Raw genomic sequence first — 115,343 nt, 5'->3', positions numbered from 1 at the left:
TTATTTATTTGAAAGTGTATGTATAATTACTTTAAATAAGGATGGTTAATTAGATTAAATTTTTGTGGTGCTAAAATACTTTTTTTACTTCAAAAATCTCATAAAATAAAATCTTCTTATAAAAACTGATTCGCGTTAGGGATAGTAGCGAAAAGCCCACAGCCTGACGAAGGAAGTGCGAGGACTTGCAGCGAATAGCCCGACCGGAGGGAACGCCCAAAAAATTATTGTGAATCCTATTATTATTTCATCGAAATTTGCAAATCAATCTTAAAAAATATCAAAATGGAGGAGTTCGGTAGAATACTAGTTTCTGAAACGGCAATGAATAGTGAAAATCTTCAGGATGTGATTCATTCTAATATTTCGGTAATTAATTTAATGCGTGAGGAAGGTGTCGATGACGAGTTTATTCACGAAGATGCGTTGATGAGTTATTATCTCGATTATTACTATTCGCAATATGCGGAAGGGAATTTTTCGCAGTTTGTTTATAAATCGGGTTGGAACAAGGAATTGAACGAACTTATCGAAGAAGGTTTGGCTTTAATTGGCGCCGAAAAACATCTTGAATTGTTTCAGCAACAAAGCAAAAAGGTAAAACTAATGAGCAGCGTAAAGCTGAATAAATTTGTAAGCGGAAAACTGGAAGGTGTAAATCCGGTTCGCGATTCTTTGAATAATGATACGTTTTTTGAACTTGAAGAAAACCTGATTACGCTAAATGCTAATTTCCTGAAAAACCATCCTGATTTCGAAGTACTTTCTGTAGATGATATGTTTGCTGCTTTGGAGGAATATGTGGGGCATGAGATTAAGAGGGCTTAAGTTTTTTTAACCGCAAGCAGCGCAAAGTTTTTTATTAGCTATGTCAGGCTGAGCGGAGTCGAAGCCCCGCAAATTTTTTTAGAAAGAGCCTTTGGCTCGATTTATATTGTAGGGATGGATTTTAATCCATCTGCGCAAAGATTATAAAGCATTTTTTGTTTCACGCTGATTTTAAAAGATTTTAGCAGATTTAAAAAATCACTTTAATCTTTTAATATGTGGCTTTAAAATAAAACTTTAAGCCTTTGCTCCCGATAGCTATCGGGATTGCGCGATTAATTAAAACTTATTAAAAAAACTTTGCGGGGCTTGGACTTCGCTCAGCCTGACATAGCTAATAAAAAACTTTGTGTATCTCTGTGGTAAAATGCTTAATTTTAGTTCTTTATAAAATCGAAATTGTTTTATGGAAGAACTAACACACATCAAATCGATTATCGGGATTATTTTGGGTTTGAGTCTCACGCACCTTATTCGAGGATCTGTGATTTTTATTCACCATCCGGGACGTAAGAAAATCTATTTTGTGCACTCGCTTTGGGTGTTTTATGTTTTTTTGCTGATTATTCATTTTTGGTGGTGGGAGTTTAACTTGAAGTTAATTCACGAATGGTATTTTGCTGATTATTTCTTTATCATTTGTTATATCCTGATTTATTATTTGTTGTGCGCTATTTTGTATCCTGATGATTTGGCGGATTATACAGGTTATGAAGATTATTTTTATTCGCGTAAGAATTGGTTTTTTGCTATTCTGACGATAAGTTTTGGAGCCGATATTATCGATACGGCGATAAAGGGCGGGAACTACTTTTTGTACAATCAAAACGAATATTTTGTTCGCATTATCATTCATATTATTTTGTGCCTGGTGGCAATTAAGGTGCATAATAAAGCTTTTCATACGGTTTTGGTCATCATTTTTATTGTTTATGAACTCTCATATATTTTGAGATTGTTTAATGTTGAATAAAAAATAGTTTTGGTGATAATTATCAAAAAAACAATAAGTGATATTTATTATATTTGTGAAAATAACATTGTTAAAAACAAACCACTAAAAATTACTGTCATGAAAAGTAAATCTCCAATTTTGATGATTGCCGCATTATTTGTTTTAAGTATTTCGTGCAGTAAAAGTGATATAGATAAAGGACTGGATTGCGTAGGAGAGTCTTTATTTGAGAAGGTAAAACATTCGACAGATGCTACTAATCCTAAAAAAATAGATTTTACAGTTGAATATTCGGGAACGAATACTTTGAAATCTGTAAAATTTACTTTTGGCGATGGTACGCCTGCAGAGACAGTTGCAGCAACGGGAACAACGGTTTCTATTTCGCATGTTTATAGCGCAGCGGGTACTTATACTGCAAAGGCGGATATTACGGTTCAGAATGGAGGGGCAACTTGTACATCCTCGCCAACAAGAAGTATTACTGTAAATTAGAGAATTGTGTTTTTTGAATGTTAAAGATTTCATTAGTTAATATTTAACTTGGTTAAGTTTCTCGTAATTTTGCTTTTACTGATTTAGCAATAAAAAAAGCCACAAAATGAGATACAAACACTTCCAGATATTGCTGTTGCTTTTTCTTCAGATAGGATTTTCTCAAAACAAAATCAACCTTTTTTCAGAAATCAATTATAGTTCGATTCCATCGGTTTCATTAGACGATTATAAGTCGGTTCAGGAACGCGATAAAAAGTTCCAGAATCCTAATATCGCTTTAGGAATAGGGATTTCGGGCGGAGGTTCGAGAGCTCAGTTTTTTAGTATGGGCGTGCTTTTGGGATTAGAGGAAATTCAGGAAAACGATTCTCAGCGTAATTTCCTGAACGAAATTGATTATTTCTCTACCGTTTCAGGAGGTTGCTTTTCGGCTGGATATTATCTTACGATTCTTAAAAATAAATTGTTTCAGGATAATTGTTCCTTCAACGAATTTTACTTTTCTAAGGCCGATGCTTATAAGGATTACGTCGATAAATCGGCTAATATTTTATCTCTTTTAAATAATACCCGAAACGAAAAAGGCGATAAAATATCGATGACGCAACGCATAGACGCAGATATTTTGCAATACGACGCTATAAATCCTGATAACACCAATAAGTTTAATTCTCAAATGATGTTGTCGGATTTTTTTGTTCCAAAGAGCAGCAAATCAGTCCCATCTTTACCCATGTTTGTGGCCAACGGAACGGCTTTTAATAATGGCGAACGTATTCCGTTTATGCCGCATATTATTCGCGGTCTGAATTTGAATTCGTCTCTGGCGCCCAACAAAGCTGCTATTTCATTAAATGAAAATAAGGTAAATGATGGATATGATTTTCCGCTTACTTATGCCATTACGGCAAGTTCGGCTTTTCCGGGCGTTTTGCCAAAAGTGAAATTTGGCGTTAAAAATCAGGATAAAATATTGTGTATTGTCGATGGTGGAGCTTCGGACAATATGGGATATAAAACTCTCGTAGAGTTGCTACATAACGATACAAAAGTGAGTGATAAAAACAAGAAAGCGCTTTTTATTGATTGCCTCGGACAAGGAAAAAAAACGCCGTATATAACCGATGCCAAAATAAGGTTGATTTCGTTGTTCGAAACTGCTTCTTTATACACGGTTCAGACGCGTTACATGACTTTTGATAAAGATGTCGAAAATACTTTTGAACGTTATAAAATACCAGTTTCGAATTATCAGATTATTGGGTTTACCACGATTAGGGATTATTTGGTAAAAATGGAAAAAGATTATCCCTATGAAGATTTAGTTTTTGAATTGAAAAATACCAATGACGAAGCGAGCAGCTGGGTAAAATTATTTGGCACTTTTAAGCAGGAACTAATAATGAAGTTTGGTGAGGATTCGTTTAAAAAAGATAAAGACGGCGAAATAATTGTGGCTACTTTAAGCAAAGAAAAATTCAAAGCTTTATCTGCCAGGCAAGTTTTATTATTGTACGAATATGCCTCACACGTAGAAACCAAACTAAGAATTACGCCTGACGAAAGAGAGGTTTTGTTGCTTTCAGGACGTTTTGCCGCGTATTTAAAAACCAATGAATTAAGAGAATTATTGGTAGAACATAAGTAATTTTACCCGAAATTTGATTTTCTATTTAATTCTTACCACTTTGAAAGAACAGCTTATTCTATCTAAAAAAATAATGTTTGCCTTATTGCTTTTTCCGGTTTTGCTAACTGCTCAGGAAATAAGCAAGGAAAAACCAGAAGATGTTTCCCGTTACTTTTATAATGATCATGTTGTTTCTGTCGAAATTTGGTACGGACCTGATAATAAACCGGACAGCACTAAAACCTATTATCCTAACGGAAAGCTGAATGAAGTTTTTTATTATGATGGTAAAGGTTTAAAAAATGCCGATTCTTTTCAGTACAATAAACAAGGAGAAAAACTCGTAACCTGGAATTATTCGCACGGAAAATTAGTAAGCAGAACAGATCATAAATTGCCTTTTGGCAAAGAGAGGGAAGAAGGCGTAAAGAAAGCACTCAAATTACTGACCGAAATCAATACTAAAACCAATTACAACCCTTTACAAGTCAATGATTTATTCAATCGCGGGGTTTTAAGTATTAGTCTTGGCAATACCACATTGGCACTTGAAGATTTAAAAAAAGTTGAATATTCTGTAGATAAAGACCCTAAAAATAAAGCGTTGTCTGATTCTTTGGCAGAAAAGAAAGATGTGTTCCGAAGCAAGCTTTACGATAGACTGGCAAATATTTATGCGTCACTCGATATGGATAATTTTGCTTTTAATTATTATTACAAAGCCGTAAAAAATGCTCCTGAAGATCTGCGTATTTTGTACAGCTTTGCTACTTTGCTGCAAGACCGAAAAGCGTATGACCTGGCAGCTTATTATTTTGAAAACATCGTAACTCAAAAACCGGATCATGCCAATGCAAGATGGGCGCTTGCCAGATTATATAGTGATATGGGCGAATATCAAAAAGCAATGGAGAATATTACAATTGCTTTTAAATTCGAAAAAGCCATAATCGATAATAAAGTATATGGCGGAAGGGATTTAAGAACGACAAGAGGTTTGCTATACCATAAATTAGGAGAATCTGACAAAGGAATTGCTGATTTGAAAGAAGCATTGAAAACAGATAAGAATAATTCTTATGCCATGAAAAATCTTGGTATTATCTATCTGGATCAGCATAAAAATAAAAAAGCGTGCGAGTTGTTTCAGCAAGCAAAAGCGCTCAAGTATGATTTATTTTATGATGAGAAAGATTTGCCGTCGTTATTACAAACTGCCTGTAATAATGCCGAACCTGAACTGAAAGATATTAAAAAGCCTTCCGTTTTACCAAATCCTGTTTCCGGCGTTGTTTCTATTGAGAATTTAAAAACTAAAAATTTTGATTTCGAGTTCTTTGATTTCGAATCAAAAAGCGCCTTAAAAGGTAAAACTACAGACGGAACTATAAATGTTATTGCTTTAAATTCGGGATTTTATATTTTGAAAGTTACGGCTGAAGGAATTGAGGAAACATTTAAGTTGATTAAAGAATAAAATCAAATTAATCAAAATGTAGCTTCAGAGAAGCGTCATATTTATAGAAAACGATATTGATTTTGTCTTAAAGCTCCATCGGAGCGATATATGTATCTGTAAAATATGTCACCCCGCTGGGGTTCTGGATTCAATTGAATTTTCTATTTCTATAAATATTTCACCCCGTTGGGGTTCAGTCCATTCAGAATTTCAAAAAAAATTTGTGCATCTCTGCGGAATAACTATTATTCCAAGACCACCTGCTCAATCAATTCCAGTCTTTTTACAATCGAATTTTTAACTAAAATAGTTCCCGGCGATAATACTGCATTTGCTCCAATTCTTGAATTATCTCCCACCAAAGAGCCAAATTTATCTGAGTTTGTTTCGATAACCTGCGAATCATAGAGTACAGATATTTTTTTATTCGTTCTTTCGTTGTAATGATTGGCTGCGATCGAACCTGCTTCAAAATTGATGTTTCGTCCAATTATACTATTTCCGATATAATTAAAATGGGCAATTGCGGTATTCGAGCAAATAATACTGCTTTTGATTTCGCAACCCGGACCAATTTTTACCGATTGATCTAAATAAACGCCTTCTCTAAAATAAGCATTTGCACCAATGTAACAGTTTTCGCCAATAATAGCAGGTTTTTTAATCGTTACATTATTTTCGATAATGGCTGATTTATGAATGGCGATATTGTCTTGAATAATATAATCATCACCCAGATTCAAAATCATTTTTTCGATTATAGTTTTGAGGTCATTTGTAATATTCCAGGGTTCAGATGGAGAAAGGTCAGTAAAAGTCTTTGAGAAATCTTCGATAAAATGGTCGATAAGCATGATGATAATTTTTTAATTGCAATTTACTTATTTTTTATTTTCGAAAATGTAGAGTTTCGCAGAGATTCACAAAGTTTTTCACAGAGTTTCGCGAAGGGATATTTAAAAAGAGCTTTTTTCAACGAATTGAATTCTAAAAATAAAGCTCCATTGGAGTGTCATATTTATATGTAAAATATGTCACCCCGCTGGGGTTCTGGATTTAATTGAATTTTCTATTTCTATAAATATTTCACCCCGCTGGGGCTCAATCCGTTCAGAATTTCAAAAAATCTTTGTGTATCTCTGTGTAACTTTTGCGAATCTCTGTGTAACCTCTATACGTAATAACCCCCGAAATAACTTTAGAATCAACTTTGTCGTGATCTTATAAAACATTTCCTTAAATTTGCTTCCGTTATAAAAAAATACAATAGTTATAAAAATCAAGCTATGTTACAAATCGCATTTATTAGAGAGAATCAGGAGAAAGTAATCAAGGCTTTAGCAAAACGAAATATCGATGCTAAAAGCGTTGTTGAAGAAGTCGTGCAATTAGACGAAAACCGTCGTGCCACACAAGTTGAATTAGACAACACTTTATCTGAATCTAATAAATTATCCAAAGACATTGGAGAATTAATGAAAGCGGGAGAGAAAGCTAAAGCGGCAATCTTAAAAGAAAAAACGGTTTCATTAAAAGAAAAAAGTAAAGAATTAGGCGAAAAAGCAGAAGCTTTGGCAACCGAACTAACCAATTTATTATATACTTTACCCAATCTTCCGGCTGATATTGTTCCTGAAGGAAAAACTCCAGACGATAACTTAAATGTTTTTGAAGAAGGCGATATTCCGGTTCTTCACGAAGGTGCACAACCTCACTGGGAATTGGTAAAAAAATACGATATCATCGATTTCGAGTTGGGTGTAAAAATTGCTGGTGCTGGTTTTCCTGTTTATAAAGGAAAAGGAGCTCGTTTGCAACGTGCCTTAATCAATTACTTTTTAGATAAAAATACAGCTGCAGGATATAATGAAGTTCAGGTTCCACATTTGGTAAACGAAGCTTCAGGTTACGGAACAGGACAATTACCTGATAAAGAAGGACAAATGTATCACTCAACAATTGATGATTTATATCTAATTCCAACTGCTGAGGTTCCGGTTACGAATTTGTTCCGCGATGTTATTTTAAACGAAAGTGAATTACCGGTTTTACATACCGCTTACACGCCATGTTTCCGTCGTGAAGCAGGTTCTTACGGAGCTCACGTGCGCGGATTAAACCGTTTGCACCAATTTGATAAAGTAGAAATCGTGCGTGTAGAACATCCGGATAATTCTTATGCAGCACTTGACGGAATGGTAGAACACGTAAAAGATATTTTGAAAGAATTGAAATTGCCATACAGAGTTTTACGTTTATGTGGTGGAGATATGGGTTTCACATCGGCTTTGACGTATGATTTTGAAGTGTTTTCTACTGCGCAGGATCGTTGGTTAGAGATCAGTTCTGTTTCTAACTTCGAGACTTTTCAGGCGAATCGTTTGAAATTGCGTTTCAAAGACAAAGACGGAAAAAACCAATTGGCACACACGCTTAACGGAAGTTCATTGGCTTTGCCAAGAGTTTTAGCCGGAATATTAGAAAATTACCAAACTCCGGAAGGAATCGTAATTCCAGAAGTTTTACGCCCTTACTGCGGATTTGATATTATAAATTAAGATTAAAATAAGTGTACAGTCGCAGTGACAGTTTACAGTTTTTGACTGTGACTGTAAACTGCGACTGAATGCTTTAATAAAGAACCTATTATGAGTAACGGAATTTTAAATTGGAATGTAGATCCGGTTATTGTCATGATAACAGATAGTTTTCCTTTAAAATATTATGGAGCTCTTTTTGCTATCGGACTTTTACTGGGGTATTATATCGTAAGAAGCATTTATAAAAAAGAACATCTTTCGCTGGATAATCTGGATAGTTTATTGGTTTATGTAATTGTCGGGACAATTTTGGGCGCCAGATTAGGGCATTGTTTCTTTTATGAGCCGTCTTATTTTTTACAGCATCCAATAGAAATTCTTTTGCCAATTCAAAAAGTAGCGGGAGTTTATAAATTTGTTGGTTATCAAGGTCTGGCAAGTCACGGAGGATCGATTGGTGTTTTGATAGCAATGATTTTATATTGCCGAAAATACAATGTTAAGTTCTTATGGATTTTAGATAAAATGGCCATTGGAGTTCCAGTTACAGGCGCTTTTATAAGGTTTGGGAATTTTATGAATTCTGAAATCTACGGAAAACCCACGAACGGAAACTGGGGAGTTGTTTTTCAAAGAGATGATATGATCCCAAGACATCCAACACAATTGTATGAGGCATTTGCTTATCTATTGATTTTCGTAATTGTTCTTTATCTTTATAAAACAGAAAAGTTTAAAAAAGCAGATGGATTTATCTTCGGATGTTTCTTAACTTTAATGTTTGTGGCCCGATTTATAATCGAATTTTTCAAAGAAAATCAAGAAGCCTTCGAGAATGATATGATTATTAATATGGGGCAAATACTAAGTATTCCTTTTATTTTAATTGGTGTAGCTTTGATAATCTGGAAATCGAAGAAGGTTTAGTGTGCAGTCGCGGTGGCAGTTTACATTGAATTGCACTGAGACTGAAAACTGAGACTGAAAACTGAAAAAAAAAGACTGAATTATGAAAAACATCTTTATTTATATCGTTTTACTATGGTCTGCTTTTGCTTTTTCGCAAAATGAGCAATTGGCTCAATATTACTACGATAAAGGTGATTTCGAAAAAGCTAAAATCAGTTATGAAGAGTTGCTGAAAATTTCGCCATCTAATACCCAATATTTTTTAAGAACGATCGATTGTTACCAGCAATTACAACAATTTGATTTGGCTCAAAAAGTTATTCAGGAACGATATAACAGATACAAACAAGGCGTTTTTTTAGTAGAATTGGGTTATAACTATCAATTGCAGAAAAACGAGGCTAAAGCCAAAGATTACTACGAGCAGGCTATAGAAAAAATCAAAACAAGTCCGAATGATGTTTACGGAATTGGGAATTCTTTCGAGAAAAAAGTATTGTTGGAATATGCCTTAAAAGCGTATCAAACGGCAATGCAGATTCAGCCCAATTATAATTTCAATTTTCAGATTGGGATGTTGTACGGGCAGTTAGGAAAGACCGATCAAATGATTGATCTTCTATTGACCGAATCGTATAATAATCCGCAAAACGCCAATTTAATACAAACGCAATTATCCCGTTTCATGAATGGTGAAACCGATAATACGGCTTTTAAAGATGCCATGCGTAAAGCATTAATCCTGAGGACTCAAAAAGATCAGGACGTTTTCTGGAATCATTATCTGAGTTGGTTTTATGTGCAGCAAAAAGAATTCGGGAAAGCCTTTATTCAGGAAAAAGCGATTTACAAACGCGAACCGGAATCACTTTCGAGTATTGTCAATCTAAGTCAGTTTGCTTTGAATGAAGATGACACCGATACAGCTACAGAAATTCTGAATTTTATTCTTTTAAATACCAAAGATTTAGACTTATTGATTCAGACCAATTCGTATTTAATGCAAATTAAAATCGATAAAGCACAGGAAAAAGACTATCCAAATATCAATACAGAGTTACAACAATTGCTTGCAACCTATGAAATAACTCCTTTTACCTTATCTTTGCAAATAATTCAGGCGCATTTCCTGGCTTTTAATCTCAAAAAGACTGAAGAAGCAAAGGCAATTGTTAAAAAAGCGCTGGAATTAAATTTGAATGATTATCAAAAAGCAGATGCGAAGATGGAGTTGGCAGACATCTTGCTTTTAGAAGAAAAGTTCAATCAGGCGCTGATTTATTATTCGCAAATTCAGTTGGATTTAAAGAATGATGTCATGGCGCACGAAGCCAGTTTAAAAGCGGCAAAAACAAGTTATTACAAAGGCGATTTTGAATGGGCTTTGAAACAATTTAAGGAGCTGAAAGCAGCAAATACGCAGTTGATTGCCAATGACGCTCTTGAATATTTTTTATTGATTAATGATAATACGGTTGCTGATTCGACACAAACGGCATTAAAACAATTTGCAAAAGGTGATTTTTTAATCTATCAGAATAAGAAACCGGAAGCAATTGCTCAGTTTCAGAGTATTTTAAAAGCCTTTAAAGGACAAGAAATAGAAGCTGTAACATTGTTGCGTTTAGGTAAAATTTATGAAAGTCAAAAAGATTTTAATTCGGCTTTAAGCCAATATCAACAAATCATTGACAATCATAGTGACGGAATTTATGTAGATGAAGCGCTATTTTTTTCAGCAGAAATTTACAACGACGAATTAAAAGATACAGAAAAGGCAAAACCTTTATATGAAAAGGTAATTTTTAATCATCAGGACAGTATTTACTTTGTTGATGCCAGAAAAAAATACCGAGAGTTGAGAGGAGATAAGAATTTGTAGAATTAAATTCCAAAAAAAGCAAATTCCAAATTCCAATAGATAGAGAATTAGTAATATGATGATTTGTAAAGATTTTAGTGGTCAACAGTAAAAAAAAACTCAGAACCTTAGAGCCTTAGAATCTCAGAACCTTAAAAAAAAAATGATTATTTACAACGTTACTACCAATATACACGAGAGCGTTCATGACCAATGGTTAAAATGGATGCAGGAAAAACACATACCGGAAATTCTGGCTACACAAAAGTTCTCTTCTGCAAGAATTGTTAGGGTTTTGATAGAAGAAGAAATGGGAGGGATTACCTATTCTGTTCAATATGTTACAGATAGCAAAGAAACTTTAGATCAATATTATATCGAAGATGAGCCGGCTTTTCATCAGGAAGCCTTGTCTTTATTTGCTGATAAAATGCTTTCTTTCAGAACAGAGTTGGAAGTGATTTCGGAGCATTAAAATCTAAGTTTTCAGTCTCAGTAAAAATAGAAAATTATGGAAATTAGATTTCAAACTAAAGAAGAAAGTAATAAGCAACAGCAAGAAGATTTTTTGAAGTTGTCTAAAGTTGAAAGATTTTATAGTTTTTTACGCTTAAGTGAGAGAATAAGCAGATTTCCTGTGAAGAATAAAGTAGACAAAAACAAAGACAATTTTATAATTGTTATAAAATCAAAATAGAATGTCAAAGCTTTGGGATCAGAATATTGATGAATTTATTGCATTAGCCGCCAAACATAATGTCCGAATGCTTATGGTGGGTGGTGGAGCTGTAAATTTTCATGGATATCAGAGACACTCAGCAGATGTAGATTTTTGGATAGAAACGACCGATGAAAATTTTAAGAAGTTGGTGCTTGTTTTTAATGAGATGGGATATGAAATTGATGATTTTCCTGAAAATGTAAAACAACAACAACAAAATATATCAATAAAATTTTCTCCTGTTGATTTAGATTTAGAACTAATTACTAAATTCTCAGTAAATAAAACTTTTGAGGAAGCTTATAACGATAGTGAAGAAACAACAGTTAATGGCAAAATATTTTTAAAATGGAATGTACTGTCTTTAGAGGATTTGATCACAAGTAAAATTAAAGCAAATAGAGCAAAGGATTTATTAGATATTCAACAGTTACGAGAAATTAATAAAAAATAAAACTTTGTGACTTAGCGCCTTTGTGGCAAATCTCACAAAACAAAAATAAAAATAATACTTTGTGTCTTAGCGTCTTCGTGGCAAAAATACCTTAGTGCCTTTGTGGCTAATAAAAAAGAAAATGGAAAAAGTAAAAGCCAAAAAACATTTAGGACAACACTTCCTGAAAGACGAAAGTATCGCCAAAGCAATTGCAGATACTTTAAGCTTAAAAGGATATGATGAGGTTTTAGAAATAGGACCGGGGATGGGTGTGTTGACTAAGTATTTGCTTGACAAACCAATTAACACGCATGTGATCGAGATTGATGGAGAATCTGTGGTGTATTTGGGCGAAAATTATCCAAAACTAAAAGATAAAATTATCTCTCAGGATTTCCTGAAATACAATATAAACGAGGTTTACGAAAATAAACAATTCGCTATTATTGGGAATTTTCCCTATAACATTTCTACGCAAATCGTTTTTAGAACTTTAGAATTCAAACATCAGATTCCGGAATTTTCGGGGATGTTTCAAAAAGAAGTAGCTGAAAGGATATGCGAGAAAAAAGGCTCAAAAGCGTACGGAATCTTATCTGTATTAGCCCAGGCTTTCTATGATACTGAGTATCTGTTTACGGTAGATGAAAACGTTTTTATTCCTCCGCCCAAGGTCAAGTCGGGTGTGATGAAAATGACCCGAAAGGAAGATTATAGCCTTCCGTGTGGAGAAAAGTTGTTTTTTACGGTTGTAAAAACTGCTTTTCAGCAAAGACGAAAAACATTACGTAACAGTTTGAAAACATTAAATTTATCAGATGAATTGCGATTAGACACTATCTTTGATAAGCGTCCGGAGCAATTAAGCGTGGAGGAATTTATTGTTTTGACTCAAAAAATAGAAGCCGATGGAGTTTAAAATCAGCAAAGAGCTAATTAAAGAAATAGCTCAACTCATTCAAGCTAAAAACAACAAAGAGCTGGAGGTTTTATTAAATGACATGCACCATGCCGATTTCGCTGAAATCCTTGATGAAATTGACATTGATGAAGCCACTTATATATTTAAGGTTTTAGATAGCGAAAAAACAGCCGAAATTCTTTTGGAATTGGAGGATGATTTACGTGAACAAATCTTAAACCGACTTTCGCCTAAAGAAATCGCCGAAGAGCTTGATGAATTGGAAACCAATGATGCAGCAGATATTATTGGGGAACTTTCGAAAGACAGAAAAGCCGAAGTAATCTCTGAACTTCAGGACGTAGAACACGCAAAAGGAATCGTTGATTTATTGCGTTACGACGAGGATACTGCCGGAGGTATCATGCACAAAGAGTTGGTGAAAGTCAACGAAAACTGGAACGTACTTACTTGCGTGAAAGAAATGCGTATTCAGGCCGAAAATGTTTCCAGAGTACACTCTATTTATGTTGTTGATGATGAAAACAGACTTAAAGGGAGATTATCGCTTAAAGATTTATTGACAACTTCTACTAAAACACAGATTTCTGATATTTATATTAGAAAATTATACCATGTAAACGTTGAAACACCTGATGTTGAGGTAGCTCGAATGATGGATAAGTACGATCTGGAAGCTATTCCTGTCGTAGATGAGTTAGGACGTTTAGTAGGTCGTATTACAATTGACGATATTATTGATGTCATCAAAGATGAGATTGAAAAAAGAGATACTGAAGACATTCAGAAATTCGGGGGACTTGAAGCATTAGAATTACCATACGTTCAAACACGTTTGGGTGAGATGGTAAAAAAGAGAGCAACCTGGCTTGTCGTTTTATTTATCGGAGAAATGTTTACAGCTTCGGCAATGGGATTTTTTGAAGGGGAAATTGAGAAAGCAGTCGTTTTGGCCTTATTTGTTCCGCTTATTATTTCGAGTGGAGGAAATTCAGGTTCACAGGCAGCGACATTGATCATTCGTGCCATGGCGTTGAAAGAACTTACGCTTAAAGACTGGTGGTATGTAATGAAAAAAGAAATTGCTTCTGGTTTTCTATTAGGAGCGATTTTAGGTATTGTTGGTTTTATCAGGATCATGGTTTGGCAGCAAACCGGACTTTATGAATATGGAGAACATTGGTTGGCGATAGGAGCAACGGTTTCACTTTCGTTAGTGTTTATCGTTTTATGGGGAACACTTTCAGGATCTATGATACCCTTTTTATTAAAAAGACTTAAACTTGATCCCGCAACTTCATCAGCACCGTTTGTGGCTACTTTAGTCGACGTAACAGGATTGGTGATCTATTTTACGATAGCTTCTTTATTATTAAAAGGGAAGTTGTTATAAGAATAGAATATAATGGCCAGAATGATTTTTGACTTTTAGATTTTTGCCACAAATTGATAGATTGCAGTGATTTAAAATCTGTATAATCTGCGTAATTTACACGTCGAAAAATGGGCTATTAAGCTACCAGAAAAATAATTCAAAAAACCAACCAGAATGAAAGTACACATCATAGGAGGAGGAAATCTAGGGGTTTCTATTGCCTTAGGAATTGCGAAGTTCTCAAAAAACAATCAGGTTACTGTAACGAGAAGAAATACGGCTAGTATTCAATATTTATCTGAATACGGAATCACAGTTTCATCAGATAATAAACATAATATTCAGGAAGCAGATGTAGTAATTTTAACCATAAAACCGTATCAGGTTGATGTTGTTTTAGCTGAAATTTTATCAGCAATTCCGGGGAAAACTATTGCTTCGGCAGTGAGTGGTTTGTCTTTGGATATGCTTCAGGAAAAAACAAAGAATGAATATCCGGTAATCCGAATCATGCCAAATATTGCGGCACAGTTTGGCGAATCGGCAACTTGTATTTCTTTCCCTGAAAAGGACAGAGAAAAAGCATTGCCAATCGTTGATTTATTTCAGGATTTAGGAACTGCTCCCGTTATCGATGAAAAATTAATGGATGCAGCAACAGTTCTTGGTGCATGCGGAACCGCTTATGCTTTAAGATATATTCGCGCCTCGATGCAAGCCGGAATCGAAATAGGATTTGATTCTCAAACCGCATTAGCAATCGCGGCACAAACCGTAAAAGGAGCGGCAAAAATGTTATTAGAAGAAAAAGTACATCCGGAACAATTAATCGACCGTGTAACAACGCCACAAGGCTGCACAATTGTAGGATTGAACGAAATGGAACATAATGGTTTCAGTTCATCTTTGATAAAAGGTATTAAGACTTCTTTGAAACAGATCAAAGGTTAGATAATATTAAATTCCAATATTTTAAAAATTCCAAATTCCAATTTTAGTTGGGGTTTGGGATTTTTTGTTTTCGTACAGTTTGTCATCCTTGACGGAGGAAGGATCGCACACGCAACTCGACAAAGATTGGAGAATTACTATGGGGAGCTTCTTGTGCGATCCTTCCTCCGTCAGCATTGTAGAAATTTGGGATTTGGGATTTTTATTTTTAGAATTTAATAACGTGTTCTTGAACAATAATCTATTATTAATGCAAGATTTTCTTCATTTACAAAATCTTTAAACATCGTTCTGTGATAATCTAATCCTAATTTCTCAATTTTAGTACTGTCAATTTTGTAGTTTTTACCAATCATCCATTTTGTAATTACAAGTGAATCTATGTTGCGAAGTGCTGGTCCGGTACTTCTTGCGTCTAGTTTGTGACACGCTGCGCAATTCGAATTTAAAATCTCTCTTCCTTTTGTTTCATTTTCTGTTAAGTCAGGATTTGAAGTTCCACAAAAGAAAACAGGATCTGGGGAGCAAATTAAATAAGTTGGAGCGATGTATGTTTTTATTTGATATAATATTAGACCAATAAGTATAGTAATTAGTGTTATTGAATAAAGTAAAATGCGTCTAATCTTATTCATATTTGGGGATAGTTGGAATTTGGAATTTCAAAAGATTGGAATTTATTTCTTAATCAGCTGTATATACTTCCTCCCGCATTCTGAAAGCTTAGTATAAGAATTCATAGCGTTCCCATAATTCTGAATTGTCAGCGTATCTTTGGTGTAGCTCGCGCCAATTCCAACAGGGATTTCTAATTGTTGAGAATTTGCTTCTGAATCAGCTATAGAATCATTTTCTTCTTCACGGCTAATATCGCCCTCATATTCATCCCATTGTATGCCTTCTAAAACGATAATTTTTTCTCCGGATTCGTTAGTAAAGAAATTGGCGATACCTTTTATTTTTCGAAGTTTTGTTTTTAGAAAATAAGTATAGCCGCTTTTTCCTTTTTTTATTTCAACCGAAATATTGCATTCATCACTATTGTCGGATTCCGGATGTGTTTCATATAAACCTTCAATAGATTCTTCATCTGTGTTTGTTTGAAGTAAAATTTTTGACTTAGAAGCATCTTTTTCAACTGCAGGTTTTGGTTTGTTGTTGCATGCTGAAATTAATAATCCGAGAAATAATACGTAAACAATCTTAGATGTCGAGTGCATAAAATTAAAGAGTTTTCTTTCTTGTCAGTATATATTTTAAGTAAACAAATCCAATTATTCCCGAAAGTACAGAGGCGATGAGGATCGCGATCTTAGAAAAAACAATTATTTCAGGATCTTTAAAAGCTAAAATGGTAATGAAGATTGACATTGTAAAACCAATTCCGCCTAACATTCCAGCGCCTAAAATATGCGCCCATTTTAAGTTTTTTGGCAAAGCACATAAACCGGCACTTACACCAATCGAAGAAAAAAGTATAATTCCAAGAGGTTTTCCAACTACTAAACCTAAAATAATACCATACGTGTTAGGATGATTCAGTCCCTGATGCCAATCTGATTCAATAGCAATGCAAGTGTTTGCAATAGCAAATAAGGGCAGAATTACAAAAGCAACGGGTTTATGTAAAAAGTGCTGTAATTTATACGAAGAAGATTTTTCTCCGCCATCACCAAACGGAATTACAAATGCCAGAATAACACCGGTAATGGTAGCGTGAACTCCCGAATTAAGCATGAAGTACCACATCACAATTCCTCCAATTAAATAAGGAATCAGATTGTGAATTTTCATTCGATTCAAAATAAACAAGAAAACCCAAATTCCTAAAGCAATGGCAAGATTTACAAATGCAATTGAGGTGGTGTAAAATATAGCAATAACGATAATAGCGCCCAGATCATCAATAACCGCCAAAGCTGTTAAAAATACTTTTAGAGACGATGGAACTTTTTTGCCTAATAGCGATAAAATACCAATTGCAAAAGCAATATCGGTTGCCATAGGAATTCCTGCTCCGTTTTGTGTAGCAGTTCCAAAATTTAAAGCCAGGAATATTGCCGCTGGAACTAACATTCCGCCAAAAGCCGCCATAATTGGCAATGAAGCATTTTTTATGCTCGATAATTCTCCGTGATAAATTTCTCGTTCCAGTTCTAGGCCTATCAATAAAAAGAAAATAGCCATTAAGCCGTCGTTGATCCAGTGTGTGATCGAATGCCCGCCTAAATCTTTTTCCCAAAAAGCAATATATTCAGTTTGGAAAGGGGAGTTGGCAAGGTAAAGTGATATAATCGTAACAAATAGTAAGAGCAATCCTCCTGATTTTTCGTTGTCAAAAAAGGCTTTAAAAGTCTTGGTTAGTTTCATTGCGGAGGTTTCTGAAGATTTAGAAAGAAATAGATTCAGCCAGGTTTGGTGAATCTTATATTTTCAAAGTTAAAAAAAAATCTTGCCAATAAAAAATTGACAATTAATTGTTTCCTTATAAATGACTAATATTCTCTATTTATAAGTGATCAAATAGCTGTATTTTTACACTTTATTACCTAATATTTTATTCATGAGCATAAAAATTCTGCATATCGACAGTAATAACCCAATTCTTTGGCAACAACTAGAAGAAGCGGGTTTTGAAAACCACGCCGATTTTAAATCTTCGAAAGAAGAAATCGAGGCCAAAATTCAGGATTATAACGGAATCGTAATTCGAAGCCGTTTTAAAATTGATAAAACCTTTCTGGATAAAGCTACCAGTTTACAGTTTATTGCCAGAGTTGGCGCGGGTTTAGAAAGTATAGATTGTGAATATTCCGAAACAAAAGGAATTCATTTAATTGCTGCTCCGGAAGGTAATCGCAACGCTGTTGCAGAACATTCATTGGGCGTAATATTGTCTTTATTTAATAATTTGAATCAGGCCGACGCCGAAATTAAAGCCGGACAATGGAATCGTGAAAGTAATCGCGGCCACGAATTAGATGGCAAAACGGTAGGGATTATTGGTTATGGAAACATGGGAAAAGCTTTCGCTAAAAAACTTCGCGGTTTTGAGGTTGATGTTATCTTTCATGATATTTTAGAAAATATTGGAGACGAAAATGCCAAACAAGTTTCATTACAAGAATTACAGCAAAAAGCCGATGTTTTGAGTTTACATCTTCCGTGGACTCCTGAAACAGACAAAATAGTAAACAGTGATTTTATAAATGCATTTGCAAAGCCATTTTGGATCATAAATACTTCACGTGGTAAAAACATCGTCACAGCAGATTTGGTCGAAGCAATGAAGTCTAAAAAGATTTTGGGTGCAGGATTAGATGTTTTAGAATATGAGAAATTATCTTTCGAAACCTTGTTTCAGGATAAAAATACTCCCGAAGCTTTTCAATATCTTCTAGAAGCTAAAAATGCTTTGTTGACTCCCCATATTGCTGGTTGGACATTTGAAAGTCATGAGCGCCTGGCGCAGGTAATTGTCGATAAAATTAAGGCTGTTTACTCAAAATAAGCTCAGTAGAGAGAAGCAGATTTTCTTTATATAGCTTTTAGAATTTTATAACGAGTTTTTTCTGTACAATTTGGGTGGATAATTAGTTTTTAAAGTTAATTTTTAATAATATTGTTTCTAAATAAGGAGAAGCCGAAAATCCGAAGAGTAGGAACTAACCAATTAATTTTAATAAATAAAAATGGAAAACAATTTTCAAGAGACGTCTAATGATTTTAACGAAATCCCAGTATTTAAAGTAGATCCAATTATGGTATTAATTTTTGGATTTTTAACTTGTGGTTTATATTTAATTTATTGGAATATTAAAGTTGCAGAGGTTTTTAATGCTGTAGCCAAAAGAGAAGTTATTTCGCAGCCTATTGCAATTTTTGCAGGATGTTGTATGCCGGTAAATATTTATTTTTATTATTTAGCTGGTAAAGATGCGTTGCCAAAAGTTTATGAAAAAACTGGTGAGCTTCAAAAAGATCAGTCTACTTTATTAATTGTTTTAGGTCTTTTCTTTCCTATGGCAGCAGCAATGATTGTACAAGGTGATATCAACAGATTATACAAATAATAGCAGAGTAAAGCGTAAAGTTTACGGAATTATCGGTGCAGCAATTACACTGATAATTCCGTTTTTCTTAATGCTTAACAACCACAATGACCATTTAGAAACAGATCAGTCGTTTTGTCCCTTTAAAATGGTTACCGGATTTCCTTGTCCGGGTTGTGGTATAACAAAATCGTTAGTGTATTTTTATCAGGGAGATATTTATAAAAGTGTTAGTTACCACATTTTAGGACCTTTTGTTATTCTATTTTGCTGGCTGACCATTATTATATTAACCACAGAAATCATTACCAAAAAAGAATATTTTAAAGGAATTCTATACAATCGAAAATTAGCCTATAATATGGCTTATTTTCTGGCCTTTTATCATTTGATACGGTTAGTATTATTTGTTAGGAATAATTCCTTTGATGATATCTTACATCAGTCGATTTGGTTTTAAAATATTAAGTTCCCATTTGTGAAAGCAAATGGGATTTTTTTTAGAAAAAAATGTCCTTTTATGACATATTAAAAACTTTTTGTGATCTGTTGATTGTTTGGCAGGTTTGTATTATTGCAAACTTTTTGAAAGGTTTTTTGTAAAAATAAAAAACACTTTAAAGAGCTCAAATAATTTTAATATTAAGAAGATGGAAAGTACAAAATTGGATGCTGGAAAAGTGGAAAATAAAAAAGTTACTGCTGGGATTTTAGGGATTTTGCTAGGTGCGTTTGGCGCACACAAATTTTATTTAGGTTATCAAAAGGAAGGGATTATTCAGCTTGTAGTTAGTGTAGTGACTTGTGGCTTAGGTGGAATGGTTGGATTTGTTGAAGGAATTATTTATTTGACAAAACCTGACGATGAGTTTTATCAAACTTACCAAGTAGGAAAAAAACCTTGGTTCTAAATTATTAATCCCATTTTAAATGGGATTTTTTTTGACTTAGCGTGAACATTAAGCGTTTGTCTTAGAACGTGATCGTATAGCTAATCAAAATTTAAAAGGAAATGTTAAATTGTTTTCTCATAAGTTTTAGAGATGAGTTCGTGCCAACTGAAATTAAAAAGCATTATTTTAGTTTAAAATTAATATTGTTTTTAGATAAAAAACGTTGCTTAAGTGTAATTTTAATCTTGAAATAATAAATATAGAAACATGGGATTATTTAGTAGAAACAATAATAAAATTGAAAAACCTAAGGTTATTCTTGAACTAAGAAGTCCTGGCTGTCCAATAACTGCAATTGTAGAACAGGATAATAGAACTGCCTACTTTTATCTGTTTGGGGATAATGAAGATTTTGGTACAAAAAGCTGCTGGATTAGAAATTTAAGTGCAGCGCCAAATGAAATAGAGACAGCATTGATGGAAAAAGGTGTTCCTCCTATGTTAACCAAAGAGTTTTGCAAATTTCCGGAAGGACAGGAAAAACTGAATGCTAATACTTTGGAAATTGTTTGGCTGGAAGAAGGAGATGGAGCGGCGTTATTAGAAAACGGAGAAATTTTATGTGTCATTCCTAGTTGGGGAGGTAATGGCGGGTTTTACGGATACGCTCGCGATTGTAAAGGAACAGGTGATTTTGCGTGGGAACTTTCAGAAGATAATGAAATGCGCACGCGTGTTAAGCAATCAGCCGAATTTTTGAAATCATGGGATGAAGAAATGAATCCTTTTAGAATTCTGCAGCCGGAAATTTTAGATTATTACGATGAAATATTCGGTAAAAGTGAAAAATATTTTGCAATTGATAATGCAGAATGGCCCCCAAAAGGCCTTTATGTAAATCAAGGTGAAGAAAAAGTTGTTTTTGCAACAGTAGCAGTATCATTGCGACCACAGCCCAAAATAGAGATGTATTTTGAAAATACAAGTGATGTTAATAGAATAGAACTTGGAGTTATTGTAAAGTCTGCATTGAATAACGATCAGGTAAATAAAATTGGGGGCTCTATAAGCGGGATAACAGCTATACCTTGGGATTTTGTTACTTTTTTAGCAGAAGGCCATACTGTAGAGTTTCAAACTGGAGTTAATGAAAAATTTAATTTTGGTATACTTACCAATAAGCTCAAAGTGCTGCCAGAAGTTCAATTGCCCCAATATAGAGAATCAAATACTACTTTTTTATGGATAGTTCCAATATCAAATAAAGAAAGAACAGAAATGATAGAATCCGGAGTTGAGGGTGTGCTTGATAAATTAGATCGTATTGGAGAAGAAATATTTAATTTAAATCGGGAAGAAGTTGTTTAAAGTAAACAGCAACAAGCAAATAAAGTATTAAAATAAAAAAAAACTCATAAGCCGCAGCTTATGAGTTTTTTTATTTTATATCAAATTTTGTAATTAATCTTCTTTCTCAGATAATTTACGTTCCAATTCTATCTGAAACTCTTCGATAACAGGTTTCATAGTACTTTCAGGAATATCTGCGATTCTTATGTACATCAAACCATCTACGGCATTGTTGAACAAAGGATCGACGTTAAAAGCTACAACACGTGCATTTTGCTTGATGTATTTTTTAATTAAAACCGGCAAACGTAAATTTCCAGGTTCTAGTTCGTCAATGATTTTATCGAATTTGTTTAAGTCAGATTCTGCTTCATCAAAGATGAAATCTTTATCAGCATCTTTTAGTTTTACCTTATACGCTTTCTTCGGGTGAATGTATTGCGCAATATAAGGATCATAATAATTCGACTTCATAAACTCAATCATAAGTGATTTCGAAAAGTCAGAGAATTGATTACTGATACTTACTCCGCCCAATAAATATTTATGTTCAGGATAACGTAATGTAGTATGAATAATACCTTTCCATAAAAGGAACAAAGGCATTGGTTTTTGCTGATATTCCTTTATGATAAACGCACGACCCATTTCGATCGACTTGTGCATCATATCATGCAATTCAGGTTCGAATCTAAATAAATCATTCAAGTAAAAACCTTCAATTCCGTATTTAGGGTAAATTTCAGAACCCAATCCCATACGATAGGCACCGGCAATTTTTTTGGTTTCATCATCCCATAAAAACATATGGTGATAATATTGGTCGAATTTGTCTAAATCAATAGATTCATTAGTTCCTTCACCTACTTCACGAAAAGTGATTTCGCGCAAACGGCCAATTTCGTGCAGAATATTCGGAATAGATTTTGCTCTTGCAAAAAATACTTCGTAATTTTTACTCTGCAACAAACGGCAATCACTGTTTCTTAACGCGTTTACTTCGTTAATCATTTCTAGTTCGTTTGCAGGCGTAACGATTTTTTTAGGTGCTTTTGGTATTTTTAAACTTGCAGTGTCCAGTAATTTATGGTCCTTTTCGAAAGGATTGGCAAGCATATAAGTCTTCTTTCTCAGGAATTCAGAGTAATCTTCAAACGATTCAAACTCGTTTTGTTCGTTTACAGAAATTGGTTTTCCAATACGAACTTTAATTACACGATCTTTCTGCGTAAGCAATTCCGATGGTAATTTGGCAGTTCTTAAGGTATCATCAATTTTAGAAAGCCAATAAAATAATCGGCTGTTTTTTGCGTGAAAATAAATCGGTACAACCGGAACTTTGGCTTTTCTAATCAATTTTAGAGCGCCTTCTTCCCAAGGTTTATCCACAACTAATTTTCCATCTCTGTAGGTCGAAACTTCCCCGGCAGGGAAAATTCCCAACGGTTTTCCATCACTTAAATGACGCAAAGTTTCTTTAATCCCAACTACGCTCGATTTAGCATCCCTATGATTCTCAAAAGGATTAACCGGCATAATGTATTTTTTTAGCGGAACAATTCGGTGTAATAAAAAGTTGGCGATAATCTTGAAATTTGGTTCTCTTTCGAGCATTAATTTCAATAATAAAATACCATCAATTCCTCCAAGCGGGTGATTTGAAATGGTAATATAAGCGCCATCTTTAGGTAAACGTTTTAAATCTTCTTCCGGAATTTCAAACTTAATTTGCAATTCATCCAATACTCCGTTTAAAAACGCAACGTCTTCTAAATGTTTATTATGATCGTAAATTTTATTAAGGGTAGAAATTTTAAGGACCTTCATAAGAATCCAGCCTGAAAAAGTACCAAGAACTCCGTACTTCTCAACATTTATTGCCTTTGCAACTTCTTTCGCGGTAACTAAACCCATGTACTATTTTTAATTTATTAGAGCAGCGAACAAAGATAACAAAAAAGTCTACTTTTCGCTGTTTCAAACACAAACTTTCCACTTTTTTATTACATTTGGAATCCTTAAAAAAACACTGATGAAAATTATTTCTTATAATGTAAACGGAATACGCGCCGCAATAACTAAAGGCTTTATCGAATGGTTACGAAATGCCAACCCTGATGTTATTTGTCTTCAGGAAATAAAAGCCACCGAAGAACAAATTCCGGTCGATTTAATAAAAGATGCCGGTTATCCGTATCAATACTATTATCCCGCTACCAAAAAAGGTTACAGCGGAGTAGCTATTTTATCCAAAACAAAACCCAATAATGTAGTTTACGGAACCGGAATTCAGCACATGGATTTTGAAGGACGTAACCTTCGTGCCGATTTCGACGATTGTTCTGTAATGAGTCTCTACCTTCCGTCGGGAACAAATATTGAAAGATTAGATCATAAATTTATGTTTATGGATGACTTTCAAACTTATATTAACGAGCTAAAGCTAACAATACCTAATTTAATTATTTGTGGCGATTACAACATTTGCCACGAAGCCATTGATATTCACGATCCCGTTCGTAACAAAACCGTTTCTGGATTTTTACCTGCAGAACGTGCCTGGCTTGATGGCTTTATGAAATCAGGTTTTGTCGACAGTTTCCGTCATTTCAATAAAGATCCGCATCATTATTCATGGTGGAGTTACCGCGCCGGAGCCAGAGGAAATAACAAAGGCTGGCGTATCGATTATAATTTAGTAAGCGACTCTTTACAGCACAGATTAAAACGTGCCGTAATTCTTCCGGACGCCGTACATTCAGATCATTGCCCGGTTTTAGTCGAAATCGAGTAAAGTTTGGTACTGTTCTTGTTGAGAGAATAGCGAGTTAAAAATTCAATATTAATATTGTTATTGATATTGAATTTTGACATTGTTGATTATTAATGCTCCCCAAAAATAAAAACCAAAAAGTAATATGATTAAAAAGGCCTCCATCGGATTACTAGTTCTAGCTATGTCTATGACTTCATGCGTATCCAAGAAAATTTACAACGATCTTGAAACAAAATATTCAGATCTTAAAAAAGAAAACCGTTCAATCGCAGATCAAAATGCCGATTTACAAAAATCAAAAAATCAGTTAGAATTAGAACGTGATAATCTAACCAAAGATCTAAATGCAACCAAAGACGAATTGGCAAAACAAAAAGCCGATTTGGCTGCAGCACAAAACAAATTCAAAGTTTTGCAGGATTCATACAATGCATTAGAGAAAAACAGCAACGATGCATTAGAGAAAAACATGGCTAAAAACCGTGAATTGTTAGCTCAATTAGAAGCAAAATCAAAAAAACTTGCCGAAGAACAAGCGAGTCTTGATAAAACAGCAAGTCGTTTGAATGAACTTGAAGCAATGATTGCTGCAAAAGAAGAAGCAATGCGCAAACTAAAAGAAACTTTATCTAAAGCCTTAAACGGTTTTGAAGGTAAAGGTTTGACTGTGGAACAAAAAAACGGAAAAGTATATGTTTCTATGGAGAACAAATTACTTTTTAATTCAGGTAGCTGGGCCGTTGGAACCGAAGGTAGAAAAGCAGTTGTAGAATTAGGAAAAGTATTAGGAGACAATCCCGATCTTTCGGTTCTTATCGAAGGTCATACAGATGATGATCCGTATGCAGGTTCAGGACCAATTGCAAACAACTGGGATTTATCGACTAAACGAGCTACGGCAATTGTAAATATTTTAAGCGAAAACGCTAAAATAAACAAACAAAAACTAACAGCAGCAGGGCGCAGCGAGTTTTCTCCGCTAGCGAGTAATGCTACCCCGGAAGGAAAAGCTAAAAACCGTAGAATCGAAATCATCTTAACACCAAGATTAGATGAAATCGCTGATATGTTGAATAGTATTAATTAAGTTGCTAAGATTCTAAGGGACTAAGTTGCTAAGATTTTATAAGGGCTCAGAGTTTTGAACTTTGGGCCTTTTTTGATTTTATATTTTTGTAACTTTGAAACTCTAAAAAAGCTATAATTATGGGACTTCCAGAATTAAAAGATAAAATACGTCATCAATTAGATCTTGCTGATGAAAGAGTATTAAGAATTGTTTCTTCTGTGTTTGATAACTATTTAAATGAAGTGGTTTCATATGATGCGCAGGGGAATCCTTTAACTTTATCTGAATATAATAATAAAGTTGAGGAAGGATTGAATGATGTAAAATACAATCGAATAATTTCAAAAGAAGATTTATCGAAAGAAATGCAAGATTGGGATAATGAGTAATAGTAAACTTGTAGTTTTTTGGACTAAGATTGCGAAAGAAGATTTAAAAGATATTTATATTTCATTGAAGAAAGTGGTCTCTAAAGAAAAAGCAATTCAAATTAGAGATGAATTGTTTAATTGTACAAATAGTATTTTATTTGCTGAACAATTTCAGGTAGATGAATATAGATTTGATTGCCGACGAATTATCATTAGAAATTATAAAGTATTATATCAGATTAAAGAAAACTCAATTTTTGTAATTAGGGTTTTTAATTCGTTTCAAAATCCTTTGAAAAGCTTAAAATAACAGAAGGTTCAAAGTTTTACTTTGAACCTTTTTTGTTTATCAAAAATAAAACTTAGTGACTTAGAATCTTAGCAACTCAGAACCTTAAAAAAAACCTTATCCTTTTTTTAACTTTTGTACAATTTTCATTTGAAAAATCCCGTCGTATCTTTGAGTTTTATAATTCAAAAGCTGTAAACTTAGAATCTTAGTCACTCAGCAACTTAGCAACTCAAAAGAAATGAAATATACCACACTACCCAACACCGACATAAAAGTTAGTAAAATAAACCTCGGAACAATGACTTTCGGGCAGCAAAATACTGAAGCAGAAGGACATCAACAAATGGATTATGCACTCGAAAGAGGAATTAACTTTTTTGATACTGCCGAAATGTATTCAGTTCCTGCAAACGAAAGCACTTACGGAAGTACCGAGAAAATTATAGGAACCTGGTTCAAGAAAACAGGAAATCGCGAAAAAGTGGTTTTGGCCTCTAAAATTGCGGGTCCAAATCCTAATTTTACTTATATGCGTGAGAAAGTAGATTTCTCTCCGGAAAGTATTAAATACGCATTAGAAAATAGCTTAAAACGTCTTCAGACAGATTATATCGATTTGTACCAAATGCATTGGCCGGAGCGACCAACTAATTATTTCGGACAACGCGGTTTTAAAGATCACGATGCTGAATGGGAAGATAATTTTAGAGAAACCCTCGAAACTTTTGATGGATTAATCAAAGAAGGAAAAATAAAACACATTGGGGTTTCTAACGAAAATGCCTGGGGAATGATGCGTCTGCTGGAAGAAAGCAAATACCACAATTTGCCAAGAATCAAAACCGTTCAAAATCCGTATAATTTATTAAATCGTCTTTTTGAAGTAGGTTCTGCCGAAGTTTCAAAATATGAAAATGTAGGTTTGCTGGCTTATTCTCCTTTGGCTTTTGGAGTTTTAACAGGTAAGTTTTTAACCGGAGAAGCACATCCAAACGCAAGAATCAATCTTTTCCCGCAGTACACACGTTACAATAGTGATCAATGTTTGCAAGCGACAAGATTGTATCAGGAAATTGCTAAAAAACACGGCCTGACATTGACAGAATTGGCATTAGGATTTGTTTTGCAACAACCGTTTTTAACGAGCGCGATTATTGGTGCAACCACAATGGAACAATTAAAAGAAAACATCGACACAATTGATGTCTTTTTATCGAAAGAAATCTTAACCGAAATAGCGGGAGTTCAGGCGATAATTCCTGATCCGGCTCCTTAATTAGAGTTTTAGATTAAACACAAATTCCACTAATAAACACAGATTAATCCGTGAAAATTAGTGGAATTTGTGTTTCAATTCGGTTTTTTTTATAAATTCAAATTCTGGTCTTTTGGATATCTGACTTTATAACTAATTCTGAATTTCTTGTTTTCATTTGGTTTTAGCTGCAATTGCCAGGTCAAAATTCCGGTTTCTGTATTCACTTTTGCACCGTCACTTTGCAGTAATTCTACCTCTATTTCTTTATTGGTACTTAACGGATATTGATCTTTCAATAACAATTCGACCGCTTCTTTTTTATTATTTCTTACTGTGATATCAAAAGTAAAAGTCTGTTCTTTCTTGGCAGATAAAAACTTAGTTCCTGATTTATCAGCCACTTTTTCTCGCTTAATCGAAACCTTTTTATCACGTCCCATGCTCAGATTCAAAGTATCGCTCGTTTGGTTCGGTTCTATAAAAGTTTTACCAACATACATGCCTTCAAAAATAATATTGGCTTCACCTCTTAGTAAATTATACTTACTGTAATCTGCAATTTCAGCTAACAGAAAAGCTTCGTTTTCTACTCTTGGTGCAGCATAATATTTATAAGATGCAGGTAATTTTATTTCTTTTAAAGAAACGCTATGAACTTTCCCGTTCGATAAAATATCGTAAGGAATATCAATATCAAACGAAACATTCAATTGATTTTCTTCGACAGTTGTATAACTTGAAACAGATGATTTTTTTATTACAGGTGCCGTTACAACAACTTCCTTCAATTCGTTGCTCTCTACAGCAAGTCCTGCAACTCGTCCTTGTAATTGATTCATTTTATTTCTTTGCGATCCATAACCATTTTGAGCAAAACTATTGTCTCTCAAAAACCACGAACTTAATATTGGTGCCTGATTGTTTTGATTTGGCATTCCGCTTGACAAAGTAAGTTTTACTTTTTTCCAGTCGATTCCGGTATTCTGAACAACCTGAGCTTTGTACATCATATTAATTGGCGCTGTAACACTTTCGGCACGTAAGTCATAAAACGGAGTCCACGAAGCATTATTTGTTAAGTATGAAATGTCTAAGGGAACGATTCCTGCAACTTCATTCATAACCTGAACAATTAATTTACCTGATGAAGTTTTTTCTTCTTTGTTAGCATTAATTTCCAGTTTGCTTTGTAATTTATACAGTAATTCGTTTAATTTTTGCTGTTTATCAGAAAGCGTATTAATGTTGTTGGCAATCTCGATTTGCTTATTTTTATAATAATCCACCATTTTCATTAATTCGGTTACGTTCAAACCTGAGTTTACTCCCGAAATCTGTTGGTTTTTATCTAAAAGCTGTATCGTTTTGTTTTCTGAATTAATCGTATTATTCACTTTCTGAATTTCCTTCTGAACCAAAACTATACTGTCTCTTACTATTTTTAGTGCAGGCGATTTAGAATCTGTTTCGTATTCTGAAATATAATTATTGGTAAATTGAACCGAAAGAACTGTTACGCCAGATGGTGCGCCAATTTGCACAGAATTTTCATTTAAATTCACCGCGACATTTTTGATTACAATTTCGCTCGCACCAGCTGGAAGTGTTGCGGTTGCAGTTTGAGATAATTCGGCGGCATTAAAATATACTGTTGCTGATTTTACTTTGGCAGTAGTGAAAATTGGTTTTTGTGCCAATACAAACGTGCTTATTAGCAATAAGAGCAATGTGGTTTGTTTTTTAATCATGAGTTTATAATTTAAAGTGTTATTATAAAAGTATAGATAACAAAAATTGCCCTAAGGTTGGTTTAACTTAATAATAAATTACTAAAATGATTTTCTTTTTAGAATTATCAATCTTTTTTTCGATTACGCCAAAAAACTTTTCGTTGACCATTGGGCATCCCAAACTATTGCAAATAGGATTCATTTGCTCTTCAAAAGGAACATCAACATATTTGTGAAGTACTATATTTCGGTCGAAAGCATTACTGTTTGTCTTGTCTAAACCGTAGAGTTTATAGGCTTTGCCAAATCTTCCGGAATAGGAACCGCCAACGGCATATTTTCCTAAAGAACTGCAATTCGAATTTTTGACATTGCTAAATTTTAGCTTTCCGTAAGTTCCTGTTTCAGATCCCGAACCATGTCCGACCAAACCTTTATGGAGTATTTTGTTGTGTTTTAAATCGTAAATAAAAAACCGGTTTTTTCCAGATTCAATCTTCATGTCTAAAAAGAAAACAACATCTGAATTGTATTTAGGCGTTTTCCCCAAAAAACTCCTGATTTCAGTGATCTCACTTTTTAGTTTCTCTTCGTAGGAATAAACCGGTTTTGAATTTTTAATACTTATCGATTCTTCTTTCTTGTTCATACATGCAAAACTCAGACCAAAAATACTGGACAGCAGCAAAAGGAAGATTTTCTTTTTCATGTTTACCGATTGGTTTATTTCTCCACCGTATAACCTTTCACTTTTGCAAAACCAACAATCGATGTGTTGATGGCATTTCCCAGATCATCTTGTTTCTTGGTTTTCTTCGTTTCAGTATCAATAAATTGCTGACGTTTTTTGCCCAATTCACCAATTTCTTTCTGGATTGTGGCTCTTTCTTTCGTTTTTTGCTCGACAATTGTTTTGATTTCAGCCTCAGATTTATTCTGAAGTTCTGCCGGTAATTCTTCTTTTTTAATTTTAGAAATAGCGGTGTTGTCCTCTTTTACTTTGTCTACCAAATCCCAGCTTTCATTTTTATAAACCGCTTTTGATTTGCTTACCGCACGTTCAGCATAATTTGAGGCAGAAACTTTTTGTGCATTTTTATCCTGAGTTTCCTGATTCATTTTTTTTGCAGAACCTTTGGCACCATAACTAATATAAGTTTTGTTGATTTTTTCATTACATTTTGTAATTTCATCATCATATGGCGTGGCAATGTATCGCACAGATTCATTAGAATCGATATTAAAATATTTCCCTTTTCCGTAATCGGCACCATTTTTCCATAGTTCGCGTATGCCTTGTGCTTTGTCTCCGCAATAAATAGTATTCACATAAATGCCATTTTTTAAAGCATCGCTAATCGCTTCTTTATAATTAATTCCGCCCTGATTGAACTCTTCGTTTCCGGCAATATAAATCAGCTTCATATTGTTGTCGTCTTTCGCCCATTTTAGTTTTTTGGTCGCATCCTGAATTACAGCGCCGCAATATTCGCTGCCTCCATTAGTACTTAGAGCAAATAGTTTTTCTGAAATCAAATCCAAATCTGTCGAAAGAGGCGCTATTTGTCGTATGTAATTCGATTTTTGAGATAATCCGTCATTTCCATATTCGTATAAAGCAATTTCGATATCAGGCGTTTTTCCGTCATATTTTAAAGTGGTCAGCGTATTTACAATGTTCCAAAGTCTGGATTTTGCCTGATCTATCAAACCATCCATACTGCCGGAAGTGTCCAGTAAAAGTGCTACTTGTATTTTGGTATTTTCTGTTACTATTGGTTTTTCGATTACAGTATTCTTTTTAGAATTTGCATTCGAAGAATTGCAGCTTGCAAAAGAAATTGCAGTGGCTAAAAGGGCTGAGATAAATAGGTTTGATTTCATGATTTCGAGTTTTTAATTGTTGATTACAGATCAAACTTAAAAACTTAAAGACCTCGTTTTTTACAGAAAGGGTGAAATGGTATTTTGACTTGGTGAAACGATTCTGTCAGATTAGTTTTGTTTCGTTGTATTCGTATTCAGGGTTTTTAAATCGCCGTTTGGAGTCACCAGAATAAATTCCTTATCTGTTTTTGAAGCCGGTTTCTTTTCTCTGTTAATCGCAATTTTAATTTCATATTGTATTTGAATAACAGGTTCTAAAACCGTTGAGTTAATTACAAAATCAAAATCTTTATTAAATACCGGCTGGTAATAAAGTGTAACCGATTTAGTAACCTGATTAATGTTTGCCGCTTTTTTTAAGTTTAAAGAAGAACTATTGTACGCCTCATATGATTTATACATTTCTATGGGTACATTTATAATGAAATCATCGGTAATTTTTTTCTCAGTATTTATAAATGTTTCTCCAAGCAATTCCTGATAGTTTTTTAATTTTTCCTGAACAAGAAGTTTTGCTTTCATCATCATTTCTTTTTTGATGGTTTCTAATGCATTAGAAAAATAATCAACCTTCACCAGATCGTATATTTCATAATTGGATAAAATCGCAATAAATTCATTCAACTGATTGGGATCATCGAATTTGATATGAATGTTTTTCTTCAATTCAAATCCTGCGGGAACTTCATTATAAGTCTTGCGATTAAACACTTTTTTTTCTGTTTCATATTCGTAAACCGGAACAAAAGAAATCATGTCAACAAAAGTTTCCACTCCTTTTTTAAGTTTAATTTCATTTAGAGACTGCATAATTCTTTGGTCCATTAATTCATTCACTTCTTTAGTGGTTTTACCATTTTGAGTGATGCTAAAAATGGCTGTATACGCGTCTGCCTTAACATTTGCAAGCCCTTTCACACTTACAAGAATGTCATTGTTTGAAGGAAAATTTATATCAATTGCCGTATTGTTATAAGATTCCTGATCGCGATAATTGATATTTCCTGAAGCCTGTCCCATTATAAACGTAGAAAATAATGCTGTTGATGCTGTAAAGAATAGTTTTTTCATGATTGTAATTTTTATATTGATGCCAAATGTATTGAATGAAAAAACGTACTTTTGGAAGAATGGGTCAACGGGTCTTTTGACTTGGTGAAAAATATAGGATAGGAATTTGAAATTAGGTTACTTTACATTTTCAAAACAATTTATTTGTGAAACGTCATTGGTTAATTAGTTTTAGTGTGCTTTGTATAGTGCTATTGTTTCCGCAACGAACAATTGCGCAGGCAATGCCTGTGCCAAAAGCGGAAAAAAGCAAGCAGGTGAAAATTAGTAAGGCGGCTGAAGATTTATCGGTTTCATTGGATGAAAACGATGAATCGAAAATTGCCGTGAACTATGAAAAATTGGCCAACGAATTTTTAAATAATGGTGATAATGCCAAAGCCGAGGAATATTTTAAAAGAGCATTAAACAGTTACACCAAACTAAAACGGACTGAAGATAAAACCCGTGTAACGCGCAGTTTGGCCAAAGTACAGGAGAATCAAAAAAACTTTAATTCGGCGATTAAAAATTACGAAGTTGCGGGCTCATTATCTAAAGATGTTGCCGAAGAAAAGATCAACTTAAACGACGCTAACCGACTTAAAAACCAATCAAATCCTGCCAGTCAGACCAATTATGTAGATTCGAATATCGAATTGCTGAAAAAGGAAAAGAAAAGCCAAGAAGTTACAGAAGCGTATGTTCAGAAAGCCCAAAATTCATTAGACTTAAAAGATAAAAGCGTTGCAATAGAAAGTTATAAAAATGCACTCGCTTACGCAAAAGATAAACCGGAATCTGTAATTAAGATTAAAAATGAAATTGCGAATGTTTATGCCTCAGACAATCAGTTTGAAAAGGCAATCGGGATCAACGAAAAACTCTTGGCCGAAGCCGTAACCAAACAAGATTTTAATACCCAAATCAAACAATTGCAATCGCTGGCAACGCTTTATTTTAAAAAAGAAGAACCAAAGAAAGCATTGGTTTCATTGAAAGAAGCGTATGATTTGGCGTCTAAAAAAGGAAATTCGGCGGAAGCCAAAAATACTTTATCTGCCCTCGCAAAGTATTATAAATCTAATGGGAATGAAAAAGAAAGTATGGCGCTTTACGAGCAATTTTTTCAAAATTTTGATGAGTTGATTCAATCTGATACGACTTTGATTAATGCGAAAACTTTCCAGGTTACAGAAGGAAAGATACGTCAGCTCGAAAAAGAAAAATCATTAAAAGATGAATTAATTACCAAGAAAAACACCTTCAACTACTTTCTTTTAGGATCAATTTTATTGCTTTTGCTTTTGTTTGCCTTTATTGTAAAAGCGCTTTATGCTATTAAAACCAAGAATAAAGAAATCGCTTTGCAATCGTTGCGACGCGAGATGAATCCGCATTTTATTTTTAATAGTTTAAATAGTGTCAATCAGTTTATTTCTGAAAATAAAGAACTGGAAGCCAATAAATACCTGACTTCGTATTCGAATTTGATGAGGAATATGATGGAAAACTCGAATAAAGATTTTATTTCGCTGGATAAGGAAGTCGAACAATTAAAAAAATACCTGGATCTGGAACATTTGCGTTTTCAGGATAAGTTCGATTTTGAAATTACAGTTGATGAAACTCTGGATGCAGAAAGGGTTTTTGTCCCCAATATGATTATCCAGCCACATCTTGAAAATGCGATTTGGCACGGTTTGCGTTATCTCGACAAAAAGGGATTTCTTAAACTTCAATTCCGGTTTATTGATGGCAAAGTTGTCGTAGTTATCGATGATAACGGAATTGGTTTAACCAAAAGTCAGGAGCTGAAAACGACCAACCAGAAAGTGCATGAATCCCGTGGACTTAATAATACCAATGAACGAATTGGTTTGCTGAATGAATTGTATAAGAAGAATATTGCTTTTGAAATTAAAGAGAAAGCACTGCCGGAATCCGGAACAATTGTTCAGATTGTTTTTCCATTAATTGATAAAATATGATAACTATTCAGAAGATAAAAAGTGTAATTGTCGAAGATGAATTGGCAGCGCGCGAAGTACTCAAAAACTATTTGAGTAAATATTGCCCGCAGGTTGAAGTTGTGGGTGAAGCGCAGAATATAAAAGAAGCTGTTCCGTTGTTGCATGAAATTCGGCCGCAATTGGTTTTTCTGGATGTCGAAATGCCTTTTGGGAATGCTTTTGATGTTCTCGAAGCATGTAAAGATTTACAATTTGAAACCATATTTGTAACCGCTTTTTCTGAATATTCGCTAAAAGCTTTAAACCAAAGTGCCGCTTATTATTTGCTGAAACCCATTAGTATCGAAGAATTGATTGTGGCGGTAAACAAAGTCCAGCATCAAATCATGAATCATGAAATCTTTAACCGAAATAAAATTATCGTTGAGAATTTTCATGAATCAAAACCAGAGAAACAACAGGTAATTTTACCAACGCTCGAAGGTTTTGAAGTGGTAAAAATGGAAGAAATTGTTCGCTTGCGCGGAAATGGAAATTTTACCGATCTCTATTTGAATAACGGAAGCAAGAAAATGGTCTGCCGATTTTTAAAACACTTTTCAGAGATTTTGCCTTTGCCTTTTATCCGGGTTCATAAATCGCATATCATTAATATGAATTGTGTGAAATCGTATAATAAAGGAGGAATTGTAACGCTAAACGACGGTGCAGAAATCGAAGTGTCGCCCACTTATAAAGAAGATTTTTTAAAGAACTTTAAGTAGTTTTCTAACCGCAAAGTCCGCAAGGTTTTACGCAAGGCGCGCTAAGATTTCTTTAAGTTGTGAAATAAAAACCTTTGCGAACTCTGCGTAAAACCTTGCGGACTTTGCGGTTAAATAAGTATTACAAGTCAAATTCTTCTTCTATCGACAGCGAATCATTTTTTACCGCAGTTGAATCCGGAGCTTTTATTCTGATTAAAGATCGTGCATTACCGGAAATATAAACCGGTAGTTGGCCTATTGTATCTTCAGGAACCAAAAGACCACGACGAAACATTAAATTCTTTAAAAACTTCTGGTTTTGTACCGCAAAGTCCCTTAGATTTCCCTGATCGTTAAACTGATACATGAATTTTCTTGGCTTCGGAATAATGGTGGCCAAATACAAACATTCATCCACATTTAATGCCGACGGACTTTTCTGGAAATAGAAATGACTTGCTTCGCCAATTCCGTAAACATTTGGTCCCCATTCTATAATGTTGAAATAAACCTCAAGCATTCTTTCTTTGCTTACTACGCGATTATTTTCAAGAATATAAACCAATAGAATTTCTTCGAGCTTACGCGAAAGTGTTTTTTCTCTGGTTAGGAACACATTTTTAATCAATTGCATGCTGATGGTGCTGGCGCCACGAGAGAATTTTTTGGTTCTGATATTCTTTAGAATAGATTGTTTGAAAGCTTCGTTGATAAAACCACGATGCTGAAAGAAAGACGGATCTTCGGTCGTCAAAACAGATTTTCTTAAATAAGGAGAAATCTGGTCTAGAGGCGTGTAATTAGGATTTGCATTTCCAACCAAAACTGGGCGTTGCAATACATTCTGGATAATGGCGCGATATACAAATTCGCCGTTTAATTTATTAAGATCGGCTTCTCCGTATTTGGTGATTTTTAGATCTTCTTTATTGAGTTTACTATCAAAAACTAAAGTATTTGGTTTGTTTTTATTGAATTTGAAATCCAGTTTATAATCGAAATTTCCGGTTGCTTCCATTCCCTGAAAATGTGTGAACAATCCATCAGGCAGGGAAACAATAAAATCTTGTGCCTTCATTTTTGGAATATCCACTTTCAAAGTGTAAATCGTATCTTTTTCGGTGCTGTACGAAATATAAGGTTTCACTTTTATCTTGTTCAACTGCATGGTCGAAGTACTGTCGATCGAAATAAAATCGTCTCCCAATAAAAAGCGATAATCAAAACGTGCATTTTTGATGATTACGTCTTTACTGGCAATTTTAGGATGATTGATTTTTAAATTGGTGATCGAAGTGTAACCGTCAATGTGCAATTCGCTTCCGTCTTTTTCTATGTTTTGAACATTTAGTCTGATAGAATCGAAACTTGCTTTTAAGTTATATCGCTCGTCTAAATACGGAACTCTGATTGCTCCGGTATCTAAATTGAAGAAACGAATATCAGCTTTTTTATTTCTTGGGTCAGCAAATCCTTTTATGTTCCATTTTTGGTCAAAATCTTTAGTTTGAACATGAAGATTGGTTTCGAGTTGTTTGTTGTCTAAAACCAGTTTATTTACAGCAACAGAAGTCTTTTTGCCATTGTCATCAATCTTGAAATTCAGATTTTCCAGTTTCATGTCTGTAGGGACCAGATTCAGTAATTTTGAAATAATGCGATACGCAAAAGCTGCGTATTTACGTTTTTCGTTTTTATCAGTATCGGCTTTGTCTTTCTTTAAAAAAGCATCAAAATTGCGGATATTTCCTTTTTTTACTAATTGAATATAACCGTTATTTACTTTTAAAGTTCCAATTTGTACATCACCAATTAATAAATTGGATAAACTGATGCTGGTTTCAATTTTTTCAATGTTACAAAGTGTATCAGTATTTTTAGGAACCAGAACAACATTGGTCAATTTAATACCATTTAAACCATCAAACGTAGCCGATTTTACAGAAAATGTACTGTTGTATTCGGTGTTCATCTTAGTTTTTACTTTGGCAATAGCTTGTTTTAAAAGCGAATCACGAAAAAAGTAAAAGCCTAAAAAAAGCACTACCAATACTAATGCAAGTATTATAAGTGCTTTGTATATTTTTTGTTTTGGGAATTTCATAAATGGAGATTGGTATTCGAAATTTTTCGCTTTTCAAAGCTAGTGTAAATTTAAATTTAAATTTATCAGCTTATAAAATTTTCCTTGTAAATTTTCTATAATGTTCTAAAGGTTTGATTTTGTTATTATTGTATTTTATGTTTTTCTAGATAATAGAAGGAATTTATGGTTTAGCGTCGAAATTGAGAGAAGCCGTAAAGTTTTACAATTTACACAATATATATTTGCCGAATTAATAATATTAAAATCAAACCAATGAAAATCTTAAAAAAAATTATGTTTTTGTCTTTTGCCATTTGCGCAATGGTGTTATCGTCATGCAGTAGTAATGATTCTGATGATGAAGGAACTCCGGACGATCAGGAAGAATTTATCAAATTCACATACAATGGAACAGTATACAATTTTGAGCCTGGCGTTCTGTCTTCGTTAAACATGAATATTATGGGAAGTACGGGAATTGATAACACGTACAAAAAAATCTCATTATGGACACCTTTGAATGTTACTAAGGGAAGCCATGATATCGTATATGATTTATCAAATATGGAGACTACTTATCAAGCGTCTTTTAGTTTTTTGCCTGCAATAAATAATGCTAATGCTAAATCTGGAAAAATAAATATTACCGCTGTTGATAATGAAAAAATTGAAGGTACATTTACTTTTTCGGGAACTACTTCAGGAGAACAGACATTTACTGTTACAGAAGGAAGTTTTAGAGTTTTAAAATAGATCTTATGCTCCTTTAAATAAAATTGCTCATGAAGATTTGTATAAAATTTTCATGAGCATTTTTTTATAATAGAAAATCTGTTTTTTGATTTTATCCAAATAAAATACCGGCTACGTCTTCAATTTTGGCAACAAGTTCAATTTTGATTCCAGGATTTTTTAAGGCGATTTTATTATATTTCGATACAAAAATAGTGGTGAAACCTAATTTTTCGGCTTCCTGAATTCTTTGATCGACACGATTTACAGGACGAATTTCTCCCGAAAGTCCAACTTCGCCGGCAAAACAGAATCCTTTTGTTACCGGAATATCTTCGTTTGAGGATAAAATGGCAGCAACAACAGCGAGGTCAATTGCAGGATCATCAACAGAAATTCCTCCTGTTACGTTCAAAAAGACATCTTTTGCGCCTAAACGAAATCCGGCTCTTTTTTCTAAAACCGCCAAAATCATGTTCAGTCTTTTGGCATTATATCCCGTTGTGCTTCGTTGTGGCGTTCCGTAAACGGCGGTACTTACCAGCGATTGTATTTCGATCATCAACGGACGCATGCCTTCCATAGTTGTAGCAATTGCCGTTCCCGACATTTCTTCGTCTTTGTGCGAAATCAATATTTCAGACGGATTGCTGACTTCGCGTAAACCGCTTCCTAACATTTCATAAATTCCAAGTTCAGCAGTAGAACCAAAACGGTTTTTTAGCGAACGCAAAATTCGGTAAACGTGATTTCTATCGCCTTCAAACTGCAAAACGGTATCAACCATATGTTCCAGAATCTTTGGTCCGGCGATGTTTCCGTCTTTCGTAATATGTCCGATTAAAATAACCGGAATATTGGTTTCTTTGGCAAACTTGATCAACTCGGCAGTGGTTTCTCTAATCTGAGAAATACTTCCGGCTGTAGATTCGATATAGTCCGTATGCAAAGTCTGAATTGAGTCGATAATGACAATTTCAGGCTGAATGGCTTCAATTTGTTTAAAGATATTCTGCGTTTTAGTTTCCGTCAGAATATAACAATTGTCGCTGTTTGGCGTAATTCTTTCGGCACGCATTTTTATTTGTTTCTGACTTTCTTCGCCCGAAACATATAAAGTTTTATAAGGTAATTTTAATGATATCTGAAGCAAAAGTGTACTTTTTCCAATTCCGGGTTCACCGCCCAAAAGTGTCAAAGATCCGGGAACAATTCCGCCACCCAAAACGCGATTCAATTCGCCATCAGTAGTATCCATACGGATTTCCTGAGTCGAGTCGATTTCATTTATTTTTAATGGACGCGGAGCTTTTCCAGTTGGAGTAGGTTCGCTTTTCCAGGCTACTTTTTCCTGCTTCTGAATGATTTCTTCAGCAATAGTATTCCATTCTTTGCAGGCATTGCATTGTCCTTGCCATTTGGCGTATTGGGTGCCGCAGTTCTGGCAAAAAAAAGAAGTTTTAACTTTAGACATTATTTACCGGTTTTTTCAAGTGTTTTCATTTGGTCGATTTTCTCGTACATCAAATCTTTGTTTAAATCGCCAATTGGCTCCATTTGCGAAGCATTTTGATATTTTTTTGAAGCTCTTTTAGGATCTCCCATTTTTTCATACATCAATCCTAATTCATATTCTCCTAACATGGCTTTTGGATAATTTACATTTCCAATTTCGGCCATTTTACCTAATTCGTCATAAGCATTCTTTTTCAGGATAAGGGTTTCTATAATTTTAAAATCACTTATTCTTACCGGAATCTGAACTCCCATAACTTTAGACATGGTATTGTATTTATTTTCCAGATAATCAGCGTAACCTGTTTCAAGAACGGCAATTTTGTTATTGTATTCGGCAGAATTTATAGGTCTGTACACTTCAAATATCTGATACAAAGCACTAGGAATTGCATGTAAAACCTGAGTGTAGTGTGTTGTGCCTTTAAATAAATCGTACTTATAATTTACTAAGGGATTATTAGCGATTTTAATATTACTGTCTAATTTTTCAATTGGTTCTTTGATCTTTTTATTGTCTCCATCTGCTGCAGACATATAGTAGAATAAAGGTTCTGTGATTTTGGCAAATTTTTCCGGTATTCTAATTTCCATTTTATTAGCCAATTCGGGACTAAAAGAAATGTAAGCACTAAAAAGAGGTTTTTCTTTATATAAATAAAAATTTATAAAACTTGCTGTTACATCATGGCCTGCAATAAGTCTAAAAGGCGATGTACGGTATTTTTTTTCGATGTAGGGAACTAGTTCAGCTCCAATAAATTCAAAGAAGTTGGCGCCTTTTTCAAACGGAAGTCCTGTATTTTGGTCGATTGTTGTGTCGTCTTCGCGTTCGTCATTTTTATTTTGATGAACACCAATGATAATCACTTCGGGTAAATCTCCCCAATACGATCCGTAACTTATGGCTCCGGAGAAAGGATCAAATAAATAATCGCCATCTAATAAATATAAAACCGGATATTTTTTTTCGGGATTCGTCTCGTAAGAAGCAGGAAGTCCGATAGTTATTCTTCGTTCTTCGCCAAGTTTCTCAGATTTGATGTTGTCGAATGTTTTCTGCGAAAAGACAGAAAAAGAAATTAAGGTAAGCAGTAAGTAAACTTTTTTCATGATTTGGGGCATTTCAGTGAATTAAAAAGTATTGAAATAGTGTAGCAATATAATACTTTATTTGCTTTTTTATTATTGTAGGATTTTTAAAATAGCAATGTAAATTCAGGTTTGTAATGAATAATTATTTTAACTGCAAAGTACACTAAGATTTTATCTAATAATATCTTCAGAAAACACAAAGTTCACAAAGCTTTGTATTGACTTAGCTTTGTGAACTTTGTGTTTTTTATAAACCCCTTACAGTAAAAAAACTTTGTGCGCTCTGCGGTAAATTTATTCTTATTTTTTTATCACTCCAGAAAGCTTTATTTATTCTTTAAAATCAAAAATTGAATTCAGCCAATAAAATATCGTTTGCACAAAAGTAAATTTGACAAACTACAATATAATTAATGTGTAAAGGGAAAGCTTAGGTTAGCGAATTATCGTTTTCATTAGGGAAAATGATCCATGGTTTGAAGGTTTTAGCCTCTTCAAATTCCAGGGTTGCATAAGATATAATGATAATGATGTCGTCTTTTTGAACTTTTCTGGCGGCAGGTCCGTTCAGGGTAATTTCTCCTGAATTTTTCTCTCCTTTTATAGCGTAAGTTTCAAAGCGTTCGCCATTATTAATGTTCACAATAGATACTTTTTCACCTTCAATAATGTTTGAGGCTTCCAGTAAAGTTTCATCAATAGTAATACTGCCAATATAATTTAAATCAGCTCCAGTTACTTTTACTCGATGAATTTTAGATTTTATAACTTGAATTTGCATGTTGCAAAGGTAAATTAATTTAATGAAATGGTGTCAATCAACCTTATAGAATTAACAAATACTGCTATAAATGCACGGTAGTTTTTGTCTTTACTTTTATGATTGATAGGTAATAATGTAGATTCGTCAGCAATTACAAAATATTCTAAGTCAAAACGCTCATTATCTTTGAAAGAATTTTCGACAAATTGAATCGTTTCTTCGGGAGTGCCGGTTTGAAATATTTCTTTTGCTTCGGTTAAAATCTTATATATAATAGAGGCTTCTTTTCTTTCTTCTGCGGTTAAGCGCTCATTACGAGAACTCATTGCCAATTGATTATCTTCTCTAAAAATTGGGCAGCCTACAACATTTACAGGTAAATGAGTTTTTTCGACCATTTTTTTAACGATTTGCAATTGTTGAAAATCTTTTTCTCCAAAATAAGCATTTGTAGGAGTTACAATTTCGAACAAACGTTTTACTATTGTTCCAACTCCGTTAAAATGTCCTAGCCTAAACTTGCCTTCCATTTGATTTTCTAATCCGTCGAAATCAAAATCCTGAGAAACGGGGTTTCCTTCGTAAATATCTTCTACAGATGGAGCATACAAAATCATTTTATCGCTCAAACCGCGCATTTTTTTTACGTCTTCGTCAAGTGTTCTTGGATATTTTTCGAGATCTTCGGGGTTATTGAACTGGGTTGGATTAACGAAAATACTTACAACGGTATCGTCGTTTTCCTTTATTGATCTTTGCATTAACGCCAGATGACCTTGGTGTAAAGCGCCCATTGTTGGTACAAATCCGATGGTTGAATTTGCGGTTTTGATAGTTTTTAAATAAGCTATCAAAGCTACTTTACCGTAGAAAATATGCATGGCAGTATTATTAAAATTTAGTGCAAACATAATATATTAGTTATAAACTGCATAAATTTTTGTAATTTTGCAACGTTTTTATTACCAAAAATTAAGTAAAATACTATTATGAAAGATAAGAGGATATTATATGTATCATCTGAAGTCGTGCCTTATTTGGCTGAAAATGAGGTTTCTTTAATGTCTTATGACGTTCCAAAAATGATCAACGATCAAGGAGGCCAGATAAGAATTTTCATGCCAAGATATGGAAATATCAACGAAAGAAGACACCAGTTACATGAAGTTATTAGACTTTCAGGAATGAATTTGGTAGTGAATGACTTAGATATGCCGTTGATTATCAAGGTAGCTTCTATTCCGAAAGAAAGAATTCAGGTTTATTTTATTGATAACGATGAATATTTTAAACGTAAAGCAACTTTTGCTGACGAAGAAGGAGTTTTGTATCCTGATAACGACGAACGAGCAATATTTTTTGCTAAAGGAGTTGTTGAAACGGTGAAAAAGCTAAATTGGGTTCCGGATATCATTCACGTGCATGGTTGGCTGGCTGCAATGTTGCCAATTTACATGAAGCACTATTATAAAAATGAAGCTTTATTTTCTGAAACCAAAATTGTTACCTCTGTTTACGGACAATCTTTTGATGAAAATCTGGATTTGGAAATGATAAATAAGGTGAAATTTGATGGAGTTCCTCATGAAGCAATTTCTGATTTAGAAACGCCAAACTATGAAAATGTCTTAAAAGCTAGTATATTACACTCTGATGCTGTAATTATCGCATCTGAAAACGTATCCCCAAGTTTAACAAAATTTATAGAATCTTCAGGAAAACCTTTTTTACCTTTCGCCACGAAAGATGCATTCGCTGAAGCGTATACAAATTTCTATAAAACAATGGGTCTTTAAATTTTAACATTATTATTAAACATGTATAATACTTCTTTTATTAAGAAAATTCTATTAGTAGCAACTGTTGTCCTTTTATATTCTTGTGATAAAGATTTTAATGAAATAGGTGAGGGTTTAATCGGAGACGATCATTTTGGTCTGGAACATACAGAATATGATGTTTTAGCTTATAATCAGGAAGTAACTCCAGTTCAGTCAAACGGATTGACGCTGAATGGTTTGGGTATATATGATGACGCAGTTTTTGGAACGACTACGGCAAACTTTGTAAGTCAGGTTGCTTTAGAAGCCAATGCACCAACTATTGGTGAATCGCCAGAAATTGAAAGTGTAGTACTTAGTGTTCCGTATTTTAGTCATGCAACTGCAGCAGATCCTAATGGAGGGAATTTGTATGCATTAGATTCTATTTACGGAGATAAAAATGGAAAACTTAAATTGAGTGTTTATGAGTCTGGTTATCAAATGCGTTCTTCGTATATAGATGGAGGTTCTCAATTTGCTCAATTGTATTACACAGATCAGGATGCTGATTTTTTTGGAAATATAGCTCCCCCGGGTAATCGACTAAATGATGCTGCTGATCCGTCGCAAAACGATGCGTTCTTTTTTAGTAACCTTCAACAGAAACAAGATTCAACGGTTGTAGATGCTAATGCTGCGGTAAAAAAGTATACTTATACTTATACTGCTCCAGAGATGCGCTTAAAATTAAACAAACAGTTTTTTCTTGATAAAATCCTTAAAGCACCAGCTTCAAAGCTTTCTTCTACAATAGTTTTTCAGGAATATTTTAGAGGGTTATATTTTAAAGTAGAAAAATCTGGAAGCAGTCCGACGAATTTAGCACTTTTGAATTTTTTCAAACAAAGTGGTAATGCTAAAATCACGATCAAGTACAAAGCTAAGACTGCTATAGCTACAGATCCTGAGGAGACAATGGAAGATAAGACTTTGGTTATTAATCTATCCGGAGCTTCTACAGGTTTGTATAATGATGCTAAAAATCCTGATTATGCTGCTGCAATAGCAAGTCCAAATAAAGCTACAGGAGATGAACGACTTTATTTAAGAGGAGGTCAGGGATCACTTGCTGTTATTGAATTATTTGGTAAAACCGATTTAATAAGTTATGATGATCAGGGTAATGTAGTGACTAAGTCCAATGGTGTTTCAGATCAATTAGATGAAATTAGAAATAATGTTAAGCATAAAAACTGGCTGGCTAATGAAGCTAATTTAGTTTTTTCTATTGACGCAGCTAAAATGACAGGAATCTGGGAACCAAAAAGAATTTATTTATATGATTTAGTTAATAGTATACCAATCGTAGATTTTAGCACAGACGGATCTACAGATGGTGTTAATGGTAAAATTGTTTATAGTGGTATAATTAATTTAGACCCTACAACAAAAAGAGGTACGACGTACAAAATTAGATTAACGAGCCATATTCGTAATCTGATAAAAGATGCAACTGTAAAAAATGTAAAATTAGGTTTGGTGGTTACTGGAGATATCAATACAATAACCTCAGGTAAATTAAAAAATAGAATTTTAATTGATCCAAAGAATAATCCAAATGACTATTTTTCAGATGTACCAAGAGCTTCAATTATGAGTCCGTTAGGAACAGTATTGTTTGGAGGAAATATTCCTTCGACTGATGCTAACTATGCGAAAAGACTTCAATTGCAAGTGTACTACACGAAACCAAATTAATAAGAATATATGTGTGGAATTGTTGGATATATCGGTCATAGAGAGGCTTATCCTATTGTTATCAAGGGATTAAAGCGGCTCGAGTACAGAGGATATGATAGTGCGGGTGTCATGTTATATGATGCCGAAACAGGTATAAAAGTTTGTAAAACAAAAGGTAAAGTCTTAGATCTTGAAGCTAAAGCAAAAGAAGGTTTTACTACAAACGGAACTATAGGAATTGGGCATACGCGTTGGGCAACACATGGTGTGCCAAACGATGTAAACTCACATCCTCATCTTTCTAATTCAGGTGAGTTGGTTATTATTCATAATGGAATCATTGAGAATTATGCGCCGCTTAAAGAGGAATTAATCAAAAGAGGATATACTTTTAAATCTGATACAGATACTGAAGTTTTAGTCAATTTGATTGAGGAAGTTCAGAAGAAAGAAGGAATAAAATTGGGTAAAGCAGTTCAGATTGCTTTAAATCAAGTGGTAGGAGCGTATGCAATTGCTGTTTTTGATAAAAAAAATCCAAACGAAATTGTTGCTGCAAGATTAGGTAGTCCGTTAGCGATTGGTGTTGGCGAAGGAGAATATTTTATTGCTTCTGATGCTTCGCCTTTTATCGAATATACTTCGAATGCCATTTATCTTGAAGATGGTGAAATGGCAAACATTAGATTGCACAAGCCTCTTAAAGTTAGAAAAATTAAAGATGACTCTTTAGTAGATCCTTATATCCAGGAGCTTCAAATGAATTTGGAGCAAATTGAAAAAGGTGGTTATGATCATTTCATGCTGAAAGAAATCTACGAACAGCCAAGTGTTATAAAAGATACTTACAGAGGAAGGCTTCATGCGAATGAAGGAATTGTTCAGATGGCAGGTGTTGAGGATAACTTAGAAAAATTCTTAAACGCAAAACGTATTCTAATTGTAGCATGCGGTACTTCATGGCACGCAGGTTTAGTAGCGGAATATATTTTTGAAGAATTTACACGTATTCCTGTTGAAGTAGAATACGCTTCTGAGTTTAGATACAGAAACCCAATTATCAATAAAGATGATGTTGTAATTGCTATTTCTCAATCCGGAGAAACGGCTGATACAATGGCGGCTATAAAACTGGCTAAAGAAAACGGAGCTTTTGTTTTTGGAGTTTGTAATGTGGTAGGATCTTCTATTTCAAGAGAAAGTCACGCAGGTGCTTATACACATGCAGGGCCAGAAATTGGAGTAGCTTCTACAAAAGCATTTACAACTCAAATTACAGTTTTAACCATGATTGCTTTGCGATTAGGTAAAGCAAAGGGGACTTTGTCGAATACTGATTACCGTACGTACTTGCAAGAATTGGAAATAATTCCTGAAAAAGTAGCAGAGGCATTACAAACAAACGATAGAGCAAAAGAAATTGCTGCAGTATTTAAAGATGCTCCAAACTGTTTGTATTTAGGTCGTGGATATAATTTCCCGGTTGCATTAGAAGGAGCTTTAAAGCTTAAAGAGATCTCATACATTCACGCTGAAGGTTATCCTGCTGCGGAAATGAAACACGGTCCAATTGCTTTGATCGACGAGCATATGCCTGTTATTGTAATTGCACCAAAACAAGGTCACTACGATAAAATTGTAAGTAACATTCAGGAAATTAAATCAAGAAGCGGTAAAATCATCGCTGTAGTAACTAAAGGTGATACTCAGGTTCGTGAGTTAGCTGATTATGTTATTGAGATTCCTGAAACTTCAGATGCGTTGTCTCCATTAATTACAACAATACCTTTACAGTTGCTATCTTATTATATAGCCGTAATGAGAGGTTGTAATGTAGATCAGCCGCGTAACTTAGCAAAATCAGTTACTGTAGAATAGATTTTATTTCAATATAGTATTTAAAAAAGCGAGACGGGAGTCTCGCTTTTTTTGTGGCTATGAGTGAATTGTTTTTGTTGAATATTGCTTTATTGTTTTTGTTTGATCAAAAGAAGGAATATGTTAAAAAGAGGGGATTTTAATCTTCATTTTTTTTATTGTCAGATTATTTTTTCGCACTTGCTATTTTTACTAAATCCTTAAAAAATTGCATAAAAATTATATGTATGCATAGTATTTTGATAAATCTATATGATTAATTTGATTTTAATTTAATAAATGTAATTGATGAAAAGTTAAAATTGTAACTAAATTTATATAGAATATTTATTTTTTTTAACATTTTTTTATTAATATCAAAAATATTTGTATTTTGGCTATATAAACTAACCAAAAACAAATCCAAATGAGAGTGTATTTGCTAATTATGTTGTTTTTCAGCGGAATATCCTTTGCGCAGAATACAATTACTGGTTCTGTTACTGATAGTAACAAACAATCTATTCCTGGTGCTAATATTAATTTAGTAGGAAGCTCTACCGGAACTTCTACTGATTTTGATGGCTCTTTTAAATTAAATACTTCGGCTAAACTTCCTTTTACGATTAAGGTTTCGGCAGTAGGGTTTGAAAGTAAAACAATTAATGTCACCTCGGTAAACCAAAAAATCAATGTGGTTTTAAAAGATGAAGAAACAAAGCTAGATGAAATTGTTGTTTCGGCTTCAAGAACTCCGGAGCGTGTGATTGAATCTCCGGTTACTATTGAAAGAATGGGGCTTCAGGAAATTAAAAATACAACAGCAGCTACTTTTTATGATGGTTTAGAAAATTTAAAAGAGGTTAATTTTAATACCAGTAGTATTTCTTTTAAATCGATAAATACGCGTGGTTTTGCTACAGTAGCAAATACACGTTTTATGCAGTTGGTTGACGGAATGGATAATTCATCACCGGCCCTGAACTTTGTATTGGGTAACTTAATTGGTGTTTCTGATATTGATGTAGCTAGTGTTGAGCTTTTGCCTGGGGCATCTTCTGCATTATACGGGGCGAACGCTTTTAATGGTATTATGTTTATGACTAGTAAAAGTCCTTTTACTAATGAAGGAATAAGTGTTTACTATAAATACGGGCAAACAAGTCAGAATGCTGCCGGAACAAATGATTACAATGATTTTGGAATCAGGGCAGCAAAAGCGTTTACCAAGCATTTTGCAATGAAAGCGAATTTTACCTACATGGAAGCTTCTGAATGGATTGCGGCCGATACAAGAAGTATGACCGGTGGTTCTGTTGGGCATGCTAATAATCCGAATTATGATGGATTGAATATATATGGAGATGAGGTTACAACTTTTATTCCGAATGTTGGGCAAGTAAGTAGAACGGGATATCGTGAGCAGGATTTGACTGATAATAAAGTGCAAAGTATGAAGGCCGATTTTAGTGCTCATATAAAGCCGTGGGCAGATGATACTGAAATTATATTGCAATATAAAATTGGTACAGGAAGTACAATTTATCAAGGAGCAAACAGATATGCTTTGAAAGATTTCCTGATGCAACAAGGGAAATTTGAAATAAAAGGAAAGAACTTTTTTGGAAGAGTTTATTTTACAAGTGAAGATGCTGGAAATTCTTATGATATGAGATTTGCCGGATGGAATGTGAACAGATTGGCAAAATCAGATAAAAACTGGTTTACAGATTACGGAACGGCTTATCAATTGTCTTCGGCTGTACTTGGTCTTAATGCAACGGATGCTTCTAATTATGCGCGTAATTTTGCAGACTATAATGTTTCGCCAAACTTACCATTGGTACCAAATATTGATCCGCTTAATCCAAGTGCTCCAAGATCGGCAAGGTTTGAACCTGGTTCTCCGCAATTCAATAGCGCACTGGCGACAGTTACTTCTAATCCTGATTTAACTCAGGGAGCTAAATTTATCGATCATTCAAAATTATATCATTCAGATGTAAATTATAATTTGAGAGATGTTATCAAATTTGCTGAAATTCAGGTTGGTGGTTCATGGAGAAAATATATAATGGATTCAGAAGGAACAATCTTTACAGATTATGATGGTCCAATCGAATATAAAGAATATGGAGCGTATGCTCAATTGCAAAAAAAATGGATGGACGACAGATTGAAGTTTACAGGATCTATTCGTTATGACAAAAGCCAGAATTTTGATGGTAATGTTTCGCCAAGAATCTCTTTTGTTTATTCTGCAGGGGAATCAAAAAGACATAATTTCAGAGCATCTTATCAAACAGGTTTTCGTAATCCAACAACTCAGGATCAATACATTGGTTTAGATTTAGGGCCTTTTGCATTAGTGGGTTCTGCGAGAGACAATTTAGATCGTTTTCAGGAAACTCAACCTGTGAGTCTGGCTGGTCAGGCTATACCGGGTGCGAATATAGGGCCAACAGTTAACTTGTCAGGTCGTAGCGCTTATGAAAATTCATATACATTAGCTTCTGTTCAGGCATTTGCGGCTTCTTCAAACCCTGCTGATCTTAAAGTTGCAAATCCTAGCCTGGTAAAACCAGAGCAAGTACACGCTTTTGAGGTAGGATATCGTACGGTAGTGCAAAATGATTTGTCGATTGATATCAATGCTTACTACAATATTTATAATGACTTTATGAATACTTCAAGAGTGATTACTCCTTATTATGGAACAGCGGGGACTAATTCTACAGATCCTAGTGTTCAGTTAGGTTATGCTGCTTTGGCTTTTGGAGACAGAAGAGTGTATCAAATTTATACTAATACTTCTGCTCAAATTACATCATTAGGTTTTGGGGTTGGTTTGTCTAAAAAAGTATATAAAGACTTTGAATTAGGAGTTAACTATAATTATGCTCAATTTGATTTTGATCAAACAGAAGATCCAAGTTTTGTTGCTGGATTTAATACTCCAAAACATAGAATCAAAGGTTCTTTTGGAAATGCTAAAGTGACTAAAAACTTAGGCTTCAATATTAATGTAAGATGGAATACGGAATATTTATGGCAGTCTTCTTTTGGGGATGGTATGATTCCGGAAAATACAGTTCTTGATGCTCAGATTAATTATGGTATTCCAAAATTGAAATCTGTTATTAAAGTTGGGGCAACAAATCTTTTTGGAAAAGATTATCTTCAGGTAGTTGGTGCAGGTATGATTGGTCAAATGTGGTTTGCTTCATGGGTGATTAATCCTTAAATGAAAATGATGATGTAATCAAAATGTTTTTCTTTCTTTTTGTGATTCATTAAATAAGAAAGAGCTAATAATTTAAAAGTTAACAACATGAAAAAAAATATAAAATGGCTGCTTTTGGTTTCTTTAATCGTTGCAGCATGTAATAATGATGATAGTAATGATGAGCCTGTAGAGGTGCCGGTTGTTCCGGGATCTGCGGTTTTTACTAAATATGTAGCGCTTGGAGATTCTTTTGCCGCAGGTTACAGTGATGGAGCGTTGTTTGCAAAAGGGCAGAGTAATGCATATACTAATATATTGTCGCAGCAATTTGCTGCTGCTGGCGGAGGTGCTTTCACAACTCCTTACATGCTGGATAATATTGGTGGATTTTCTTCTGGAGGTGCTCAGATTGCTAAATTTCCAACAAGGTATATTTTTGAGCCTGTTACAAGAAGCCCTGTAAATGTTCCGGGAGTTTCCGGTACGGCGATAACTGCACGCTTAACGGGTTCTTTTAGTAATATGGGTATTCCGGGTGCTAAAAGTTTTCATTTACTAGCTCCGGGATACGGTAATCTTGCCGGTGTTTTTGCGACACCTGCAACAGCAAATCCATATTTTGCACGTTTTTCTTCTTCGCCTACTACAAGTATTCTGGCTGATGCTATGGCTCAGGCTCCTACATTCTTTTCTTTGTTTATAGGAGGTAACGATGTTTTGGGTTATGCTACAAATGGTGGTGTGCCTACTTCTCAGGATCCTGTTTTAGGAGATGATATTACGCCAACGGCAACTTTTAATTTTGCATATAATACTCTTGTTAATACTTTAACAGCAAATGGTGCAAAAGGAGTGGTTGCTAATTTACCATACATTACAACATTACCGCATTTTACGACAGTGCCTTATAATCCGCTTACGGCAAAATCAATTGGTTTAGAAAATGAAGTAGTTGGTCTGGCTACGATTAAGTTGCTTAATGCACAATTATATGGTCCGCTAAAAGCGGCCTTAACAGCTCTTGGTGCAGGAGACAGAATTAATTTGCTATCTGAAACTTCTACGAGCCCAGTGCTAATGAAAGATGAGGCATTGCCTAATCTGGCTACCAAGTTGGCAGAAATATTTACGCCAACATTAGGAGCGCAGACAGCAGGTTTTTACGGAGCGATATTTGGTCAGGCGAGACAAGCAAAGCCTACAGATTTGATATTGTTAACGACAAGGAATGCTATAGGTAAAGCGCCAAAAGCTGATGAATCTGGTGTAGGGATTGCTCCTCCATATCCATTAAATGCATTTGGAATATCATTTCCATTACAAGATAAGCATGTGTTGATTCCGACTGAAATTGAAGAAATTAGAGTAGCAACAGATGCTTACAATGTAATAATTGCAGCTGCTGCAGAGGCAAAAGGATTGGCTTTTGTAGATACAAAAGGGGTAATGACTAAATTGTCCAGCGGAGGAATTCGTTTCGGAAATTTCACAATGACTTCTTCGTATGCAGTTGGAGGTGCATTTTCGCTTGACGGTGTGCACCCTAGCCCAAGAGGGTATGGTTTGATTGCTAATATTTTCATAGATGCCATCAATGCAAAATATGGTTCGACGCTGCGTCATGTAGATTTGGGGACATATCCTATTCAATATCCATTAACGATTCAATAGTTTTAATTTTTTTAATATAAAAGCCACTCATTTTGAACATGTAGTGGCTTTTTTTTATTATGTTAAAAAATGCCATTTTGCATATTTGAAGCCTTAGATTTATGAATCAAACAAAATCGTAGTATTTTTTATAAAAAAAATATTGATTTTATATTTTAAAAAATTATCTTTGCGCTTTGAAAAAAGAGGTATTTTCGATAAACCTAAATAGCTATTTAATAAATACATAAGTAATGTCAAAAGTAATAGGAAAAGTTGCTCAAATCATTGGACCAGTAGTTGACGTAGTTTTCAACGGTAAGGATGTTGAACTTCCAAAAATTTATGATTCACTAGAAATCACTAAAAAAGACGGAACATTGTTAGTTCTAGAAGTACAATCTCACATCGGTGAAAACACTGTGCGTACCATTTCTATGGACTCTACAGACGGTTTGTCAAGAGGATATGAAGTAGTTGGAACTGGAAATCCAATCCAAATGCCAATCGGTCCAGATGTATATGGAAGATTATTCAATGTAATTGGAGATGCAATTGATGGTTTAGGAAACTTGCCAAAAACAGGAGAAAACGGTTTGTCTATTCACAGACAAGCTCCTAAATTTGAAGATTTATCAACTTCATCAGAAGTTTTATTCACAGGTATTAAAGTAATCGATTTGATCGAGCCTTATGCAAAAGGAGGTAAAATTGGATTGTTTGGTGGTGCAGGTGTTGGTAAAACTGTATTGATTCAGGAGTTGATCAACAATATCGCAAAAGGTCACGGTGGACTTTCTGTATTCGCAGGAGTAGGAGAAAGAACACGTGAAGGAAATGACTTACTTCGTGAGATGTTAGAGTCAGGAATTATTAAATACGGTGATGATTTCATGCACTCTATGGAAAATGGAGGATGGGATTTATCTAAAGTAGATATGCCAGGAATGAGAGAGTCTAAAGCTACTTTCGTTTTCGGACAAATGAATGAGCCTCCTGGAGCTCGTGCCCGTGTAGCACTTTCAGGATTATCTATCGCTGAGTATTTCCGTGATGGAGCTGGAACTGATCAAGGTAAAGACGTATTGTTTTTCGTTGATAACATCTTCCGTTTTACACAAGCAGGTTCTGAGGTGTCAGCACTTTTAGGACGTATGCCTTCTGCAGTAGGATACCAACCAACTTTGGCAACAGAGATGGGAGCGATGCAAGAGCGTATTACATCTACAAACAAAGGATCTATTACATCTGTACAGGCGGTTTACGTTCCTGCGGATGATTTAACTGACCCGGCACCAGCAACAACGTTTGCTCACTTAGATGCAACAACTGTATTGTCTCGTAAAATTGCTGAGCTAGGTATTTATCCAGCGGTTGACCCGTTAGATTCTACTTCAAGAATTTTGACTCCTCAAATTTTAGGAAATGAGCACTACGACTGTGCACAAAGAGTAAAAGAGATTCTTCAAAAATACAAACAATTGCAAGATATTATTGCGATCCTTGGTATGGAAGAATTATCTGAAGAAGATAAATTATCAGTATCAAGAGCACGTCGTGTTCAACGTTTCTTATCTCAACCTTTCCACGTAGCGGAGCAATTTACAGGTATTCCTGGAGTTTTGGTTGATATTAAAGATACTATCAAAGGATTTAACATGATTATCGACGGTGAGTTAGATCATCTTCCGGAAGCAGCTTTCAACTTGAAAGGTTCTATCCAGGATGCTATCGAAGCTGGAGAAAAAATGTTGGCTGAAGCTTAATATAGTTTTAAGTTATGAGTTATGAGTTATGAGTTTAGCAAAGCTTTACCGAACTTATAACTCATAACTCATAACTCATAACTCAAAAATTATGATTTTAGAAATAGTATCACCAGAAGCAAAATTATTTTCGGGAGAAGTAACTTCGGTTACGTTACCTGGAGTTGATGGAAGCTTTCAAATATTGAATAATCACGCTCCTATTGTTTCTATTTTAGAAAAAGGAACTGTAAAAATTGCAGCGCCAAGTTTTAATCTTTCTAAAGAAGTAGCGGGTAAATTTACGAGAGTAAACGACCAAACTTATACATTAGAGATTGAGTCAGGAACTATCGAGATGAAAGACAATAAAGTAATTGTTTTAGTTGACTAAGACAATTCAAATAAATAAGTGAAAAGCCAGACAGAGATGTCTGGCTTTTTTTATGCTTTCTGTAGTAATGTTATCTGCTTGTGAAAGTGTTTTGTTTTTAGTTAATTTTTTAATGTCCTTTCGGGTTTGGCAATATTATATAATGATAATGTGAGAAATTAACAAAAAAGATAAAAATAGAATAAAAAATGTGTAAGTATTTTTCTATATACATACTACATTTGTAAGTATATTAACACTTAAATATTTTATTATGAAAAAAGCTTTTTTAGGAATGCTAGTAATAGCATTAGGTTTTGGAACAATGTCGTTGACTACAAGTTCTAATGATGTTGCTAATTCTTCAATAAAAAATCAACAAAGAGTTGATGTTGTAAATGTTGCATTTAGTACAACTTATACAGCGCCCTGGTTAGGAGTTTGTTGTGAGTCGCCACTTAGTGCGGTTGAGCGAGATCTTATTAAACGTGGACTTCCGCCTACTAATTACACTATTTTAAGTACTACAAGTACCACTGTAACTTATAAAGTGAATTGATTCAAGTCAGTAGACATAAAGCATTTATAATAGTAACACTTAAATAATTTTATTATGAAAAAAGTTTTTTTAGCGATGCTGGTATTAGCATTAGGTTTTGGAACTATGTCGTTCTCTAAAAGTTTTAGTGATGCCGCTCAACCTTCAATTGCCAATAAAAAGCAAGTTCAGGTAAATGCTGCATTTGGTGCTACCTATACAATTCCATGGAATAGCTGTTGCGAATCGCCGCTTATTCCTATCGAACGTGATATCGTTCAGCGTGGATTGCCAGTAGGTACTACCTATACTATCAAAAGTACCACAGTTAATTCTGTAACCTATACAATTTTTTAGTACTAATAAAAAATTATAATAAATAGAGTGTTTCCTGATAATTTAATCAATTGTGTAAGAACATCATATTTAAAAATTATAAAATAAATGAAAAAGCCATTGATTCAGTTGAATGGCTTTTTTGTTTTATATTTGGACTATTAAAATCTCTTTATAAAATATTGATTGTTTATAAAAGCTCAGTAAGCTTTTATTATTTCGTTTTATCATCTTGATAAGATGAAATTATCTATGTCAAATTTTATAAAGAATACAAATGAAAACTATATATAAAGTTGCCGTATTGGGCGGTGGAGGAAGAACTGGAAATTACATTGTAAAGCAGTTATTGAAAAAAGGATTGAGCATAAAAGTTCTGTTGCGACATCCTAAGAATTTTACCATTCAAAGTTCACAAATCGAAATTATTAAAGGCGATGCGCTTGATATCGAATCTATAAAATTATTACTAAAAGATTGTCAGGCTGTAATTAGTACCGTTGGTCAGCGAAAAGACGAACCACTTGTTGCAAGTTCAGCGACAAATAATATTCTGAAAGTAATGAGCGATTACGGAATCGAACGTTATGTTTTATTAGCCGGATTAAACATTGATACGCCATTCGATAAAAAAAGTACCAAAACTCAAATGGCAACAGATTGGATGAAAACCAATTTTCCTTTAATTCAGGAAGACCGACAAAAAGCTTATGATTTATTAGTCGAAAGTGCCATAGATTGGACACAGATTCGGGTTCCTTTTATTGAATTTACCAATGTAAGTACTGAAATTTCAGTAAATTTAGAAGATTGTTTGGGAGATAAAATTAGTGCTTTTAACATTGCAGATTTTATGATTCAGGAAATAATCGATTCGAAATTTAGCAGGCAATCACCATTTATAAGCGCGATTTAAAAAATAAGTTAAATAACAGCGGGCTTATCAAACCCGCTGTTTATTTAATATCAACTTCTATTTCATAACTTTGCTTTTATGAAATTAGCCAAAAACCTTATTCAAAAGCTTGAAAATCGTAAGCAGAATAATTCGCTTAGAAAATTGCCTGTGTTTAATAATTTAGTTGATTTTTCTTCTAATGACTATATTGGGTTTTCAAAATCGGAATCTATTTTTAAACAGACTCATGCTTATTTATTAGAAAATGAAATTTTTCAGAATGGTGCTTCGGGATCCCGATTGATTTCAGGCAATCATTCATTATATCAAATAGCAGAAACGTTTATAGCAGAGTTTCATGACGCTGAATCGGCTTTAATCTTTAATTCGGGTTACGATGCCAATGTTGGTTTTTTTAGCGCTGTACCGCAGCGAAATGATGTTATATTATATGATGAATTAAGTCACGCTTCTATTCGTGACGGAATTGTAATGTCGAATGCCAAATCGTATAAATTCAACCATAATGATTTTGAAGATTTAGAAAGGCTTATTGTTAAATTCCAATCTTCTATCACAGGTCTTGGTGGTCCAAATCCAATTAACATTTACATTGTTACAGAAACTGTTTTTTCTATGGATGGCGATAGTCCGAACTTAGAAGAATTAGTTGCGCTTTCTGAAAAATACAATTGTTATTTAGTCGTTGATGAAGCACATACTTTAGGTGTTTTTGGAGAAAAGGGTGAAGGTTTGACGCAATATCTTCAATTACATAATAGAATTTTTGCGAGAATTATGACTTTCGGGAAAGGCTTGGGATGTCATGGTTCTGTTATTTTAGGAAGTACAGATCTTAAAGAATATCTGGTAAATTTTGCCAGAAGTTTTATTTATACAACCGGATTATCTCCACATTCTGTTGCCACAATTTTGATAGCGTATCAGCAATTACAAATTGAGAAAGAAACAATCGAAAAATTACGTCAAAATATTGTGTTATTCAATCAGCAGAAAAACTTGCTAGGATTAAAACCCATGTTTGTTCGAAGTAAATCGGCCATACAATCTGCCATTGTTCCCGGTAACGAAAATGCAAAGCAATTGGCACAACAATTACAAGATAAAGGTTTTGATATAAAAGCAATTCTTTCGCCAACTGTTCCCGAAGGACAGGAACGTTTGAGGTTTTGTATTCATAGTTATAACTCTGAAGAAGAAATAAATCAGGTTCTTGAATTGTTAGGAAATTTCGTATTTTAGCCCACGGATGAAAACGGGTTAAATGGGTTCACGCGGATTATGATGAAAGATCTATTGCATAACGAAATATCAAAACCAATTCTACAAGTTTTTTATGATGTCTATAATCAACTTGGTTATGGTTTTCTGGAGAAAGTATAGCAAAATGCAATGTACTTTGAATTAAAATCGCAAGGATATAAAGTTGAAGCTCAGAAACAAATTAAATATATTTCAAAAATCAATTAGTGGGTGAATTTTATGCTGATTTACTAATTGAGGATTGTATAATTATTGAACTTAAGGCATGTGAACATCTTATAAGTCCACACGTAGCTCAATTGATGAATTATTTAAAAGCAACAAATATAGAAGTTGGGTTGGTTTTAAACTTTGGCGAAAGCCCAGATTTTAAAAGATTAATTTATACAAATAACAGAAAATCTAATATAAAAAATCTGTGACAATCAGTTTGATCCGTTTTAATCTGTGGCCAATTTTATAAGTATTCTAAAAAAAGACTACTCTCATTACCCGTATTTCCTCACTTCTATAAAAAAGTTTAAATTATTTTGTAACGTTTTGATTGTTTGATCACTTACGAGTCGTAATCAAATAAACCAAAATAATTATGAAAACTATAATCACTTCAGTAAAAAGATTCATCTGTAATGTATTGCTTTTTTTAACAACAATTCAAGTAATCTTTTCTGTAATAAACCATCATTTGTATGGTAAGCCTTATCCTCATTTTTTTATAATAATTGTTTGTTTGCTTGTGGCAACTTTGGCATGGATAAAAAGTGAAAAATACAGCAAACAATAACGGGAGTTTTAATCATCAAATCAATCAATAATACTAATCAATCAACAAAATGAAAAATTTATTTACATCAGTAGCAGCAGTAATCGCTTTAGTTTTTAGCGGTACAATTCATGGACAAACAAAATCTCCAAAATTAGAAAATTCATTGTTATGGGAGGTTTCAGGAAACGGACTTTCAAAACCATCTTATGTTTACGGAACAATTCATGGTATCTGCCCAACGGATTATTTTATGGCAGAAAAAACAAAAAATGCATTTCAGAAATCAGATAAACTAATTTTAGAGATCAACTTAGCTGATCCAATTGAAATGGCCGATATGCAAAAAGCAGGTATTGCTTCAGAACCATTAAGTAAGACATTATCGCCGGAACAATTGTCGAAATTAGATGCCGTTTTACAAAAAAATACCGGTCTAAAAATTAAGCACTTAGACGGTTTTACTTTATCTGCTATTATGGGTTTTATCTCTATGAAAACATTTGACTGTGAAACCTTAAAATCATATGAATCAGATTTTATAGATTTGGCTAAAAAAGAAAATAAAAGTATTGGAGGTTTCGAAACCGTAAAAAAGCAAACAAATGTGTTGGTAAATGCTTATACAGATTCAGAATTAATTGAGACTGTGGAAGATTTTAGTAAAGCCGAAACGAAGAAAATGGTAGAAGATTATAAAGCAGAAAATGTCATGAATGTTTATAATGATCTTGCAAACGAAAAGTTGATGACTAAAAATGCCAAAAAATGGATACTTGATGACCGCAATAAAGATTGGGCTCAGAAAATGCCCGAAATGATGAAAAAGGAAAGTTTGTTTGTAGCAGTTGGTGTAGGGCATTTGCCAGGTGAAGAAGGAGTAATTAATTTATTGAGAAAAGCAGGATATAAAGTAAAACCAGTAACGAAATAGTATCGTTTTGAAAGAGAAAGAACAAGAATTTTTAAAAAGGATCGAAAGTCATAAAGGAATACTTTACAAAGTTTCTAAAATGTACATGGACAATCATGACGATCAGCAGGATTTGTTTCAGGAGATTGTTTGCCAGCTCTGGAAATCGTATGATTCTTTTAGAAACGAAAGTCAGTTTTCGACCTGGATGTATCGCGTTGCAGTAAATACGGCGATTGTTTTTTTAAAGAAAGAAAAACGAAAGGTTGATAAATACGAAATCGCCTCAGAAAACATCAAAGACGATGAGGGAGATTCTCATATCAAAGAAAGTCAGATCGATCATTTTTATAAAGCGGTTCAGAAATTGGAGAAAATAGATAAAGCAATCATTTTCTATCAGCTGGAAGGTTTTTCTCATAAAGAAATAGGAGAAAATTTGGGAATATCTGAAGGCAATGCAAGGGTGAAATTAAACAGAGCAAAAGAAAAATTAAAAGAAATAATAAAAAATCAAGGATATGGATTTTAACGATATACAAAACGCATGGAATAACGAAAAGACAGATAATGTTGTTGTTCCGGATAATTTAGAAAAAATACAATCAGCAAATATGCCTTTGGAAAAAATTAGGAAAAATTTGCGCACAGAACTTTTTGGACAGATTCTGGCTTTGATCATTATAGGTTTTTTGCCACTATATCATGAATTTCCTTCAAAATTCGTAGGGCCTTATTATTTTATATACGGAATAGTGGCGGCAATAAGTATTTACTATTTGTCTAAGCTTTTTCTATTTTATAAGAGATTGGATAAAGCAGCATTAACAACGAAAGACAGTTTATATGAAACCTATTATGATATTAGGCTTAATATGCAGCTTTACAAAACTTTTACGTTTGCACTGGCTCCTTTTTTCATGATCTATCTGGCTGGTTATTTGATTTTTGGAACTCCTGGTTCAACCGAAATTTTAAATGGGAATTTTGAAAATGAAAAATTAGTATTAAAAGTGGTAATTTTCATGATAACAATGTTGCTTATTGGTGTTTTGACAGAGTGGTGGGTGAGTTTTTATTATGGAAAATATGCGAAAGAAATCAAAAAAGTTATTGACGAATTAAAAGAAGAATAAAAACAATCAGACCCATCGTAATGATGGGTTTTGTTTTTTAGGTATTTTTACACCATTGGCCACTGATAAAACGGATGTAACGGATTTACACAGATTATTTGTCTTTTGGGTGATAGTAATTAATTAAAAAAAAATCCGCTTTAACCTGTTCAATCAGTGTTATCCGTGGTCTATTTGCTATGAAAATATTTGTAACAGGAATTTCAACCGATGTGGGTAAAACAATTGCTTCTTCTATTATTGTTGAATCCTTAGAGGCTGATTATTGGAAACCGATTCAGGCTGGAGATTTAGACAATTCTGATAGTCATAAAATCAAATCTAAAATCTCTAATCTAAAATCTAAAATTTTTGAAAATAGTTATCAATTAAATACACCGGCAAGTCCGCATCTGGCAGCAGAAATTGATGGAATTACTATTGATTTAAATAAAATTGCGGAACCTGAAACAGATAATCATCTTGTGATTGAGGGCGCGGGTGGAATTTTTGTTCCGTTAAATGAAAGTGAAACCATTATCGATTTAATTCAACCCGATTATAAAATTATTGTGGTTTCAAGGCATTATTTAGGAAGCATCAATCATACTTTATTAACGATTGAAGCAATTAGAAATCGTGGTTTTCAAGTTTCAGGAATTATCTTTAGCGGAAGCGAAAATAAATCGACAGAAAGTTTAATTCTAAATAAAACCGGAATAAAATGTATTGGCAGAATTGACGAAGAACCCTATTTTGATCAAAATGTAATTAAAGAATATGCCGATTTGTTTAGAGATAACTTACTTAATTTGTAGAGTAATGAATATAGAATAAGGAAAATAGACTTTCCTATCTTTGTCTGAATTATTGGGTTTAGTCTTTTTTCTATACTCTAATATCTATAATTCTAAATAAAATGACTTTAACAGAAAAAGACAGCCAATACCTTTGGCATCCTTATACACAACACAAAACATCTCAAACCTCAATCGCTATTTCCAGAGGTGAAGGAGCATTGCTTTGGGACGAAAACGGAAAGGAATATATTGATGCTATTGCTTCCTGGTGGGTAAATCCGTTTGGGCACAGTAATAAATTTATTGCCGATGCGATTTACAAACAATTAACCACTCTGGAACACGTTTTGTTTGGCGGTTTTACACATGAGCCCGCGATAAAAGTGGCAGAGAGACTGATGGAGATTTTGCCTAAAAATCAGCAAAAAATCTTCTTTTCTGATAATGGATCAACTGCGGTTGAAGTGGCGATAAAAGTTGCTCTACAATATTTTTTTAATAAAAATGAAAAACGAACTACTATAATTGCTTTCGAAAATGCTTTTCACGGAGACACTTTTGCAGCAATGGCGGCAAGCGGAATCTCTTTTTACACACAGGCTTTTCAGGGAATGTTTATAGATGTAGTGAGAATTCCGGTTCCGGTAAAAGGAAAAGAACAGGAAAGTTTTGATGCATTAAAGGATGTTATTGAAAATAATAATTGTGCCGGTTTTATTTTTGAACCTTTGGTGCAGGGAGCAGCAGGAATGGTGATGTACGAACCGGAAGCATTGGCAAAACTGATCAAAATTTGTAGAGAAAACAAAGTCCTGACCATTGCCGATGAAGTGATGACGGGTTTTGGCAAAACAGGAAAGACGTTTGCAATGGATTATGTTTTAGAAAATCCGGATATGATTTGTTTGTCTAAAGCTTTAACGGGAGGAACAATCCCAATGGCGATTACGACTTTTACGCAAGAAGTTTTTGATGCTTTTTATGATGATGATATTAATAAGGCTTTGTTTCACGGACATACTTTTACGGCGAATCCTACAGGTTGCGCAGCCGCATTGGCAAGTATGAATTTGTTGCAGACCGAAGAAATGCAAGCTAATATTGAAAGAATTAATTCGAGCCATTTAATCTTTCAAAAGAAAATAGAAAAACATTCAAAGGTAATTACAGCCAGAACATTGGGGGTTATTTTTGCAGTCGAAATCAAATCAGATTCAGAAGAAAGTTATTACGGATCGATGCGTAATAAGCTTTATAATTTCTTTATCGAAAAAGGAGTCATTTTGCGCCCGGTTGGAAATATTGTTTATATTCTTCCTCCGTATATCATGACCAATGAACAGCTTCAAAAAGTATATCAAACGATAGAAGAAGCGATTGAAATGGTTTAATAGTTTTTAAACCATATAAGGGATATAAGAAAGTGTAAGCTTTATTTAAAAATTAGTGCTTTGCGAACTTTGTATTCTAATAATGCAAGCTATAAATAAACTTTTGCGAACTTTGCGGTTAAATAGATCCAACATTGAATACTAAAATCTCGATTACAGCTTTTTCATCGATTTCTCCTTTAGGAAATACTTCTGAAGGAGTTTGGGAAAAATATCTCGACAATCAACATTGTTTTTCGAAGCAGTTTTTTGATCAGCAAGAAACTTCGGTGGCTTCTCTTGACGCGGAATCGAAACAAATTGTTACTGAAATACGGGAATCAGATATTAAATATAAATTTTTAGACGATTCGGTTTTGTTTGCGATAGCGGCTTCGCGAAAAGCGGTTGAGCAGGCAGGATGGAATTCAGATGATGTTTTCGGAATCAATATTGGTTCCTCTCGTGGTGCTACAGATTTATTCGAAAAACATTACAAAGAATATTTAGATACCGGAAAAGCACAAACTTTAGCTTCTCCAACAACAACTCTGGGGAATATTTCGTCATGGATTGCGCATGATTTGCAAAGTAATGGCCCTGAAATTTCTCATTCTATAACGTGTTCTACTGCTCTTCATGCCTTATTAAATGGAGTTGCATGGCTGAAAGCAGGAATGGCTGATAAATTTTTGGTAGGAGGAAGTGAAGCACCATTAACCGATTTTACGATTGCTCAAATGCGTGCTTTAAAAATATATTCGAGAATTAATCAAGAAGAGGATTCGTGGCCAAACCTGGCTTTTGATTTTGAAAAGACTCAAAACACGATGATTTTAGGTGAAGGCGCTGCAGTTTGTTGTCTGGAAGCTGGAGAAGTAGCAAATGCAATTGCCTTTATTACAGGAATTGGTTATGCAACAGAAATTTTAGAACATAACATTTCGATTTCTGCAGAAGCAACTTGTTTTCAGAAATCGATGAAGATGGCATTGAGAGACGTCGATTTAGAAAGTATTGATGTTATAGTAATGCACGCGCCTGGAACGATAAAAGGTGATATGACCGAATTGCGTGCCATTGAAAAAGTTTTTGGTTCTAAATTGCCTTTATCGACCACAAATAAATGGAAGATAGGACATACGTTTGGAGCTTCCGGAATATTGAGTTTAGAATTGGCGCTGCTAATGTTTCAGCACGATACTTTTATCGAAGTCCCTTTTGGAACAAAACAAAATCAAACAAAATCTATAAAAAGAGTTTTAGTAAATGCCGTGGGTTTTGGCGGAAATGCCGTAAGTATTTTGATCGAGAAAGCGTAAATTATAGTTAATAAATAAAAAAAGACCATTCGTAGCGAATGGTCTTTTTTTAAAATTGATGTTTGTATATTATTGAAATATGATTTTTCTAGTCGTAGTAAAATCATTTTCTAAAGTCACTTTTACCAGTAAAACCTGATTGCTCGATGGCAGGTTTTGAATTTGAAGTTCGGTATTTGAAACTTTATTTTTGTTGTAAAGTGTTTTTCCCGTAATATCAAAAATGGTAACTTCTTTTACGTTTTCTTTTGACGATAAAACGTTGATAGTTTTATTTTTTACTGAAATTAAAATTCCATCCTGGATATTTTCAAAATCGCCGGTTCCTAATGTTTTGTTGGCATATTTTAAAACGAATCGGTCAGTAAATGTACCACTCGCACTTTTAAAAGTATAATCACTTGAGCGTAAATCGTGGATGATACCAGTTTTTTTATCTTCTAAATAAATGGCCTGATTACTCATTTTGCCATCGACCTCGTCTATTGCTATGGTAAAAGTATCCTCGACAGATGTTTTGTATCCTAACGGAACAACATCAGTATTTACAAATGGCAAAGCACGACCCTGAATTACAAGTTTAGTGGTATTAACCATACTATAAAAATCAAGGTATGGATTACCATCAAAACTTACTCCGTCGAATTTATTTTCATAGGCATTGGTTGCTCCTTCGATATAACCAATCAATAATTGTTTGAAAGTTCCCTTTGAGCTTGTCATATTAAGCCAGATGCGATTCTTTTCGATAGAGGTTTCTTTTGATGTTTCGGATGATTTAAAAAACTGATTGTTGTTTGTACCCCCAAATCGCATCGAATTATTATAAAGTACAGGCCCTGCTAAACGTCCGCTGACAAAAAAGGCTTGTCCTGCCCCTACATAACCGGATGGCTTTTCGTTACCGGTAAGTGCTGCTTTACTTGTTCTTACGCTTCCGCTAAGATTATAACTGGCGTAATCATTCGGGTTATAATCATAGTTTCCAACAGGGGTTACAGCAGTATTATGTGTCCAGAAATAAACAGTTCCGTTTAGTACTGTATTTCCCTGAATAAGTTTATCTATGCTTAAAGCCGATGGATAAGGATTTCCGATTAATCGATATTTACCTGCGGTTAATGGTTCTCCAACGATGTCTCCGTTATTTGGAACTCCGATAAATGAAGCAGTATAGTCAGCCTTATCTGTATTGGAGTAAGTTTCAGGACCGCGAATAATATATCCTTTCCCTACAATCATATCGGCGTTTCTATCAGCATCAATCCAACCTGAACCGTGATGGTAATAAAACAGATCTGGCTTGGTATCAGGTGAAACTTTAAGTAATTGCTGTGGTTTAACAGGTGTTGACCAATACACGAAATCTGCCTGACGAATTTTAAGGGCCGTACGCTTGTAAGTGATGTTTCCGGTATTCACAACATTGTTGCTTTGTAATAAGCTTGAATTATTTTCGAAAATTAGTTGACCATTTGTAGTTATTGCATTGGTAATGGTTAAGGTTATTCCCGTAGGAACTGTTACCACTACACCTGCATTAATTGTCAACGAACATGCAAACGCGTCAGTAGCAAAAGGCTGATTTGGGTTTACTGATTCAATTATCGCATTTTTTGTAGGAGTTGGAGGATCATTACTCCATTTTGTACCATTCCAGCTTGTTGAAGTCTGATCAGTAATGTCAACTGCAATTGTTTGATCTGAAGTACAAGTACCATTGTTTACTGCAAAATAATATGTTCCTACCGCTAGGCCCGTTACGGTATAACTTGTTTCAGAAAGCGTTGTGTTATTAAAGCTATTTAAAGCAGTACCAGTTTGATATAATGTCCAATTTCCTGTTGGAAGATTATTTAAAGTTACACTTCCTAAATTTGAGCAGCCCACACCAATAACTTCACCTACTTCTGGTTTTATTAACAAAGGATTAATTGATAAGGCTCTCGATATTGAATTCGAACAACTTCCGTTAGTTACTGTATAAACAACTGTTACGTTACCTACTGTTCCACCTGTTACAGCTCCATTTGTTGTTATATTTGCTGTACCACTTCCATTTGTAACAGACCAAACACCACCCGGAGTTGAATTTGAAAATATTGTTGATGAACCAACACATATTACCGGAGCACCTCCTGTAAATGTGCCCGTTATAGGTAAATCAGCTGTTGTTACCGCAATTACATTAGATTGTGTGACATAATTGCCACAAGAAAAAACGGATTTAATTGCATATTGATATGTTTTGTTTGGCGATAAGCCAGTAACAGAAAACGCACTATTATCCCCCACATTAATATCTGTATATCCAGACAAAGTAGTGGTAAAATTATCATCTGAAATACTTAGTAAATAAGATGTAGCCTCATTTACTTTAGTCCAATTAGCGGTAAAGCCATTACATGTTGGTAAAGTTGCATTATTTGCTGCTGGTGCTATACCTGGTACTAATTTTACGACAGATGAATTGCTGGCTGAACAATTTCCACTTTGTACTACTGCCCTGTAATAAGTTGGAGTACTTACATTAATTCCTGATAAAGTTGTAGAGGTGTTGGCAATTGTTGCAGGTGTTGATACAAAATTATCTGCAGAAGACTCCCATTTTATTACATTGCCCGTGTGTCCTGACAATGTAATCGTTGCCGTATTTGACGATGTTGTATAACATGAAGCACTTGCCGCTGTACCGCCAACTGTAGCTGGACTTATTGTCATAGATCCGGTAGCGCTCACTGTACCACAACCTCCTAATAATGGAATAGTGTAAGCAAAAGTCCCTGAAGCTGTTGGTGTACCGCTAATAGTAATTTTATTAGGTGCCCACGCTGCTGATAATCCCGATGGTAAATTACTTGGCGAACCAATACCAGTTGCCCCCGTAGTCGTGTGCGTTATATAAGTTGAATTTGTTAAAGGTACATTGATACATAATGTTGGAGTAGATAATGCGACTCCTGCTGTATTAGTAGGATTTATCGTTACGGTTACCTTAAACGGAGTTCCAGCACAACCAGAACTGGTTGGGGTAACTGTATATACTGCGGTTTGATTAACAATAGTTGTATTAACTAAATTTCCTGTAATATTTAATGGAGTTCCCGAACTTACTGCTCCGCCTGTAAAACCAACTCCGGATGGAAGCCCCCAACTATAAGTTGTATTGGCTGGTACAATAACGCTTCCGAAATTAACAGGAACAACTGTAAAAGAAGTGCCACTACAAACTGTAATTGCTATGTCTGATATTACGGGTTTAGGATTTATTATTACTATTCCATTCATATTTGAAGTACAACTAGTAGTAGTATTTTTAGCAACAACTGTATATGTACCAGCTGCAGTTTGAGAACCAAAACTAATAGCTGCTCCTGATGTTGGGCCTGTAACAGCAGTTCCGACATTAACGCCGTCCTTTTGCAATTGGTAACTAATACCTGAAGTTGAAGCATTCAAACCAACCGAAACTCCGGAACCGCCAAAACAGTACGATCCTGCTCCGGTAACATTGAAAACCGTTGGAAGAGCACTTACCCTAACATATGTACTTGAAGGATTACTGGCACAACCACCTGTTGTAGTTGTAACTACCGTTACTTTCTCAACAACCCCTGAACTCGAAAATGTCACCGTTGGGTTTTTACTAGTCGTTGAAGAGAATGTTGCTGCGGACGATCCTGACCACAAATAAGTTACACCTGAAGCAGGAACGTTTTCTACATCTAATTGAACAGAAGTACCTGAACAAGCTGTTAAAGTTTTATAACTACCTTTAGGTATTGTTGTTGCAACCGGAGTAACTTGAGAACTTGGAACTAAAACTATATTATCTATAATAGAACCTAAAGTTTGCCCTATCGTAGATGCAGAGTTGTAAAACTCAATCAATATTGAAGAACTTGTTGGCGTAAACGTAAAAGTTCCTAGTTGAGGAGTGCTATTATTGTCGGTAGTAGTAATGTTTTTTGTTGCTGTGGTAGATCCTCCCTCTATTATTTTAATATCAACTGCAACGGTAGCGGGAGCATTTGGTCTACGGGCATACAGAAAACTAAGTGTATAAGGAACACCGGGAACAACTGTTACAGATTGCCCTAGCGATGCCTCATAATCTAATTCTGCTGTATTATCATTATTCCCATTAGGAAAATAGACACTTTCATTCAAAACCTCAACAGTAGAACCTTTTGAATTAACAGCATATGTCCAGCCGGAAGTGGCAGGTATACTACTAAAATCGCCATTAGTAATTCGATTCCCCACACAATTTGCAATGACGACATCATCTATAGATGCGCTACAAACACTACCATTACTTATTGTCCATCTTAATATATATGTCCCTGCTGTTGTTCGATTAAATGTAGCTGCTGGATTTGTAATACTACTAAATTGATTCGTGGACGTATTTGGACCACTAACGACTGACCAAACTCCACTACCTACTATTGGAGTATTAGCAGCCAATACAAAAGAGGAACTACTTGCTGTTTGGTCAGGTCCTGCATTTGATACAGTTGGAGGCTGACTTACAGTTACTGTAACAGTTCCCGGCATTTGTACTAAGTTTCCACAGGATGATGCTAATACATTAAAAGTTGTAGTTCCTGTTAAATTCCCTGTAGGTAAATTAATTGTTCCATTTGTACCCGCAACTGCCGAACCAATTAATGCATTTGAAGCATCTCTCAATTGATAATTAACACCTACTTGTGACAAAGCAACCGTAATGTTACTACTATTTCCAGAACAAAGAGATGTTGGTACAGGTGCTATAGTTTTATTTTCCGGTACATTAATTATTGTTATGTCTGGAGTTGTAAAGGCTACATTTCCAGGCCCTACACCATTAAGATTACCTGCAAACCATGCAATTTGTTCAGATACAACATCAAATGTAAGATTATTTATTCCAGTCGAGAGGTTAGAAGTATATCCCGCTCCCACATTGTTAGATGCTGTAAATGGAATATTATAAATTCTCTTAGCTCCCGGTGCCAGATTACCAGCATCTGTACGGACATAATAATCCGCTCCGTTTATTGCACCGTTAGTATTCCATTTTACACCAATATTAATGTCTGGAGAGCTATCAGTCCAGGTAGCAGTTCCCATATTTTGTATCTCAACGTTAACAGTTCTTGTTTCTCCTGAGCACCAAGTATCAGAACCATAAGTTGCTCCTAATATTTTGGCTACATAAGTTAATTGAGATGTAATTTTTACTTTTCCGTTAGCACCTGCTCCTCCTGCTATGTTTGAACCATTATATTCACCGCCGCCGCCGCCGCCGCCGGGCACAACACCAGCAGTCCCTATGCCGTTTGTAGCACCTGCACCTCCAGTACTACTAGTATTTCCACCATTACCTCCATTACCTGCGGGAACTCCTCCACCGCTACCACCAGTAGCACCGGTCAGATTAAGATCTCCACTTACATTGGTATCTGCTCCTGTTGCTCCTCCTCCTACACCACCTGAAAATGTTGTGGCATTATTTTGCAATCCTCCTGAACCACCATACGCCAACAATGATAAACTCGATGGGGTATGAGTTAGCGTTGAATTAGTTCCTGCAGCGCCATTAGTTGCATTTCCTCCAGTTCCTCTAGTTCCAATTGTATAATTAATTATTTGTCCCGGAACTACAGTAATAATCTTAGTAGCATAACCACCACCTCCACCACCGGAGCCCCCTCTTCCATTACTCCTCGATCCGCCGCCGCCGCCGCCGGCTCCCCATACTTCTATTTTAACACTGTTAACTCCAGCGGGAATTCTATAGCTTCCTCCTCCTGATGTAGCATTGTCAACAAGAACTGTTTGCCCAAAACCAAATTGAACAACAAAAAACATTCCTAGACAAAGCAATTTCACACTTGGGATAAATAATTTTCCAGAAAAGAAATCAACGGGTTTTAAAAATAAAGAACGAATAATCAAAAGTAATTTTCGAATCATACAAATGGTGGTATTTATATTTAAATTTGTTTTTTTTATTAAGCGAAATAAAAAAGGCAGCTCAATTTGAAAGTGCGATATTCCTATTTAGACTTTTTTACAACCAAATTTTGCACATAAAATCCTGTCTCAGAGACTAGATCAAAATGTTAAAATTTAGGCACAAAAATATCATAATTCTACACACTTCCAACATTTTAAAAAAATATTTTTTAAGAAAAACAGAAAAAAGCTACGGATTTTTAACAACAAAATGATTATTTTTAGCAATAACCGTTAAAAAGAAAGAAAAAACACATGAATTCAATTTTAACAATAAAGGACGCAATACAAAAATTAGAGCATTTTTGTGCCTATCAGGAACGCTGTCATGCAGAGGTAATTTCTAAATTATACAGCTTAAAAATGTCTCCTGATGAAATTGATATTGTTGTAGTTCAACTAATTGAAAATAATTTTTTAAACGAAACCCGTTTTGCCTGCAGTTTTGCAAGAGGTAAACATCGCATAAAACATTGGGGAAGAATCAGGATTACCAATGAGCTTAAATTAAAGCAGGTTTCGTCTACTAATATTACACTGGCATTAAAAGAAATTTCGCCTGAAGAATACGAAACTACTTTTGATCAGCTTTCTGAAAGATGTTGGAATAATCTTCACGAAAAAAACACCTTAAAAAAACGAAAAAAATTCTGCGATTATATGTTACGCAGAGGATATGAAAGTTTCTTGGTTTATGATAAAGTAACTCAATTAGAAAAGGAATTGTAAAAACAAAAATCTTGATTTATTACCATCAATTATCTTTATTTTACACATAATCTCACAAGTTATAATTTACAACTTTATTATGAATTATTCCACTGAAAGACGTTTTTTACAACTATAGCTTAAAAAAAGAACTCATTTTTCTTAATATTTTATGAATTTTCCTATGTTTTAAAACTGTATTTTATAAGAAATAACATTAAATGTTAATTTTTAAGATGTAGTTTATCGACTATTTTAACAGTTCATCGATTAAACTAGGGTTCTAAAAACCCTCCCCTTTTCGAACACGTAGATGTATCTATATTTGCTCGGGCATTTTTTCTGCGCCTGATATAACAAATTGTATAGAAAACATTTAGCATGAAGAAAACTTTACTTTTTACTATTCTATTTTTTAAGGTTTCATTTTTATCCTTCGTAAAAGATATCTTTAGATTTCCAAAATTTTACTTTAAAGCAATAACTATCTTCTTTTTGATACTTGGCACTAATATTTCAAATGCTCAATGCAATAGTAGTGCAACAGCAGGCGAAGTGCAAAGTAATAATAATAAAATGTGTGTAGGAACTACTGAAAATTTTTGGTCAACTGGATGGGATAGCGGAACTTGGTCTTCATCAGACTCTTCTATATTAGAAGTAAACGGAACTACTGCTACTGCAAAAGCACCAGGAGTCGCATACGTGATATATACATTAAGACAACCAAATTGCAACGAAGTTAAAACTGCTCAAAAAATGATTACAGTTTATCCTGCTTTAGGTGAAACTGGTGAAATATCAGGACCATCTGTTCAATGTGACGGAAATAAAGGACAAATCTATTCAATAGCACCTGTAGCAAATGCTACACACTATGTTTGGAATATACCCTCTAATTGGACCATTACTTCAGGAGCCAATACAAATTCTATTACCGTAACTATTGGCTCAACTGCTGACAATATTACTGTAGTCGTCTCTAATGATTGCAGAACTAATTATGCAAAGTACAAATATGTAAACATAACCAGCAATAAAACAGATACTCCAACAATTACAGCTAAAGGTAGTACAGATTTTTGTCAAGGTGGCAATGTTGTTTTAACTTCAAGTACTGCGGATCATTATTTATGGTCAAATGGTGAAACTACTCAAAGTATAACAGTTACAAGTTCCGGCAACTATACGGTGACAACAACACAAGAAGGCTACTATTGCCCAAGCAATGCATCTAATTCTATTGCCGTTAATGCAACAGGACCAGAGGTAACCACCCACCCTCAGACATTAATTGTGTGCGAAGGTCAATCAGCGAATTTCAGCGTTGCTACTTCGGCTTCAAATCCATCCTATCAATGGCAATATTCCGCTAACGGCTCTACAGGATGGACAAACACTGATGATGTAGAAGGAGTATCAGGACACAAAACATCTACTTTAAAATTAAAAAACATTCCGTTATCTTACGGTAATAATTATGTACGCTGCGTAATATCAAATTCTATTTGTTCAACATATTCAAATACAGCCAAACTAACCGTGAATCCAAATAACACGATAGTTTTAAGTTCTGCCGAAGAAACAAATAACCAAACTATTTGCAACAATACGGCTATTACAGATATTACCTATCACACAACTGGCGCTACACATGCTAATTTTCAAGGATTACCTAATGGAGTTATCGGTAGTTTTGCTTCTAACAAAGTAACCATTAGTGGAACACCAACGGAGACAGGAACGTTTAACTATATAATAGATTTAACTGGAGGATGTGGAACGTTAGCAGCCATAGGTAAAATAGTTATTAATCCTAGTTTACCTACGGTAAGTATAACTTCTTCGGAGTCTTCTACAACAATTTGCAATGGAACTTTAGTAACTTTTAAGGGAACACCAACCAATGGAGGAACAGCACCAAAATACCAATGGTATCTTGGATCAAATCCAATTGTTGGACAAACAGGATCGCAGTATACAACAAATGGATTAAACAATTTAGACGCCATCAAGGTTGTAATGACATCAAACTCTACTTCATCCTGCTTAGCTTCAAAATCAGCCACTTCTAATATCATTACAGTTACAATAACAAAGACAGATAGAGGAAGAACAAAAGGTGGAATTCACATTTGCCAAGGAGACCAAAATCCTCCTTTGGCCGTATACAACTTTGACGATCCAAATAAAGATGCTCTCTATTCAGATCCTAGCAAAATTATACGATGGGAATATAGTGACGATAATAACAAAACGTGGAAATTTATAGAAAATACTGCTGGAAAAGTAACTTATACTCCAACCGAAATTCTAACTGCATCCAGAAATTACAGAGCTGTAGCAAAAAATGGATCTTGTAACGAAGAGTACGCTATTGAAACGCGAATTGATGTTGAATTTGCACCAACAATAAATTCACAATCTACTGCAACTCAAACACAATGTATTAATGGGACTTTTAATCCGATAAGTATTTCGGCAACGGGATTTGAAATTAAAACATATCAGTGGTATAGTAATACAACAGCTAGTACAATAAACGCGACTTCGTTAGGTAACAAAAACGGAGCGGCTACTAATACCTATACACCTCAGTCAACAACTGCTGGTACATTATACTATTATTGTATTGTAACGGGAAAATGTGGTTCAACCACAAGCACTTTTTCTGAACCACTTGTAACAAAAAGGGTATCAACACCTCCAAAAGTAGGAGCTATCACACAGCCAAATTGCACCACATCAACAGGTAGTGTAGTTTTAGAAGATGTTCCACATTCTGGAAGATTACTTGAATCACGAGGTACAGTTTATAATTTTGTAACTGCAGGAACTACATTTGAAATTTCAGGACTTGCACCGGGAACTTACAAATTTGCTATAGATGACAATTGCTCTATCGTATATTCCTCAGAAATAGTAATTCAACCGGCAAATACCTGGAATGGCAACAAATGGTCAAACGGAACACCATCAGAAACAGATCGAATTGAATTTACAGGAAATTATGATATCGATACCAACCTAAACGGTTGTTCATGTACCATAAATAGTGGAGCAGTTGTTACTATAAAAGAAGGAAGAACTTTGGCGGTTGCAAATGCTGTTACGGTTCTGGATGGAGGATCATTAATATTCGAAAATAATTCAAGCTTATTACAAAGCAACAATGTTGTGAATACCGGAAACATCACTTACAAGCGTACGGCCCTTAAAATTCGTCAGGCAGATTTCGTGTATTGGTCAACACCTGTTAAACCACAGCAATTACTTAAAGTTTCACCTGATACCAAGCCAGATCTGTTTTATTACCATCACGGTTCAGGTTGGATTGATGCTGATAGAAACGCCGATATGATTGTAGGGAAAGGATATATTATTCGCGGTCCTGAAACTTACTCCAATACAGATAAGGCTGACTATACTGCTTCATTTATCGGAGTTCCAAATAACGGAGACATCGTTGGAGAACCATTAACCGCAGGTAAATATCGATTAATCGGAAATCCTTATCCATCGGCTTTAAGCATAGATAAACTTATTCAGGGAAATACAGTACTAAACGGAACTGTTTATTTCTGGACACATAATACTGCTGTAACCCCTGTTGGAAACTATGATTATAACCCGAATGATTACGCCAGTTATAATCTTAGCGGAAGCGTAAGAACAAGTAAAGCAGCACTTACCGGTAACGAAAAGCCATCCGGTTATGTAGGGGCAGGACAAGCCTTTTTTGTCAGCGGACGTTTAGCAGGGCCTGTACTTTATAATAATTCGATGCGATTTGGGGGTACAAACAACAATCAGTTTTTTAAATCATCCGAAACATCAAAAGAAACCTCTATCGAAAAGAATCGCATCTGGCTTAATATGACAAGCTCAAAGGGAACTTTCAAACAATTATTGATTGGTTATATCGAAGGAGCAACCAATGCCTATGAAAATAAATTCGACGGAGTAAGTTTTGATGGTAATCCATACCTTGATTTTTATAGTATGGTTAATACCACTAAACTTGTAATTCAGGGTCGTGCTTTGCCATTTGTAAATACTGATGTTGTTCCGTTAGGATACAAAACATCTGTTGAGGATACTTTTACCATAGCAATAGACGAGGTCGATGGCAAAATGAGTAATCAGGCCATTTATTTAGAAGATAAAAAAACTGGTATCATCCACGATTTACGCTCAAGTGATTATACTTTTAAAAGTGCGAGTGGTACATTTACTGACCGATTCGTTTTAAAATATGCCAACAAAACACTTGGAACCGGCGATTTTGAAAATACCCAGGATGGAATTTTAATTTCAGTAAAAAATAAAACTATCAACGTTTTATCGTCAAAAGAAAACATAAAAGAAGTTACCATTTTTGATATTATGGGAAAAACACTTTACAACAAAAATAAAGTTTCAAATACCGAACTTCAAATTCAAAACCTGCCATCGAGCAATCAGGTTTTACTGGTAAAAGTGACTTTAGAAAATGATTTTACTACGACTAGAAAAATCATATTTCAATAATAGATAAACAATACATTTATCTTATAAAAAAATCCATTCGTTGCGGCGAATGGATTTTTTTTTGTTATTAAAATATCACTAAAAGTGGGTATTGCAGGTTTTAATATAGAAATGTAAATTTCGGTTAATTCTTACATATTTAATAACGCCTCATAATTTTAATTTTGATAAAAAAAGTATTTATTCCATTCGCTTTAATTCTGTTATTTTCTAATATTGATCTACGTGCACAACAAGGTAAGTTAGATGTCACTTTTAGTATAATCGACGATGGCCAAAAAGGAGATGGTTTCGATAATATAGTAAGGACTTTGTGTTTACAAGAGGATCAAAAGCTGATTGTTGGCGGCGATTATCTAAGTCTTAACGGAGTCTCATCACCTTATTTATCACGTCTAATGCCAGATGGAACTATAGATGAGACTTTTAATATAGGAATAGGATTTAATGGTAAAATTTATTCATCTTATATTCAGTCTGATGGTAAAATAATTGTTGGCGGCAGTTTTACAAGCTTTAATGGAAATAATACAGGCAGATTAGTTCGTTTAAACACTGATGGTTCATATGATGCAACGTTCAATACTTCAATTGCTGCAAGTGCAGGTATTATTTATGATATTTCTCCACAAGCTGACGGCAAAATTATAATTGTTGGAAGTTTTACAAAGTATAATAATGTTACCGTAAATCGAATTGCCAGAGTCCTGCCGAATGGTAGTTTAGATACTTCATTTATAACAGGATCCGGATCTTCATCAAATATTACAAGTGCAAAGGTTTTATCTGATGGAAAAATTTTGCTTTCCGGAAATTTTACAAGTTTTAATGGATCTTCAATAAATAAAATAGTCCGACTATTTCAGGATGGTAGCATTGATCATAATTTTAATATAGGATCTGGTTTTAATGATGATGTCAATGCGATGATAATTCAATCTGATCAGAAAATTATTCTGGGAGGAAAGTTTACTAATTATAATGGTATTGGAGCTAACAGAATTATAAGAATAAATCAAGACGGATCTCCGGATAGCAATTTCTTGTCGGGCTCAGGTTTTAGTAAAGATGCTGTCCAGACGATTAAAACTGACGCTGTAGGAAATATAATGGTAGGCGGATCTTTTATTGGTTCTTATAATGGTACAGAGATTAATCGGTTATGTTTTTTGAATAGAGACGGGACTTTAAAAACAGATTTCGATATAGGTTCAGGACCAGGATCTGCATCAGTTTTGGCTTTAGCAACTGATAGAGAAGGATCTTGGTATATAGGTGGTTCATTTTCAGTTTTTGATAATTTAAATCAAGGAAGATTAGCAAAAATCGATGCCAATGGAGACCATGATGCGGGTTATTTAGCTGCAGGAATTGGTTTTGATAATTCTGTTTTAAAAGTTTTATCATTAGAAAATAAAAAAACAATGGTATTTGGGAGTTTTACCAAATTTAATGGAGCATATTGCTCAAGGATAACAAGAGTTTTAGAAGACGGATCTTCTGATGTCTCTTTTAATCGAGGAGAGCAAGGAGCTAATAATCTTGTAAAAAATGCTGTGTTACAATTAGACGGAAAGATAGTTGTTGGAGGAAATTTCACGAAATACAATGAAATTAATTCTAATCGAATTGTCCGTATTTTTCCTGATGGAGCACTAGATAATTCTTTTGTTATAGGTTCAGGATTTAATAGTCAGGTGTATGCATTAGATGTTCAGCCTGATGGGAAATTAATTGTAGCCGGAAATTTTACAACTTATAATGGTTCAGCCGCCGGAAGAATAGTCAGATTGTTAGAAAATGGTTTACGTGATACTAGTTTTAATATTGGTCTTGGAGCTGATGCAATTATTGAGACAGTATTACTTCAGTCCGATGGTAAAATTTTAGTTGCCGGAAGGTTTAATACATTCAATGGGCTTTTGTATCCTCGTTTAGTTCGATTGAATACCAACGGAAGTATAGATACCAGTTTTAATATTGGTACTGGTTTTGATAGATATGTGTATGCATTAGCATTACAGTCTGATAAGAAAATAATTTTAGGAGGGTCTTTTTTAACTTATAATGGAACTTCACAAAAACGAATTGCTCGTTTAAATTATGATGGTAGTTTAGATCCAACTTTTAATTCTGACACAGGTTTTAATAAAGGAGATGTTCGCACTATTTTGGTTCAGCCGGATGATCGCATTTTAGTTGGCGGAACTTTTTCAGGAACCTACAAAACAAGCCCATCATTAAGATTGATTCGTCTCGAAAAATCTGGTGATTATGATCCTTCATTTTTGGCTTCTCTTAATAAAGAACTTTATTCGATGAGTTTTACATCTGATTATAAATTGATTATTGGAGGAGGTTTTAATTCAGTATCAGGTATCTCCAAACATAGAATTGCCCGTCTAAAACTATGTTTAGATTCGACTATATGGAATGGTATTTCCTGGTCCAATGGCTTTCCGTCACCCGCAAAAGAAGTGATTTTTAAAGATAATTATCCAAATTTGACAACGACAGATGTTTGTAGTTGTTATGTTGATGAAGGTAAAGTGGTAACAGTTCTAAGTGAAAACACTTTGGGAATTGAGTTTTCTTATTTAGGTTTGGGAAATTTAATTTTAGAAGACTCAGCATCTTTATACCAATCTGATGATGACATAGTAAATAACGGAATTGCCTTTGTTAAAAGAAAATCATCTCCTATATTAAAATTTGATTATACTTATTGGTCTTCACCCGTTAATAATCAAAGATTAGTTGATGTTTCACCAAATACTGCGCCAGACATGTTTTTTTCATACGATTACATTGTTAAATGGATTCAGGAGAACCCTTCGACCTGTAATATGATCCCGGGCAAAGGATATATCATCAGGGGACCTGAGAATTTTTCACAAACAATTACTTCAAACTTTGAGGCGATTTTTAAAGGAGCGCCCAATAATGGCAAAATCGAGGCTGTTTTAAAAACTGCGAATAGTTATGTTTTAGTTGGAAACCCTTATCCGTCTGCGATTAATGCGGATGTTTTTATGACCAATAACAGATCGAAAATTAAAGGTGCCCTTTATTTCTGGACACATAACACGCCATATACTAATAATAAATATGCAAGTGATGATTATGCAGTTTATAATTTACTTGGAGGGGTTGGTACACGAGAAGCTTTATCAACAGGGATTAATGAAAGTATACCTAACGGTAAAATTGCCTCGGGACAGGCTTTTTTTGTGACTAGTAAAGTAGCAGGAACAGTTGAGTTTAATAATAGCACCAGAATTTCAGGAAGTAATTCCAGGTTTTTTAAGCACGTCGAAAAGAATAATGAACAAGGGCATAAAAGTACAATTGAAAAACATCGCATTTGGTTAAATCTTAAGAATTCAGAAGGTGCTTTTAAGCAAATTTTGGTAGGATATATTCAAGGAGCAACAAATTTATATGATGATAATTATGATGCAGTAAGTTTTAATTCGAATCAGTTTGTAGATTTTTATAGTATAGCTGACAGTAAAAAATTGGTCATTCAGGGTCGGGCTTTACCCTTTGTTCAAACAGATTCAATTGTTCTTGGTTATAAAAGTTCAATTAATGGCAATTTTAGTTTTGATATTGATCACGAAGACGGATTATTTGAGAATTTAAATGTTTTTATTGAAGATAAAGATTTAAAACAGATACATGACTTAAAAGAAAGTCCCTATTTTTTTGACACGTCAGTCGGAACCTTTAATGATCGTTTTATTTTAAAATATATTGATAAGACCTTAAATAAAACTGATTTTGAAAATTTCGAAGATCATATTTTTATTGTAGTAAAAGATAAAATGATTAAAGTGATTTCAACAAAAGAGCTTATAAAAGAGGTGTCAGTTTTTGATCTTTTGGGTAAACTATTATATCATAAAGAAAACGTAGAAAATGCAGAACATAGGCTATTAAATTTGGTATCTCAAAATCAGGTTTTGTTGGTGAAAGTAAAACTGGAAAGTGGACTAATTGTAACCAAAAAGACAATATTTTAACGTTCTCGCTTAAATTTAAAATAATATTGATTTTTATTATTTAGAGTAAAATAAAATTTCAGGCCTAAAAATATCGAAAGCCTTTGTTTTAAAGGCTAAATCTTTGTTTAGTAGTTGATTAAAAACGATTTAAAGTGTTAAATTCTTACATTTTAACAATAGGGAATTGAATTTTATGTAAATAAAATCATACCTTGTTGTTATATATGCGATAAATCCTAACTAGGACAATTCTTATACTTTTTAAAATAAAACTAAAAGACAAATTAATTTTTAGTTTTTTATCTGCCTAATACCTATTGCTGAATTTAAATGCCCAATTAAATGAAACAAAAAGTACTTATATTATTCTTTCAATTACAATTTTAGAATCAGACTTCTTTGTATTCTTGTTTTTTACTTATTGAGGTATTTATAGATCATGCTGTTAGATTTTTCTGATCAATAGTTTATGTTTTTAATATAAAAAAATACCACAATGAAAAGAATTTTACTTACTCTACAGTTAGTTGCATTTCCCTTATTTTTTTACGCACAAACTAAAACGGTTTCTTTTACAGGTAATGCGACTACAAATGTTACCACTACTTTTGTAGTTCCTGCCGGAGTAACCCCAATTACTATTAATGCTTGGGGTGGCGGTGGCGGTGGCGGTAGCGCAATTGTAGGAGGATTAGACTTGCAAAGAGGCGGTGGCGGTGGTGGCGGTGGCGCATTTGCAGGGGGAGTATATACAATTTCTTCCGGAATATCATTATCTATAACAGCTGGAGGTGCAGGTTCTGGTGGTCCAATGTCTACCTCTACAAATCCCGGAAGTGGTTTAACTGGAAAAACTTCAACAGTTGTTGGATATGTTACAGCCGTTGGAGGAAACGGAGGAACAGGAAATAATGCCGGGGGTATAGTTTCAGGAGGTGCGGGAGGTTTAGCTTCTGCATCAACAGGCCAAATAACCAGAAGTGGAGTGTCAGGTGCTTCAGGAACTACTGGTATAATAGGCTTGGGAGCTGTTGGAGGTGCTGGTGGTAATAGTGTTGATGGAACTGGTGTTTTGGCTGGTGCAGGTGGCGCTGAGAGAGGTTCTTTATTAGGAGCTACTGCTGGTAATCCCGGTTCTATACCTGGAGGAGGAGGAGGAGGAGCAAAGAATCTTTTAGCTACTCCAACTCCTGGAGGAGATGGTGGAGCAGGTAAAGTAACAATTTCTTATAATTGTCCTACTTATGCTTTAACTAGCACTGCAGCATCAGTTGTAGATCTTTGTTCAGGAACATCATCAATTATAACCCTTACTGGTTTACCTGCGGGTCTTTATAGTGTGTCATATCAGGTAAATAGTGTAGCACAGACAGCTGTAAGTATGAATGTAGATGTTACTGGAAAAGGCACATTTATAGCTCCCGGGTTTACAACTTTAGGTGCTAAAAGCTTAGCTATTACATCTTTAACATCAGGAACTAGTGCAAATGCTGCTGATAACTGTACTACAGGGCCTTTAACTTCAAATAATACTGCTACGGTTACTACAATTTCTTCCGGAATTGCACCGGTTGCTTTGGCAGGAAGCGCAGCAACGTGTACACAAATCACAGCAAATTGGCAAGCCGTTTCAGGAACAAGTTATTATGTGCTTGACGTCTCTACAGATATTAATTTTGGTAGTTTTGTAGGTACATATAATGCTTTGAACGTAGGAAATGTGTTGACATATACTATTACAGGTTTAAATAATACTACAACTTATTATTATAGAATCAGAGCATTTAGCGGATCTTGTATCAGTGCAAATTCAAATACCATAACGTATAAACCTGCAGTTGTCCCGGGTAATGTTATTTTAGCGCCGGTTACAAATGTAGTTTGTAGTGTGTTTACTGCCAATTGGGCAGCTGAAGCAAATGCTGTAACTTACTTATTAGACGTTTCAACAGATGTAGGTTTTGGTAGTTTTGTTGCAGGTTATAATTCATTGAATATTGGTAGTGTAACAAGTTATACAGTAACCGGATTATCTCCAAGTACTACTTATTATTATCGAATCCGGGCACAAAATGGTTGTGGTACAAGTTCCTCTTCAACGGCTACGGTACAGAATACGACAACTACAAGTGCCATTCCGGGAACAGTTGTTTCTACTTTACCTACAAATGTTGTTTGTACTGTATTCACTGCTAATTGGAATGCACAAACAAATGCAACAAGTTATTTGTTAGACGTTTCAACAGATGGAGGATTTGGCAGTTTTGTTCCGGGTTATAATTCACTTGATGTTGGTAATGTAACGACTTATACGGTTACAGGTTTATCAACTTCAACTACATATTATTACAGGATAAGAGGTAAAAATGGTTGTGGAAGTAGCACGGCTTATTCTGTTGTTCAAGGAGCTACAACATTAAATAGTGCTCCTTTGGCACCCACTGGTGTAGCTTCTTCGGCAGTTTTGTGTACTCAGTTTACAATGTCTTGGAGTGCTGCAACAAATGCTTTAACTTACGAAGTTCAGATTTCTACCAGTAATACATTTCCTGCCACTTCAGCTACCCAAACTTATACTGGGATTACAGCAACAAATTATAATTTTACAGGATTAACCCCAGGAACTGTTTATTATTATAGGGTTCTTGCAACAAATGGCTGTGGAATGAGTTCTTATGGAGTACCATCTCCAGCTTCTACAAGTACTCTTACTGTTCCTGCGACTCCTACAATATCAGCTTCCGGATCCTTAAATATTTGCCAAACCAGTAATGTTACGCTTACCTCAAGTTCAGCTACAAATAATGTATGGTCAACAGGTGCAACATCGCAAAGTATTGTCGTTACATCAGCAGGAAATTATACTGTAAAAGTAGTTAATGCAGGAGGATGTGAAAGTGCTTCTTCTTTACCATCTACAGTAACAATTTCTAATTTGCCAACGGCTACAGCAGGGGGAAGCATAACAATCTGTTCTAATGGCTCTGCAACTGTATCTGGAGCAACTTCAACAAATGGTACTGTTCAATGGACTTTTAGTGGAGGCTCAGGAACATTGTCCAATCCCACAACACTCACGCCTACTTACACTCCTTCTTTAGGGGGAACAGCAAGAACGGTAATTTTAACAATGACTGTTACAAGTAATAATGCATGTTCGCCACAAATAGCAACTGCTACTTATACAGTAAATATTCAGGGAGCACCAACAGCTGTTTCATCAGGTTCACAAACAATTTGTGTAAACGGATCAGCTACGATAAGTGGAGCTTCAGCAACGAATGGAACTGTTGTATGGACACATAATGGCTCAGGGACTATTACAAATGCAGCAACCCTAACACCAACATATAATTCTGTAACGGCAGATAGTGGGAATCAGGTAATCTTAACAATGACAGTGACAGCTTCACCAACTTGTTCACTTTCTTATATTGCAACATCAACCTATCCTGTATTAGTGCAGCCTGTACCCTCTACTCCCCAAAATAATTCTCCAGTGCAGCCCACATGTCTTGTTTCGACAGGTAGTGTAGTTTTAAAGAATTTGCCAAATAGAAATGATTATACAATTATTCAAGGTGGAACAGCTTTAAATACATACACAGGAGGATCAGGGGCTGATTTAACCACTTATACTATTTCAGGATTAATTCCTGGCACCTATAATTTTACCGTTCAATATCCCGGAAGCTGTATTTCGCTGCCATTACAAAATATAATAATAAATTCTTTAGAAACAAATACATATACCATTGCAGGAGGCTGGTCGAATGGAGCAACAACAACATTGGATCAAAATATTATTTTTGCCGATGATTTTTCTTCAATTGGTGATATAAATGGTTGTACATGTAAGGTTAATGCAGGTAAAAAAGTGACTATAAATGAATTGCATACCTTAACGATTGAAAATGAATTGGTCGTTGATCCGTCAGTAGGGACGGAATTAACATTTCAAAATAATGCAAGTTTAGTTCAGATTAATAATGCAACTAATTCAGGGAATATCAAATACATGCGGACAATTGGTATTCGTCAGGCTGATTTTGTGTATTGGTCAACACCCGTGAATCCACAAAAATTAATTGATGTTTCACAAAATACCAAAGCAGATATGTTTTATTATCATCATGGTTCAGGCTGGATTGATGCTGATAGAAACGCCGATATGGTTGTTGGAAAAGGATATATTATTCGTGGTCCTGAAAATTATCCAAATGATTCAAAAACGGATTACACTGCTAATTTTATTGGAGTGCCAAATAACGGAAATCTAACAGGTGAACCATTAGAGGTGGGTAAATATCGTTTAATTGGAAATCCTTATCCATCGGCTTTAAGTGCAGACGCTCTTATATTGGGTAATACGGTTTTAAACGGAACTCTTTATTTTTGGACGCATAACACGGCTGTAACCCCTGTTGGAAATTATGATTATAATCCAAACGATTATGCCAGTTATAACCTTAGTGGTGGTGTAGCAACTGCAAAATCAGCAAAATCAGATCCTGGACATTCAGACGATCCTGCAAATGATAATGGTAAAAAACCAACAGGTAAAATAGGGGCTGGTCAAGCTTTTTTTGCCAGTGGACGTTTAGCAGGACCTGTGATTTACAATAATTCAATGCGATCAGGAGGAGCTAATAACAGTCAATTTTTCAAATCATCCGAAACTTCAAAAGAAGCTACTGTTGAAAAAAATCGCATCTGGCTAAATATGTCTAATGCAGAAGGAGTTTTTAAACAAATTTTGATAGGTTATATACAAGGTGCTACTAATGCTTATGAAAGCAAATTTGATGGAGTAAGTTTTAATGGTAATCCATATCTTGATTTTTATAGTATGGTTAATACCACTAAACTTGTAATTCAAGGTCGTGCTTTGCCATTTGTAGACACCGATATCGCTCCATTAGGATATAGAACGGCGATTGAAGGTAATTTTACTATTTCGATCGATGAAGTTGATGGCAATATGACTAGTCAGGCGATTTATCTCGAAGATAAAACAGTCGGAATAACTCATGATCTAAGAGCAAGTGATTATACTTTTACTACTGCGATTGGGACTTTTACAGATCGTTTTGTATTGCGTTACACTAACAAAACATTAGGAACCGAAGATTTTGAGAACCTTGAAAACGGTATTTCAGTCTCAGTAAAAAATAAAACCATAGATGTTTTATCATCAAAAGAAAATATAAAAGAAGTTACGATTTTTGATATTACAGGAAAGCGACTTTATAATAAAACAAAAGTTGGAAATACAGAACTTCAAATTCAAAACCTGCAATCAGAAAATCAGGTTTTATTAGTAAAAGTAACTTTAGAAAACGACTTTACATCAACAAAAAAAATAATATTTTAAAATAAAAAAAGCAGTTGTAGTATTTGCTGCAGCTGCTTTTTTACTTCAATTTTTTACGCGCTCTTTCTCAAGTTTTCATTAGTATTTGTAATTGCTTTTTCATTTTTATAATCAATCCATTTTTGGCCTTTAAATTTCCGCATCAGGATATCAAAATGACGCATGATAAAAACGTTGTAAACGGCTTTTGATAAATTGGTAATATTTTTAGGAAAAGCACGCAAACTCATAGAGAAACCTGGAGTTAAATACTTCATATAATGCCAGTAACCTTCGGGCATATACAAAACTTCGCCATGTTTGAGATTGGTGATATAACCTTCGGCATTTTTTAGTGCAGGGAATTTTTCATAATCGGGATTGTCAAAATCAATGTCTTCTCTCGAAATTAAAGCATGCGGAACTTTGTACATATACTTCGACTGATCAGGAGCAAAAATCATACATTGTTTTTCGCCATGAAAATGAAAATGCAGAATATTCGAATAATCAATATCATAATGCATGAATACTTTTGAGTTTTCTCCGCCAAAAAACAACATCGGCATTTGCTTGACTAGCCTTAATCCAATATCCGGCCATAAAAAGTCATCTTTTAATGTTGGGACTTCCTTCATTAAATTATAAAGAAAAATACGGTAATTGGTAGGCTTCGATTCTAATAAATTGATATAATCGCTCATTTTCATTGTAGTATGCGCTTCGTTAAAGCCATCTTCATGATTTACGGGCCTATTATCGTACAAAGGGACAATAGTGTCTCCGGCGATTTCTTTGATATAGTGTAGTTTCCATTTATGATAAGCCGGCCAATCTTCGGTTAGCTCTTCAATAACAACTGGAATTTGTTTTTTTACATATTGGGAAATAAAATCAGATTTTGAGATCTTTTTTACCCTTTCGATTTGTGTTAACTTCATCTCTTTAAATAAAAAAATTGCTTATAGCTCTCTGCTACAAGCAATTTAAAAATATTTATTGAGATTTATTAACTCTTTTAATTAATTTTTTGATTTGATCGAAGCTTCAAGGTTTCTCTCAATCGTATGTCCTGGTCTCGACCATTTAGGTTTTTCGCCTAATGGAGCGAACTGAGAATCTGCTGCTTCAACGGTTTGAGGCTGCGAAACTTTTACAAATGGTTTTTGCGGAATCAAGCCTAACAAGTCAAACATTTTCATGTCTTCCTGAACATCAGGATTTGGTGTTGTAAGCAATTTATCTCCGGCAAAAATAGAATTTGCACCGGCAAAAAAGCACATAGCCTGTCCTTCGCGGCTCATATTGGTTCTACCTGCAGATAAACGTACCTGCGTATCCGGCATTACGATTCTTGTCGTAGCAACCATACGAATCATTTCCCAGATTTCAACTGGTTTTTCTTCTTCCATCGGAGTTCCTTCAACAGCAACCAAAGCGTTAATAGGCACAGATTCCGGTTGAGGATTCAATGTCGAAAGCGCTACAAGCATTCCGGCTCTGTCTTCGATGCTTTCTCCCATCCCGATAATTCCACCGCTACAAACCGTAACATTGGTTTTACGAACATTTTCTATTGTTTGCAAACGATCTTCGAAGCCACGGGTTGAAATAACATCTTTATAATATTCTTCAGAAGTATCTAAATTGTGATTGTACGCATATAAACCAGCTTCTGCCAAACGTTGTGCCTGATTTTCGGTAATCATACCCAAAGTACAGCAAACCTCCATGTCTAGTTTGTTTATGGTACGAACCATTTCAAGAACCTGATCAAACTCTTCGCCGTCTTTTACATTTCTCCACGCAGCTCCCATACAAACGCGTGATGATCCGCTGGATTTGGCACGCAAAGCCTGCGCTTTTACCTGACTTACACTCATTAAATCATTTCCTTCTACACCTGTGTTGTAACGTGCAGCTTGCGGACAATAACCGCAATCTTCAGGACAGCCGCCTGTTTTGATAGAGAGTAAAGTAGAAACCTGAACCACGTTTGGATCGTGTTTTTGCCTGTGTATTGTGGCTGCTTCATACAGCAGGTCCATCATGGGTTTATTATATATGGCGATTATCTCGTCTTTTGTCCAGTTGTGTTTGGTAACGTTCATAGGTTTATTGTTTTTTTGGAACTTCAAATGTAATTAAATTGTTGTAATCAAGAATGTAGATTGTCTGAAATGAATATTCTGCATGAAATTTCAAAAAAGAAGCATTCTAAAATCATATTTTTTTGTAATTATATGATTTTAGAATGCTTAAATGATTGTTTTATTTTGAAATATTAATCAGCTACATACTTGTTGTTCCAATACAGCATCATCATTAAAGTGACGATTACTGACGACGCAACTCCTTCAAATAATAAACAAATACAATAAGTTGGTACCGAAGGGTTTCCTCCAAACATAAAAGCTTCAGATAATGTTTTTACATAGGCATCTCCGCCTCGTGCATAACTATAAACCAGTAATCCGAAAACGCTCATCGCTACACCAACCACAGAAGTTGCCATAGCAGAAACGGCATTCGATACAAAATTGGTTTCTCCTTCCTGCAGGTTCATCTTCATTGTTTTATTTACTCCGTAAAATATAAAAAATACATTCAGGGTACGTAAGTAGAATAAATGTGCTAAACCTAATACGTTCATCAATAAAAAATAGATTCCTATGCCTAGGAAAATCAGGAAACCGTTGGTTATTTCTTTAGGTAATTTCATAGTGGTTATTTTTAAAGAAGTTAATAGTAAATATTTGATAAACAGAGTTATATATCAAATTTACTAAAAAAATAACTACGATGATTTAAAAATGGCGAAAAGTATAATCAGGTACTTTTTTAAAGTTGACTTACAAAAGCCAAAGCATCTTTTTTATCCTGATTTAATTGAGCTTTCAGCAAATCCAGAGAGCCAAATTTTTGTTCTTCGCGAAGATATTGTAGTAACGAAACTTCGATTTTTTGACCGTAAATATCAGCATCAAAGTCGAATAAGTTGACTTCGATAGTTTGGTTTTGCCCATTTACAGTTGGGTTGTAACCAATATTCATCATCCCAAAAACTTCTTTTCTATTTATTAAAGCTTTCACTACATAAACACCAATTTTTGGAATTAGTTTGTATTCTTCTTCAATTTTGATGTTGGCAGTAGGGAAACCAATTGTTCTTCCTAATTGTTTTCCTTTTACCACTTCACCGGTTAAAAAATAAGAATATCCCAAATAGTCATTGGCCAAATCCATATTTCCTTCGTTCAGAGCTTTTCTAATTTTGGTTGAACTTACAGATACATCCTGAATTTCCTGAGCCGAAATTTGTTCGACTTCAAAACCATATTCAGCTCCAAAAGCAATTAGATCATCAATATTGGCGGTTCTGTTTCTTCCAAAACGGTGATCGTGACCAATAATTATTTTCTGAATATGAAATTGATCTACCAAAATAGAATGTACAAACTCTTCGGCAGTTAATCTTGAAAAGCTTTCGTTAAACGGATGAATAACAAGATTTTCGATTCCGGTTGCTTCCAGAAGTTTTGTTTTTTCAGCAATAGTATTTAGTAACTTTATTTCTGATTTTTCCTGCAAAACCATTCTTGGATGCGGAAAAAAAGTAAGCACTAAACTTTCGTATTTTCCGTTTTCAGTATTTTGAGTAATTCGTTCAAGAATTTTTTTATGACCAATATGTACGCCGTCAAAGGTGCCAAGAGTTAAAATTGTTTTCTTGGTTGACTGAAAATCGTTTATAGAATGAAAGAGCTTCAAAACAAATAATTTAAGATGGTGCAAATTTATACTATCTATTTTAAATTTTATACTAAGCCCAATTGATTTTTAATGACAATCCGGCTATTTTATATAAAATATAACAACTTGCCGTCTAAAAAGCATTAATTGTCGCAGATGTGTAAGAGTTTCATTTAATTCACTTAATTTTGATTTGTCAATTATCAACCGGGTATGAAAAAAAATCTACTTCTCTTGTTTTTTATTTTTTGTTGTGCAAATATTTATGCTCAAAGTGATAATTTGTGGCAAAAAGTGAGCTCAGTTTCTGTGAGCAAAAGGATAAATACATCTAATTCAGAAAGAATTTACTATAAGCTTAATACCGATTTTTTAAAATCGAAACTTTCCGGTACAACAACCCAATCATCAAAAAAGAGTACGACAGAAATTACGATCCCGAATGCTAACGGTGTTCTGGAAAGATTTACAGTGTGGGAATCTTCTAATTTTGAACCGGAACTACAAGCAAAATATCCGGAGATAAGAGCCTACGAAGGAATTGGTGTAGACGATAAATCGGCTAAAATTCATTTTAGTGTTGCACCTATTGGTATTCAGACTATGGTATTTCGTTCTGAGAAACCTTCTGAATATATTGAACAAAATCCTGAAGACAAGTCCGGATATGTATTGTTTACTAAAAACGATATGGCATCTACAGCACGATTAGAGTGTAAAACGACAAATGAAATACCGAATGTAAATACTTCATCAAAAACAGCAAAGTCGGCTGCAAATAATAAAGTTTTCAAAACCTTACGATTAGCTATTTCCTGTACAGGAGAGTACACAACCTATTTTGGCGGAACAGTAGACGGTGCATTAGCAGGAATGAATGCTACAATGACAAGAGTAAACGGAGTTTTTAATAGAGATCTAGCTGTAAAATTGGTTTTAATTGCGAATACAAATGCAGTTATTTATACAAATGCTGCAACAGATCCCTATTCTGATGCCGCCAAAGGAACATCAGAAGACAAATCAGACGGTAATGATTATTGGAGTAAAGAACTTCAAAGTACATTGACAAGCGTTATTGGTGATGCAAATTATGATATAGGACATTTATTTGGTGCATCCGGAGGCGGTGGTAATGCAGCTTGTATAGGTTGTGTTTGCGAAAGCCCAACAGCATCAAATGTTATTGGTAAAGGAAGCGGATATACCTCGCCATCTAACAATAAACCTCAGGGAGATACTTTTGATATTGATTTTGTTGCCCACGAAATGGGACATCAATTAGGAGCCAATCATACTTTTTCTTTTGATGGTACCGAAAGAACAGGCATGAATGTAGAACCAGGAAGCGGGTCTACCATTATGGGGTATGCAGGAATAACAAACTATGATGTTCAGGATAATTCAGATGATTATTTTGCCTATACCAGTATTTGGCAAATTCAGAGCAATCTTGCTACAAAAAGTTGTCCGTTAAATACGGCAATAGCAAATAATCCGCCCGCAATTATTGCCGGCTTAGATTATACAATTCCAATAAGTACACCATTTATTTTAACGGGTTCAGGGTCTAATAGTGCTGCCGTAACTTATACCTGGGAACAATTTGATAGTGCGATATCATCATCAACGGCCAATAGTAATAGTGTTGCTTATCCCACAAAACCAGACGGGCCATTATTTAGATCTATAATTCCGTCTAGTTCTTTGGTTCGTTATATGCCGGCTTTAAGCACTGTTCTTGGAAATAAATTAACCACAACCTGGGAGTCTGTTTCGTCTATTGCAAGAACGTTGCATTTTACCCTAACAGCAAGGGATAATGGAGCTGAGGGACTGGCGCAAACGAATAGTGATGAAATGGTAGTGAATGTGGCTGCTAATGCCGGTCCGTTTGCAGTAACTTCACAAAATACCAATGATGTAAGCTGGCAAATAGGATCATTTCAAACCGTAACCTGGAGCGTAAACAATACCAATACCTTACAAGGCTCGTCGAATGTAAATATTAAATTATCTACAGATGGCGGATTGACATATCCGATTATTTTGGCCGCAAATACACCAAACGATGGTACTCAATCAGTCCAGATTCCAACAAGTGTGGAAGCTTCAACAAATTGCAGGGTTTTGGTTGAACCAACAGCTAATATTTATTATGCCATAAATAGCCAGCCGTTTGCAGTAGGTTACACCTCTACGACAACTTGTGATTCTTATAGTTTCGGAAGCGCTTTTGATATTCCTTTTGCATCTACTTTTACAACCAAAACGGTAAATGTACCTGCTTCTACAGGAGCTGTTTCTGACGTCAATGTGATGGTGAATTTTACACATGAAAGAATTTCTGATGTCGAAATTCAGATCGTTAGTCCAAAAGGAACAATAGTTAATTTATATAACAATAAAAGCTGTGGCGGAATCCAGTCTACTTTAGCCTTACAATTTGATGATGCAGGAGTTCCTTTAGATTGTTCTAAAATCACCAGCCAAATTGTTATTCCGGTAGATTTGTTAAGTATATTTAATGGGCAGGATCCTAAAGGTGCCTGGACTTTAAGAGTTCGTGACGCCGTTACAGGCAGGTTTGGGAAAATAAATTCGGCTTCGGTAAATATTTGTAATCAAACTTTTACTTTGGGAGAACCTAGTGAGGTAAAAGTAGATTTTGCAGTCTATCCAAATCCAACCAGAGGAAATTTTACTATTCAGCTCGAAAGTGATTCTTTGCAGAGAATTGAGGTTTTTGTACACGATATGGCAGGCCAAAAAGTCTATTATAATTCTTTTGATAAAGCGCATCATTTTAATCAGAACATTGATTTAACAAATCTGTCTGCAGGAATGTATTTCGTAACGATTATTGATGGAGATGACAGGACAGTCAAGAAACTGATTGTTTATTAAACTTTTAAAATTCCAAATTCCAAATTCCAATCCCGAAGCATCGGGATAAAAGTTGGAATTTGGAATTTATTTTTAGGAGTTCCCTCCAAAGATCAAGTTTGGAATTTCCAGTTAATGTTTTGAATTTGGAATTTTATTCCGATGTTTCGGGATTGGAATTTAATTTTAAGAGTTCGCCATCGCCATACAAACAATACTAATTTTGGCTCCGGGAATTTTTAATAAAGCTTTTGAGCACGCTTCAAGAGTGGCTCCGGTTGTTAAAACATCATCAACAATTAAAAAATGTTTGTTTTGATTTTCTTCTGAAAAATACACATCAAATATGTCTTCGATATTATCAGATCTTCCAATAAGGTTCTTTTTTGATTGCGTTTTCGAATATTTCTTTCGATATAAAATAGCATCATTGTAGGTAATATTTAAACCTTTGGACAAAGCTTTTCCAAAAGTGGTAACCTGATTGTAGCCGCGTTCCCTGAATTTTTTAGGATGTAAAGGAACAGGAATAACAACATCAAAAGGAGTTTCTAAAACGAGTTCTTTTAAATCTTCAACGTACCAATTTCCCAAAACGGTTCCAATCTCTTCGTGGCCTTTATATTTTAGATTATGAATAAGTTCCTGAACAATTCCTTTTTTGTTGAAATATAAAAGTGCCGATGCATGTTCGATCGCAATTTTACCATAGAATTTTTTTACAGCTTCATTTTTTGGATCTAAATGATATTGTGTAAGAGGCAATTCGTGACGGCAATTGGTACAAAATACAGTTTCGTTGGTGATCAAAATAGTATGACATCCGGCACAAACTTTAGGAAAAAACAGGTCAATAATATAATTAAACATAAATAGAAAGAATTTAGTTACAAAAATAACGAAATCAATCTCTCAATCTTTATAATTTTTCTTTTTTTTAAACGTACTTTTTATATTTTTGCATCACTATGGCAAAACAAGAAGATATATTTAAGAATGTGGTTTCGCACGCAAAAGAGTACGGATTTATTTTTCCGTCAAGCGAAGTATACGATGGATTGAGTGCAGTGTATGATTATGCACAAAATGGTGTCGAGTTAAAAAAGAATATCCGTGAATATTGGTGGAAATCAATGGTTCAGATGAACGAGAATATTGTGGGCCTTGATGCTGCAATATTGATGCATCCAACAACCTGGAAAGCTTCAGGCCACGTTGATGCTTTTAATGATCCGTTGATTGATAATAAAGATTCAAAAAAGAGATATAGAGCAGACGTTTTGGTTGAAGATCATGCTGAAAAGATCAATCAAAAAGCTCAAAAAGAAATCGAAAAAGCGAGAGCTCGTTTTGGAGATGCATTTAATGAAGAAGAATTTATTACCACAAATGCACGCGTTGTAGAATATCTTTCAAAATACAAAGAAATTTTATCAAGGCTTGCAAAAGGTATGACTGATGATCTTCAGGATGTAAAAGCTTTAATCGAAGAATTAGAAATTGCTGATCCTGAAACCGGTTCTAAAAACTGGACAGATGTAAAGCAATTCAACTTAATGTTCGGAACTAAACTTGGAGCTTCTGCAGATTCTGCAATGGATTTGTATTTACGTCCGGAAACAGCGCAGGGTATTTTTGTGAACTTCCTGAACGTTCAAAAATCAGGTCGTATGAAAATTCCTTTTGGAATTGCTCAAACCGGTAAAGCATTTAGAAATGAAATCGTTGCAAGACAATTTATTTTCCGTATGCGTGAATTCGAACAAATGGAAATGCAATTTTTCGTTCGCCCGGGTGAAGAAATGAAATGGTACCACCATTGGAAAGAAACACGTTTAAACTGGCATTTATCTTTAGGATTAGGAAAAGAGAATTACCGTTTTCACGATCACGAAAAATTAGCACATTACGCAAATGCTGCGGCAGATATCGAGTTTAATTTCCCTTTTGGATTCAAAGAATTAGAAGGAATTCACTCTCGTACTGATTTTGACTTAAAAGCGCACGAACAATATTCTGGTAGAAAATTACAATATTTTGATCCGGAACTGAACGAGAATTACGTGCCATACGTAGTAGAAACTTCAGTAGGTTTAGATCGTATGTTCCTGGCTGTTTTTGCAACTTCATTACAGGAAGAAACTCTTGAAGACGGTTCTACAAGAACAGTTCTAAAATTACCATCAGTTTTAGCACCAACAAAAGTGGCTATTTTACCATTGGTTAAAAAAGATGGATTGCCGGATATCGCCAGAAAAATCATAGATGATTTAAAATGGGATTTCAGTGTGGCTTATGATGAAAAAGATGCAGTAGGTCGTCGTTACAGAAGACAAGATGCTCTTGGAACTCCGTTTTGTGTTACAGTAGATCATCAAACGATCGAAGACGAAACAGTAACTATTCGTCATAGAGATACAATGAAACAGGATCGTGTAAAAATTTCTGAATTGAAAGACATTATCGAAAACGAAGTTTCGATGAAAAACTGGTTGATGAAAATGTAATTTTCTTAAATCAATACTATAATAAATCCCAAATTCCAGACAGGAATTTGGGATTTTTTTGATTTCACAAATGCAGTTCGTCGGACTTTTTTGCATTTCATCCCTATGTGTTAACATTTGTTTGCAATGTATTAACAATGAAATAGTAAAATAACTGAAATTCGTATTTTTAATTGCGGATAAAACACTAAAATAAATTTTTTCAAAAGTATTGATGAAACTACAGGGATAGTTGTCGGGGATTCATGAAAAATCAACAAAAACTGATATTGAAAAAGTATTCGTATATTATTATTGACGATGATGCTGAAAGTATTTTGAAAACCAAATCAGTTGCAGAGGGTTTTTCGGAATTAACTTTTATGGCTTCGGCTACGAATTATCAGGATGGTTTGTATTTAGTGTTAGAACATCGGCCGTCGATTATTTTTTTAGAAATTGATCCTCTCGACATATCCAGTAATTTATCACTTGCTTTTATAAACGAGCTTTACAGATTTCTGCCCGTTATACCCAGAATAATTGTTACTACCAAAAAAAAAGAACTGGCTTTTGAAGCTATTCAGTATAATGTTTTTGATTATATCCTGAAACCTGTTCAGTCGATAGATGTTTTAAGAACGATTTTAAAACTTGATAAAATAGTTCCGGAAACAAATGTTGTAGCAATAAGAAACGAAATTACTTCTTCTGCTTTGCCCTTTATACAAAAGCCGCAAAATATCGAGAATCCTCTTATTATATGCATTAAATCATATGGTGACCACCGTTATATGAATGCAGCCGATATTTGCTATTTTCAGGCTGATAATAACTCGACGGATATTTATTTGAATTCCGGAGAAATGATCACTGCTTTTAAAACTTTAAAGCATTTTGAGAGTATTTTGTCGCATCCTTTTATCCGAATTCATAATAGTTATATTATCAACAAAAATTATATAGCACGAATTCATAACGGAAGCTCAGTTTGTTATATAAAAAATTCTCTAAAAAAGATTCCTTTTTCTAAAACCTACAAATCTAATGTAGATCTAATTATAGCAGATTTTTCTATAGGAAATTACTTAGAAGTCTAAAAATTAGGCGTTTACATAAATTTGGTACCCATTGACTATCAATTGGGTATGTTCTACCATAAACCTGTTTTTTTGCATAAATTTTTTTTGAATTCGGAGTTAGTTTTACACCATGATTCGCACACGGCGATGATTCTCCAAACAAAAAAAAATCAACATTTAATACCTCAAATCATGAAAAAAGCAGCTTTAACATTCGGAATATTTTCTTTAGTAATGGTAGCAACATCATTCGCTACTCCTGAAGTTACAAATTTTTTAACAGCTTCAGACTCTATTAAAATTGTGCCTATAGATGGAGGTGCTACAGGTAAACAAAAGAAAGGTGATATAATAGCATATATAGACGGAGGTGCTACGGGTAAACAAAAGAAAGGTGATATAATAGCATATATAGATGGAGGCGCTACAGGAAAACAAAAGAAAGGTGATCAAGTAGCAAACAATGCAAGACAATTAACTTTTGCAAGCGTTAATCAATCAATCGGAACAGATAAAAAAGTAGATTAAGCTACATTTTTAATAAATTTATATTAGGCTGTTAATTTTTAACAGCCTTTTTTTGTGTCTATAGTTTTAGTATTTTTGGTAAAACTCAAAGACACAAATTGAAAAAGCAATGTAAAATAATATTAATTTTATTCTTCGTTCTATGGGCATGTACCAAGAAAACAGAATCAGATAAAAATATAATTTCCTCTGTAGACAGTCTTCCTACCTATCTTTCGTTAGCAAACGAAAATAATCTGCCTTTACAGATTAAACAAAATTACAGTCAAAAAGCTTTAGCTATTATCTTAAGTCAAAAAGATGATTCACTTAATAAAGTCAATCTTTTTAAAGTTGCCAATCGTTATTACAACATGAGCGATTGGAAATCATACCTTCAAACCACTAAATTAATTCTCGAAAGGTCACAAAAATCGCAGGACTCGGTGCACATGGCTAAAGCTTATATGTACTTAGGTGATTATTATGAATCACAGTCAATTTCGGATAGTGCCTTTATGAATTATTTTAAGGCAGAAAAGCTTTATCTTAAAATAAATGATCAATACAATTTAGCAAAAACATTTTTAAATAAAGCAAGCCTGCAATATAATGAAGGTGATTTTTTTGAAAGTGAAATAGGGGTTTTCAAAGCATTACGCAGTTTAAAAAAACAGCAAAAAGTAAACGATCTCTATTATGAAAGCTACAACCTGTTAGGAATATTGTATAATGAACGGGAAGAATATACAAAGGCATTAGAGTTTCAAAACAAAGCTTTAGGAATTTTAGACGATAAATCGATACTCGCATTTTATCAGTATAAAGCTGCTTCACTCAATAATATAGGCTTTATCTATATGAAAATGGGTGATTTTAAAAAAGCTAAGTTTTTTTTTGAAAAAGGATTGGCACAAGATAATCTTTTTGAAGACAGGGCAAGTTTATACGCAATTTTGCTCGATAACCTGGGGTATTCTAAATTCAAATTAAAAGAACAGGATCAATTACCTGATTTGTTTTATAAATCTTTAAAAATTAGAGATAGTCTTGATCTTACTTCAGGAGTTGTTTCGAGTAAAATTCATTTATCAGAATATTTTGCTTTCAAAAAAGATACTTTCAAGGCATTTCAGTTTTCAAGACAAGCATTAGCTTTGTCACGTACATCAAATAAATTCGTCAATACACTAGAAGCGCTTAAACAAATTGCCATAGTCGATCCTCAAAATGCATCATCCTATTCTAAAGAATATATTAAGCTAAATGATAAGATGGTAAGATCAGAGCGAAAAATGGGAGAAAAGTTTTCGCGTATTGAATATGAAACCAACGAAATAAAAGATCAAAACTCAAATCTGCAAGAGAAAAATAAAACGCTAATCTACGTTTTTAGTATCTGTACTTTAATCGGTTTGTTTTTTTATGTTTACAAAACGCAACAAGCCAAAAACAGAGAATTACTCTTTAAGCAACAGCAGCAAATTGCAAATGAGGACATTTATAATTTAATGATTTCGCAGCAAAATGATATCGAACTCACTCGTATTAAAGAAAAGAAAAAAGTAGCCCAGGATTTGCATGATGGTGTTTTGGGCAGAATGTTTGGTGTTAGGATAAGTCTGGATAGTTTAGATAAAGTAGATGAGGAAGAAGCAGCTCCAAAAAGGAAAAAATACTTAACTGAGCTTAAAAATATAGAGCAGGATATTCGTGAAATTTCGCACGATTTAAATAGAGAGAAATCCGAATTAATTAATAATTTTATCGCGATTTTAAACAAATTGTTTGAAGATCAACAAAACACGTACGATACAAAATTAATTACGACTTTCGATTCTAATATAAAGTGGGAATTGGTGAGTAATACAGTTAAAATTAATTTGTACAGAATTGTTCAGGAAGCACTTCAGAATTGTAATAAATATGCAAATGCAGATACGATTATAGTGGAGTTTAAAAGCGAAATAGATTATTTGGTTTTATCAATTTTAGATGATGGAGTTGGTTTTAATGCCAAAAGATCTAAAAATGGTATAGGTTTGCATAATATTCAATACAGAGCAGCAGAATGTAATGGAGCAATTGCCTTAAAATCTGCCAAAGGAGAAGGAACTCTTATTGTAATTAAAATACCCATAGATCAGAAAATTAACCTGAAAAACAGATGACAATCGACCCAAATGCCTCAGATTCTCAATTAATTAAAAAAAACATATTAATTGTCGATGATCACCCTTTTATTATCGAAGGATATAAAAACGCCATAACGCGTTACAATCCTCATCAATATGAATTTTTAATTTCGCAGGCACACGACTGTAAATCAGGATATGATTTAATCGAAGATGAAAAAACACCACATTTTGATGTAGCTTTTTTAGATATTAGCATGCCGGCTTACGAGGAAAAAGATATTTTTTCGGGCGAAGATTTAGCAAAGCTCATCCTGAAGAAAATGCCAAACTGCAAAGTTATTTTGTTAACGATGTATACCGAGTTACTCAAAATTAAAACCATAATCAGAACCATTCAGCCCAATGGTTTAATTATTAAAAACGATCTCACCTTTGATGAATTGCTTTTCGCATTTGATAAAGTGATGAAAAATGATAAATACTACAGTCAATCTGTTCAAAAAATACTAAACCAGTCACCTCATAATTCAATTGAAATTGATGAGTTCGACAAGCAAATTTTATTTCATTTATCAAAAGGAACTCCGGTATATGATATGCCGCAATATATTCCGATTTCTCAAAATGCAATCGAAAAACGTAAAGTAAGTCTTAAAGAATTACTTAAAGTAAAATCAGGTTCAGATGATGATTTGGTAAAAGAAGCCAAAAGTAAAGGGCTTCTGTAAATAAAATCCAATAAAAAAATCCAAATTCCAATAACGTGATTAGTATTGAAATTTGGATTTTTTTTATTTTGGATTTTTAATTTTTATTCTGTCAAAGCATCCCAACCTCTAGCTTTCAAAGGAATCTGAGTATTGGCGCGTGTAACCAAATTTATTCCTTCGCTTTCGTCTGCCATATGACCAATAATAGAGAAATTTGGATTTCCTTTTATTTTATCAAAGTCATTAATGTCAATCGTAAACAACAATTCATAATCTTCGCCGCCATTAATAGCAACCGTTGTACTATCAATATTAAACTCCTCACAAGTCGAAATAAATTGCGGATCCAGCGGAAGTTTATCTTCGTATAAATTACAACCCACTTTAGATTGTTTGCACAAATGAATAATCTCAGATGATAATCCGTCAGAAATATCGATCATCGATGTTGGCTTAATTTCAAGAGCGTGCAGTAAAGTACGAACATCTTTTCGTGCTTCAGGTTTTAACTGGCGCTCGATTAAATAGCTGTACATATCAAGATCAGGCTGACTATTTGGGTTGACTTGAAAAACCTGCTTTTCGCGTTCTAAAACCTGTAATCCCATATAAGCAGCGCCAATGTCACCGGTAACTACAAGTAAATCGGTTTTTTGGGCACCATTTCTATATATAATTTCATCTTCATTTGCTTCACCAATAGCTGTAATGCTAATGATTAATCCTTTTTGCGATGAGGTAGTGTCTCCGCCAATAACATCTACTTTATATTCTTTTGCAGCGTGTGTAATCCCTTCAAATAATTCTTCTAATGCTTCTAATGGAAAACGATTAGAAACGGCTACAGAAACCGTTATTTGTGTTGGTCTGGCATTCATGGCACAGATATCAGATATATTTACAACAACTGCTTTATATCCTAAGTGTTTTAAAGGCATATAAGCCAAATCAAAATGTACACCTTCGATCAGTAAATCAGTAGAAACCACTACTTTTTTGTCTTTAAAATCAAGAACAGCAGCATCATCGCCTATACTTTTTAAGGTAGATTCCTGAGTAACATCAAAATTTTTGGTTAAGTGTTCAATTAAGCCAAACTCGCCTAATTGCGCTATACTGGTACGTTGCGGATTTTTATCTTCGATCATTTTTTTTAAGTTCCAAAGTTTCTAAGGCGCAAAGGTACAAAGGTTTTATCGAATTTAACCGGAAGTTATTTCCAACCGCCTTATCTCTGTGTAAAGATGAACGGTAACGCATTTATGTCTCGTGAATTTTATTTTTTGCAAACAACATTTTTTTCGGATCTTTAAGAGATATAAAAAAGATAAAAAAATGAAAACATTCGATATAGTTACCTTAACCGTAAATCCTTCGGTAGACAAAAGCACCCATTTCTCAGGCCTGATTGCCGAGCAGAAAATACGATGCGGAACACCACAATTTGATGCAGGCGGTGGCGGAATAAATGTTTCTAAAGCTATTGCTCGCTTACGCGGAAATTCCTTAGCTATTTTTACATCAGGCGGACCAGTTGGCGAAATGCTGAAAGACTTAGTAAAACAGGAAAAAGTAGATTTTGAAGCTGTTGAAACCCAAACCGCAACCAGAGAAAATTTTATAGCCGTTGATGATAACACCAATTCGCAATATCGTTTTGGGTTTACAGGAGATGTTCTAACTGATTCAGAAGTTCAGAAAGTTTTGGAAACCATTTCAAATTTAAAACCTAAATTTCTGGTCGCAAGCGGAAGTTTAAACGAAGGTTTGTCAACCGATTTTTATCAGAAAATTGCTGAAATCGCCAAAGCATCAAGTTCAAAGTTAATTGTAGATACGTCAGGAGAAGCCCTAAAGAAAGTTCTGGAAACCGGAGCATATCTCATAAAACCAAACGTTGGTGAACTCGCAAAACTAGTAGGAGTAGAACGCCTCGAAATGGAAGAAGTAAATGAAGCCGCCAAAAAAATCATTGCCAAAGGCGGAGCCGAAATTGTTGTAGTTTCTTTAGGGCCGCAAGGAGCGGTTTTGGTTACAAAAGACGATTATGAATATGTTCCTGCACCTAATGTTGCCAAAAAAAGTACCGTTGGCGCCGGAGATAGTATGGTGGGAGGAATGGTTTGGGCATTGTCTCAAAATAAAAGTCTGAAAGAAGTAATTCGCTGGGGAGTTGCCTGCGGATCTGCTGCAACAATGAACGAAGGAACGCAATTATTCAAGTACGAAGATGCACATCGTTTGTTTGAATGGCTTAAAAATAAATAAAGATTCAATCGAGCATTTAAGAAAAACGAAATGTAGCCACAATATATATCGTAAAGACGCACAGCAGTGCGTCTAACACATCGTAACCATAAAGTAAACCCGACAGGTTTTTAAAACCTGTCGGGTTTCGCATGTAATGACATAAGGATTTTAATTGTAGAGACGCACTGCTATGCTTCTCTACGTTTGTCAGCAGAAAAAAAATAAATCTTTTTTTTCCTGCTGACAAACTGTTGTCACCGACCCTCAATACTTTTGAAGTATTAAAAATAATTAAACTTTAAAATTATGAAAACATTAGCTGCCCAAGTAATTACTCCCGAAGATTTATTGAAACACTGGCAAGGTCACCGCGCCCTTACACGTAATGTTATTGAGGCGTTTCCTGAAAAAGATTTCTTCGAATTTTCGATAGGAGGAATGAGAACTTTTGCTAAACTCACAGATGAACTTTTGGCTATTGCTGTTCCTGGACTTAAAGGAATCGTAAATAAAGAAGTAAAACCATTTAGCGAAGAAGCATCAGAAAAATTGATTTTTAAAGCGCAATATCTTGAAAAATGGGACGAAGCAACTGCAGAAATCAACAAGTATTGGGAGAAATTATCGATTGAAGATTTTAATGAAAACTTTAATCTTTTTGGTCAATACGAATTTCCGGTAATTCAGAACATTCTCTATTTTATTGATAACGAAGTACACCACCGCGGACAAGGTTATGTGTATCTAAGAGCTTTAAATATTGAACCTCCTTTTTTCTGGGAAAGATAGCATTTTTGAAGATTGACTGAATAAAAAAACTCCTAAACTGAATTTACTTTCATGTTTAGGAGTTTTTTTATGATAATCTCTCCAGATAATTTTCTACTAATTCCCGGATTCTGGTTTTGAGTTTTTCGGGTTCTATAATCGAAGCATAATCAGCATACATCAAAAACCAGCGTGGAAATCCTTCCTGGATATCGCGGGCCATAAACGTCATTTCGATTTGGTCACCAACATCTTTTTCAGAAACATAACCATGATATTTTTGTTCAAATCGAATATAATTGATGATTTTTTTCGAAACTAAAATCCGAACCTTAATCGTCGGAATTGTTTCATTTTTCTTTAAGTACGTTTCTAATGAATCATGTTCTATGGTAAAACTGCATTCGGTTTTTTGAATCCCCAAAATTCTATCGGTTCTAAATTGGCGATAATCTTGTCGTAAATGGCAATAACCCAGAAAATACCAATTGTTATGATCATGAAAAACGCCAACGGGTTCAATATTTCGATTACTAGCTTCTTCAGCGGTTTTGTATGAAAGAAGAATTTGCTTTTTTTCTGCAATACTTTCAAACAAAATGGCCAGCGTATTAGGCGAACTATCATGAAATAGAGGTTCCTGATTTTGCATCAAAATTTTAGATTCTATATTCGAAAGCCAATCTTTATCGGTACTTCTCAAAACCGATTTCAGTTTATACATCGCTGATGCATGATGAGATCCCAAAGAAGGGTCTGTAAATTTCTGCATCAATTTTTCGGCAGCGATAAAACTGCTCACTTCCTCGCGCGTAAACATAACAGGAGGCAATCTGTAACCATCCATTAAAGCATAACCCACTCCGGCCTCGCTATAAATAGGAACTCCGGAAGCTTCAAGAGTTCGTATATCACGATATATGGTTCTTAAACTCACTTCAAAACGATCGGCTAATTCCTGTGCTTTTACAATTTTTTTAGATTGTAACTGAATAAGAATAGCAATAATACGGTCAAATCGTTTTGGGGTTTCGTCCATTTTTTCTTTTAGTTGAAGATTCAAAGATACAAAGGTTCGAAGTTTTGAAATAAAAAAAGCTGTCCCAAATTGAGACAGCTTTTTTTTGAAGATTTAAGCGATATAAATCTAGAATCTGTATAAAAGACCAAATTGTGGTTGATCGAAAATGTTTTCAAATAAATTAATGTTTAAATTAAAAGTATCTGATGATGGTCCATTTTCAGGAGAAACACTGTTATACGCTAGTACATTAGCCAATGTAAAAGTTACCGCAATGTTTTTGGTCACAAAATAATTTAATCCAACAGTAATATCTGCTGTAATACTATTATCAGTGTCATCTTCAATTCCTTCAATTTTAGTTTTATTGCTTCCAAAACCTAAACCAGCTTCAGCGAAAGCTTTAAAACGTTTTTTGTCTAATTCTAAAAAGTAATATCTCGCAAAAGCACCAATTCCAAATACATTGGTTTTTGTTTCCGGAACAGTTTCTTCTTTTTCACTAGAATAATTTAGTTTTGCTCCAACGGCAAATTTGTCATTTAGTAAATACCCAAATTTTGGACTAAATCCATAATAATCGGTTTCTCCACCTGTACTAATTTTGATAGATCCCTCTAGAAACATATCGCCTTTTTCAAAAGTTACGCCTTTTGCAGAGTTCATTTCACTATCAACCTCTTGTTGTTGCGCGTTCGCAAATGAGAAAGTTAACATTGATAAAATAACAAAAAATTTAGTTTTCATAATAATTGCTTTTAAAAGTTGTAGGATTAAAATTATGTTTTTCGTTTTAAAACTTTTAGAATTGCAATCATTAGCATTAAAAATGAAGTTATTGAGTTAATAATCCTACTTTTTTATAAGTATTTACGTGTTTATTTTTGAGGTTTTATTATGATTTAATTAGTAATAAAGATTGGAGATCGGGCCATAATTGTATGAAAACCGACTTTTTTAAAGCAAAAAACCCGATAACTTTTTGCTATCGGGTTTTGGTTCAATTTGGTTAAAAGATTACTTTTTAATGAATTTGCTTGAGATAGGTTTTTCACCGTCATTCAATTCGATTATATAAATTCCGGAAGGCAGCATGCTGACATCTATAGCTTGTTCTGTTACATTCCCTGTTTTTATAGTTTGGCCACCAATATTGCTTATTTTGAAAAAAGCAGCTCTGTCATTATTTGCCTTTATAAATAAATGATCATGCGATGGATTTGGATAAATTACATAACGTTGCAATTTTGAATCATGCTCCTCTATTGAAAGGTTAGCTGTAGTTAACGAAATTGGATCGCTTGAAACTGAAATGTTTTTAGCATAATCTTTTGCTTTTATGGTATATGAGTAAACCGTTTCGGCACTTAAGCCAGTCAGCGTATAATTGGTTACGTTCGTAGTGCCAATTAAAATATTTCCTTGGTAAATATCATAACCCGTAACCGCTATATTGTCTGTTGATTCTTCCCATGATAAAATAGCTGAGGTTTTAGTAATATTTGATACACTTAAATTTTTTGGTGTGCTTGGAGCTTCAAATTCAATAATAGGATCTTTGATATCCAATATATAATCTTGAATTGCTCCATTGTAAAACTTTTCACAAGGAGATGGAATCCCATTTTCTTTTAAAGAAATTCTCATCTTTGTCCTTCCAGGAGTTGCGGTAACTGGGATTGTGAATTTTTTGATTGCTGTAAATGTTTCAGCAGTAATAATGGTACTGAAAATCAATTCTCCATCGTCATCAAAGTCTGAATCTCCATTCAAATCAATCCAGAAAGCTAATCCGCTGGGTTTAGAGCCGGAATAGTATTTAGAAACAGATATACTTATCGTATTTTCTTGTCCGGGAATTACGAATCCTCCTGTGCTTTTAAAATCACTATACACCCCAGATGAGGCAGAATTATTAATTTTACCTAGTGTAACATTAGTAATATTATCATTGTTTTGTGCGGTACTTCCCGGAATGCAGTATTTTGGTATAGACACTGTGGTAACAGAAAGTGGACTGCTGGATGTTTTGTTCAAACCTCTGTCTCTGGCAACTACAGTAAAAGAATAGGCTGTCCCTTCTTTTAATCCTGTCACATTATAATTAGTAATTTCCCCTGATACAGAATAAAGTAAATTTGCGCCATTATAAATATCGTAATAGGTAATATATTCGTCATCTGTAGCGGCGGTCCAGGACAAGTTTGTCGTAGTTGTTGTTGTGTCAGTTGCTATAAGCTGAGTTGGAGCTGATGGAGGAGTTGTATCTTTTAATGTCGTAACCGAAATAGCAGCTTTGGCCGATTTATTGCCGAATTCATCAGCAGCTTGAACACTAAAGTTATACATAACATTATTTGCAAGTTTAATTATGGCTGCTTTAGTATCTTTTACTGTTGCAATTAAATCAGCATCATTATAAATTAAATAGGATATACCGCCACCGTTATTAGTCGAAGGATCCCAGGAAATGGTAATGTTTGTAGCCGTTATTGTTGTTGCTCTTAGATTTGCAGGCGTTGTTGGGCTTGTTGTATCTTTAGGTGTTGTTACTGAAACCGGAACACTTGATTTTGATAGAAGTCCGTTTGAATTTTTAGCTTTTACAGTAAATAAATAAACGTAGCCTTGAAGCAATCCTGTAACATTAAAGTTAGCTGTTGTTGAAGTTCCAATTAAAATATTTTCCTTATAAATTTCATAACCTGTTATATCTGCATTGTTTACTGGTGCTGTCCAGGATAAGTTCGTCGTTGTCCAGGTCGTTCCGGATGCAGTTAAATTTGCTGGTGCTTCCGGTGCATTCTCATCTACTGCATTATTTATTATGTCAGCAGTATAATCTTCTGTTTCGCCATAATTATAAGTGTTGCTGTAATCTCCACAAGGCGATGGAACTCCTGCTGCGCCACCATCTCTAACAGTTATCCTAATTCTGGTTTTGGCTGTAATAGCATTAACAGGAATCGTAAAAGTTCCTCTTACGGGTGAGTTTGTTGTAACTTCTTGAGACCAAATCAATTCTTCCGAATCATAAAAATCCATATCGCCGTTATAGTCAATCCATGCAGCATATCTTAACCCAAATTGAGTTTTTCCGCTAATCCACTCTTTTGGTGTAACGGTAATAGAATAAGTTTCGCCTTTTTTTAATTCTGTCGCAATATTTGTAGCGTCAGTATAGCTAATAGCAGAAACATTTGATTTTTTGTCGATAGTTCCAATTTGAACTCTTGCTATATATTCATCAAATATTTGACTGTAGCCTTTAGATACACAATATGCAGGATTTGTTTTTAAAGTAACAACATTGCTTGATGCTGATGAATTTCCAGCTGCATCTTTGGCTTTTACATAAAATGTATAATTTGTATTTGGTGCTAACGTAGTTATTCTGAATTCTAAAACATTTAGAGTCGTTGATAAATTGCCATTTACATAAAGTTCATATCCAGTGACTTTTTTATTATCTGTTGAAGCAGTCCAGGATAGATTTACTGATGTATCGCTTATTTCAGATGCTGTCAAACTTGCGGGTGTGGTTGGCGGAATTGCATCAAGAGTTTCGCATATCAGTGGGATTGTTGCGTTCGAAATATTTCCGGCTGCATCTCTGGCTTTCACGGAGAATGAATAAAAATTATTTGCTTGTAACCCTGTTATTGTATAGTTTGTGTTAGCTGTATTTCCAATTAGTAAATTTTCTCCTTGATAGATGTCATAACCTGTAACACCTTCACTATCTGATGAAGCCGTCCAGGACAAATTTACTGATGTGGTTGTAGTGCCAGAAGAGGAGAGGTTGGTTGGAGCGGTAGGAGGAATAATATCCAGGGCTCTAACCGATACAATATTACTTTCTAAAGAACTGTTTAGTGCCGCATCAGTAGCTTTAATTGAAAAATTATAGGTAGTTGATTGTTTTAATCCTGTAGCGTTGAAAGTTCTTGTGGCTCCGTCTACTTTTGCCCATAATGTAAAAGTGTTATTGTATATCGAATAACCGGTAACGCCAACATTATCTGTTGAACCGGTCCATGATAAATTAACTGAAGTTGCGGTTATATCTGATGCTGTTAGATTTGTTGGTGTAGTAGGTTTAGTTCCATCTGGCGTAGTAACCAAGATCAAATTGCTTGATGAAGAAACGTTTCCAGCCGTATCTTTTGCTTTTACACTAAAGGTATAAGAAGTTAATTCTGTTAACCCTGTGATTTTAAAATATGGAGCAGATTGATCTGATGTGCCTATCAGAACAGTTCCATTATATATCTCATAATAAGCAACTCCAACATTATCTGTTGAGGAAGTCCATTGTATGGAACAGGTTGTGGCAAAGGTTTGATACGCTTTTGCATTAGTTGGAGCTGTAGGAGCTTCGGTGTCTGCGATTTGAAATGAAAATGAGTCTTTGTAATTAGCGTGTATAAATAACGGCATTAAGAACAGAATCACTAAAACTAATTTGAATTTTTTTTGGAGTAAAGTTCGTTTCATAGGCAGAGTCTTGAACAATTTCTGATTTAATAATATGTTTTTTTAGTATGTAATTTTTGTAGTAAATCTATTGTTTTTTATGCATTAAAAAAATAGTATTAATTTTTTTTTGTTTAAAGCAAATTTTAAAAATGAATTTTGAAAGCAACAAAAAACCCGACAACTTTCGTCATCGGGTTTAATCTATATTCTATTCTCTATATTCTTTATTCTAAAAAAAAATCTAATCGTTCAATTTCAAAACAGCCATAAAAGCTTCTTGAGGAATCTCAACGTTTCCTACTTGTCTCATACGTTTTTTACCTTTTTTCTGTTTCTCTAGTAATTTACGCTTACGCGAAATATCACCACCATAACATTTTGCGGTAACGTCTTTACGAAGCGCTTTAATAGTTTCACGCGCAATAATTTTAGCCCCAATTGCAGCCTGAATCGGAATATCGAATTGTTGTCTTGGGATTAACTCGCGTAATTTCTCGGTCATTTTTTTACCAATGTTATACGCATTGTCTTCGTGAATCAAAGCAGAAAGTGCATCAACCGTTTGAGCGTTCAAAAGAACATCCAGTTTTACTAATTTCGAAGTTCTCATTCCTATCGGAGAGTAATCAAAAGAAGCATAACCTTTAGAAACCGTTTTTAAACGATCGTAAAAATCGAATACAATTTCTGCCAGCGGCATATCAAAATTCAATTCAACACGTTCTGTAGTCAAATACGTTTGGTTGGTAATTACACCACGTTTTTCGATACATAAACTCATTACGTTTCCAACAAAGTCAGCTTTTGTAATGATTGTTGCTTTAATATACGGTTCTTCAACTCTGTCTAAACGAGAAGGTTCAGGCAAGTCAGAAGGGTTATTTACAACAAAAGGAACTTCTGGTTCTTTTTTGGTGTAAGCCAAATACGAAACGTTAGGTACAGTTGTAATTACCGTCATGTCGAACTCACGCTCTAAACGTTCCTGGATAATTTCCATGTGAAGCATTCCTAAGAATCCGCAACGGAAACCAAATCCTAAAGCAGCAGAACTTTCAGGTGTAAAAACCAGCGAAGCATCATTTAGTTGCAATTTCTCCATCGAAGAACGCAAATCTTCATAATCTTCGGTATCAACAGGATAAATTCCGGCAAATACCATTGGTTTTACATCCTCAAAACCTGTAATCATATTAGTAGTTGGCGTTTTAGCATCCGTTAGAGTATCTCCAACTTTTACATCTTTGGCTTCTTTAATTCCAGAAATCAAATAACCAACATCACCAGCAGATATAACATTTTTAGGAACCTGATTTAATTTTAAAGTTCCAATTTCATCGGCAAAATATTCATTTCCTGTGGCCATGAATTTAATTTTTTGCCCTTTTTTGATTTCTCCGTTTTTAACACGGAAAATAACTTCAATTCCACGGAAAGGATTGTAATGTGAATCGAAAATCAAAGCCTGTAATGGCTCATCAACATTTCCTGATGGAGGTGGGATTTTTTCGATAATGGCAGCTAAAATATTTTCAACACCAAAACCAGTTTTCCCTGAAGCATGAATAATATCTTCAAGTTTACATCCTAATAAATCAATGATATCATCACTAACTTCTTCAGGATTAGCACTTGGTAAATCTACTTTATTCAAAACCGGAATAATTTCAAGATCATTCTCTAAAGCCAGATATAAGTTAGAAATCGTTTGTGCCTGAATACTTTGTGCAGCATCAACAATCAAAAGCGCGCCTTCACAAGCTGCAATAGATCTTGAAACTTCGTATGAAAAGTCAACGTGACCAGGAGTGTCAATAAGATTTAAAATATATTCTTCTCCTTTATAGGTATATTCCATCTGAATGGCGTGACTCTTAATGGTGATTCCACGCTCACGTTCCAGATCCATGTTGTCAAGCAATTGAGCTTTCTCTTCACGAGCTGTAACGGTTTGTGTAGCGCCCAATAAGCGGTCTGCCAATGTACTTTTACCGTGGTCAATGTGTGCAATAATGCAAAAGTTACGTATCTTCTTCATTTTAATATTTCAATTCTCTTAGCGAGTTTTAAGTAATTTTCAGGGTATAAATTTGCGCTGTAGCAATTGCTGTTGAGCGTGTTATTAAGCCGCAAAGATAGCGCAAAGTTTTGGATTCTGGAATGTACTTGTCCGATTTTGAGTTTTGAAGCCGGAAAGCTGTTTTTTAAGAGATGAAATTATGCTAATTCGTTCATTATCAATTATAACTTTGTGCCAAAAAATGTAAGGATTATCTTTTTTATTGCCTTCATTACAAAACATCTTTGCTGAAAAAAATCCATAACTAAGTTTTGTTTGAATAATCTGTATTTTTTGTGCGAATAATTGTCGATTTATGAAAATATAACTATACTTGTGGTCATTGTGACTATAATAATAATTGTATTATAGTTAGATTTTTGATGTTGCTTTTATGAAAAATCTGTGCGCAGGATTTTATTGTAAAAAAGTACATTAAAAGAGAGTGTTTATTTTTTACTAATAATTAAATCAAACAAATTATGAAAAAACAAACCATGCAGCTTACTGAAAAATTTGGCAGGCTTAGTAAAGATGAAATGAAAAACATTACTGGTGGAGCATTAGGAACAATTTGTGGTCCCAGACCCGTACCAACTTCTATTTGTGCAAGCGGAATGGGAGTTGCAGCGAACTCCGGAACAGAAGATCCTACGAAATATCCTGGTATTGTGGGAGGTTATTGTAATGTGATATTTTTATGTATCTAGAATAATAGACAAATGTCTGAAGATTTCTTCAGGCATTTTTTTAAAACTCAAAATTGAATCCTTTTTCAGTAAGTTTTTTATAAGTATCAGCATCAAATTTGTATAATTTGGCGGCTCTGTGTGATACGGCTTTTTGTTTTTCATCTAATTCAACAAGTAATTTCATGTGCAAAATTTTTCTTCTGAAATTAGATTTGTCCAATTCGATTCCCAGAATTTCTTCGTACAAATGCATTAATTGCAATAAGGTAAATTTTTCGGGCAAAAGATTAAAACCAATTGGCGCCTGACGAACGCGATTGCGCAATTGCATTAAACTAAAATTTAGAATTTCGTTATGATCAAAAATTAAATCAGGTATCGCATTAATTTTATACCATTTGGCTTCAATTACAGATAAACTGGCTTTAATATTATAATCTTCGCGATTGACCAAAGTATAATAACCCAGAGTAACTACTCGTCTTTCAGGTACACGAGCCGGATTTGTAAAAGCTTTTAGTTGCTCTAAATAGATATTATCCAGACTCGTAAGTTCATACACAATGCGGTGTGCGGCATCATCAGCGCTTTCTTCCCTCTTCATGTATCCACCCAAAAGTCCCCATTTTCCTTTACTTTCTCCTTCAGCATGTTGCACTAAAAGTACTTCAAGATTTGCTTTGTTGAATCCAAATATAACGCAGTCAATTGTGATTCCGTCTATTCCGGGAGTAGTGGTTTTAGGATTAGTTTCAGAGGATGGAAAAGTCATTTATTATGATTGAGAATAATATTAAAATTCAAAATTGAATCCTTTTTCGGTGAGTTTGTTGTAAATCTCGGGATCAAATTTATACAATTTGGCCGCTCTATGCGAAACATCCTGCTGTTTTTCGTCTAATGCGACCAATAATTTCATGTGAAGAATTTTTCGGCGAAAATTAGACTTATCCATCTCAATTCCTAAAATCTCTTCGTACAAATGCATTAATTGCAGTAAAGTAAATTTTTCAGGCAAAAGATTAAATCCTAGCGGAGCCTGACGTACCCTGTTACGAAGATGTTTTAAACTATATTCTAAAATTTCGTTGTGATCATAAATCAAATCGGGAATGCTATTGATCTTATACCACTTGGCATCAGAAGCCGTAAAACCTGCTTTAATATTATAATCTTCTCGTTTTACCAAAGCATAATATCCTATAGTGATAACGCGTCGAAGCGGAAAACGATCCGGATCTCCAAACGCTTTTAACTGCTCTAAGTAAATGTTATCCAGACCCGTAAGTTCGTTCAGTAAACGATGTGCGGCATTGTCGGTACTTTCCTTTTTATAAATCCATCCTCCCGGAAGTCCCCATTTTCCTTTACTGATTCCTTCTCCGTGTTGTACTAAAAGCACTTCTAAACTCCCTTGATCAAATCCAAATATGACACAGTCAATCGTGATCGCATTCATTGCGGTTTGTTCGGCTTTTAAAGCTGAATCGTCGGCTACATTTTTGACCATATGCTACTTAAATTTTAAACAAATTAAATAAATAAAATGACTAGTTGCTTTTATAAATCCTTTATATTTTTTTTAACGAAATAATTTTCTGACAATCAATGGTTTGTAATTTGTTATAAAACACCATTCTAAAATTGTAATTCCTAAATGGCTGATTGTCAAATTGCTAATTCGTTATTTTTTTGATATTTTTTTATTCTATTTAAGCCAATATTTTATTGTATTCATAAAAATGAGGATCCAATTATCAGAATTGAAAAAATATAACCCTAATATTTTGTTAATATAGAAAAAATGTTTTACACTTGTAGTCAAATTAACCATAAGATAAGTTCAGTTTGACTATAAGTTTAAAAGGGACAAATCTATAACTAACTTAAAATACCACCAAATGTTTTTTTTAGGAATTGATTTAGGAAGCTCTTCGATAAAATTATCAGTTTTCGATCCCGAAAAAGGAGCGACCATTGGAGCCGTTAGCGTTCCTGATTTTGAAATGCCAATTATTGCCCAGGAATTTGGCTGGGCAGAACAAGATCCTGAATCGTGGTGGCAATTTGTAAAAGACGGAATCCAGCAATTAGGCGCAAAATCGAATATTGATTTAAAGAAAATTGCCGGAATAGGTATTGCCTATCAAATGCACGGTTTGGTTTTAACCGATGAAAATTTGAATCCCGTGCGTTCTTCGATTATTTGGTGCGACAGTCGTGCCGCGATTATTGGAGATGAAGTTTATGCTAAAATGGGTGCTGAGAATTCTCAAAAACAAATTTTAGGAAGTCCGGGAAACTTTACAGCATCAAAACTAAAATGGGTAAAAGACAATCAGCCTGAAGTTTTCGCTAAAGCGAAATATATGATGCTTCCGGGGGATTTTATTGCTGCCAAATTATCTAAAATAGCTCAAATTAGTACTTCGGGATTATCAGAAGCAGCTTTATGGAATTTTTCAGAAGGAAAACTGGCCACAGAAATCCTTTCGCAAATGGGATTATCATCGGATATCGTTCCTGAGATTGTCTCCAATTTTGGAATTCAGGCCACCATTCACCCGGGAATTGCTCAGGAATTAGGATTAAATCCCGATGCAAAGATTACCTACAGAGCAGGAGATCAGCCCAACAATGCATTGTCATTGAATGTTTTGAAACCTGGCGAAATTGCTACAACAGCCGGAACTTCGGCAGTAGTTTATGCCGTAAGCGATCAGGATGCTTACGACAAACAAAACAGAATCAATACTTTTTTACACGTCAACAATACAGAAACTGAAAAACGCAACGGAGTTATGTTGTGCATTAATGGTTCGGGAATTTTATACCAATGGTTACGCAAAATCATGTCGGTCGACAGAGCTGAATTAATTGCTTACGAAAAACTAAATACCGAAGCTGCAAAAGTAGCGGCAGGAAGCAACGGACTTCGTTTTTATCCTTTCGGAAATGGCGTTGAGCGTATTTTCAACAATAAAAATGCCACTTCGGGAATTCAGAATTTAAACTTCAATATTCATCAACCCTCACATTTGGTGCGCGCTGCCTGCGAAGGAATTGTGTTTGCCATGAATTACGGTTTTGATGTGATGAAAGAAGTTGGAGTTTCTGGAACGGTGGTTAGAGCTGGAAATTCGAACTTATTTTTAAGTCCGGTTTTTAGAGAAATCTTCACCAATACAACACAAACAACTTTAGAATTATACAATACATCCGGAGCCGAAGGTGCAGCAAGAGGCGCTGCTTACGGTTTAGGATTTTACAATTCGCTCGACGAAGCTTTCGCAGGATTGCAATGTTTAGAAAGAATTGAACCCAACAAAATCCTGACATCGCAATATCAGGATTACTATCAGGAATGGAAAAGTCAAATTAAAATAGAACAATAATAATGAGCACAACTAATCAATATTTTAAAAACATCGATACTATTAAGTTCGAAGGCAGAGAAAGTACTAACCCATTGGCATTTAAATGGTACGATGAAAATCGTGTAGTTGCGGGAAAAACGTTGAAAGAGCATTTACGTTTTTCAATGGCATACTGGCACACGCTATGTAACACCGGAGGAGATCCGTTTGGAGCTTCGACTGAAACTTTCTCATGGGATAAAAATGAAAATGTGATTTTAAGAGCCAAAGACAAAATGGATGCGGCTTTTGAATTCATGACAAAATTAGGTTTGCCTTACTATTGTTTTCATGATGTAGATGTGGTAGATGACGCACCAACATTGGCAGAATTTGAAACTCGTATTCAGACTATGGTTGAATATGCGAAACAAAAACAACAGGAATCAGGAATTAAATTGTTGTGGGGAACTTCAAACTTATTCAGCAATCCTCGCTATATGAATGGTGCAGCGACAAACCCAAACTTTGATGTTTTGGCGTATGCAGGTGCTCAAGCAAAAATCGCAATAGATGCAACAATTGAGCTGGGCGGAGAAAATTATGTTTTCTGGGGAGGACGTGAAGGATATATGAGTTTGTTGAACACAGATATGAAAAGAGAATTAGACCATTTAGGAAGATTCTTAAATACTTGTAAAGATTATGCTCGTAAAGAAGGCTTTAAAGGAAACTTCCTGATCGAACCAAAACCAATGGAACCAACCAAACATCAATACGATTATGATGCAGCTACTTCATTAGGTTTCATTAATAAATACGGACTTCAAAATGATTTCAAATTAAACCTTGAAGTAAACCACGCTACACTTGCAGGACATTCTTTTGAGCACGAATTGCAGGTTGCTGTAGATGCGGGAATGTTAGGAAGCATTGATGCCAACAGAGGAGATTACCAAAATGGTTGGGATACAGATCAGTTCCCTATTAATCTTCAGGAAGTGACTCAGGCAATGTTAGTTATCCTTGAGGGAGGCGGAATTCAGGGTGGAGGTGTAAACTTCGATGCAAAAGTGAGAAGAAATTCAATCGATTTAGAAGATAAATTCATTGCGCACATCGCAGGAATGGATGTTTTTGCAAGAGGATTAATCTGCGCAGATCACATACTACAAAATACAGATTACAGAAAATTACGCACACAGCGTTACAGTTCATTTGACGGCGGAAACGGAGCCAGGTTCGAAAACGGAGAATTATCTCTTGAAGATCTTAGCAAAATTGCCCGTGCAAGTGGAGAACCTCAACCACTAAGTGGAAGACAGGAATTATTCGAACAGATTATTTCGAATGCGTACTAAGACTAAAAATTACTAACTATAATTTAAACCAATTCTTAACTATTATGAAAAGCAAACATTGTATTAAAACAACACCGCTCTCGTTTTGTATGGCGCTGCTGCTTAGTGTATTTATGATGCAGTCCGGTTTTGCCCAGGAGCAATCGATAACCGGAAATGTAAAATCAGGAGATGATGGTATGAGTGTTCCCGGTGCTACTGTAGCTATCGAAGGCACGAAGACAGCAACATCTACAGATTTTGATGGAAATTTTAAATTAGACGCCAAAATCGGTAACGTAATCGTAATCAGTTTTATGGGATTTAAAACGCAACGTATTACCATTGGAACTCAAAAAACGATAACTGTTACTTTACAAACAGAAGCGGCAGATCTTAAAGAGGTTGTCGTTATTGGGTACGGTTCACAAAAGAAAACACTTGTTACTAATGCTGTTACTCAGGTGAGCGGAGAAAGTCTTGCCAAAACCAATACAACCAATGCGCTACAGGCACTTCAGGGGCAGGCAGCGGGTATCCAGATTACCTCTACTTCAGGACAACCGGGAGAAGGGTTAAATGTGGTAATTAGAGGTGTTGGTTCAACAGCAGGAAGCAGTCCGTTATATGTTGTAGACGGAATCCTTACTAATGATATCTCTTATTTAAGCAATTCAGATATTGAATCTATTTCTGTATTAAAGGATGCTGCATCTGCTGCAATCTATGGTTCTCAAGCTTCTAACGGAGTTGTTTTGGTAACAACCAAAAAAGGAAAAAGAGGTTCTGCAGGACAAGTTACTTTTGATCAGTATTATGGAGTACAATCAGTATCCAGAAAAGTTGATTTACTAGATGCAACAGAATATGCTACTATCTTAAATGAAGCAGCTGTAAATTCAGGAAAAAATCCATATTTCTCAAACAGCCAGATTGCTGCAATGGGAAAAGGAACAAACTGGGTAGATAAAATGTTGGTAGATAATGCAGCGACTAAAAACTTCTCATTTGGTGTTTCCGGTGGTTCAGATACTTCTGTTTATTCATCATCTTTATCTTATTTAGGACAAGAAGGAGTTGTAGGAGGTAAAGATTTATCGAACTATGAGCGTTATAATTTCAGATTCAATTCAGAACATAAATTATACAAAGATGTATTGACTTTTGGTCAGAACTTAAGTTTTGCTTACATCAATAAAAACGGAATTGGAGTTGGAAATCAGTACAATAATTCTTTAAGGAGTGCTTTTCAGGTATCACCATTATTACCAATGTACGATGCAAATGGTGACTATTACGATAGTACCAAAAACAGCGAGCCTTGGTTAGCGGGTCAGGCAAATCCTTATGCATTAATGGAGTACAACAATCAAAATGAAAACAATAACCAAAAATTATTGGGTAATGTTTATTTGCAAATTGAGCCAATAAAAAACTTAACATTCAAAACTACGTTAGGTCTTGATTATTATGCAGGCGAAGGACATTCTTACGTTCCTACATATCAATTGTCGATTTATGCAAACACTGCTTTTGATAAAGTAAATCAAAACATGAATAAGGGTAAAACACTTACCTGGGATAACTTATTGACGTATAAATTTAATGTGGCCGAAACACATCGTTTTGAAGCAATGGTGGGAACATCATCTATCAATTTTGACGGAACGACTATATCGGCAACAAATGCAGATTCGTTTTTTGATGATTTAGAACATGCCTGGTTAGACAATACAACTAATAAAGACGGAGCTAAAATATCATTTAATGGTATCAAGCAACAGACTAAAAGAATGTCTTATTTTGGTAGGTTAAACTATAATTTTAAAGAAACATATTTATTAAACGCCACTTTTAGAGTTGATGGATCTTCTATTTTTTCTAAAGAAAATGAGTGGGGATATTTCCCATCAGTTTCAGGAGGATGGATTGCATCAAACGAAGAATTTTTAAAAGATTCAAAAGTGATCAATTTTCTAAAATTAAGAGCATCTTGGGGACAAGTTGGAAATCAAAACGCAAGAGCTTTTCAATATTTATCACCAATAAAAGTAGATGATACTAATTACATTTTTGGAGATCAGGAAGGAAATCTTACTCCTGGAGCATACCCGAACAGATTATCAAATCTGAATTTAAAATGGGAAACTTCAGAGCAGATTGACCTTGGTCTGGACGCAAGATTTTTAGACAATGCATTAAGTCTTACAGTTGATTTTTATAAGAAAACCAACAAAGACTGGTTAATATTAGCGCCAAATTTTGCAACTACAGGTGCCGACGCGCCATTTATTAACGGAGGAAATGTTGTAAATAAAGGGGTTGAGATGAGTTTAAATTACCAAAATAATATTGGAGATTTTAAATATACTGTGAGTGCAAATGGTGCTTACAACAAAAATACAGTTGGGGCAATACCTACAGCAGACGGAATGATTCATGGATTACCTAATGAACTTTATGATAATTCAACTGAATTTTACAGAGCACAAAACGGATATCCGTTAGGCTATTTCTGGGGATATAAAACAGGAGGTGTTTTCCAGAATCAGGCACAAATTGACAATTATAAATCAGCAAACGGTGTAGTATTACAGCCTACTGCAGCTCCCGGAGATATTATTTATGTAAATACAAACGGAGACGATAAAATTGATTCTACCGATAAAACAAGTATAGGAAATCCTAATCCTGACTTTACTTACGGATTCTCTTTATCTGCAAGTTATAAGGCTTTCGACTTTTCGCTTATGGCAAATGGAGTAGCAGGAAACCAAATTGTACAATCGTACAGAA

At 34.5% G+C, this 115,343-nt stretch carries 88 protein-coding genes (1 of these 88 cut by a window edge); 61 read left to right on the top strand and 27 right to left on the bottom strand.

The genetic code is table 11. The annotated features are described in order from the left end of the window. The first annotated feature begins 285 nt into the window (after positions 1 to 285). From LNP81_RS04735 to LNP81_RS04715, 5 genes are all read left to right on the top strand, one after another. A complete protein-coding gene (locus LNP81_RS04735) occupies positions 286 to 828 on the top strand; it encodes a DMP19 family protein (protein ID WP_065451933.1) in 543 nt (180 codons plus the stop codon). A 406-nt stretch (positions 829 to 1,234) separates the two neighbouring features. Further along, entirely contained in the window at positions 1,235 to 1,801 is a 567-nt protein-coding gene (locus tag LNP81_RS04730) for a hypothetical protein (protein ID WP_230033802.1), read from the top strand. A 99-nt stretch (positions 1,802 to 1,900) separates the two neighbouring features. Continuing rightward, positions 1,901 to 2,278, top strand: coding sequence for a PKD domain-containing protein (locus LNP81_RS04725; protein ID WP_230033801.1), 378 nt, complete (start codon positions 1,901 to 1,903; stop codon positions 2,276 to 2,278). A gap of 106 nt (positions 2,279 to 2,384) precedes the next feature. Next, a complete protein-coding gene (locus tag LNP81_RS04720) occupies positions 2,385 to 3,929 on the top strand; it encodes a patatin-like phospholipase family protein (protein ID WP_230033800.1) in 1,545 nt (514 codons plus the stop codon). 40 nt (positions 3,930 to 3,969) lie between these two features. Beyond that, positions 3,970 to 5,388, top strand: coding sequence for a T9SS type A sorting domain-containing protein (locus LNP81_RS04715; RefSeq protein WP_230033798.1), 1,419 nt, complete (start codon positions 3,970 to 3,972; stop codon positions 5,386 to 5,388). A 227-nt stretch (positions 5,389 to 5,615) separates the two neighbouring features. Here the strand turns inward: LNP81_RS04715 and LNP81_RS04710 are convergent, their stop codons facing one another. Beyond that, the gene (locus LNP81_RS04710) at positions 5,616 to 6,224 is read right to left on the bottom strand and encodes a DapH/DapD/GlmU-related protein (RefSeq protein ID WP_255700733.1); all 609 of its coding nucleotides are present in this window, start codon (positions 6,222 to 6,224) and stop codon (positions 5,616 to 5,618) included. Positions 6,225 to 6,656: 432 nt separating this feature from the next. Between LNP81_RS04710 and serS the strand changes: the two genes are divergently transcribed. The 9 genes from serS to proC all read left to right on the top strand — a co-directional run bounded on the left by serS (position 6,657) and on the right by proC (position 15,085). After that, positions 6,657 to 7,928, top strand: a complete 1,272-nt coding sequence (serS, locus tag LNP81_RS04705) for a serine--tRNA ligase (RefSeq protein ID WP_230033796.1) — start codon at positions 6,657 to 6,659, stop codon at positions 7,926 to 7,928. 90 nt (positions 7,929 to 8,018) lie between these two features. Then, positions 8,019 to 8,837 carry a prolipoprotein diacylglyceryl transferase gene (gene lgt / locus LNP81_RS04700; protein WP_230033795.1) on the top strand — a complete coding sequence of 273 codons (819 nt, stop codon included), beginning with the start codon at positions 8,019 to 8,021 and terminating at the stop codon, positions 8,835 to 8,837. Positions 8,838 to 8,919: 82 nt separating this feature from the next. Continuing rightward, positions 8,920 to 10,701 carry a tetratricopeptide repeat protein gene (locus LNP81_RS04695; RefSeq protein ID WP_230033794.1) on the top strand — a complete coding sequence of 594 codons (1,782 nt, stop codon included), beginning with the start codon at positions 8,920 to 8,922 and terminating at the stop codon, positions 10,699 to 10,701. A gap of 142 nt (positions 10,702 to 10,843) precedes the next feature. After that, a complete protein-coding gene (locus tag LNP81_RS04690) occupies positions 10,844 to 11,155 on the top strand; it encodes a DUF4286 family protein (RefSeq protein ID WP_230033793.1) in 312 nt (103 codons plus the stop codon). Positions 11,156 to 11,191: 36 nt separating this feature from the next. Then, the gene (locus LNP81_RS04685; RefSeq protein WP_065451942.1) at positions 11,192 to 11,377 is read left to right on the top strand and encodes a hypothetical protein; all 186 of its coding nucleotides are present in this window, start codon (positions 11,192 to 11,194) and stop codon (positions 11,375 to 11,377) included. Between the two features lies 1 nt (position 11,378). Continuing rightward, on the top strand, positions 11,379 to 11,855 hold the full coding sequence (locus LNP81_RS04680; protein ID WP_230033792.1) for a nucleotidyl transferase AbiEii/AbiGii toxin family protein: 477 nt from the start codon (positions 11,379 to 11,381) through the stop codon (positions 11,853 to 11,855). Positions 11,856 to 11,976: 121 nt separating this feature from the next. Further along, on the top strand, positions 11,977 to 12,756 hold the full coding sequence (gene rsmA / locus LNP81_RS04675) for a 16S rRNA (adenine(1518)-N(6)/adenine(1519)-N(6))-dimethyltransferase RsmA (RefSeq protein WP_230033791.1): 780 nt from the start codon (positions 11,977 to 11,979) through the stop codon (positions 12,754 to 12,756). Then, on the top strand, positions 12,746 to 14,152 hold the full coding sequence (mgtE, locus tag LNP81_RS04670) for a magnesium transporter (RefSeq protein WP_089353730.1): 1,407 nt from the start codon (positions 12,746 to 12,748) through the stop codon (positions 14,150 to 14,152). The genes rsmA and mgtE overlap by 11 nt, the downstream gene beginning before the upstream one ends. Before the next feature lie 156 nt (positions 14,153 to 14,308). After that, positions 14,309 to 15,085: a pyrroline-5-carboxylate reductase gene (gene proC / locus LNP81_RS04665; protein ID WP_089353729.1), complete on the top strand. Its 777-nt coding sequence runs from the start codon at positions 14,309 to 14,311 to the stop codon at positions 15,083 to 15,085. A gap of 215 nt (positions 15,086 to 15,300) precedes the next feature. Here the strand turns inward: proC and LNP81_RS04660 are convergent, their stop codons facing one another. The 3 genes from LNP81_RS04660 to nhaA are packed head-to-tail and all read right to left on the bottom strand — an operon-like array spanning position 15,301 to position 17,455. After that, on the bottom strand, positions 15,301 to 15,720 hold the full coding sequence (locus LNP81_RS04660) for a c-type cytochrome (protein WP_230033790.1): 420 nt from the start codon (positions 15,718 to 15,720) through the stop codon (positions 15,301 to 15,303). Positions 15,721 to 15,762: 42 nt separating this feature from the next. Further along, positions 15,763 to 16,305 carry a hypothetical protein gene (locus LNP81_RS04655; protein WP_230033789.1) on the bottom strand — a complete coding sequence of 181 codons (543 nt, stop codon included), beginning with the start codon at positions 16,303 to 16,305 and terminating at the stop codon, positions 15,763 to 15,765. Between the two features lie 4 nt (positions 16,306 to 16,309). After that, positions 16,310 to 17,455 (bottom strand): Na+/H+ antiporter NhaA, encoded by a 1,146-nt coding sequence (nhaA, locus tag LNP81_RS04650; protein WP_230033787.1) that lies wholly within the window; start codon positions 17,453 to 17,455, stop codon positions 16,310 to 16,312. A gap of 193 nt (positions 17,456 to 17,648) precedes the next feature. Here nhaA and LNP81_RS04645 point away from each other — a divergent pair, with 193 nt between their 5' ends. The 5 genes from LNP81_RS04645 (at position 17,649) to LNP81_RS04625 (ending at position 21,398) form a co-directional block, all read left to right on the top strand. After that, positions 17,649 to 18,596 carry a 2-hydroxyacid dehydrogenase gene (locus LNP81_RS04645; protein WP_230033785.1) on the top strand — a complete coding sequence of 316 codons (948 nt, stop codon included), beginning with the start codon at positions 17,649 to 17,651 and terminating at the stop codon, positions 18,594 to 18,596. 181 nt (positions 18,597 to 18,777) lie between these two features. Continuing rightward, positions 18,778 to 19,158, top strand: coding sequence for a DUF4234 domain-containing protein (locus LNP81_RS04640; RefSeq protein ID WP_230033783.1), 381 nt, complete (start codon positions 18,778 to 18,780; stop codon positions 19,156 to 19,158). Beyond that, positions 19,133 to 19,597, top strand: a complete 465-nt coding sequence (locus LNP81_RS04635) for a DUF2752 domain-containing protein (protein ID WP_230033781.1) — start codon at positions 19,133 to 19,135, stop codon at positions 19,595 to 19,597. The genes LNP81_RS04640 and LNP81_RS04635 overlap by 26 nt, the downstream gene beginning before the upstream one ends. Positions 19,598 to 19,787: 190 nt before the next feature. Next, positions 19,788 to 20,048, top strand: coding sequence for a TM2 domain-containing protein (locus tag LNP81_RS04630; protein ID WP_230033779.1), 261 nt, complete (start codon positions 19,788 to 19,790; stop codon positions 20,046 to 20,048). A 249-nt stretch (positions 20,049 to 20,297) separates the two neighbouring features. Then, positions 20,298 to 21,398 (top strand): suppressor of fused domain protein, encoded by a 1,101-nt coding sequence (locus LNP81_RS04625; protein ID WP_230033777.1) that lies wholly within the window; start codon positions 20,298 to 20,300, stop codon positions 21,396 to 21,398. 93 nt (positions 21,399 to 21,491) lie between these two features. On the opposite strand, the gene LNP81_RS04620 is transcribed toward LNP81_RS04625, so the two are convergent. Then, positions 21,492 to 23,294, bottom strand: coding sequence for a GNAT family N-acyltransferase (locus LNP81_RS04620; protein WP_230033775.1), 1,803 nt, complete (start codon positions 23,292 to 23,294; stop codon positions 21,492 to 21,494). 118 nt (positions 23,295 to 23,412) lie between these two features. On the opposite strand from LNP81_RS04620, the gene LNP81_RS04615 reads away from it, so the two are divergent. The 5 genes from LNP81_RS04615 to LNP81_RS04595 all read left to right on the top strand — a co-directional run bounded on the left by LNP81_RS04615 (position 23,413) and on the right by LNP81_RS04595 (position 27,164). Next, complete coding sequence (locus tag LNP81_RS04615; protein ID WP_230033773.1) at positions 23,413 to 24,174, top strand: exodeoxyribonuclease III; 762 nt, start codon at positions 23,413 to 23,415, stop codon at positions 24,172 to 24,174. Positions 24,175 to 24,298: 124 nt separating this feature from the next. After that, entirely contained in the window at positions 24,299 to 25,243 is a 945-nt protein-coding gene (locus tag LNP81_RS04610; RefSeq protein WP_230033771.1) for an OmpA/MotB family protein, read from the top strand. Between the two features lie 119 nt (positions 25,244 to 25,362). Beyond that, positions 25,363 to 25,614, top strand: coding sequence for a hypothetical protein (locus tag LNP81_RS04605; protein ID WP_072957136.1), 252 nt, complete (start codon positions 25,363 to 25,365; stop codon positions 25,612 to 25,614). After that, entirely contained in the window at positions 25,607 to 25,906 is a 300-nt protein-coding gene (locus LNP81_RS04600; RefSeq protein WP_230033769.1) for a type II toxin-antitoxin system RelE/ParE family toxin, read from the top strand. The genes LNP81_RS04605 and LNP81_RS04600 overlap by 8 nt, the downstream gene beginning before the upstream one ends. A gap of 220 nt (positions 25,907 to 26,126) precedes the next feature. Next, positions 26,127 to 27,164: an aldo/keto reductase gene (locus tag LNP81_RS04595; protein WP_168199924.1), complete on the top strand. Its 1,038-nt coding sequence runs from the start codon at positions 26,127 to 26,129 to the stop codon at positions 27,162 to 27,164. 89 nt (positions 27,165 to 27,253) lie between these two features. On the opposite strand, the gene LNP81_RS04590 is transcribed toward LNP81_RS04595, so the two are convergent. The 4 genes from LNP81_RS04590 to LNP81_RS04575 all read right to left on the bottom strand — a co-directional run bounded on the left by LNP81_RS04590 (position 27,254) and on the right by LNP81_RS04575 (position 31,834). Beyond that, entirely contained in the window at positions 27,254 to 28,894 is a 1,641-nt protein-coding gene (locus LNP81_RS04590; RefSeq protein WP_230033767.1) for a DUF4139 domain-containing protein, read from the bottom strand. Positions 28,895 to 28,961: 67 nt separating this feature from the next. Beyond that, positions 28,962 to 29,585, bottom strand: coding sequence for a murein L,D-transpeptidase catalytic domain-containing protein (locus tag LNP81_RS04585; RefSeq protein WP_230033765.1), 624 nt, complete (start codon positions 29,583 to 29,585; stop codon positions 28,962 to 28,964). 14 nt (positions 29,586 to 29,599) lie between these two features. Then, a complete protein-coding gene (locus tag LNP81_RS04580) occupies positions 29,600 to 30,760 on the bottom strand; it encodes a vWA domain-containing protein (protein ID WP_230033763.1) in 1,161 nt (386 codons plus the stop codon). 111 nt (positions 30,761 to 30,871) lie between these two features. Further along, positions 30,872 to 31,834: an SIMPL domain-containing protein gene (locus LNP81_RS04575; protein WP_230033761.1), complete on the bottom strand. Its 963-nt coding sequence runs from the start codon at positions 31,832 to 31,834 to the stop codon at positions 30,872 to 30,874. 146 nt (positions 31,835 to 31,980) lie between these two features. Here LNP81_RS04575 and LNP81_RS04570 point away from each other — a divergent pair, with 146 nt between their 5' ends. Together LNP81_RS04570 and LNP81_RS04565 are read left to right on the top strand one after the other, a co-directional pair. After that, positions 31,981 to 33,804, top strand: a complete 1,824-nt coding sequence (locus LNP81_RS04570; RefSeq protein WP_230033760.1) for a tetratricopeptide repeat-containing sensor histidine kinase — start codon at positions 31,981 to 31,983, stop codon at positions 33,802 to 33,804. Continuing rightward, positions 33,801 to 34,550, top strand: a complete 750-nt coding sequence (locus LNP81_RS04565; RefSeq protein WP_230033758.1) for a LytR/AlgR family response regulator transcription factor — start codon at positions 33,801 to 33,803, stop codon at positions 34,548 to 34,550. The genes LNP81_RS04570 and LNP81_RS04565 overlap by 4 nt, the downstream gene beginning before the upstream one ends. Positions 34,551 to 34,671: 121 nt before the next feature. On the opposite strand, the gene LNP81_RS04560 is transcribed toward LNP81_RS04565, so the two are convergent. Next, positions 34,672 to 36,636, bottom strand: coding sequence for a transglycosylase domain-containing protein (locus LNP81_RS04560; protein ID WP_230033756.1), 1,965 nt, complete (start codon positions 36,634 to 36,636; stop codon positions 34,672 to 34,674). A gap of 255 nt (positions 36,637 to 36,891) precedes the next feature. Between LNP81_RS04560 and LNP81_RS04555 the strand changes: the two genes are divergently transcribed. After that, positions 36,892 to 37,371: a DUF6252 domain-containing protein gene (locus LNP81_RS04555; RefSeq protein WP_230033754.1), complete on the top strand. Its 480-nt coding sequence runs from the start codon at positions 36,892 to 36,894 to the stop codon at positions 37,369 to 37,371. A gap of 91 nt (positions 37,372 to 37,462) precedes the next feature. Here LNP81_RS04555 and radA read toward each other — a convergent pair whose 3' ends face one another. The 4 genes from radA to panC form a co-directional block, all read right to left on the bottom strand. Next, positions 37,463 to 38,824, bottom strand: a complete 1,362-nt coding sequence (gene radA / locus LNP81_RS04550) for a DNA repair protein RadA (RefSeq protein ID WP_065451965.1) — start codon at positions 38,822 to 38,824, stop codon at positions 37,463 to 37,465. Further along, positions 38,824 to 39,978, bottom strand: coding sequence for an alpha/beta hydrolase (locus LNP81_RS04545; protein WP_230033752.1), 1,155 nt, complete (start codon positions 39,976 to 39,978; stop codon positions 38,824 to 38,826). The genes radA and LNP81_RS04545 overlap by 1 nt, the downstream gene beginning before the upstream one ends. A gap of 412 nt (positions 39,979 to 40,390) precedes the next feature. Continuing rightward, positions 40,391 to 40,741, bottom strand: coding sequence for an aspartate 1-decarboxylase (gene panD, locus LNP81_RS04540; RefSeq protein ID WP_026727479.1), 351 nt, complete (start codon positions 40,739 to 40,741; stop codon positions 40,391 to 40,393). Positions 40,742 to 40,755: 14 nt separating this feature from the next. After that, the gene (gene panC, locus LNP81_RS04535) at positions 40,756 to 41,634 is read right to left on the bottom strand and encodes a pantoate--beta-alanine ligase (RefSeq protein WP_230033750.1); all 879 of its coding nucleotides are present in this window, start codon (positions 41,632 to 41,634) and stop codon (positions 40,756 to 40,758) included. A gap of 78 nt (positions 41,635 to 41,712) precedes the next feature. On the opposite strand from panC, the gene LNP81_RS04530 reads away from it, so the two are divergent. From LNP81_RS04530 to LNP81_RS04445, 18 genes are all read left to right on the top strand, one after another. Then, complete coding sequence (locus tag LNP81_RS04530) at positions 41,713 to 42,519, top strand: glycogen/starch synthase (RefSeq protein ID WP_056248169.1); 807 nt, start codon at positions 41,713 to 41,715, stop codon at positions 42,517 to 42,519. Between the two features lie 21 nt (positions 42,520 to 42,540). Further along, entirely contained in the window at positions 42,541 to 44,244 is a 1,704-nt protein-coding gene (gene bamH, locus LNP81_RS04525; RefSeq protein WP_230033748.1) for a BamH family beta-barrel-assembly machinery protein, read from the top strand. A 9-nt stretch (positions 44,245 to 44,253) separates the two neighbouring features. After that, positions 44,254 to 46,104 carry a glutamine--fructose-6-phosphate transaminase (isomerizing) gene (gene glmS, locus LNP81_RS04520; RefSeq protein ID WP_230033746.1) on the top strand — a complete coding sequence of 617 codons (1,851 nt, stop codon included), beginning with the start codon at positions 44,254 to 44,256 and terminating at the stop codon, positions 46,102 to 46,104. A gap of 406 nt (positions 46,105 to 46,510) precedes the next feature. Continuing rightward, a complete protein-coding gene (locus LNP81_RS04515) occupies positions 46,511 to 49,327 on the top strand; it encodes a carboxypeptidase-like regulatory domain-containing protein (RefSeq protein WP_230033744.1) in 2,817 nt (938 codons plus the stop codon). 87 nt (positions 49,328 to 49,414) lie between these two features. After that, positions 49,415 to 50,980: a G-D-S-L family lipolytic protein gene (locus LNP81_RS04510; protein WP_230033742.1), complete on the top strand. Its 1,566-nt coding sequence runs from the start codon at positions 49,415 to 49,417 to the stop codon at positions 50,978 to 50,980. A 233-nt stretch (positions 50,981 to 51,213) separates the two neighbouring features. Beyond that, a complete protein-coding gene (atpD, locus tag LNP81_RS04505; protein WP_047777068.1) occupies positions 51,214 to 52,725 on the top strand; it encodes a F0F1 ATP synthase subunit beta in 1,512 nt (503 codons plus the stop codon). A gap of 91 nt (positions 52,726 to 52,816) precedes the next feature. Then, the gene (locus tag LNP81_RS04500; protein ID WP_078006752.1) at positions 52,817 to 53,098 is read left to right on the top strand and encodes a F0F1 ATP synthase subunit delta/epsilon; all 282 of its coding nucleotides are present in this window, start codon (positions 52,817 to 52,819) and stop codon (positions 53,096 to 53,098) included. Positions 53,099 to 53,372: 274 nt separating this feature from the next. After that, positions 53,373 to 53,636, top strand: coding sequence for a hypothetical protein (locus LNP81_RS04495; RefSeq protein WP_147424175.1), 264 nt, complete (start codon positions 53,373 to 53,375; stop codon positions 53,634 to 53,636). 54 nt (positions 53,637 to 53,690) lie between these two features. Then, positions 53,691 to 53,972 (top strand): hypothetical protein, encoded by a 282-nt coding sequence (locus tag LNP81_RS04490; RefSeq protein WP_230033741.1) that lies wholly within the window; start codon positions 53,691 to 53,693, stop codon positions 53,970 to 53,972. A 256-nt stretch (positions 53,973 to 54,228) separates the two neighbouring features. Next, positions 54,229 to 54,867 carry an NAD(P)-dependent oxidoreductase gene (locus LNP81_RS04485; RefSeq protein WP_230033740.1) on the top strand — a complete coding sequence of 213 codons (639 nt, stop codon included), beginning with the start codon at positions 54,229 to 54,231 and terminating at the stop codon, positions 54,865 to 54,867. A 78-nt stretch (positions 54,868 to 54,945) separates the two neighbouring features. Beyond that, positions 54,946 to 56,112, top strand: coding sequence for an aminotransferase class I/II-fold pyridoxal phosphate-dependent enzyme (locus tag LNP81_RS04480; protein WP_230033739.1), 1,167 nt, complete (start codon positions 54,946 to 54,948; stop codon positions 56,110 to 56,112). 227 nt (positions 56,113 to 56,339) lie between these two features. After that, positions 56,340 to 56,555: a GxxExxY protein gene (locus LNP81_RS04475; protein WP_230033738.1), complete on the top strand. Its 216-nt coding sequence runs from the start codon at positions 56,340 to 56,342 to the stop codon at positions 56,553 to 56,555. 411 nt (positions 56,556 to 56,966) lie between these two features. Beyond that, positions 56,967 to 57,830, top strand: a complete 864-nt coding sequence (locus LNP81_RS04470) for a TraB/GumN family protein (RefSeq protein WP_230033737.1) — start codon at positions 56,967 to 56,969, stop codon at positions 57,828 to 57,830. Between the two features lie 7 nt (positions 57,831 to 57,837). After that, entirely contained in the window at positions 57,838 to 58,341 is a 504-nt protein-coding gene (locus LNP81_RS04465; protein WP_078006758.1) for an RNA polymerase sigma factor, read from the top strand. Next, positions 58,331 to 58,945: a hypothetical protein gene (locus LNP81_RS04460; RefSeq protein ID WP_230033736.1), complete on the top strand. Its 615-nt coding sequence runs from the start codon at positions 58,331 to 58,333 to the stop codon at positions 58,943 to 58,945. Before LNP81_RS04465 ends, LNP81_RS04460 begins: the two co-directional genes overlap by 11 nt. A gap of 179 nt (positions 58,946 to 59,124) precedes the next feature. After that, complete coding sequence (gene bioD, locus LNP81_RS04455; protein WP_230033735.1) at positions 59,125 to 59,742, top strand: dethiobiotin synthase; 618 nt, start codon at positions 59,125 to 59,127, stop codon at positions 59,740 to 59,742. 101 nt (positions 59,743 to 59,843) lie between these two features. After that, positions 59,844 to 61,115, top strand: a complete 1,272-nt coding sequence (gene bioA / locus LNP81_RS04450; RefSeq protein ID WP_230033734.1) for an adenosylmethionine--8-amino-7-oxononanoate transaminase — start codon at positions 59,844 to 59,846, stop codon at positions 61,113 to 61,115. Positions 61,116 to 61,249: 134 nt separating this feature from the next. Then, positions 61,250 to 62,416 carry a beta-ketoacyl synthase N-terminal-like domain-containing protein gene (locus LNP81_RS04445; protein WP_230033732.1) on the top strand — a complete coding sequence of 389 codons (1,167 nt, stop codon included), beginning with the start codon at positions 61,250 to 61,252 and terminating at the stop codon, positions 62,414 to 62,416. Positions 62,417 to 62,485: 69 nt separating this feature from the next. On the opposite strand, the gene LNP81_RS04440 is transcribed toward LNP81_RS04445, so the two are convergent. Further along, entirely contained in the window at positions 62,486 to 68,380 is a 5,895-nt protein-coding gene (locus tag LNP81_RS04440; RefSeq protein WP_230033731.1) for a T9SS sorting signal type C domain-containing protein, read from the bottom strand. Between the two features lie 297 nt (positions 68,381 to 68,677). Here LNP81_RS04440 and LNP81_RS04435 point away from each other — a divergent pair, with 297 nt between their 5' ends. The 4 genes from LNP81_RS04435 (at position 68,678) to LNP81_RS04415 (ending at position 83,041) form a co-directional block, all read left to right on the top strand. Next, positions 68,678 to 69,151 carry a regulatory protein RecX gene (locus LNP81_RS04435; protein WP_230033730.1) on the top strand — a complete coding sequence of 158 codons (474 nt, stop codon included), beginning with the start codon at positions 68,678 to 68,680 and terminating at the stop codon, positions 69,149 to 69,151. A gap of 360 nt (positions 69,152 to 69,511) precedes the next feature. Continuing rightward, positions 69,512 to 73,660: a T9SS sorting signal type C domain-containing protein gene (locus LNP81_RS04430; protein ID WP_230033729.1), complete on the top strand. Its 4,149-nt coding sequence runs from the start codon at positions 69,512 to 69,514 to the stop codon at positions 73,658 to 73,660. A gap of 164 nt (positions 73,661 to 73,824) precedes the next feature. Further along, entirely contained in the window at positions 73,825 to 77,685 is a 3,861-nt protein-coding gene (locus LNP81_RS04425) for a T9SS sorting signal type C domain-containing protein (RefSeq protein WP_230033728.1), read from the top strand. 478 nt (positions 77,686 to 78,163) lie between these two features. Beyond that, positions 78,164 to 83,041: a fibronectin type III domain-containing protein gene (locus tag LNP81_RS04415; protein WP_305070232.1), complete on the top strand. Its 4,878-nt coding sequence runs from the start codon at positions 78,164 to 78,166 to the stop codon at positions 83,039 to 83,041. 53 nt (positions 83,042 to 83,094) lie between these two features. On the opposite strand, the gene LNP81_RS04410 is transcribed toward LNP81_RS04415, so the two are convergent. The 4 genes from LNP81_RS04410 to LNP81_RS04395 form a co-directional block, all read right to left on the bottom strand. Beyond that, on the bottom strand, positions 83,095 to 83,961 hold the full coding sequence (locus LNP81_RS04410; RefSeq protein ID WP_230033727.1) for a cupin-like domain-containing protein: 867 nt from the start codon (positions 83,959 to 83,961) through the stop codon (positions 83,095 to 83,097). Between the two features lie 81 nt (positions 83,962 to 84,042). Further along, a complete protein-coding gene (gene bioB, locus LNP81_RS04405; protein ID WP_065448788.1) occupies positions 84,043 to 85,131 on the bottom strand; it encodes a biotin synthase BioB in 1,089 nt (362 codons plus the stop codon). Between the two features lie 173 nt (positions 85,132 to 85,304). Next, on the bottom strand, positions 85,305 to 85,742 hold the full coding sequence (locus LNP81_RS04400) for a hypothetical protein (protein ID WP_230033726.1): 438 nt from the start codon (positions 85,740 to 85,742) through the stop codon (positions 85,305 to 85,307). A gap of 119 nt (positions 85,743 to 85,861) precedes the next feature. Next, on the bottom strand, positions 85,862 to 86,791 hold the full coding sequence (locus tag LNP81_RS04395) for a bifunctional riboflavin kinase/FAD synthetase (protein WP_230033725.1): 930 nt from the start codon (positions 86,789 to 86,791) through the stop codon (positions 85,862 to 85,864). Positions 86,792 to 86,986: 195 nt separating this feature from the next. Here LNP81_RS04395 and LNP81_RS04390 point away from each other — a divergent pair, with 195 nt between their 5' ends. Beyond that, positions 86,987 to 89,680 (top strand): zinc-dependent metalloprotease, encoded by a 2,694-nt coding sequence (locus LNP81_RS04390; RefSeq protein ID WP_230033723.1) that lies wholly within the window; start codon positions 86,987 to 86,989, stop codon positions 89,678 to 89,680. Between the two features lie 165 nt (positions 89,681 to 89,845). Here the strand turns inward: LNP81_RS04390 and LNP81_RS04385 are convergent, their stop codons facing one another. Next, entirely contained in the window at positions 89,846 to 90,529 is a 684-nt protein-coding gene (locus LNP81_RS04385; RefSeq protein WP_230033721.1) for a ComF family protein, read from the bottom strand. 98 nt (positions 90,530 to 90,627) lie between these two features. Between LNP81_RS04385 and LNP81_RS04380 the strand changes: the two genes are divergently transcribed. From LNP81_RS04380 to LNP81_RS04360, 5 genes are all read left to right on the top strand, one after another. Further along, on the top strand, positions 90,628 to 92,166 hold the full coding sequence (locus LNP81_RS04380; RefSeq protein WP_230033719.1) for a glycine--tRNA ligase: 1,539 nt from the start codon (positions 90,628 to 90,630) through the stop codon (positions 92,164 to 92,166). A 245-nt stretch (positions 92,167 to 92,411) separates the two neighbouring features. After that, positions 92,412 to 93,245: a LytR/AlgR family response regulator transcription factor gene (locus LNP81_RS04375; protein WP_230033718.1), complete on the top strand. Its 834-nt coding sequence runs from the start codon at positions 92,412 to 92,414 to the stop codon at positions 93,243 to 93,245. A 174-nt stretch (positions 93,246 to 93,419) separates the two neighbouring features. Next, positions 93,420 to 93,755 carry a 3-oxoacyl-ACP reductase gene (locus LNP81_RS04370; RefSeq protein WP_230033717.1) on the top strand — a complete coding sequence of 112 codons (336 nt, stop codon included), beginning with the start codon at positions 93,420 to 93,422 and terminating at the stop codon, positions 93,753 to 93,755. Between the two features lie 98 nt (positions 93,756 to 93,853). Continuing rightward, on the top strand, positions 93,854 to 95,905 hold the full coding sequence (locus LNP81_RS04365; protein WP_230033716.1) for a tetratricopeptide repeat-containing sensor histidine kinase: 2,052 nt from the start codon (positions 93,854 to 93,856) through the stop codon (positions 95,903 to 95,905). Continuing rightward, positions 95,902 to 96,600 carry a response regulator gene (locus LNP81_RS04360; RefSeq protein ID WP_230033715.1) on the top strand — a complete coding sequence of 233 codons (699 nt, stop codon included), beginning with the start codon at positions 95,902 to 95,904 and terminating at the stop codon, positions 96,598 to 96,600. The genes LNP81_RS04365 and LNP81_RS04360 overlap by 4 nt, the downstream gene beginning before the upstream one ends. Positions 96,601 to 96,683: 83 nt before the next feature. Here LNP81_RS04360 and thiL read toward each other — a convergent pair whose 3' ends face one another. Beyond that, the gene (gene thiL, locus LNP81_RS04355) at positions 96,684 to 97,730 is read right to left on the bottom strand and encodes a thiamine-phosphate kinase (protein ID WP_230033714.1); all 1,047 of its coding nucleotides are present in this window, start codon (positions 97,728 to 97,730) and stop codon (positions 96,684 to 96,686) included. 187 nt (positions 97,731 to 97,917) lie between these two features. Here thiL and LNP81_RS04350 point away from each other — a divergent pair, with 187 nt between their 5' ends. After that, the gene (locus LNP81_RS04350; protein WP_230033713.1) at positions 97,918 to 98,850 is read left to right on the top strand and encodes a 1-phosphofructokinase family hexose kinase; all 933 of its coding nucleotides are present in this window, start codon (positions 97,918 to 97,920) and stop codon (positions 98,848 to 98,850) included. Between the two features lie 288 nt (positions 98,851 to 99,138). Continuing rightward, positions 99,139 to 99,621, top strand: coding sequence for a DinB family protein (locus LNP81_RS04345; protein WP_230033712.1), 483 nt, complete (start codon positions 99,139 to 99,141; stop codon positions 99,619 to 99,621). Between the two features lie 67 nt (positions 99,622 to 99,688). On the opposite strand, the gene LNP81_RS04340 is transcribed toward LNP81_RS04345, so the two are convergent. From LNP81_RS04340 to lepA, 4 genes are all read right to left on the bottom strand, one after another. Next, complete coding sequence (locus LNP81_RS04340; protein ID WP_230033711.1) at positions 99,689 to 100,639, bottom strand: helix-turn-helix transcriptional regulator; 951 nt, start codon at positions 100,637 to 100,639, stop codon at positions 99,689 to 99,691. A gap of 108 nt (positions 100,640 to 100,747) precedes the next feature. Continuing rightward, positions 100,748 to 101,368 (bottom strand): outer membrane beta-barrel protein, encoded by a 621-nt coding sequence (locus tag LNP81_RS04335; protein WP_230033709.1) that lies wholly within the window; start codon positions 101,366 to 101,368, stop codon positions 100,748 to 100,750. Positions 101,369 to 101,638: 270 nt separating this feature from the next. Then, on the bottom strand, positions 101,639 to 105,118 hold the full coding sequence (locus LNP81_RS04330; protein WP_230033707.1) for a fibronectin type III domain-containing protein: 3,480 nt from the start codon (positions 105,116 to 105,118) through the stop codon (positions 101,639 to 101,641). A 223-nt stretch (positions 105,119 to 105,341) separates the two neighbouring features. After that, complete coding sequence (gene lepA / locus LNP81_RS04325) at positions 105,342 to 107,138, bottom strand: translation elongation factor 4 (RefSeq protein ID WP_230033705.1); 1,797 nt, start codon at positions 107,136 to 107,138, stop codon at positions 105,342 to 105,344. A 503-nt stretch (positions 107,139 to 107,641) separates the two neighbouring features. On the opposite strand from lepA, the gene LNP81_RS04320 reads away from it, so the two are divergent. After that, positions 107,642 to 107,869, top strand: a complete 228-nt coding sequence (locus tag LNP81_RS04320) for a hypothetical protein (RefSeq protein ID WP_230033702.1) — start codon at positions 107,642 to 107,644, stop codon at positions 107,867 to 107,869. Between the two features lie 40 nt (positions 107,870 to 107,909). Here the strand turns inward: LNP81_RS04320 and LNP81_RS04315 are convergent, their stop codons facing one another. Together LNP81_RS04315 and LNP81_RS04310 are read right to left on the bottom strand one after the other, a co-directional pair. Next, positions 107,910 to 108,623 carry an NUDIX hydrolase gene (locus tag LNP81_RS04315; protein WP_230033701.1) on the bottom strand — a complete coding sequence of 238 codons (714 nt, stop codon included), beginning with the start codon at positions 108,621 to 108,623 and terminating at the stop codon, positions 107,910 to 107,912. 21 nt (positions 108,624 to 108,644) lie between these two features. Further along, positions 108,645 to 109,361: an NUDIX hydrolase gene (locus LNP81_RS04310; protein WP_230033700.1), complete on the bottom strand. Its 717-nt coding sequence runs from the start codon at positions 109,359 to 109,361 to the stop codon at positions 108,645 to 108,647. Between the two features lie 391 nt (positions 109,362 to 109,752). Between LNP81_RS04310 and LNP81_RS04305 the strand changes: the two genes are divergently transcribed. The 3 genes in view from LNP81_RS04305 to LNP81_RS04295 are tightly spaced (at most 44 nt apart) and all read left to right on the top strand, a layout consistent with a single transcriptional unit that may run on beyond the window. Further along, on the top strand, positions 109,753 to 111,246 hold the full coding sequence (locus LNP81_RS04305; protein WP_230033699.1) for a xylulokinase: 1,494 nt from the start codon (positions 109,753 to 109,755) through the stop codon (positions 111,244 to 111,246). 2 nt (positions 111,247 to 111,248) lie between these two features. Next, positions 111,249 to 112,568 carry a xylose isomerase gene (xylA, locus tag LNP81_RS04300; RefSeq protein WP_230033698.1) on the top strand — a complete coding sequence of 440 codons (1,320 nt, stop codon included), beginning with the start codon at positions 111,249 to 111,251 and terminating at the stop codon, positions 112,566 to 112,568. Between the two features lie 44 nt (positions 112,569 to 112,612). Beyond that, positions 112,613 to 115,343, top strand: partial view of a SusC/RagA family TonB-linked outer membrane protein gene (locus LNP81_RS04295; RefSeq protein ID WP_230033697.1) — the 5' portion only. 395 nt of this gene lie beyond the right edge of the window; the window shows 2,731 of its 3,126 coding nt (coding positions 1–2,731); it begins with the start codon at positions 112,613 to 112,615; the stop codon falls past the right edge of the window.

Source organism: Flavobacterium piscisymbiosum (assembly GCF_020905295.1).
In the GTDB taxonomy this organism is placed as follows: domain Bacteria; phylum Bacteroidota; class Bacteroidia; order Flavobacteriales; family Flavobacteriaceae; genus Flavobacterium; species Flavobacterium piscisymbiosum.
Note: the sequence above shows the minus strand (reverse complement) of the source record. Positions and strands in the feature narration are given on the sequence as shown.

Coding starts and splice junctions, on each gene's coding strand:
- LNP81_RS04735 (WP_065451933.1), top strand. CDS start 286: ATGGAGGAGTTCGGTAGAATACTAGTTTCTGAAACGGCAATGAATAGT.
- LNP81_RS04730 (WP_230033802.1), top strand. CDS start 1,235: ATGGAAGAACTAACACACATCAAATCGATTATCGGGATTATTTTGGGT.
- LNP81_RS04725 (WP_230033801.1), top strand. CDS start 1,901: ATGAAAAGTAAATCTCCAATTTTGATGATTGCCGCATTATTTGTTTTA.
- LNP81_RS04720 (WP_230033800.1), top strand. CDS start 2,385: ATGAGATACAAACACTTCCAGATATTGCTGTTGCTTTTTCTTCAGATA.
- LNP81_RS04710 (WP_255700733.1), bottom strand. CDS start 6,224: ATGCTTATCGACCATTTTATCGAAGATTTCTCAAAGACTTTTACTGAC.
- serS (WP_230033796.1), top strand. CDS start 6,657: ATGTTACAAATCGCATTTATTAGAGAGAATCAGGAGAAAGTAATCAAG.
- lgt (WP_230033795.1), top strand. CDS start 8,019: ATGAGTAACGGAATTTTAAATTGGAATGTAGATCCGGTTATTGTCATG.
- LNP81_RS04695 (WP_230033794.1), top strand. CDS start 8,920: ATGAAAAACATCTTTATTTATATCGTTTTACTATGGTCTGCTTTTGCT.
- LNP81_RS04690 (WP_230033793.1), top strand. CDS start 10,844: ATGATTATTTACAACGTTACTACCAATATACACGAGAGCGTTCATGAC.
- LNP81_RS04685 (WP_065451942.1), top strand. CDS start 11,192: ATGGAAATTAGATTTCAAACTAAAGAAGAAAGTAATAAGCAACAGCAA.
- LNP81_RS04680 (WP_230033792.1), top strand. CDS start 11,379: ATGTCAAAGCTTTGGGATCAGAATATTGATGAATTTATTGCATTAGCC.
- rsmA (WP_230033791.1), top strand. CDS start 11,977: ATGGAAAAAGTAAAAGCCAAAAAACATTTAGGACAACACTTCCTGAAA.
- mgtE (WP_089353730.1), top strand. CDS start 12,746: ATGGAGTTTAAAATCAGCAAAGAGCTAATTAAAGAAATAGCTCAACTC.
- proC (WP_089353729.1), top strand. CDS start 14,309: ATGAAAGTACACATCATAGGAGGAGGAAATCTAGGGGTTTCTATTGCC.
- LNP81_RS04660 (WP_230033790.1), bottom strand. CDS start 15,720: ATGAATAAGATTAGACGCATTTTACTTTATTCAATAACACTAATTACT.
- LNP81_RS04655 (WP_230033789.1), bottom strand. CDS start 16,305: ATGCACTCGACATCTAAGATTGTTTACGTATTATTTCTCGGATTATTA.
- nhaA (WP_230033787.1), bottom strand. CDS start 17,455: ATGAAACTAACCAAGACTTTTAAAGCCTTTTTTGACAACGAAAAATCA.
- LNP81_RS04645 (WP_230033785.1), top strand. CDS start 17,649: ATGAGCATAAAAATTCTGCATATCGACAGTAATAACCCAATTCTTTGG.
- LNP81_RS04640 (WP_230033783.1), top strand. CDS start 18,778: ATGGAAAACAATTTTCAAGAGACGTCTAATGATTTTAACGAAATCCCA.
- LNP81_RS04630 (WP_230033779.1), top strand. CDS start 19,788: ATGGAAAGTACAAAATTGGATGCTGGAAAAGTGGAAAATAAAAAAGTT.
- LNP81_RS04625 (WP_230033777.1), top strand. CDS start 20,298: ATGGGATTATTTAGTAGAAACAATAATAAAATTGAAAAACCTAAGGTT.
- LNP81_RS04620 (WP_230033775.1), bottom strand. CDS start 23,294: ATGGGTTTAGTTACCGCGAAAGAAGTTGCAAAGGCAATAAATGTTGAG.
- LNP81_RS04615 (WP_230033773.1), top strand. CDS start 23,413: ATGAAAATTATTTCTTATAATGTAAACGGAATACGCGCCGCAATAACT.
- LNP81_RS04610 (WP_230033771.1), top strand. CDS start 24,299: ATGATTAAAAAGGCCTCCATCGGATTACTAGTTCTAGCTATGTCTATG.
- LNP81_RS04605 (WP_072957136.1), top strand. CDS start 25,363: ATGGGACTTCCAGAATTAAAAGATAAAATACGTCATCAATTAGATCTT.
- LNP81_RS04600 (WP_230033769.1), top strand. CDS start 25,607: ATGAGTAATAGTAAACTTGTAGTTTTTTGGACTAAGATTGCGAAAGAA.
- LNP81_RS04595 (WP_168199924.1), top strand. CDS start 26,127: ATGAAATATACCACACTACCCAACACCGACATAAAAGTTAGTAAAATA.
- LNP81_RS04590 (WP_230033767.1), bottom strand. CDS start 28,894: ATGATTAAAAAACAAACCACATTGCTCTTATTGCTAATAAGCACGTTT.
- LNP81_RS04585 (WP_230033765.1), bottom strand. CDS start 29,585: ATGAAAAAGAAAATCTTCCTTTTGCTGCTGTCCAGTATTTTTGGTCTG.
- LNP81_RS04580 (WP_230033763.1), bottom strand. CDS start 30,760: ATGAAATCAAACCTATTTATCTCAGCCCTTTTAGCCACTGCAATTTCT.
- LNP81_RS04575 (WP_230033761.1), bottom strand. CDS start 31,834: ATGAAAAAACTATTCTTTACAGCATCAACAGCATTATTTTCTACGTTT.
- LNP81_RS04565 (WP_230033758.1), top strand. CDS start 33,801: ATGATAACTATTCAGAAGATAAAAAGTGTAATTGTCGAAGATGAATTG.
- LNP81_RS04560 (WP_230033756.1), bottom strand. CDS start 36,636: ATGAAATTCCCAAAACAAAAAATATACAAAGCACTTATAATACTTGCA.
- LNP81_RS04555 (WP_230033754.1), top strand. CDS start 36,892: ATGAAAATCTTAAAAAAAATTATGTTTTTGTCTTTTGCCATTTGCGCA.
- radA (WP_065451965.1), bottom strand. CDS start 38,824: ATGTCTAAAGTTAAAACTTCTTTTTTTTGCCAGAACTGCGGCACCCAA.
- LNP81_RS04545 (WP_230033752.1), bottom strand. CDS start 39,978: ATGAAAAAAGTTTACTTACTGCTTACCTTAATTTCTTTTTCTGTCTTT.
- panD (WP_026727479.1), bottom strand. CDS start 40,741: ATGCAAATTCAAGTTATAAAATCTAAAATTCATCGAGTAAAAGTAACT.
- panC (WP_230033750.1), bottom strand. CDS start 41,634: ATGTTTGCACTAAATTTTAATAATACTGCCATGCATATTTTCTACGGT.
- LNP81_RS04530 (WP_056248169.1), top strand. CDS start 41,713: ATGAAAGATAAGAGGATATTATATGTATCATCTGAAGTCGTGCCTTAT.
- bamH (WP_230033748.1), top strand. CDS start 42,541: ATGTATAATACTTCTTTTATTAAGAAAATTCTATTAGTAGCAACTGTT.
- glmS (WP_230033746.1), top strand. CDS start 44,254: ATGTGTGGAATTGTTGGATATATCGGTCATAGAGAGGCTTATCCTATT.
- LNP81_RS04515 (WP_230033744.1), top strand. CDS start 46,511: ATGAGAGTGTATTTGCTAATTATGTTGTTTTTCAGCGGAATATCCTTT.
- LNP81_RS04510 (WP_230033742.1), top strand. CDS start 49,415: ATGAAAAAAAATATAAAATGGCTGCTTTTGGTTTCTTTAATCGTTGCA.
- atpD (WP_047777068.1), top strand. CDS start 51,214: ATGTCAAAAGTAATAGGAAAAGTTGCTCAAATCATTGGACCAGTAGTT.
- LNP81_RS04500 (WP_078006752.1), top strand. CDS start 52,817: ATGATTTTAGAAATAGTATCACCAGAAGCAAAATTATTTTCGGGAGAA.
- LNP81_RS04495 (WP_147424175.1), top strand. CDS start 53,373: ATGCTAGTAATAGCATTAGGTTTTGGAACAATGTCGTTGACTACAAGT.
- LNP81_RS04490 (WP_230033741.1), top strand. CDS start 53,691: ATGAAAAAAGTTTTTTTAGCGATGCTGGTATTAGCATTAGGTTTTGGA.
- LNP81_RS04485 (WP_230033740.1), top strand. CDS start 54,229: ATGAAAACTATATATAAAGTTGCCGTATTGGGCGGTGGAGGAAGAACT.
- LNP81_RS04480 (WP_230033739.1), top strand. CDS start 54,946: ATGAAATTAGCCAAAAACCTTATTCAAAAGCTTGAAAATCGTAAGCAG.
- LNP81_RS04470 (WP_230033737.1), top strand. CDS start 56,967: ATGAAAAATTTATTTACATCAGTAGCAGCAGTAATCGCTTTAGTTTTT.
- LNP81_RS04460 (WP_230033736.1), top strand. CDS start 58,331: ATGGATTTTAACGATATACAAAACGCATGGAATAACGAAAAGACAGAT.
- bioD (WP_230033735.1), top strand. CDS start 59,125: ATGAAAATATTTGTAACAGGAATTTCAACCGATGTGGGTAAAACAATT.
- bioA (WP_230033734.1), top strand. CDS start 59,844: ATGACTTTAACAGAAAAAGACAGCCAATACCTTTGGCATCCTTATACA.
- LNP81_RS04440 (WP_230033731.1), bottom strand. CDS start 68,380: ATGATTCGAAAATTACTTTTGATTATTCGTTCTTTATTTTTAAAACCC.
- LNP81_RS04435 (WP_230033730.1), top strand. CDS start 68,678: ATGAATTCAATTTTAACAATAAAGGACGCAATACAAAAATTAGAGCAT.
- LNP81_RS04430 (WP_230033729.1), top strand. CDS start 69,512: ATGAAGAAAACTTTACTTTTTACTATTCTATTTTTTAAGGTTTCATTT.
- LNP81_RS04415 (WP_305070232.1), top strand. CDS start 78,164: ATGAAAAGAATTTTACTTACTCTACAGTTAGTTGCATTTCCCTTATTT.
- LNP81_RS04410 (WP_230033727.1), bottom strand. CDS start 83,961: ATGAAGTTAACACAAATCGAAAGGGTAAAAAAGATCTCAAAATCTGAT.
- bioB (WP_065448788.1), bottom strand. CDS start 85,131: ATGAACGTTACCAAACACAACTGGACAAAAGACGAGATAATCGCCATA.
- LNP81_RS04400 (WP_230033726.1), bottom strand. CDS start 85,742: ATGAAATTACCTAAAGAAATAACCAACGGTTTCCTGATTTTCCTAGGC.
- LNP81_RS04390 (WP_230033723.1), top strand. CDS start 86,987: ATGAAAAAAAATCTACTTCTCTTGTTTTTTATTTTTTGTTGTGCAAAT.
- LNP81_RS04385 (WP_230033721.1), bottom strand. CDS start 90,529: ATGTTTAATTATATTATTGACCTGTTTTTTCCTAAAGTTTGTGCCGGA.
- LNP81_RS04380 (WP_230033719.1), top strand. CDS start 90,628: ATGGCAAAACAAGAAGATATATTTAAGAATGTGGTTTCGCACGCAAAA.
- LNP81_RS04375 (WP_230033718.1), top strand. CDS start 92,412: ATGAAAAATCAACAAAAACTGATATTGAAAAAGTATTCGTATATTATT.
- LNP81_RS04370 (WP_230033717.1), top strand. CDS start 93,420: ATGAAAAAAGCAGCTTTAACATTCGGAATATTTTCTTTAGTAATGGTA.
- LNP81_RS04360 (WP_230033715.1), top strand. CDS start 95,902: ATGACAATCGACCCAAATGCCTCAGATTCTCAATTAATTAAAAAAAAC.
- thiL (WP_230033714.1), bottom strand. CDS start 97,730: ATGATCGAAGATAAAAATCCGCAACGTACCAGTATAGCGCAATTAGGC.
- LNP81_RS04350 (WP_230033713.1), top strand. CDS start 97,918: ATGAAAACATTCGATATAGTTACCTTAACCGTAAATCCTTCGGTAGAC.
- LNP81_RS04345 (WP_230033712.1), top strand. CDS start 99,139: ATGAAAACATTAGCTGCCCAAGTAATTACTCCCGAAGATTTATTGAAA.
- LNP81_RS04340 (WP_230033711.1), bottom strand. CDS start 100,639: ATGGACGAAACCCCAAAACGATTTGACCGTATTATTGCTATTCTTATT.
- LNP81_RS04335 (WP_230033709.1), bottom strand. CDS start 101,368: ATGAAAACTAAATTTTTTGTTATTTTATCAATGTTAACTTTCTCATTT.
- LNP81_RS04330 (WP_230033707.1), bottom strand. CDS start 105,118: ATGAAACGAACTTTACTCCAAAAAAAATTCAAATTAGTTTTAGTGATT.
- lepA (WP_230033705.1), bottom strand. CDS start 107,138: ATGAAGAAGATACGTAACTTTTGCATTATTGCACACATTGACCACGGT.
- LNP81_RS04320 (WP_230033702.1), top strand. CDS start 107,642: ATGAAAAAACAAACCATGCAGCTTACTGAAAAATTTGGCAGGCTTAGT.
- LNP81_RS04315 (WP_230033701.1), bottom strand. CDS start 108,623: ATGACTTTTCCATCCTCTGAAACTAATCCTAAAACCACTACTCCCGGA.
- LNP81_RS04310 (WP_230033700.1), bottom strand. CDS start 109,361: ATGGTCAAAAATGTAGCCGACGATTCAGCTTTAAAAGCCGAACAAACC.
- LNP81_RS04305 (WP_230033699.1), top strand. CDS start 109,753: ATGTTTTTTTTAGGAATTGATTTAGGAAGCTCTTCGATAAAATTATCA.
- xylA (WP_230033698.1), top strand. CDS start 111,249: ATGAGCACAACTAATCAATATTTTAAAAACATCGATACTATTAAGTTC.